The organism is uncultured Sphingomonas sp. (assembly GCF_913774285.1).
Lineage (GTDB): Bacteria > Pseudomonadota > Alphaproteobacteria > Sphingomonadales > Sphingomonadaceae > Sphingomonas.
The window spans coordinates 56898-172240 of sequence record NZ_CAJYHX010000019.1 but is presented as its reverse complement, the minus strand read 5'-3'; the positions used below and the strand labels follow the sequence as shown (position 1 = coordinate 172240).

The following is a 115343-nucleotide window of genomic DNA, read 5'->3' as shown; positions in this document are numbered from 1 at the left end:
CGGGGCCTCTATGCCCAGCGCGACACGGAATTCGCGGGCATCACGCAAGGTCGGATCACGCGGAGCATCGTCAAGGCGAAGTCCGAGGAGCAGGCGCAAGTTTCCAGGCAGGCGCCCTAGATCGTGCAGGCAGAGAGGGTGCGCGGCTGGGTTCCCATGCCCTCGCAAGAGGGGCAGCGCCGTCGACGGGCGAGCGCGTGACAATGCGGCGTTCTTTGCCGGTTCGCGTGGTAGCGTTGTCAACGGGTGGGACCGGGGCCGCCTGCGCATATACCCTCGGCCTCGCCCCATCCTGCCATAACCGCCTGACCTGCGCCTGAGGGATTCGATCGGGGCGCTGAGGGCACGCGCGCATCCGACAACCACCCTTGCCGGTCGGGCAGAAGAGCGTTGTCGATTTGCAGCAAGCGACCGAGGATGCAGGCGAACACAAGCCTATCCCTAGTTCGGCCAGACTCGACACCGCTTCGGCAGGAGCGGCCATGATCGCGCCGGATCGAATGGCGCGCGATCGTGCTACTGCTGCTCGACAAGCAGCGCGACGTCCCACGCGGCTATGGTCGCCGCGTGCCGGACGACACCTCCTGCGTGGTACGGCCTGAGCGCCCCGCCACCGCCTTGCCGGTGCGCGAGTGTCCGCGCAGCCCCTGCGGACAAGCGCCCTGCCGACCAGATCGCTGGGCCGCCGCACCGCATCCCGATGATGGCAACCGGCACAGACGTCGACGCCCTAGTTCGCCCCCCCGGCCTTTGCCGCAGCCTCGAACGCCTTCTGCGCTGCGTCCAACCGACGCGCCAATTCCCCCGGATCGACGAACGCCTCGGCATCGCCCGCCACCTGCTTGGCGCGCTTGGCGGCCAGGTCGAACTGCTCGGCGTGGAAGCTGAGGAACACGTCCGCCTGGGTCGCGCGCAGCTTGGCAAAGGTGGCGCGGAAGTCGGCGGGTGCGGCGTCATAGCCATGGCCCGGCGTCAGCGGCTGATCGGCGACGCTGAGGCTGCAGGCGAACAGCACCGTCAGGCTGTCCCCGCCCGAGGGCACCTGCATGGTGAAGCTGGTGCAGCCCTTGGTGTGCCCCGGCGTCAGATGCGCGACCAGCGTGTTGGTGCCCAGCCGGATCTCCTCGCCGTCCTTCAGCTGACCGTCGACCTTCACCGGCGGCGCCGCGATGCCGATGTCCGGGCGATAGTCGGATTTGCCGGCCTCCAGCGCCGGCGTGTCGGCCGCGCTCGCCAGCAGTCGCGCGCCGGTGCGCCGCTTGAGCTCGGCCAATCCGCCCTCGTGATCCCAATGCGCGTGGTTGATCAGCAGGATCTTCACGTCGGTGAGCTTGAAGCCCAGCTTTTCGATGTTCGCGGCGATCAGCGGTGCGCTTTCGGGCATGCCGCCGTCGATCAGGATGTGCCCCTGCGGGCTGGTAATCAGATAGGCGGAGATCCCTGCCGTGCCGACATAGTGGACGTTCCCGAGGATCCGGAACGGCGCCATGGGCTGGTTCCACTCGGCGCGGGTCTTGGCCCAGTCGGTGCCCTGTGCCAGCGCCGGGGACGAAAGGCCAAGTGCCGAGACGGCAAGCAGAATCCGGATCATTGTCGATTTCCCTTCGCCGCGCTGAATGGGGGCTGGACGGTGGGTGGGTCAAGCCATGGCTGGAGCGCGCCCGTGTGAACGGTGCGAACCGTGCCGCTCGCGAATGTGACCGCAACCCCGCCGGTGCTGTCGAGCGCCCGCCGATCGAGCCGCAGCCAGCGGGGATGGCAGGCGCGCGGCAACCGCCGCTCGCTGACGACGATGTCGCTCGATGCGCAGGTCGCGACGAGTTCGCGCCACGCTACCGGATAGACGCTGCGGGTGGCCGCCACGCGCCAGCGCCGGCCGCCCTGTACCACCTCGGTCACGCACAGGTCGCGGCTGCACCGCGCATCGGGGCGTTCGGCGAGCGCCGCCAGCGCATCGGCCTCGACCCCGCCATTCTCGCCCAGCACCTGGCGGGTGAAGTCGCCAGCGCGGTCGCGGAGCAGCGCCAGGCTACCGTCGTCCATGCGCAGCGCGACATGCCGCCCGTCCCCGGTAACCAGCAGGTCCGGGCCGGGTGTCGCCAGCGACCAGGAAGCCCCTACAAGCAGCGGCGCCAGTCCAGCGATACGCACGCGCGTCCGCCACAGGCCGAGCCACAACCCGCCGAGCACCATCAAGGCGAAGGCCGCCGCCGGCACCACCGGCAGCACGGCGACCGATCCGGGCGCGCTCGCCACGCTGTGCGCGATCCACAGCAGCAGCGCCATCGCCTTGCCGGTGAGCCACCAAAAGGGCGCCCCAACCCCGACCACGTCTCCAACCAGCGCCAGTGCCTCCAGCGGCATCACGATAAAAGTCGTGAGCGGGATCGCGACAATGTTCGCCATCGCGCCATAGAGCCCGCCCTTGTGGAAATGGAACAGTCCGATCGGCATCAGCGCCAGCTCGACCACCAAGCCGGTGAGCAGCAGCGATCCCGCCCCCCGCGCGACGCGCCGGGCAAGCCCCTCTTCGCGCGCCTCGAACCAGCGGCGCATATGCGGGCTCTCGTGCAGCGCTACGATCGCGGCGACCGCGGTGAAGCTCAGCTGGAAGCTGGGGCCAGCGATCGACTCCGGCCACAGGAGGAGCACCACCATCGCGCCCGCCGCCACCAGCCGCAGCGTCAGCGCTTCGCGCCCCAGGCTCAGCGCGACCAGCACCAGCAACGCGGCGACGCAGGAGCGGATCGTCGGCACCTGCCCGCCGGTGAGCCAGGTATAGCCGATCGCGGCGAGGGCCCCTGCCCCCGCCGCGACCAGCGGCAACCGCACCCGCAGCGCCAGCCACGGGCTCAGCGCCAGCAGCCGCAGGACCACCAGCATCGCCGCGCCGGTGACGGCGGTAACGTGGAGGCCGCTTACCGAGAGGAGGTGAGCGAGCCCCGCGCGCCGCATGGCTTCGCTGTCGTCCTCGGAAATCGCGCCCTCGTCGCCCGTGGCCAGCGCGCTGGCGATGCCGCCGGCACTACCCGGCAGGCGCGACTCGATATGGGCGGAGAGGGCCGCGCGCAGGTCCTGCCCGCGGCGCGGCGGCGCGCGGAGCAGCGTCACCCGGTCGAGCGCCTTGCCGGTGGCGCCGATCCCGTCGAACCAGGCGACCCGCCGGAAATCATAGGCGCCGGGCACCGATGGCCCGGGTGGCGGGACGAGCCGCGCCCGCAACGCCACCAGTGCGCCCGCCGCTAGCCCTGCGGGCACCGCCGCGGCGTCGACATTCACCCGAAGCCGCGGCGGCAGATCGGCGCGGCGCACCGGCGCGAGAACCAGCCGCACCAGGCCGCGTGCCGGGCGCGACTCGATACGCAGCACCGCGGCATCAAAGCGCGCCACCTGCGGCCGTGCCAGCACCGGCGCGGCGAGATGCGCCGCGCGCCACCAGATCGCCCCGCAGCCGGCGGCAACCAGCAGCCCGCCCACCAGCAGCGCCCGTCCGCTCCGCCCGGGAAGCACGGCGCCGACCCCGGCCGCACCCAGCGCCGCGACGACGAAGCCAATCCATTGCTGCGGCCCGGACAGCAGAAACCAGCCAGCGATCCCGCCGCCAAAGGCGATCGGCACCCAGAGGGGCAACTGCCCGCGCTCGGCCTCCAGCCAGCGTTCTACCATCCCCCAGATGCCGGGAGGTCCCTTGGGGAATCGCAACCAGCCCCCCATGTGAAGGCTTGGAAGCCCCAGGAACGGGGCCGCAGCGGCGGGACGGGCCATGGCGCGAAAGACTGCGATCATGCGGGCGCGGGCGCAACAGAAGAAAGCAACGCTTGCTGACCCAGAACCGATCACTGACCCAGTACCGCGGCAGAGCACACCGAACCGGCACAAAGTCGGGAACGCGAAGAACCATTCCGGCTTCCTTGCTAGTATCAAGGATGTGGGGGGATGGCATGGCGACGGGGACCGCATTGCTCGCCGCGCTCAACGTCGACTCGGCGCGGATGATTTGCAGCGCAGCATACGGACGAACGCGCTTGGCCTCCGGTTTTTCTGCGGTCGCGGCAGGCCCGAAGCGCTTCTTTTTCGCATGCGCCCACGTACATTGGACGAAGCGGCAAGCGCTCTGCTAGAGGGCGAGCCGCGCCCCCGCTCCCCTCGGTTGCAGACCGCGCTTGACGGATTGGTAACGTGGGATACGGAGGCGCTCGAAGCGGCGGTACGCACCGTCGCGGACGAAACGGGCTTGGAGCTCGGCGACATGGCGCAGCCGCTGCGTGCGGCGTTAACCGGCCGCCGAACTTCTCCGGCTATCTTCGGCCCCCAGGCGATGCCGGGAACCGAGGAGACCCTCCCCCGCTTCGCAGATCAGATGCGTACACCCGCCTGAAAACGGGTCGAAGGAAAGGACGACTACATGAGCGATACCGCCAAACTGCACGTTGCGGGGAAAGACGTCGAATATCCCGTCCTCAAGGGCAGCACCGGCCCGGACGTCGTCGATATCCGCAAGCTCTATGCGCAGACCGGCGCCTTCACCTACGATCCTGGTTTCACCTCGACCGCGAGCTGCGAGTCGGGCCTGACCTTCATCGACGGCGACCAGGGCGTGCTGCTTCACCGCGGCTACCCGATCGGCCAGCTGGCCGAGCAGTCGAGCTTCATGGAAGTTTCGTACCTGCTGCTCAACGGCGAGCTGCCGACGCAGGACGAGCTGACCAAGTTCGAGAGCACGATCACCCGTCACACCATGCTGCACGAGCAGCTGGCGACCTTCTACCGCGGCTTCCGTCGCGACGCGCACCCGATGGCGGTGATGTGCGGCGTGGTCGGCGCGCTTTCGGCCTTCTACCACGACTCGACCGACATCACCGATCCGCAGCAGCGCATGATCGCGTCGCACCGCCTGATCGCCAAGATGCCGACGATCGCGGCGATGGCATACAAGTACAGCGTCGGCCAGCCGTTCCTCTACCCGAAGAACGACCTGAGCTATACCGGCAACTTCCTGCGCATGACCTTCGGCGTGCCGGCCGAGGAATATGAAGTGAACCCGGTGGTGGAGAAGGCGCTGGACCGCATCTTCATCCTCCACGCCGATCACGAGCAGAACGCCTCGACCTCGACCGTGCGCCTCGCTGGTTCGTCGGGCGCCAACCCGTTCGCCTGCATCGCGGCCGGCATCGCCTGCCTCTGGGGCCCGGCGCATGGCGGCGCGAACGAAGCCGCGCTCAACATGCTGCACGAGATCGGCCGTCCGGAGCGCATCCCCGAATTCATCGCCCGCGCGAAGGACAAGAACGATCCGTTCCGCCTGATGGGCTTCGGCCACCGCGTGTACAAGAACTACGATCCGCGCGCTACGGTCATGCAGAAGACCGTGCGCGAAGTGTTCGCCGCGCTCAACGTCACCGATCCGGTGTTCGAAGTCGCGCTGCAGCTCGAGGAAATGGCGCTCAAGGACGATTACTTCGTCGAGAAGAAGCTGTTCCCGAACGTCGACTTCTATTCGGGCGTGATCCTGTCGGCGATCGGCTTCCCGACGACGATGTTCACCGCACTGTTCGCCCTCGCCCGCACCGTCGGCTGGGTAGCGCAGTGGAACGAGATGATCTCGGATCCCGAGCAGAAGATCGGCCGTCCGCGCCAGCTCTACACCGGCCCGACGCAGCGCGACTACGTGCCCGTCAGCCAGCGCTGAGCGTGCGCCCCGGGGTTCGCCCCGGACATGGCTTGAAGAAAACGGCGTTCCGCACCCCGCGGCGCGCCGTTTTTCTTTGGTCCTGCACTTTCCTGCGAAGGCTTTGATCCGCGCCGATTGACGCCGCCCGGGAAACATGGCTTTCCCCTTGCCATGTCAGGGGAAATGCTGGGCGCGCTGGCGCCGTTGGTGGGCTATCATTTACGGCGGGCGCTGAGCGCCTTCTCCGCCGATTTCACCGCAGCGATGGAGGGCACCGGGCTTCGCCAGGTGCCGCTGGCGGTTCTCGCCATCGTGCAGGCCAACCCCGGGATCAACCAGGGCGCGGCCGGCCGCATGCTGGGCATCAAGCGCGCCAACATGGTCGCGCTGATCAACGACCTCGTCGAAAAGGGGCTGATCGATCGCGTGGTGGACGTGAACGATCGCCGCGCTTTCTCGCTCACCGTGACCAAGGCCGGCATCGCGGCACTGGCGGACGCAGTGGCGCGCATCGAGGTGCATGAGAACCGGATGCTGGCCGATCTGAGCGGCGCCGAGCGCGCGCTGCTGCTCGACCTGCTCGGCCGGATCGAGCGGCGCAGCCCGGCGGGCGAAACCGATGAGAATGGCGAGGCTTGAGGCAGGGTGGCCGGCGCACCGAAGCGCGCCGGCCGGCTCTCAGAAGCGACCCGAGAGCTGCAGATACCAGTTGCGCGGGCGGGCATACATGCGCTCGGCATAGCCGAGCGTGGCAAGCGAGGCGTTGCCCTGGATGAGATAGCGCGAGTCGAGGATGTTGTTGACTCCGGCGCTCACCTCATAGCGATCGTTGAACTTGAGCGTCACCGATCCGTTGCCGACGAAATAGCCGTTCTCCTCGATCAGCGGGATGCTGCCGGTAATGAAGGTGATCTTGGAGGTATAGCTGCCATCGACCCGCGGGGTGAGAGTCATGCCGTTGCCCAGCGCGATGTCATAGCCGAGCGCGAGATTGGCCTGGAGCGACGGGGTCAGCGGCAGGTCGTCATTGGGCGTCACCGTCGCGGTCGCGCCCGGTACGGGCGTGATGCTGCGGATCTTGTCGTCGAGCACGCTGACCCCGCCGTCGATGCTGAGCCCGAAGGCGGTGCGCAGGTTGGCCTCAGCCTCGACACCGCGGATCCGCGCCTTGCCGGCGTTGAACAGCAGCGGCACCACGCCCTGTCGGAAGATCAGCTGGATATTGTCGTAATCGGCCTGGAACGCCGCGAGGTTGAAGCGCAGCCGACCGATATTCGTCTTGATGCCGATCTCGTAGCTGGTGACGTCCTCCTCGTCGAACGGCACCGGCACATTGCCCGCTGGCGCCGCATTGTAGCGGCTGTTGAACCCGCCCGATTTGAAACTGCGGGCATAGGAGGCATAGGTGCTGATCGCGTTGCTCCAGCGATATTGCACGCTGGCCGAGCCGGTGAGCGCCGAGAAGGACTTGGCGAAGGGCCGGTGGTAGAGAAACAGCGGCCCGCCCTGCGGGATCGCCAGCGTCGGCAGCGGATCGGGATCGGGCTGGCTCGAGGGGAACAGGTTGAACACCGTGCCGAGGAAGGTCTTGCGATCGGTGGTGTAGCGCAGGCCGCCGGTGAGCTCGAGGCCCTCCGCCGGCTTGACGCTGACCTCGCCAAAGCCTGCCAGCGAGTCTGTCTTGAGCCGCGAAACCTGGAGATCGCGCGAGCCCGGCCCGCCCGCCAGGATCGAACGGATCACCGGCGGTGACGGCGGATAGGCGAGGAACACCGTCGCCCGCTCGTCGGTGACTTCGTTGAAATAATAGCCGCCGAGGATCGCGCTCACCTTGCCCCAGTCGAGCTGGAGCTGGATCTCCTGGCTGAACTGGCCCGACTCCGCCCCGACATCGGTGGTGATCAGCGTCAGCGGCGTATTGTCACCGTCGCGGATGCCGCGCGAGCTGGTGTTGCGATAGGCCGAGATCAGCTTCACCGCCGCGACGTGCGACAGCCGGATATTGGCGGTGGCGCCGAAGCCCCAGACCTCCGAATTGCTCAGCACTGGCGCGGTGCCGCCGTTGACGAACGGGCCCTTGGCCTGGAGGTCGTTGGCGCAGCGCGGATCGGCGACCATCGGCACGTTGGGCGCCCCGAAGCGCGGGTCGCCGGCGGTGAGCGGCGCGAAGGGGATCGTCGCCCCCGGGCACCCTGCCCCTACGCTGGCGATCGCCGCCACCGGCGCCTGCTCGTTGATCCCGGCGAAGACGAACGGCGCACCATGCTCGTCGCGCTTCGAATAGTCGCCGCGCAGGTAGAGGTCGAAATCGGACGAGGGCTGCCACTTGAGCGCGCCGTTGAACGAATAGCCGTCCTCGTTGCCGAGATCGAGCCCGTCGACCGCTCGGATCACATAGCCATCGCGCTTGCGGTAGCCGCCGGAAACCCGCGCGGCGAGCGTGCTGGCCAGCGGGATGTTGAGCGCGGCGAAGCCTTCGCGCAGGTTGTACTCGCCGACCCGGACGCGGGCGCGGCCGCCCCATACGCCCAGTTCGGGCTGCTTGGTGCGGACCAGGATCGCGCCGCCGATCGTGTTGCGGCCGAACAGCGTGCCCTGCGGCCCGCGCAGAACCTCCACCCCGTCGATGTCGCCGAAGTCGATCGCGCCGCCCACCGCGCGGCCGAGATAGACCTCGTCGAGATAGATGCCGACACCCGGATCCACCGCCGCGGTCGGGTCGACCTGGCCGACGCCGCGGATGAACACCACCGCCGAGGCGCTGTTGCCCGAAAGCTGCCCGGCCGGCTTGAACTGGAGGCTGGGGGTAACGCGCTCGAGATCCTGGGTCTGCTGGATCTGGCGGGCGGCGAGCGTCTCGGCGCTGAGCGCGGTGATCGCGACGGGCGTGTCCTGCAGGCTCTCGGCGCGGCGGCGCGCGGTGACGACGATCTCCTGCGTCACCGCATCGCTGGTGGTAGCCTCGGGCTGTTCGGTCTGTGCCCGGGCGGTGGGCGCCATGCCAACCCCGCCGGCGGCCAGCGCCGCCAAGCCGCACGTGATGCGCACGCGGGTGCGCGTCGAAAAACCTGCCATGCGTACCTCTCCCCTGGCTCGAGATCGTTACACGTCCCGATGCCAGGCGAAGGTCGCATGACAGATTGTTTCAGTCAATAACAGTTATGCAACGTACCATATTTGCAACCGCCGACGATCATCCGGCCGCCTGCCGCTCGACCAGCCGCAGCGGCGGGCGGGGCGCAAGCCCGAACATCCGCCGCGCGGTGCCGGCCACGAAGCGCGGGAATTCGCGGCGCTCGACCGGGGCGTCTAGCCCCTCGGCCTGCAGCGCCCAGAGCCGCTGGAACGCACCGCCGGCGCGGAGCAGCGACAGCGGCGCGCCGTCCTCGACGATCCGGCCATGCTCGACCACGATGACCCGGTCGAAGCCGACCACGGTGGACAGGCGATGCGCCACCGCCAACACCGTGCGGTGCGCCATCAGCGCGTCGAGCGCCTGCTGCACCTCGATTTCCGAGCCGGTGTCCAGCGCCGAGGTCGCCTCGTCGAGCAGCACGATCGGCGCCTTGCTCAGGAACGCGCGCGCGATGCCGATGCGCTGGCGCTGGCCGCCGGACAGGTTGGTGCCGCGCTCGCCGACGATCGTGTCATAGCCCTTGGGCAGCAGTGCGATGAAGCCCGCGCAGTGCGCCGCCTCGGCCGCGGCGCGCACCTCGGCATCGGTGGCGTCGGGACGCGCGAAGCGGATGTTCTCGAGGATCGAGCGGTGGAACAGCAGCACTTCCTGCGGCACCACGGCGACGGCCTGGTGCAGGCTGTCCTGCGTCACCCGGTCGATCGGCTGGCCGTCGATCAGCACGCGTCCCGCTTGCGGGTCGTGCAGGCGCTGGACGAGCTGGAGGATCGTCGACTTGCCGGCGCCCGAGGGGCCGACGATGCCGATCTTCTGGCCGGGGGCGACCTCCAGCGACAGGTCGTGCAGCACCGGGCGGCCGGGATGATGGCCGAAGGTGAGGCCCTCGATCCGCACTTCGCCCGCGGTCGCCTGCAGCGGCACCGCGTCCGGCGCGTCTTCCAGCGCATGGGGGGCGCCGACGATCTCCAGCGTCTCGCGCAGATAGCTGAACTGCTGGCTCGTATCGATCAGCGCCATAGCGAGATCGCGCGAGCCGTTGAGCATGCGGAAGGTCATCGCGCTGACGACGACGACGTCGCCCGCGGTGATGCCGCCCGCGATCCAGCGCTCGACCGCCCAGACCAGCGCGCCGCCGACCAAGATGACCAGCGCCACGTCGTGGAGGACGCGGATCCGCTCGACGAACATCCAGCCGCGCTTCTGCGCCGCCGCCTCAGTCTGGAAGAAGCCGGCGAGCCGCTCGGACTCGCGGCGGCGGGCGCCGAACGACTTGATCGCGGCGATGTTGCCGACCAGGTCGACCAGCTCGCCGCCGCTCTCGCTGGCGGCGCGGGCAAAGGCCTTGTGGTATTTGTCGCCGCGCATGCCGAGGAAGACCAGGCCGGTGCTTGCCGCAACGAAGATGCCGGTGATCGCCACCGCCATGCGCCAGTCGATCGCGAGGAAGATCAGCAGCGCACCGCCGAACGCGATCAGCGGGGGCGTGATCTCCATCAGGATGCGGTGGGTGAGCGCCTGGAACGAGCCGGTCAGCGCGCCGACGCGGTGGCCCAGCGAGCCGCCGCGCTGGTTCTGAAAGAAGCCGATATGATGGCCGGTCAGATAGTGGAACATGTCGAGCCGTATGCGGACGCCGCTCGCCACGGTGATGTTGCACAACAACATCGCCGCGCCGCGGACCAGTCCGTTCTCGAGCGCCACGAGGCCGACAAATGCGGCGAGCGCGAAGTACACGGCGGTGTGCGAGGGCGCCGCGACCGTCATCGAATCGATCAGCAGCTTCATCGCGTACTGCACGCCCACCGCGCTGGAAGCGCCGCCCACCACGAGCAGCGCGAGCAGCGCGAAGGCCAGCGGCCGTCGCGTGACATAGTGGAGCAGGAACCGAGCCGGGCTCTTCAGAAACGGCATGTCGTTCCCCTTCGGGGTTTCCGGGCGCTGCATTGCAACAATCATGCGACCGAAAAGACCCATCGGGCCATGAACGCTGGGTGAACTTTCCGTTAGCGGCAGGTGAGCGGTGGAAATGCGGCGACGAAATGCGGCAGAATCTGGGCAGCTACTGCCGAATCAGCGCTCCTGAAGCACCGCCACTGCGCCGCCCGTCGCCGCCAGGTTGAGCGAGAGCGGCGCGTCGCGCGACACGCGCCTCGTCTCCACCTGCACCGCGTCGGGCGCCGCTCCGTCGCTCCAGATGCGCGCCTCGGCGCCGTGTTCCCCGAGGAAATCGAGCGGCACGGAGATCGTCCGCGCCTTCTCGTCGTTCATCGCACCGAGATACCAGGTCTTCCCCTTGCGGCGAGCGAGCACGATGTACGCGCCCGTCTCTCCGGCGAGGAAGCGCGTTTCGTCCCAGCTGGTCGGCACCTGCCGGATGAAGTCGAAGCCCGCGGGGCTCGCCACATAGGTGTCCGGGCTGTCGGCCACCGCCTGCAGCGGCGAGAGATAGACGACATACATCGCCAGTCCGTGCGCCCGCGTCGACTGCACCATCGGCAGGTCGCCGCGCATCCGGAAATCGGCCGGCGTCACGTTGCGGAAGCCGCCGGGGGTGTAGTCCATCGGCCCGAGCAGCCCGCGGGTATAGGCGAGCATCACGTCGTTGCCCGCGGTCGCCCGCGTGCTCCACTTGTTGTACTCGGCGCCCATCACGCCTTCCTGGGTGACGAAATTGGGCCAGGTACGGGTGAGACCGCGCGGCGCGAAGGCACCGTGCAGGTCGACCATCAGGTGGTGCCGCGCGGCCGCGCCCAGCAGCTTCTGGTACCAGTTGACCATCCACTGGTCGTCACGTTCCATGAAGTCGATCTTGATGCCGGCGACGCCCAGCTTCTCGTAGAGCGCGAGCGCATCCTCCATCTGCTCGTCGAGGGCCTGCCAGTGCGCCCAGAGCCACAGCCGCACCTTCTTGGACCGGGCATAGTCGGCGACCTCCTGGAGATTAATCGCATCGGCCCATTTGGTGACGTCGACGCCGGGCCGCCGCACCCCGCCGCCGCCCGCGCCGGCATACCAGCCCTCGTCGATCATCGTGTAGGGCATGCCATTGGCTGCGGCGAAGTCGATGAACGCCTTGGCCACCGCCGTCGTGGTGCGCTGGCCGGGGAGCCTGGCGATCGAGGGCCCGCTCCACCAGTCCCAGCTGGTCAGCCCCGCCTGGATCCAGCTGGTGTCCTCGATCCGGCTCGGGCTGGAAAGGCTGGTGAGCAGCGTCGATTCCTGCAGCGTGCCGAGCCGGTCGGCGAGCATCACCACCCGCCACGGCGTGACGATCGGGCTGCCGATGCGGGTGTGCACCGCGATGCGCGGATCGTCGAGCGAGGGCGACAGCTTCACCTGCAGCCCAGGTCCGCCATCACCGCGCCCGGTGAGGTACATCGCGGCGAAGTCGATCAGGTCGGCCTCGGCGATGGCGAAGGCGCTCTTCCCCGTCTCGCAGGCGAAGGGCACGTCGAAGAGATTGTGGTCGCGCAGCCGCGTCGTGTCGACGGGATCGAACTCGCCTTCATGGCTCGATCCGAAACGGCCGACATTGAACCCCCAGCATTTCCAGGGCTGCGGGAAATAGAAGCCGGTGCGCTCGTAGCGCACCAGTGCCGCGGCGGTCGCCGGCTGTACCGGCACCAGCATGCGGAAGGCGATGCCGTCGTCATAGGCGCGCAGGATGATGTCCATCCGCCTTTTGGCGCCGCCGCGCTCCTGCAGGTGGATGATGCGCTGGTTATAGTGGTCGCGCCCCTCGGCCGCCTTGCCGAGCACGATCCTGTAGCGCGTGTCGGCGCTGCTCGTCTCGCTGCCGGTGACGGCCATGCCCCAGCCGAGCATGTCGCGATCGAGGTCGAGCGCGATCGGCGCGGGCGCGAGGATCAGCTCGCCCTTTCGCTGCACCGTGTAGTTGGGCACGCCCTGCCGATCGAGCGCCACCACCACGCGGTTGGCGCCGTCGGGGGAGACCAGCTCCAGCGTCTGCCCGGCGGCCGGAGCCGCGATCAGCAGCGCCGCCGTGCCGAGCAGCTGCTTCACGCGCGGCGGGCTTTCAGGATCGGCTCGATCACCGTCGCCATCGCGTCGTACCCGGCTTCGGTGGGATGCACGCCGTCCGAGGCAAGGCCCGGCTTCATCGCGCCCTTCGCGTCGCCAAGGACGGGCGTATAGTCGACCCAGGTCAGTCGCTCGGCCTTGGCATAGCCCTGCAGCCAGGCGTTGATCTCGCGGATCGGCCCGACCACGTCGAGCCCCTCGCGCCACGGGAAATGATCGGCGGGCGGCACCGAGGCGAGGATCACGCCGATGCCGTTCGCCTTGGCGATCTGGGTCATCATGCGGAAATTGTCATAGCTCTGCGCGCGCGTCATCGGGCCGGTATTGCCGGCGATGTCGTTGGTGCCCGCCATGATGTGGACGAAGCGCGGCTTGAGGTGGACGACGTCGGCCATCATCCGCAGCACCATCTGCGGCGTGGTCTGCCCGCCGATGCCGCGCCCGACACGGCCCGGGGTGAAGAAGCCGGGCCGCTTGCTCTTCCAGCCTTCGGTGATCGAATCGCCCAGGAAGACGATGTTCACCTTCTCGCCGCTCGCGAGAATGCGGGCATTGTCCGCAGCGTAGCGGCTGAGCTCGGGGAAGTCCTCGTGCAACAGCCGCTCCTTGCGCTGCTGGTAGGTCTCCTGCGTCTGCGCTTGCGCGCGGGCGACGAGGGGCAGCGCAAGCGCGCCGGCGAGCAGCGAACGGCGGCGGAGGGACATCCCGATTCTCCTGGAGAAGGTCTTGGTCATTGGGGGCCGAGCGTGGCGCAACGCTGCGGGAGCGTCAAACCCTCACCCGGCCCTTGCAGATCAGTGCAGCGAAGCGCCCCCGCCGGCGCGCACCGGCTTGGCGCGGCCCGCGGCGATCGCGAAGCCGCACAGCACCACGTAGCAGAGCGCCGGCACGATCAGCGCGAAGGCATAGCCGTGCAGGTCCGCTACCTTGCCGACCAGCAGCGGCAGCAGCGCGCCGCCGACGATCGCGGTGCACAGCAGGCCCGAGGTCGCCTCCTCGCTGGCGCCCGACCGTTCCAGGGTCAGGGTGAAGATCACCGGGAACATGATCGAGTTGAACAGGCCGATCGACAGCGCGACGAAGCCCGCGGTGACGCCGCCGACCGTGACGACATAGAGGCACATCGCCGCCGCGATCACGGTGAACAGCGCGAGCAGCTTGTCGGCGCGGACGCGGGTGAGCAGCAGCGAGCCGAGCGCACGGCCGACCATCGCCCCGCCCCAATAGAAGGCGACGGCCTTGCCGGCTTCCTGGAGCGACACGCCGTGGACGCCGTCGCTGCCCATCAGCGTGCCGAGGATCGGCACCCCGAACGGCGCGTCGGACTGGCCCCAAATGCTGTTGTCGTTGAGGAACAGCGCCATCTGGGTGCCGATCGACACTTCGGCGCCGACATAGAGGAAGATGCCCAGCGCGCCGAACAGCGCCCAGCGCGACGCGAAGGCGTCGAAAAGGCCCGAGGTACCCTTGTCCGCAGGCGCGGCATCGCTGACGACGCGGCGGCTGAGGAAGAAGAACACCGCGAGCGCGAGGATCAGCCCGCAGATCCACAGATAGGCGGTGTCGATGCCCGCCAGCGCCTCGGCGCGGACCGCCGGATCGACGACCGCGCCCGACTTCACCTCGACGCCCTTGAGGAACAGGTGCGCGCCGAGCAGCGGGCCGAGGAAGGTGCCGAAGGAGTTGAAGGTCTGGCTCAGCACCAGCCGGAAATGGCTGCGCTGCGGATCGCCGAGCGCCGCCGCCAGCGGGTTCGCGGCGACCTGGAGCACCGTGATGCCGCTCGCCAGCACGAACAGGCCGAGCAGCACCAGCCAGTAGTTGGCGAGGTTGGCCGCGGTCAGCATGATCAGGCAGGCGACCGCCATGGTGCACAGCGCCAGCAGGATCGACGGCACCGCCTTGAGGCGCGAGACCAGCGCGGCGGCCGGCAGCGACACCACGAAATAGGCGAAGAAGAACGCAAACGCGCTTGCCTGCGCCTGCAGATTGGTGAGCGTGAAGATGCCCTTCACCGCCGCGACGAGCGGGTCGACCAGCGAGGTGATGAACCCCCAGGCGAAGAACAGCGTTGTTACCGCGGCGAATGCCAGCGTGGTGTGCGTCGAACGTGCGGTGGCCAAGCGATCCCTCTCCTGCCCTGGTGGCGTGTCGGGCGCGACGCTTCCCGACAACGTTGGCAAAAGTCAAGCTGAGCGGGGGATGGGTTTTCCTTCTCGCATGTTCGTGCGGGCATCGCCTATAGGCCGATGCGTTGATCAACGACGCGGCGAGTGGAGTATTGCGCGTGGACGAAGTGAAGAAGCCGGTGGGAACGAAGTTGGTGCTGACGAAGGGGATAGCCGTACTGGCGCTGGCAAGCGCGATCGCCTCTCCTGCCATGGCCCAGTTCCGGCTGATTCCGAAGCCCAAGCCGAGCCCGACTCCGGCCGCCCAGCCGACGCCGACGCCGGTGAGCCAGGTGCAGACCCAGGCACCGGCCCGCACGCAGACGCCGCGGCCGACGGCGACTCCCGCGCAGCGCGCACCCCAGGCGCAGACCCCGGCAGTGCAGGCGCCCCGCCCGACGCTCGCGCCGCCCCAGGTGCAGCCCACCCCGCTCGCCCCCGCGCCGCTGGTCGCGGCCACCCCGCTGCCGACGCTGAGCACCAAGCAGATTGCGGAACTCCGCCAGCTGCTCACCGATGCCGGCCTGTCGCAGGGCCTGCGCCGCATGACCAGCACGGTCACCCTCCCCAATGACAGCGACGGCATGGCCCGTGCCGCGCTCGACTATGCCCGCGCCGTCCATTCCGGCCGCCTCGATTCGAGCGACTTCATCAACGACTGGGGCCTGCGCCCCGCCCCGTTCGATCCCGCCCCCGGCTTTGCCGATGCGGTGAAGCGCGATCGCCTCGCCGCCTGGATCCGCTCGCTGCCACCGCCCTATGCTGGCTATGACGGGCTGGAGAAGGGCCTGGTCGCCTATCGCGCGATCCTTACCTCGGGCGGCTGGCCCAAGCTCGCGCCGGGGCCCGATCTCGCCAAGGGCGCCAGCGGCGCACGCGTGAAGGCGCTGCGCAAGCGGCTCGCGGTGGAGGACAAGCAGGTCTCGACCAGCGGCGACGTGTTCGACCAGGACCTGCAGGAGGCCGTGCTCCGCGCCCAGCGCCGCTACGGCCTGCGCCCGACCGGCGTGGTCTCCACCGGCACCCTCGCGGCGCTCAACGTGCCGGTGGAGGCGCGCGTCCGCCAGATCATGGCGAACATGGAGCGCTGGCGCTGGCTGCCGCAAACGCTGCCCGCCAAGCGCATCCAGGTAAACATCGCGGCTGCGGTGATGACGGTGTTCGAGGGCGACAGCCCGATCGCCTCGATGAAGGCGGTCACCGGCCGTCCGGGCAATGAGACGCCGATGCTCCAGTCGCGCATCCACTCGATCGTGCTCAATCCGCCGTGGAACGTGCCGAGCGGCATCGCGGCGAAGGAGCTGTGGCCCAAGGGCGAGGCTTATCTGAAGGCGCATGGCTACCGCGTGATCGGCACCGGCCCGGATCGTCGCCTGCAGCAGGAATCGGGCCCGAAGAGCGCGCTCGGCCGCTACAAGTTCGACTTCGACAATCCCTATGCCGTGTATCTGCACGACACGCCGGTCCAGTCGGGCTTCAACAGCTATAGCCGGCTCGACAGCCATGGCTGCGTCCGTCTGGAAAAGCCGGGCCCGCTTGCCGAGCTGCTGCTCAAGAACGATCCGAACTGGCAGCCCGATGCGATCGCCGCCCAGCTGGAAGGCACCAAGACGGTGCGCGTCCGGCTTGCCGATGCCGACCAGGTCGCCGTCTATCTGCTCTACTGGACCGCGTTTGCGAGCGGCGACGGCACGATGAACTTCCGCGACGATCCCTATAACTGGGACAAGCTGCTCGCCGAGAAGATCGAAGCGCGCGCGGCGGTCAGCGTCGCCACCGCCTCCTGAACCCGAACGCCAAGGAAACCCTGATGAAGCTGCGCACTTTCGCGATCCTGGCCGGCGCCGGCCTCACCCTCGCTGCCTGCGGGAGCAAGGATGAGGCCCCGAGCGCGCCCGACGCCAATGTCACCGAGATCACCGTGCCGGAGACCCCGGCCGACGTGAACGTCTCCACGCAGGAGCCCGCCGCCGCCGAGCCGGTCAACGCCGCGCCCGTCCCCGAGGCGACGCCGACGGAGAAGCCGGCGCCGTTCAGTGACCGCGAACAGACCGAATCGGACGCTGCCGCCACCGGCATGACGTCGCGCATCGACCGGAACGCCGACAGCGAGAACCAGGAAAAGAAGCAGTAAGCGGGGGAAGAAGGCGCGTCCGCGGTTAGCGGGCGCGCCCCTCGTTGAGCGCCGAGCGGCCCTGGCTCACCCGAGCGAGCAGCAGCTCGAGATGTTCGAGCGAATAGCCCGAGGCGTGGAAGGCGGCGATTTCCTGCTTCGGCAGCGCATAGCCCTTGTGCCAGGCGAGCACGGCGATGCGGCGCAGCGCCTCCAGCTTCGAGTCCGCGAGGCGGGGGCTCGCGCGATCGCCACCGAAGAAAATTGACAGGAAGCGGGCCCAGCGGCTCGGCGCTTCGAGCGAGGAGAGCCGATCACGCTGCGCGATGGCGACCACCTGCCATTCGAGCTGCGTCAGCGCGGCAGGTGCCTGCGCCGTGACAGGCTGACGGTCGAAGCCGGTAAGATCGAGATACGCCATCGCCTGCACTCCCTATACGCGGCGGACGCAGGCCTCCCCGTCGCGACGCCAAAGAGGCATCGCCGGCCGTTCCGCGAAAATATGTTCCACCTAACCCCGCGCCGGAACTGCCGAGGGTTCCCCCATCGTTCCGCCGCGAGAACTACCGGTATATCCCGGCTCCCTGAACCCACGCTGTCGATTGCGCGCGGGTCGTTTCGGTATACGCCTCCATCTACGCCTGTTCGCCGTAACGTCAAGCTAAAATCGTACTGGGCAGTACTGCAATTCGTAAAGCGATGGCGCTGTTGCCGATCTGCCGCAGCGCAGCAGCATGAGACGAAGATGAACCCTTGCCTACGAACCGGTTCAGGCTGCGGATTCCTCGACTCGCTTAGTCCTTCGTCATCGACACGAGAAAGGACCCACCGATGAAACTGGTTCAATGGATCGCCGCCGCCGGCTTCGTCGCCACCGGCTTGGTCGGCGCCACCGCCGCCCAGGCGCAGGATTGGCGCTATCGCGACCATCACGAGCGCCGCTGGGATCGGCACGACCGCCATGACCGCTGGGAGCGGCATCGCGGCTGGGATCGTGGCCGTCATTATGGCTGGGATCGCGGCCCGGGTTGGCACCGTGCCGGCTACGGCTATCGCAGCCGCACCGTCTGCTGGGACGAGTGGCGCCACGGCCGCCGCATCGAAGTCTGCCGTCGCCGCTGACGGCCTATGGAGCGCCCGCAGGAGGAGGCGGGCGCTCCGGATCGTCGACCAACGGCAGCATCAGCACGAAACGCGCGCCCATGCCCGGCGCGCTGTCGACGATCAGATCCCCGCCCATGGCACGTGCAAGCCGCCGCGCGATGTAAAGCCCCAGCCCGCTGCCGCCAGGCTCGGCCGGGTCGACGCGGGCGAACTTCTCGAAGATGCGGGCCTGGTCGCCAAGCGCGATTCCCTTGCCCTGATCGGCGACAATCACGCAGCCCATGCCGCCCTCGCTTTCCAGCCGGATCCAAACCGCCGCACCGCGCGGGCTATAGCGCACCGCATTACCGATCAGATTGACCAGCACCTGCAGCGCTCGCCGGAACTCGCCGCGGACGCGCAGCACGGCTTCGGGTCCGGGGCGATCGATGCGGACCCCCGCCTCGCCGGCCCGCACCGCCAGCAACCCTGCCGCGCGCCGCGCTACATCGGCCAGGTCGATCGTCGACCGCATCGTCGCGAAGTCCTCGCGCTCGATCGCCTGTAGATCGACGAGATCCTCGACGAGCGCGAGCAGGTGCCGCCCGGCGCTGGCGATATCCCCCGCATAGCCGGCATAATCGCCGCGGATGGGCCCGTCGACCTGCGCGCCGATCGCGTCGGCATTGGCGATGATCCGCGCGAGCGGCCCCTGCAACGCCCGCTCCAGGCGCTTGCCGAAGGCGCGCGGGAAGCCGCTTCCGGCGATCGGCGGCGCTGGCCGCGGGGCGTTGGCGTCGTCGCCGTCCAGCACCCGCGCGGCGCCGATGAACCCGGCGAAACGGCCCAGCGGATCATGCCGGGGAATCGCGGCGAGCCGCACCATTCGTCCCGTCCCGCGAACCTCGGCACGCTGCCCGTCGAACCGCGCCTGCGCGGACACCGCCGAAAGGATCGGCAACTGCCCGGCATCGTCTTGCGCCAGCGCGAACAGCCGCGTCAGCGGCTGGCCGAGCATCTCGCGGATGTCGAAGCCGTGGCGCTGTCCAGCCTCGGGCGAAAGGAAGGTCAGCCTAAGCGCCCCATCGGTTTCCCACAGCCAGTCGCCGGCGGCGCGGAGGAAGTCGCCGTCGCGCGCGGGATCACCGGCAGGGCGCCAGGCCGGACGCGACCGCCAGCCGCTGACCTCCAGTCGCACGCCGCCGCGATCCGGTCCGGCCCGCACCCACAGATCCAGCTCCTCCTCGCCATCGGCTGCGACAACGCTGCGGGAAATGGCGATGCCCAGCCGATGGGCTAGCTGTGCGATCGCGGCGACGCCCGGCAGCGCAAGCGGCTCCCCGATCCCCCCGCCGGCGCGGTCATTGAGCGCGCGCAGCCGGGGCTCGGCGTCGATCAGCCGCCCGCCGGCATCCAGTCGCGCCACTGCCAGCGGCACTACGGGATCGAGCGACGGGATCGCGATCACCGCGCGCATATCCCGCGCAGGGCGGCACGGGCCTCGCGATACTCGGCCGGCAACCGCACTTCGGCGAGGTGGTCGCGCGCCTTGGCAATGTCGAGCCCCGCGAGCAGCTCGATCCTGTCCACCAGTGCGGCGAGGTCCCGCCGCGGATCGGCATCGCTGAGCAGGACGCAGAGTTCGGCAATCGCCTCGCGCGGCAGGTCGAGCGCGTGCAGCACCAGCAACAGCCGCTCGGCACCGGGATCGAGCAGCAGCGTGCGGGCATCGACCACCGGAACATCCGCCGCATGCGCCAGCAGCGCGAGGAACAGCGGCACATGCCGGTCGCGCAGCGCTTCCAGCAGCACCCTGGCGCATTCGCGCGGCTCGGGCGCGATCGCGGCGGCAAGGCGCAGCGCTACCGCCTCCACCTGATGCTCGGCGCAACGCTCGGCGAGCGCATAATCGGCTGCGACGGCGGCGCAGAGCACCTCGTCTAATGCCACGCCGGCCAGGGTTCCCGCTTGCTCGCGCATGGCCGATGCAACCCACCAAAGCAGCCGGTGGTGCAAGGTTAACGGCAGCCGCCAGCGTCCCGCTTCAGGACTCCGCGCGCGGCTCTCGGCGAGCAGCAATGCCCGGGCAGCATCCGCCAATTCGGGGGCGGGATGTTCGGCCAGACGATTGAGCAGGCTGGGGCGTGCCGGATGCGCCGCCGCGCGATGGGGCATGCCCGCCGCCAGCTGTTCGAGCCGAATCCGGGCAAGGAGTTCGTGGACCAGCGCCGGATCCGCCGCCAGCCCGGCTGCGTGGAGCAGCGGCAGGGTTGGGCCGATACCGGGAAAGCCCTCCGGCACCACGGCGCGGCGCAGGCTCTCCTCGATCGCGCCGACGATCTGTTCGATCGCGATCAGCATCGCCGCGCGGGTCCGCTCGTCGAGCCGCAGACTTTCGGGAATCGCCAGCTCGCGCGCGGTCGCCGCGCCCAGCGCACGTTCGCGCGACTCCGCTGCTGCGGCGCGCGCCAGCAGATCCTGGGCGTCGATGGCCTGGCCACCACGCGGTTCGGGAGCGCCCTGCGCCATGTATCAGGTACATAGCGCAGCTAGCTTAATCGGAGGCTAAGACTTGCCGCGCAGGCTTTCGATCGCCCCGGTCAGCGTCGCGAAGGCATAGACCGTCACCGCCGCCAGCCCCAGCGTCGCGTGGCCGACCAGCGCAAAGGGCGTGAACACGAGCATCTGCGCCGCCGCATTCGCCCACCAGCGCCGGCGCGGCACCGGCACGCGTTCGGCAAGCAACTGCAGCCCGACGCCGCCCGCCGCGAGCAGCAGCGGCGTCGCGTTGCCGATCGCGCGGAACTCGCGCCAGCCGCCCGCCGCCAGCAGCAGCACGAACAGCCCCAGGATCGCGACCTCGATCTGGCGTGCGCGCGGCTCCTCCCCACGCAGCGCCGCGTGCGAAGCGGCGGTAGCAAAGGCCAGCGTCGCTAGCAGCGCGACCAGTGCGCCAATCCCCTCCCAGCCGGCCAGTACGGTGAGCAAGGCGGCGACTGACACCACCCCGCCAAGCGCCAGCGGCGCCCAGTCGGGGATGTTGCGCGCCATCATCTGCGGCAGCACGAGCCGCGCCGCGCGGCTGAATACCCATCGATCGGCCCAGAGCGTGCGGCGGTCGCTCAGCGCCACCAGCACCGCGTCGTTGCGCGCGGCCAGACCCTCGCCGCTCCGCTCCACCGCATGGCCGGCACGCGCCCAGCCCGGTGCCAGCGGCACCTGCAGCGCGCCCGATTGCGCAGCGACGCGCAGCAGCGCGGACTGGAAGTCATAATCCTCGGGCATCGCGGCGATATGGGCGAGATGCCGCGTCTCGATCCGCGCGATGCCGGCCCAGCAATGTCGCATGTCGAGCCGCTCGATCGCGGCGGGCGATTCGGAGTCGTCGGTCACCAGCAGCGCGGCGTGCGGCTCGGCCGCCATCCGCTCCATCACCGGATCGATGGTGACGAGCCCGTCGGCCAGCACCAGCACATCGGCGTCGCGCAGCACCTTGTCCGCCGCTTCTTCCGCCGAACGGACGATGTCGACCTTGAGACGCCCGCGCCCTGCGCGCTCGATCGCGCCGAGAAACTGCGGAGTGACCTTGCCCACCGCGACCAGCACCTGCTCCGCACCGATGCCGGCGAGCAGGCGGATCTGATATTCGAGCAGCGTCATGCCGCCGAACGGCAGGCTGGCGACCAGCGTGCCTGGACGGTCCTGCGCCTCTTCCACCGCGAAGATCAGGCCGCAGAGCGCGCGTTCGGGTGCCACCATCTCGCCCTCCATCAGTAGAGCAGATGCGGCTGGCGTGCCGCGATCCAGGCCGCTTCGTCCGGCTGGGTCAGCGCATCGAGATCGTGCGGAGTGGCGGCGGGATCGTCGACCCATTCCCGAAGGCCCGGGCCGCCGTTGATCACGTCGATCGCGAGCTTGTCGAACACATATTCGTACGGGAAATCGCGCCAGAGATCATAGTCGGGGTACAGCGCACGGATCGCCTTGAACGCCAGCGCCTGGACCCGCCAGGGGCGGAAGGCCTGGTGGTCATAGTCCGGCCCCTCGGCGTGGACGAACACGCCCGCGCAGAGCTGGCCGACATGCTTGTGGAAGGTCGGCTGGAACCACATGTCGCGCAGCGTGCAGCCGGCAAGCCAGTCCGGCGCGAGTCGCTGCATCTCGGCGATCACCGCCCGCGCATCGATATCGGGCGCGCCGAACAGCTCCAGCGGGCGGGTGGTGCCGCGCCCCTCGGAGAGCGTCGTGCCCTCCAGCGTCACCGTCCCGGCATAGGCGCGCGCCATGTTGACGTTGGCGGCATTGGGGCTGGGGTTGATCCACGGACGTGCGGCCGGCCAACCGAAACCCGGCGCTTCCTCGGGCTTCCAGCCTTGCATGGCGACCACGCGATAGTCCACGTCGAGGCGATAGTGCGCGATGAACCAGTGGCCGAGCTCGCCCAGCGTCATGCCGTGCCGCATCGGCATCGGCCCGGCACCGACGAAGCTTTCCCAGCCCGGCAGCAGCGTCAGCCCCTCGACCGGGCGGCCGGCAGGATTGGGGCGATCGAGCACCCACACCGCCTTGCCGTGCTTGGCCGCGGCTTCCAGCACGTAGAGCAGCGTCGTCACGAAGGTATAGATGCGGCAGCCGACATCCTGGAGGTCGACCAGCATCACGTCGAACGTATCCATCGACGCGTCGGTAGGCCGACGCACCTCGCCGTAGAGGCTGAACACCGGCACACCATAGCGCGGATCGGTGAAGTCCGGCGACTCCATCATGTTATCCTGCAGGTCGCCGCGCACGCCGTGCTGGGGGCCGAACACCGCCGAGATGTTCACGGCCGCCGCCACCAGCGCGTCGAGGCTGTGAGTCAGGTCCGCGGTGACCGAGGCAGGGTGGGCGAGCAGCGCCACGCGCTTGCCCTGCAGGGTCGCGCGAAGATCAGGTTCGGCGAGGAGGCGATCGATTCCGAAGAGCATGTCAGTCTGCTGGCGGCAGTTGGGCGACAAAGCAATCGGGATCGTGGAAATCCGGCGCATCGCCGCCATGGCGCAGCGCCCAATAGGACTTGGTACCGTCCGCCTCCTCGATTACTACGGTGATGCCAAGGCGCAGCGTGTCTGCGCCGATTTCGGCGAGGTCGACCGCGACGAGGATCGCCTCCGCCTCCATCGTGATGCCGATCGCAGGCGGCGTGCCCATCGTCAGCGGCGCCATGCCCTCGCGCCGGCCGGTGAAGCCATAGGCCGCCCACTGCCCCGACGGCGCGAAGTTGAATTCGCGATAGGCGGTGCCTGCTTCCGCCACGAACAGCTCCAGGCAGGTCGTCTGCCACAGCCCGTCGGTGCGCGCGGGGAGCGTAGCGGGGGGAAGCCGCACGGCATCGGGATCACCCGTGATCGCATAGACAAGATGCAGCGTCGCCGCTTCGCGCACGACGGTGCAGGTGACGCCGGTGACGCCACGCGGCGGGTTTGCCGGGTGCGGCTGGAGGGAGAGCTTCATGCCAAGCCCTGTAGCGCGGATCGCCGCGCTTCGTCAGCACGGAAGCGGGACAGCGCACGGGGATGACGCGGGCGCCGGCTTTGGCTATGCGCCCAGCCATCATGACCGAATACAGCTCCGATCTGCTCCGCCTGCTCGCCTCGCGCGGGTACATCCACCAGGTGACCGACGCCGCGGGCCTCGACGCGCTCGCCGCCAAGCAGATCGTACCCGGCTATATCGGCTTCGATCCCACCGCGCCGTCGCTCCATGTCGGCAGCCTGGTGCAGATCATGCTGCTCCGCCGCCTCCAGCAGGCGGGCCACAAGCCGATCGTGCTGATGGGCGGCGGCACCGGCAAGATCGGCGATCCGAGCTTCAAGGACGAAGCCCGCAAGATGCTGACGCTCGACACGATCAGCAGCAACATTGCCTCGATCAAGACGGTGTTCGAGAATTTCCTGACCTTCGGCGACGGGCCCACCGACGCGGTGATGGTCGACAATGCCGACTGGCTCGACAAGCTCGAATATATCCCGTTCCTGCGCGACATCGGCCGGCACTTCTCGATCAACCGGATGCTGAGCTTCGATTCGGTCAAGCTGCGGCTCGACCGCGAGCAGTCGCTGAGCTTCCTCGAGTTCAACTACATGATCCTCCAGGGCTATGACTTCCTGGAGCTGTCGCGCCGCGCGGGCTGCCGCCTGCAGATGGGCGGATCGGACCAGTGGGGGAACATCGTCAACGGTATCGAGCTGTCGCGCCGCGTCGACGGCACCGAGGTGTACGGCGTCACCACTCCGCTGATCACCACCGCGGACGGCGGCAAGATGGGCAAGACCATGTCCGGCGCGGTGTGGCTCAACCCCGACCAGCTGCCGCATTACGACTATTGGCAGTTCTGGCGGAACACCGACGATCGCGACGTCGGCCGCTTCCTGCGGCTGTTCACCGACCTGCCGCTCGACGAGATCGCCCGGCTCGAAGCGCTGGAAGGCGCCGAGATCAACGAGGCGAAGAAGATCCTCGCCAACGAAGCGACAGCCATGTGCCGCGGCCGCGCCGCTGCCGAGGAAGCCGCCGAAACCGCGCGCAGGACCTTCGAGGAAGGCGCTGCGGGCGGCGCGCTGCCAACCCTGGCAGTGAGCGGCGGCAGCATCAGCGTCGTCGATGCGCTGGTCGGCCTGGGCTTCTGCGCCTCCAAGGGCGAGGCGCGGCGGCTGATCAAGGGCGGCGGCGCCCGCGTTGAGGGCGAGAAGATCGAGGACGAAGCGGCGACGATCGCCGTCGCGGGCGAGGTCCGCCTCTCGGCCGGCAAGAAGCATCATGGGCTGCTGACGCCGCAGGCCTAACCCGGAAGCAGGCAAGCGGCTTCGCCTTTCCCCATGGGTCATCCCGGCGAAAGCCGGGATCCATTCGCCTTTCGATATCAGCAGGAGGTTCGACGGAGCCCCAATGGATCCCAGCTTCCGCCGGGATGACGGGGCAGGTGCACGCGGCACGATGCTCCCCTCACTCTGGCATCGACGCAGTTAACCAGCCTCATTCGGCACCTGTTCACTGATCCAGGTTACCGTTCCCACGGTCCTCCTGTGTGGAGAGGGGCGTGTGAGTGTAACGAGTGCCAAGCTGGCGAGCGCCGACGATCGTCTGGTGCATCGCGACGAAGTCGAGCACCGCACCCGTGCGGTGGGGCCCGACGCGCGCGCTATCGCCTTCCTGGTGGTCAACGTCTCGCCGCAAGGGCTGATGGCGCGCTGTGAAGCGCCGTTCGAGGCCGGCGACCTGCTCCGCATCCAGCTGCCGATCCTTGGCGAAACCGGCGCGGAAGTGCGCTGGGCATTGGGCGGCCGGGTCGGCTGCCAATTTATCCAGCCGATCGCGGACGCCGACTATGTGCCGGTCGTCACCGCGATGCGCGCCCGCTGATCAGCCCGCGCGGAGCAGCCCGACGGCTGCATCGCGTTCGAAAAGGTAGAGCGCCACCCGCGCCGCCTGCCCCCGCTCGCCCTTTAGCCCGCCGTCGCGATCAACCAGCAGCCGCGCATCGCCATTGGCCGCTGGCAGCAACGCGCCGAGCATGTCCGGCTCGGCCAGGCGGAACTGCATATCGCCCGACTGGCGTGTGCCCAGCAGCTCGCCGGCGCCGCGCAGCCGCAGATCCTCCTCGGCGATGCGGAAGCCGTCGTTGCTTTCGCGCATCAGCGCCAGTCGCGCCCGCGCGGTCTCGCTCAGATGGTTGCCGCGCAGGAGAACGCAGACCGAACGCCCCCCGCCCCGCCCGACCCGGCCGCGCAACTGGTGGAGCTGGGCCAGGCCGAAGCGATCGGCATGCTCGATCACGATCAGCGTCGCATTGGGCACGTCGACGCCGACCTCGATCACCGTCGTCGCAACCAGCACGCCGAGCTCGCCCGCCGAGAAGCGCGCCATCACCGCGTCCTTCTCCGGCCCCTTCATCCGGCCATGGATCAACCCGACCTTGTCGCCGAAATGCGCCTGCAGCTCGGCCGCGCGCGCCTCGGCGGCGGCGAGGTCGCTCTTCTCGCTCTCCTCGACCAGCGGGCACACCCAATAAGCCTGCCCGCCATTTGCCAGATGCCGCCCAAGACCGCCGACGACTTCACCGAGCCGCTCCTCGGAGATCACGCTGGTCTCGATCGGCTGGCGGCCCGGCGGCATCTCGTCGAGCCGGCTGACATCCATCTCGCCATATTGGGCGAGCGTCAGCGTGCGCGGGATCGGCGTGGCGGTCATCACCAGCAGGTGCGGCGGGCGCTCCGCCTTCGCCTGCAACATCATCCGCTGGGCAACACCGAAGCGGTGCTGCTCGTCGACCACCACCAGCCCGAGGTCGCGATAGCTCACCCCCTCCTGGAAGATGGCGTGCGTGCCGATCAGGATGTCGATCTCGCCCGAAGCCAGTCCCATCAGCGTCGCTTCGCGCGCCTTGCCCTTGTCGCGGCCGGTGAGGATGGCGACGTTGACGCCGAGCGGCGTCAGCGTGCGGCTGAGCGTCTCGTAATGCTGGCGGGCGAGGATCTCGGTCGGCGCCAGCAGCGCGCCCTGCGCGCCGGCTTCCGCCGCGATCAGCAGCGCCATCGTCGCGACCAGCGTCTTGCCGGAGCCGACATCGCCTTGCAGCATTCGCAGCATCGGCTGGGACTGCGCCATGTCGCCCTCGATCTCCGCGATCGTGCGGCTCTGCGCGCCGGTGGGCGCATAGGGCAGCTTCAGCTTGTCGCGCAGCCGCCCGTCGCCGGCGAGCGGACGCCCGCGCTTCGCCCGCGCCTCGCCGCGGACCAGCAGCAATGCCAGCTGGTTGGCGAACACCTCGTCATAGGCGAGTCGCTCGCGCGCCTTGGCGTCGGCGGGATCGGCATGGATGCGCGCGATCGCCTCACGCCAGTAGGGCCAGCCCTTCTGCGCCTTGAGGCTCGGCTCGATCCATTCGGGGAGCTCGGGCGCCCGCTCGATCGCCTGCGCGGCGAGCGCGGCGATCCGCTTCGAGGTGATCCCTTCGGAACACGGATAGATCGCCTCGCGCCCGCCGACGCTCTCCACCTGGTCGAGCGGCAGGACATGGTCCGGATGGACCATCTGCAGGTCCTGCCCATAATGTTCGAGCTTGCCGGAAACCCAGCGCGGTTCGTTCAGCGGCAGCAGCTTCCTGGCCCAGCCCGAGCTGCCGCCGAAATAGACGAGAGAGACGTGGTTGCCCTTGGCGTCGACCGCCTGCACCCGCGCCGGCGAGCGCGGTCCGCCGCCGAAGCGATACTGCACGGGCGTCAGCGTGATCGCGATCACCTTGCCCGAATCGGCCATGTCGAGTTCGTCGCGCGGGATTCGATCGACGAATCCGGTCGGCAGGTGGAAGGCGACGTCCACCACCCGCGCCAGCCCCAGCTTCTCCATCGGCTTCGCCAGCGCCGGGCCAATGCCCTTCAGCGCAGTGACTTCGGCAAACAGCGGGTTGAGAAGCTCGGGACGCATCGCCCCGCCCTATCGTGCGGCGGGGCGGCTGACAAATGGCGCTGCACCGGCGGCAGCGCCCTTGCCGGAGTTCAGGCGTTCAGGAAAATCGGGCTGTGGCTGGCGAGCGCGGCTTCGATCGCCTGCACGACTTCCGGCACCGACGAGCCGATCACGACTTCGTGATCCTTGCCGAAAGAAATCACGCCGACATCCTCACCGGCCATGTTGATCGTGCTGACCGTGCGCACTGCCGCGATGTTGACGAGCATCGGCTCGCCATTGATCGACTTCAGCATCACGAAGCGCAGCTTGTTGGTCAAAGTGTCGCTCATCGTACCCTAGCCTTTTACCCCAAAGAGACGCCGATCCTAACCTGCGTCGGTTAACAAGCCTTCCACGTCTATACCCGGAAGACCACGCTGGCCTTTCGGCAGCTTCATCCCTATCTGCCGGGCTCGTGATCAACCCCGTGTCGGCCGCGCCCTGGCGTGCAGCCGTCCACCTGCCGTTGGGAAAGCCCGCCATGGATCGAGAAACCCGCCTCAAGCGCCTCCGCTTCCGCAGCTGGCACCGCGGCACCAAGGAAGCCGACCTGCTGATCGGCGGCTTCTTCGACCAGCATGGCGAACGCTGGTCCGACGAGGAAATCACGCTGTTCGAGACGCTGCTCGAAGAGCAGGACGTCGACATCATGGCCTGGGCGATGGGAACCGACACCGCGCCGGAGCGCTACCGGGGGACGATTCTCGATGCGCTCAAGACCCTGAACTACGTGCCTATTTCCGAGTAAAATTGACCTGACGGTTCCCCCTCACCCTTCCGGCGCTTCGCGCCTCCCTCCCTCTCCCAAAGGGAGAGGGATTTTAGCGCCCTCTCCCTTTAGAAGAGGGAGGGGACCCGCCGCCGGAGGCGGTGGGGAGGGTCAGGGTGGCCGCACCGCTCATCGACGCGAGACCCCATGCCCGACCTGAAGACGATCCTTTCCGCCAAGCACCCGCTGACGCTCGCCGGCGTGCCGAGCGGCTTCCTGCCCTGGATGCTGGCCGATGTCGCGCGCGCCAGCCGGATGGCGGTGTTCGTCGCCGCCGACGAGGCGGGCATGCGCGCGGTGGCGAGCACCGCGACCTTCTTCGCGCCCGAGCTGGAGGTCCTCACCTACCCCGCATGGGACTGCCTCCCCTATGACCGCGCCAGCCCGACGCTGCGGGTGATGGCCGAGCGGCTGGCGACGCTCCACGCACTCCAGGGCAAGAGCGAGGCCCCGCGCCTCCTCGTCACCACCGTCAACGCCGCCACCCAGCGCACGCTCACCCCGTTCCGCATCCGCCAGCTGGTCGCGCGACTCGCTCCCGGCGAGCGCATCGGGCTCGACAAGCTGGCGTCGCTGCTCCAGGCGAACGGCTATGTCCGCGTCGAAACGGTCAACGATCATGGCGAGTTTGCCGTGCGCGGCGGCCTGGTCGATCTGTTCCCCAGCGGCGCCGAGCAGGCGCTGCGGCTCGACTTCTTCGGCGACGAGATCGAGAGCGTCCGCACCTTCGATCCGCAGGACCAGCGCACCACCGGCCGCGTCGACGGCTTCACCCTGCTCCCCGCCAGCGAGGCGCTGCTCGACGAGGAGAGCATCAAGCGTTTCCGCAGCGGCTATCGCGACCGCTTCGGCGCCACCGCGACCGGCGATCCGCTCTACCAGGCGATCAGCGAGGGCCGCCGCCTCGCCGGTATGGAACATTGGCTGCCGCTGTTCGAGGAGCGGCTGGAGACGCTGTTCGACCATCTGCCCGATCACGCCGTGATCGTCCGCGACAGCGGCGCACCCGCCGCCGCCGAGCAGCGCTTCGAGGCGATCAAGGACTATCAGGAAAATCGCATCAAGGCGCAGTCGGCCGATCCGGGCAGCTATCGTCCGCTCAAGGCCGGCGACCTGTATCTGCTCGCCAAGGAATGGCAGGCGCAGGTCGATGCGCACCCGATGCACCAGGTGACACCGTTCCATGAGCCCGAATCCGAGCGCGTGGTCGAGTTCGGCGTCGACGGCCCGCGCGACTTCGCGCCGGAGCGCGCCGCCGGCAGCAACGTCTACGAAGCGGTGGTCGCGCACCTCAAGGCGGTGCGGGCGCAAGGCAAGAAGCCGGTGCTCGCCAGCTATTCGATCGGCGCGCGCGAGCGGCTGAAGGGGCTGCTCGAAGATCACGGCCTCGCCGGTGCGGTGCCAGTCGATGGCTGGCAGCCCGCGCTCGGCGTCGCCAACCCGAACGGCAGCGGGCTGCAGGTCGCGCTGCTGGTGCTGCCGCTCGACCATGGCTTCACCACGCCCGACGTGGCGGTGCTCACCGAGCAGGACATGCTCGGCGACCGGCTCGTCCGCCGTGCCAAGCGCCGCAAGAATACCGACGCCTTCCTCCAGGAACTGGCGACGCTCTCGCCCGGCGACCTCGTCGTCCACTTGGACCACGGCATCGGCCGCTACGAGGGGCTGACCCAGATCCCGGTGCAGAAGGCGCCGCACGACTGCGTCGCGCTCGAATATGCCGGTGGCGACAAGCTGTACGTGCCGGTCGAAAATCTCGAAGTGCTGAGCCGCTACGGCTCGGGCGAGGAAGGTGCGACGCTGGACCGGCTGGGCGGCGAGGCCTGGCAGCGCCGCAAGGCGCGGATGAAGGAGCGGATCCGCGAAATCGCGGGCGAGCTGATCGCCACCGCGGCCCTGCGCGCCACCCGCGGCGCCGAGATCGCCGAGCCCGACCATGGCGGCTATCCGGCCTTCGTCGATCGCTTCCCGTTCGAGGAAACCGACGACCAGGACCGCGCGATCGGCGACGTGCTCGGCGACCTTGCCGCCGGGCGGCCGATGGACCGGCTCGTCGTCGGCGATGTCGGCTTCGGCAAGACCGAGGTCGCGCTGCGCGCCGCCTTTGTCGCGGCGATGGCCGGCATGCAGGTGGCGGTGGTATGCCCCACCACCCTGCTTGCCCGCCAGCATTACAACAACTTCAAGACGCGCTTCGAAGGATTCCCGCTGGAGATCGGCCGCCTTTCGCGCCTCGTCACCGCCGGCGAGACCAAGAAGGTGAAGGACGGGCTCGCCGCGGGCACGATCGACATCGTCGTCGGCACCCATGCCGTGCTGGCGAAGAATATCGAGTTCAAGCGGCTCGGCCTCGTCATCGTCGACGAGGAGCAGCGCTTCGGCGTCACCCACAAGGAGCGGCTCAAGGCGCTCAAGACCGACGTCCATGTCCTCACCCTCACCGCCACGCCGATCCCGCGCACGCTGCAGATGGCAATGAGCGGACTGCGCGAGCTCTCGGTGATCCAGACCCCGCCGGTCGATCGCCTCGCGGTTCGTACCTATGTCATGCCCTGGGACCCCGTGGTGCTGCGCGAGGCCTTGCTCCGCGAACATTATCGCGGCGGGCAGAGCTATTTCGTCACCCCGCGCATCGCCGACCTGCCCGAGATCGAGGAATTCCTCCGCAACGAGGTGCCCGAGGTGCGCTATGTCGTCGCGCACGGCCAGATGTCCCCTACGGAAGTGGAGGAGCGGATCTCCGCCTTCTATGACAAGAAGTTCGAGGTGCTGGTTTCGACCACCATCGTCGAAAGCGGGCTGGACATCCCGAGCGCCAACACGCTGATCATCAACCGCGCCGACAAGTTCGGTCTCGCCCAGCTCTACCAGCTGCGCGGCCGCGTCGGCCGGGCCAAGACCCGCGCCTATGCCTATATGACCACCCCGCCCCAGCGGCAGATGACCGAGACGGCGGAAAAGCGGCTCAAGGTGCTGTCCGATCTGGAGAGCCTGGGCGCGGGCTTCCAGCTCGCGAGCCACGATCTCGACATTCGCGGCGCGGGCAACCTGCTCGGCGACGAGCAGTCGGGCCACATCAAGGAAGTCGGCTACGAACTCTACCAGTCGATGCTGGAAGAGGCGATCATGGACGCCAAGGCCGGCGGCCTGCGCGACGACAGCCGGCCCAAGGACCTGTCGCCGCAGATCACCGTGGATGCGCCGATCATGATCCCCGAGGACTATGTCCCCGATCTCGACCTGCGCATGGGCCTCTACCGCCGACTCAACGAGGTGGAGGATACCGACGGCATCGAGAGCTTCGCCGCCGAGCTGATCGATCGCTTCGGCAAGCTGCCCGAGGCGACCGACAATCTGCTGCGCCTCATCGAGACCAAGCTCAACGCCAAGAAGGCGTGTATCGCCAAGCTGGACCTGGGGCCGAAGGGCGCGCTGGTGTCGTTCCACAACGACCGCTTCCCCAACCCCGCCGCGCTGATCGCCTATGTCGAGAAGCTGGGCGAGACGGCGCGACTGCGGCCGGACATGAAGCTCGTCATCAACCGCGCCTGGGCGAACCCGTCGGCGCGGCTGCACGGCGCGCTCCAGCTCTCGCGCGGGCTCGCACGCGCCGCGGGCTGAGCCGGCTCAGCTGCTGTGATCCGCGACGATCTTCCACCCGCCGGCTTCGTGATGCAGCACGACGCTGGTGGGGCCGGAGGCAGTGTGCCCGTCCGGATAGCGTAGCGTGTAACGGCCGATGTACAGCGCATAGTCACGCCCCAGCGGCCGATAGTCGAGCCGCTCGATCGTCAGCGTACCGCGCTTGGCCGGATCAGCAAAGTCGTACCTGGTCTGGTAGCGGACCTTCATCGCCGCCTTGCCGCGTACCAGCCCCTCGCCGGCGACGAAACTGGTATCGGGGCCGTCCGAATAGATCTGCAGGAAACGATCAATATCGCCAGCGTTCCAGCCGGCAATGCTTCGCGCCATCGCAGAATCGATTGCGGCCGATCCCGCATCTGCACCAATCAGTAGAAATGCCAGCAGCACCGCACGTCCCTTTTCTGCCGTGAAACATCTTCAGATAATCCTGCAGCAGCGCACCCGAAGTGCGCGCGCATTGCAATCGATACCATATTGACCTCGCCGGTGCACCGTGTTCGCTTCTCCGGGCACGCGCCAGTTAGCCGATCCGCACCGGTATTTTACTTAGCCGCACCACCTGTCCCTAGGGACATACTATGATGCTTAAGATTGGCTTGCCGCAAGACCGGCAGCCGCATTGGCAATACAGCAAAAGGATGCACCTCGTGCCCGAGCAGATGAAGTCGCGGCTCACCTTCATGGAGTTGGACGAGGCCCAGCGCACCACGCTGCGCGCCACCCAGCCCTGGGTCGAGGCGACGCTGGGCGATGCACTCGATCGCTTTTATGCACGCGCCTCCGCCACGCCAGAGACGTCGCGCTTCTTCCGCGACCAGGCACATATGGGCCGCGCCAAGGCTGCGCAGCAGAAGCATTGGGCGCGCATCGCCGCAGGGGAGTTCAACCAGGACTATCACGCCAGTGCCCGCCGGATCGGCGCAACCCATGCCCATATCGGGCTGGAGCCGCGCTGGTATGTCGGCAGCTATGCGATCGTGCTGGAGCATCTGATCGCCGGCGTCCACCGGCTGAACAACCCTTTCAAGCGCCTGCTCCGCCTGTTCCGCGGCCCCAGCAGCCAGAAGGCGACGATCGCGCTGGTGAAGGCCGCGCTGCTCGACATGGAAGTGTCGCTGTCGATCTATTTCGAGGAGGCCCAGGCCGAGCGCGAAGCCGCCGTCACTGCCTTCGAGAACGCGCTGACGGCGCTGGCGGAAGGCGACCTGACCAACGAGCTGAGCGGCCTGCCGTCGAGCTTCGCCGCGCTCGAGAGGAGCTACAACAAGACGCTCGATCGCATCCGCGAGATGATCGCCTCGGTCAGCGACGGCACGATGCGGATCCGTTCGGGCATCAATGAGATTTCGCAGGCGGCCGAGGACCTCTCGCGCCGCACCCAGGGCAATGCTGCTAGCCTGGAGGAAACGACTGCCGCCGTCTCGCAGATGGATGCGCGCTTCCGCTCGACCGCCGAGGCCGCGCGCCACACGGTCGCGCGCGCTGACCAGGCGCTCACCACGGTGGGACAGGGCCGTTCGATTGCCGACGAAGCCTCGCAGGCAATGGGTCGCGTGTCGGAGGCCGCCAAGGGCACCGACAGCGTCATCGAGGGCCTCGACAAGATCGCCTTCCAGACGCGCGTGCTCGCGATGAACGCCGCCGTCGAGGCGGGCCGGGCGGGCGAAGCGGGCCGCGGCTTCGCGGTTGTCGCCGATCTCGTCTCCGCACTCGCGATGCGCGCCGAGGAAGAAGCCGGACGCGCCCGCGAACAGCTCACCATGACCCAGGCCGAAATCGTCACCGCAGTGGATGCGGTGCAGAAGGTGGACGGCGCGCTTGCCAACATCTCGGGCGATGTCGGCCAGGTGCACGACCTGCTCGGCAGCATGGCCGCCGACAACGGCGCCCAGTCGACTGCGATCAGCGAGATTTCCAACGCCGTCGGCGCCATGGATCGCGCGACCCAGCAGAACGCGGCGATGGTCGAGCAGACCTCGGCAGCCGCGCAGAACCTCGCCAATGAGGTCAGCGATCTCGCCAACCTCGCCTCCCAGTTTCGTACCGAAAAGGCCGGATCGCGCTTCGGCGGCTATCGTCCACTGCCCGCCGCGGCCGTGCCAGCCCTCACCCGCCCCGATCTCTGACGCCCCCGCCGGCGCTCACCAGTCGCGCACGAGCGCGGCGAGCGCCGGCACGTCGATCGGCGGTGAGCACAGAAAGCCCTGGAAATACTGGCAGCCTTCCTTGGCGAGCAGGTCCAGCGCCGCCTCGGTCTCCACGCCCTCGGCCACCACCGCGAGCCCGAGTGAGCGCGCCATATCGATCACGCCGCGTACCACGATCCGGTCGCGTGGCGATCCGGTGATCTCGTTGGACAGCTTCTTGTCGATCTTGAGATAGTCGAGCGGCAGCGCCTTGAGATAGGCGAGGCTCGAATAGCCCGTGCCGAAATCGTCGATCGCCACCCGGCATCCCGCCGTGCGCAGCCCGGAGAGCAGCGCCGCCGCCTCGCTCAGGTCCGCCATGATGCCGCTCTCGGTGATCTCCAGCGTCAGCCGCTGCCGGGGGAAGCCGGTGGCGTCTACCCAGCGCAACAGGCTCTCGCCGAACCCCGGTCGCCCGACATCACCGGCGGTGACGTTGATCGACAGCCGCAGGCTGCTCAGCGAACGCGGCCAGTGCGCGGCGATGGTCAGCGCCCGGCGCTGGACATGCTCGCTGAGCACGCCGCACAACCCGGCGCGATCGGCGGCGGCGAACAGCGGCTCGGCGCCGATCTCGCCATGCTGGGGATGCTGCCAGCGTGCGAGCGCCTCCACGCCGATGATCTGCCCGGTGGCGACCGCGACCTGCGGCTGGAACAGCACGCCGATCTCCCCGCGCTCGATCCCGCGCCGCAGGTCGCCGATCAGAGACTCGATTGATGGGCCACTGCCCGGCCGCGCCGTGCCTTCGCCGAGCAGCGTCTCGCTGGCGCGTCGCAACAGGCTCGCTGCGCCGTCGCCGGCGACGCTTTCGGTCAGCACCACCTTGGCGCCGAGATGGACCAGCTCCCCCGCCGCGACGAAGGGCCGGGCCAAAGCCTCCTCGATCTTGCGCGCTGCATCGCGCAGCTTGGGCGTGCCCGGGTCCACCGCCGCAGCGAGGAAATCCGATCCGCCGATCCGCGCGACGACCACCTCGGCGCCAAGTGTCTCGCGCGCCGCCTCCGCCACGCGACGCGACACGCTGCGCAGCAACTCGTCGCCGGCGGGCCGGCCATAGGCGGTGTTGATCGTGTCGAAGCGGGTGAGGCCCACCAGCACCAGGCCGATCCGCTCGCCCTTCTCCATCGCGCGATCGATCCACCGCCGCGCGCTCGGCGCATCGCGGGCGCCGGTCAGCACATCGCGCACCGCCGCGCCGGCATCGGGGGTCATCCCCAGCGGCTCGACCAGCGCGTCGATCTGGCCGGTCTCGGCGTCATATTGCAGATGCTGAACCACCCGGCCCTTCCCGGGCAGGTCGTGCGCAAAAGCCGTCGATCCCGCTTCGCGCAGCCGTCGCAGCGCTGCCCAGGCGAGCCGGCGGTCCGAAAGCGCCAGCCGCCCGAACAGCGCGCGCGGCCCGGGCGCCTCTGGCAAATCGAGCAGCTGTGCGAGCGCCGGCGTCAGCTCGATCGAGCCCGAAGTGGGGTCGAATCGCCAGCCGAGCGGATTGGACGTGCTCGTCCCCTGCCCCGCCCAGCCCGACAGGCGCTCGACATAGCGTTCGGCGAATCGGATCGCATGGGCGATCGCGGCGGAGGACATCGGGCTGCCGAGGAAATGCGTCGCGCCCGCGTCGTAGAAGCGCCCCATATGCACCGTATCGCTCTGCGAGACGAGGATCAGCAGCGCCGCGCCATAGGCCTTGATCGTCGGGCCGAGCAGCCGGGCCGCATCGAGCCCCTCGGTCATTGCCCCTCGAGCATCGATCACCGCAACCGAAGCGCCGCTGGCCAGGAATCGAGTCTCCAGCCCTTCGCTGCGCCGCGCCGCCACCACCCGCCAGCCCCCGCCCGCGGCGGCGGCGGCGACTTCGTCGCGCTGGCGGAACGAGAGTACGAATACCGGCACCTCGGGGGCAGGCGCGGTGCCCTGGACGATCGTGAACCCTTCTTCCATGCCGACCTCGATAGCGGCTCGCTTCACGCTCCGCCATCCAAGCCTTGTACGGCGCGGTTCAACGCCTTACTTCCGTCGACTATGGCCAGCGCCCCCGCCCTCGCGACGCCGCCTACGCTGGTCGATCGCCATAACCGCGCGATCCGCTATCTGCGTATTTCCGTCACCGATCGCTGCGATCTGCGCTGCCGCTACTGCATGGCGGAGCACATGACCTTCCTGCCGCGCGAGGCGGTGCTCAGCCTGGAGGAACTGGCGGCGATCGCCGGCCGCTTTGTCGATCGCGGCGTCACCAAGATCCGGCTGACCGGCGGCGAGCCGCTCGTCCGCCGCAACATGATGACGCTGGTCGAGCAGCTCGGTGCCCGAATCGGGGACGGGCTCAAGGAACTCACCCTCACCACCAACGCGACGCGGCTCGCGCAATATGCCGACCAGCTCGCCGCCGCAGGTGTTCGCCGCATCAATGTGAGCATGGACAGCCGCGATCCCGAAACCTTCCGCTACATCACGCGCCACGGCGACGTGGCGCAGGTGCTGGGCGGCATCGACGCGGCGCAAGCCGCGGGGCTGCGGGTGAAGATCAACATGGTCGCGCTGCGCGGCCTCAACGAGGACGAGATCGCGCCGATGCTCGCCTGGGTGGCCGCAAACGGCATGGACCTGTCCCTGATCGAGACCATGCCGATGGGCGTGATCGACGAGGACCGTGCCGATCGCTTCCTGCCGCTGCCCGAGGTGCTGGCGCGGCTGAAGGGGCAGTTCGACCTCGTCGCCGATTCGTACGACAGCGGCGGCCCGGCGCGATACTGGCGCGTGGGGGGCACGGACAGCCGACTGGGGCTGATCTCGCCGCTCACCAACAATTTCTGCGCAAGCTGCAACCGCGTTCGGCTTTCGACCGACGGACGGTTGCACATGTGCCTGGGGCATGAGGATTCGGTGGACCTGAAAGCAGCGATTCGCGCGGGTGGGCTGGACGCGGTGGACGCGGCGATCGATCGCGCGCTCGCCGCCAAGCCCGAACGGCATGATTTCCGCATCGAGGCGGGCGCCGCGCCGGCGGTCTCGCGCCACATGAGCGTCACCGGCGGATGAGCGTGGGGAAGCCGCGCGCATTGCTCGCCTCGCCCACCGCCCCGGCCCGGACCGCGGCGGAGGAGCTCCGCCAGGCCTATGACTGGGTGCCGATCGAAGAGGCCGAGGAAGTCGTAGCCCTCGGCGGCGACGGCTTCATGCTCCAGACGCTCCACGCGATGCTGGAACGGCGGCGACTGCTGCCGGTGTTCGGGATGAACCTCGGCACGGTCGGCTTCCTGATGAACGACTGGGGGCTCGATGGGCTCGTCCAGCGGCTCGAGCGCGCGCGCCCCTTCCGCGTCGCCCCGCTGGCGATGACAGCGACGACGGTGGAGGGCGAGACCTGCGTGCTCCCCGCGATCAACGAGGCCTCGCTGCTCCGCGAGACGCGCCAGACCGCCAAGCTGGAAGTCACCATCAACGGCCGAATCGTGATTCCCGAACTGGTGTGCGACGGCATCCTCGTCGCCACGCCCGCTGGTTCGACAGCGTACAATTTCTCGGCCCAAGGCCCGATTCTCCCGCTCGGCTCGGCGCTGCTGGCGCTCACCCCGATCAGCCCGTTCCGCCCCCGCCGCTGGCGCGGCGCGATCCTCCCCGAGAAGACCCGCATCGATATCCGCGTGCTGGAGGCCGACAAGCGCCCGGTGAGCGCGGTGGCCGATCAGCGCGAGATTCGGGAAGTTTGCAGCGTCCATGTCGAGATCGACCGCATGCGCGACCTCACCTTGCTGTTCGATCCGGAGCACGCATTGGACGACCGGATAACGATGGAACAATTTATTGCATAAAACCCCTTGCGCGTTCCGAAAACCCGGTGCTAAAGGCGCGCCTCCCGACGCGGTGACCCACCGCCGAGGGGTTGACCAGAGTGGTCCCCGATAGCTCAGCGGTAGAGCATTCGACTGTTAATCGAATGGTCGTAGGTTCGAATCCTACTCGGGGAGCCATCTGCTGTTGTCGGGACCGGTTACGGCCGGTCCCCACACCTTTCTCCCGCACAGCATGACCTGCCAATTCGCATAGGTACGCAGCCCGGCGCTCCGTCCATGCGCCCCCTAACCTAAATCATGCGTGCCCGGGATATTTCAAACGTTTGCTCGGTTACTCCCGCACGATCTTGAAGGATGGCGCGGATGGCGACTGCAGCGGCACCAGGCCCTACCGCGCGGCGGGACGGCGACAGCAAGCGTGCAACGCGCGCGCTCCAGGCCCTCAACTTCTTCATGGCGGACATGCAGGCGGGAATCGGCCCGTTCCTCGGCGTCTTCCTGCAACAGCGCGGGTGGACCGCCGGGCCGATCGGCTCGGTGATGACGGCGGGCGGAGTCGCCGGCATGGTGATGACCGTCCCGGCCGGCGCCTTTATCGACCATACCGAGAAGAAGCGGCTGGTGGTGATCGTCACCGGCATCTGCACGGTGCTCGCCTCGTTCCTGATCCTGCTCTCGCAAGCCGGCTGGGTGGTAACGGTGAGCCAGGTCGCCACTGCCATCGCCGGTGCGGCGATCGGCCCTGCAGTGGCGGGCATGACGCTGGGCGTCGTGCGGCAGGCAGGCTTCAACGCGCAGAATGGCCGCAACCAGGCGTGGAACCATGCCGGCAACATGGTCGGCGCAGGGCTTTCCGGCTGGCTCGGCTGGAAGTTCGGCATGCCGGCGATCTTCTATCTCGCCGCGGTGTTCGGCGTACTCGCGATTCTGTCCGTGCTGATGATCCCGGAGCGCGCGATCGACCATGCTGCCGCACGCGGCCTCGAGGCGCGGGACGACGACAAGCAGCACGAGAGCCAGGCGGAGGGCTTCGCTGCTCTGTTCCAGACCAAGCCGCTCCTGATCCTAGCCGCCGCGCTCGCCTGCTTCCATCTCGGCAACGGGGCGATGCTGCCGCTCTACGGGCTCGCCGTGGTCAGCGCAGGCAAGGGCGACGCGGCGCTGTTCACCGCTACCACCGTGGTCGTGGCGCAGGCGGTGATGATCCTCGCCTCGCTGCTCGCCATGCGGATGGCGGCGGGCCGGGGCTATTGGCTGGTGCTGTTGATCTCGTTCGCGTCGCTGCCGCTGCGCGGGCTGCTGGCAGGCAGCTTCATCGAGCATTGGGGAGTCTGGCCCGTCCAGGCGCTGGACGGCATCGGTGCGGGCCTGCAAAGCGTCGCCGTGCCGGGGCTGGTCGCCTGCATGCTGGACGGCACCGGCCGGGTGAATGTAGGCCAGGGCGCGGTGATGACGGTGCAGGGCATCGGTGCCTCGCTGAGCCCGGCGATCGGCGGCTGGCTGGCCCAGGCGATCGGCTATCGCGCCGCCTTTTACATCCTCGGTAGCTTCGCGCTGGCAAGCCTGGCGCTGTGGATCGGGTTCGCCGCGATCCTCCGCCCGGCCTGCGACGGCGACAGGCGTCGACAGGACCGATGATCCCGGCGACGATCGCCACCTGGGGTATCTGCGCGGCCGCCACTGCCGGCGTGATCGCGCGCCCGTTCCGCTGGCCGGAGGCGATCTGGGCCGTCGCCGGGGCGGCGCTGCTGCTGCTGCTCGGGCTGATGCCGCCTGGTGCCGCGCTGGGTGCGATGGCGAAGGGGCTGGACGTCTATCTGTTCCTGATCGGGATGATGCTGCTGAGCGAGACCGCGCGCGAGCAGGGGCTGTTCGACTGGGTCGCCGCGACAGCCGCCGCCCGGGCGCGCGGATCGACCCTGCGCCTGTTCGGGCTGGTCTATGCGACCGGCATCGTCACTACCGCCTTCCTCTCGAACGATGCCACGGCGGTGGTGCTCACGCCCGCCGTCTATGCCGCCGCGCGCAAGGCCAAGGCCGATCCGCTGCCGATGCTGTTCGCCTGCGCGCTGATCGCCAACGCCGCAAGCTTCGTGCTGCCGATCTCCAACCCGGCCAATCTCGTTCTGTACGGGGGCACGATGCCCCCGCTGGGGCAATGGTTCGGCTCCTTCGCCCTGCCCTCGCTCGCCGCCATCGGCGTCACCTTCCTCACCCTGCGCTGGGCGGAGCGTGCGCGGCTGGCCGGCGACTGCGCCACCGAGATAGCCCGCTCGCCATTATCCGCCGGCGGCAAGGCGGCGCTGGCGGGCATTGCAGCGACGGCCCTGCTGCTGCTCGCCATGTCGGCGCTGGACCAGCCGCTGGGCCTGCCGACCTGCCTTGCCGGCCTCGCGACGACGCTGCTGGTCTGCGGGCTGGCGCGGCGGTCCCCGATTGCCTTGGCGCGCGGGGTGTCGTGGAGCGTGTTGCCGCTGGTCGCCGGCCTGTTCGTGCTGGTGGAAGCGCTGGACCGTACCGGCGTGATCGCGCTCGTCGCCCAAGCGCTGCGCGCGGCTTCCGGCAACCCAGCCTCTGGCGCTGCGGCAGCGGGGACCACTCTCGCCTTCGCCTCGAACCTGATGAACAACCTGCCCGCGGGCCTGGTCGCCAGCGAGGCCGTCGCGCAGGCACACCCGCCGCGGCTGATCGTCGATGCCTTGCTGATCGGCGTGGACCTCGGTCCCAACCTGTCGATTACCGGCAGCCTGGCGACGATCCTGTGGCTTCAGGCGATCCGACGCGAGGGCGAGGACGTCGGCTTCTGGCGGTTCCTGAAGGTTGGCGCGGTGACGATGATCCCCGCGCTGGCCGCGGCGCTGGGCGCGCGGTTGCTGATCGGCTGAGCGATTGGCTCGTTCGACGCCAAATGACGCCGTCGCGTATCCCAAACCGACCCATTCTACTGGAACAATTATCAGCTAATTCAGGCTTTTGGGGATGGTAGCGGAGGAGGGACTTGAACCCCCGACACGCGGATTATGATTCCGCTGCTCTAACCAACTGAGCTACTCCGCCCCGAAGCGAGAGCGGCCATCTATGTCGGTGGAAACGATCCGTCAAGCGAACATGTGACGAGAATGTAATTCCCACGGGCCACCGCGATACCACCAACTTGCAAGCCCCGAAATTTCCACGGTTTTGGGCGAGAAATCCGCCTCCAGCGCACGTAGCAGCGCCTTGGCCAACACCGGTCGCACCTTGTTCTGCACGGTCACGTGCGGCCGCCAGCGGCCGGCATCCTGCGGCGTGAGCATCCCGGCAAAGGCTTCCAGCAGCCCTCCCCGAATCGTGTCCAGTTCGGGCGCCTCGATTCGATAGGCGACGCCCTGCCCCAGCGACATCAGCCCGCTCACCCGGGCGCGCGGTGCCCGCACCCCGCGGGTCTCTTGGGCAAGGCGATGCTTGAGCTCTTCGGCCACCGAAGGCGGCAGATGGTGGAACAGCGTGAGATGCGCGTCGAGCTGGTTCCGCTCGGGCGGGAAATGCGCGCGGCGCAGCGAATCGAACCAGGCCTGGTCCTGCCTGCCGAACAGCGCCGTCACGATCAGCGGGGCGGGTGCCCCCTTCAAATCTCCACCTGGCTGCCCAGCTCGACCACGCGGTTGGTGGGCAGGCGGAAGAACTCCATCGCGCTTTCGGCGTTGCGCAGCATCCAGGCGAACAGCTTCTCGCGCCAGATCATCATCCCCGGCCGCGAAGAGGGCAGCAGCGTCTGTCGCGCCAGGAAGAAGCTGGTCTCCATCATCTTGAACTCGGCACCGCAGGCATCGACCGACTTGAGCGCCGCCGGCACGTCCGCCTCCTGCATGAAGCCATAATAGAGGATCATGCGGTGGAAGCCCTTGCCGAGATCCTCCACCACCAGACGCTTGTCCTCCGGCACATAGGGCACGTCGCTGATCTTGACGGTCAGCAGGATCACCCGGTCGTGCAGCACCTTGTTGTGCTTGAGGTTGTGGAGCAGCGCGTGCGGCACGCCGTCCGGCGTCGAGGTCATGAACACCGCGGTGCCGCGCACGCGGGTGGCGGCATTGGCGGCCGACTCGATGAAGATCTGGATCGGCATCGCGCTTTCCCGCAGCCGGGCGATCATCAGCTTGCGCCCCTTGGCCCAGGTGGTCAGCAGCGTGAAGACGATGAAGCCCACCATCAGCGGGAACCAGCCGCCATCGGGTACCTTGGTGAGGTTGGCCGCGAAATAGGCGAGATCGACCGCGAAGAAGATCGCCAGCAGCGGGATCGCGTAGCGCTTCTTCCAGTGCCACAGGTTGAACAGCACCACCGCCAGCAGGCAATTGTCGATCAGCATCGCCCCGGTAACGGCGATGCCATACGCCGCGGTCAGGTTCGAGGAAGTCTGGAAGCTGAGCACCAGCAGGATCACCATGATCATCAGCGCCCAGTTGATGATCGGAATATAGATCTGCCCGGCGGTCGCCGCGCTGGTATGGTCGATCCGCAGCCGCGGCACGAAGCCGAGCTGGATCGCCTGCTGGGTCACCGAGAAAGCACCCGAGATCACCGCCTGCGACGCGATGATCGCAGCCGCGGTGGCGACGAACACTAGCGGGAGCCGCAGCGCCTCGGGAGCGAGCAGGTAGAAGGGGCTGCGCAGCGCCTCGGCGTCGCGGATCAGCAGCGCGCCCTGCCCCATATAGTTCATCATCAGCGCCGGCAGCACGAACCACAACCACGAGATGCGGATCGGGTTGCGCCCGAAATGGCCCATATCGGCATAGAGCGCCTCAGCCCCGGTCACCGCCAGCACCACCGAGCCGAGCGCCAGGAAGGCACGCAGCGGGTCGAGCATGAAGAAATGCACCGCGTGATGCGGCGACAGCGCCTGCAGCACATGTGGGGTCTGGACCGTGCTGACCACGCCCAGCGTGGCGATGACGAGGAAGTAGAAGATCATCACCGGGCCGAAGAAGGCGCCGACGCGCGCCGTGCCGGTCCGCTGGATCGAGAACAGCATGACGAGGATGACAACCGCGATCGGCACCACCAGCCGGTGGAAGCCCGGCGCGGCGACGGCAAGGCCCTCCACCGCCGACAGCACCGAGACCGCCGGGGTGATCATCGAGTCGCCATAGAACAGCGCGGTGGCGAACACGCCGAGCAGCACGATCCCCTGGGTCCAGCGGCGCTGGCCGCCGCGGCCCGAGATCAGCGCGAGCAGCGCCAGGCTGCCGCCCTCGCCCTTGTTGTCCGCCCGCATGATGATCGTGACGTATTTCAGCGTCACCACGACCATCATCGACCAGAACATCAGGCTGATCGCGCCCAGCACATGCGGGGTATCGAGCGGCAGCTCGTGATGCTCGTTCGCGAAGGTCTCGCGGAACGCATAGAGCGGGCTGGTACCGATGTCGCCGAACACGATGCCGATGGCACCGAGGGCGAGCTTCCACGTCGGGTCCTGGCCGTGGTGACCATGCCCGCCATGCGGTTCCGAATCGGGGAGGAGCGCGGCAGCGTCTCCGGTCGCGGCGGTGTTCACCGGTGCGACAGACGCTGAGAGGTGCGAACCGACCTGGCCATAGAGACCTGTGTTCTCGTCATCATCAGGATGCGGGCCGTTAGCATGTGCAACATGCCCTATCAACAAGCGTGTCCAGGGGCGCTAGACGCACCAGCGCCGCGCCCGTTCCAACGAGGCCCAAGATCGTCATCGCGCGGCCCCGAACAAGGCGTCCCCTTCGCCCCGCGTCGGCACCTCGCGCAGCACGAAACTGCTGTTGATCGTCACCACGCCGGGTAAGCGGCCGAGATGTTCGCGGTGCAGCCGCTCGTAATCGTCGAGATCGCGGCACAGTATCTTCAATCGATAGTCCTGGTTACCGGAGACCAGCGCGCATTCGACCACGCCGTCGATTCGGCCGACTGCCAGCTCGAACTGGGCAAGGTCTTCCTTGATCTGCGTGCCGAGCGTGATGTCGACAAGCGCCGTCACCCGAAAGCCGAGCCGGCGATGACCAAGCCGCGCGCCATAGCCGCGAATCAGCCCCTCGGCCTCCAGCCCCTGGATGCGCCGCGTGCAGGCCGATTGCGACAGCCCCACTGCGGCGGCCACCTGGCTCACCGGCGCGCGCGCATCCGCTGCCAGCAGCTTGAGAATTGCTGTGTCGATTCGATCCATCACGCATGAATTACGCGTCGAAACCGAAAAATCGCAATATCCATGCGTTCAACGTGGTTGATACCCGTGCGTTTTGCAGGGACTTGCGGCCACGCCGCACGGTATACAGCGCGCACCAGAACTTAGGAGAGTTCCCATGCGCATCGGCGTTCCCAAGGAAATCAAGAATCACGAATATCGCGTCGGCCTGACCCCCGCCTCGGTGGCGGAGCTGGTCCATGCCGGCCACAGCGTGCTGGTCGAGACCAAGGCCGGCATGGGCATCGACTTCGACGATGCCGCCTACACCGCGGTCGGCGCCCAGATCGCGCCCGACGCCAAGACCGTGTTCGCCCAGTCCGACATGATCGTGAAGGTGAAGGAGCCGCAGGCGCAGGAAATCGCGCTGCTCGAGCCGCGCCACCTGCTGTTCACCTATCTCCACCTCGCCGCCGACAAGCCGCAGGCCGAGGGCCTGATCAAGTCCGGCGCGACGTGCATCGCCTATGAGACGGTGACCTCCAACTCGGGTGCCCTCCCCCTGCTGAAGCCCATGAGCGAAGTCGCCGGCCGCATGTCGGTCCAGGTCGCCTCGCACTATCTCGAGAAGGAACAGGGCGGCCGCGGCGAGCTGCTCGGCGGCGTGCCGGGCGTGGCGCCGTGCAAGGTCGCGATCCTCGGCGGCGGCGTCTCGGGCATCAACGCCGCGCAGATGGCGACCGGCCAGCGCGCGGACGTGACAATCTACGACATCAACAACGAGCGCCTCGCCGAGCTCGACATGCATTTCGGCAGCCAGATCAAGACCGCCTATGCCAGCAAGGCCGCGATCGCCGAGGCGGTCCGCACCTCGCAGGTGGTGATCGGCGCGGTGCTGGTGCCGGGTGCCGCGGCGCCCAAGCTCGTCACCCGCGACATGCTCAAGACGATGATGCGCGGCTCGGTGCTGGTTGACATCGCGATCGACCAGGGCGGCTGCTTCGAGACCAGCCGCGCGACCACGCACGACGATCCGGTGTTCGAGATCGACGGCGTAATCCATTATTGCGTGGCGAACATGCCGGGCGCGGTCGCCCGCACCTCGGCCTTCGCGCTCAACAACGCGACGCTGCCCTTCGTGCTGAAGCTGGCCAACCAGGGCGCGGAAGCCGCCATGAAGGCCGATCGCCACCTTGCCAACGGCCTGAACGTCTCGGGCGGCAAGATCCGCCACCAGGCGGTGGCCGACGCGCTCGACCTGCCGTTCGAAGCCTGGGCAGGCTGAGCCCACCCCGTCCCGCCCGGGCATATACCCGGGCGGGATCGCTCAGGCAGCGAGGGCGTGCTCGGGCAGATAGTCCACCAGATTGCCGAGGATCACGCGCGGCGAACGCAGCCGCGGATCGGCCATCGCGGCGAGGAACGCGCGATATTGCGGATGCGTGGGGGTGAACACCGCCTTCTGTGCATATTCGTCGGGCGAGAAGGTGCCCCAGTTGGTCATCTTGCCGAAATAGAGCCCGGTGACGCCGAGCTGGTCGGCGAGATCGACCGCCGCCCCCATCTCGTGGAAATTGTCCACCTGCACGGTGAAGCTGAGGTACATCGCCTCGACCTGCCCCTGCGCCAGCAGATCCGCGGCGAAGCGCAGATTTTCCTGCATCACCTCCCAACGCGCGCCGCGGCGAAGCAGCTCATGGGTGTGCTTGGACGCGCCGTCGATGCTGATCTGCAGCGACTGAACGCGGGCGTGCAGCGCCGGGAATTTCTCCCATTCGCGCGGGGTGAACAGCATCGCGTTGGTCATGATGCGGAAGCGCAGGTCCGGATAGGCGTCCGGGGTCAACCGCTCCATCAGCTGGCGGAAGTTCTTGCTGGCGAACGGATCGCCCGATCCGGTGATGAAGACCGACTTCGCTTCGCGCAGCATCGGCAGGATCGCACGTTCCTGCATTTCCGAATAGCGTTCGCGGGTAGCCGCGTCGGCGGCGACCTTGTGGGTCCGGCAGCTCGGGCAGGAGAGGTTGCACGTCGCGTCATAGGCCAGGTTCACGTCCTCGGGACCGGCCGGCATCTCGGTCTCCAGAGACGTAATCAGGCCGGCCAGCGTCGGCCAGTGCTCCACCGCCGCCTCCTTGGTCGGGAGGCTGCCGGACTGGATCGCCGGGCAAGCCATCTTGTTGCAGTGCCGGTAGCTACCGTCATGGATGCTGGCGCGGACGGCCTGCGCCGACTCCGAATTCCAGACCTGCTCCCAATCGGTGGTGTTCAGATCGCCAGCGGACTTGTCGAGCCAGCTGGCGCAGCATTGGTGCGTGGAGCGTTCCAGCACATGCAGCTCAAGGAAAGGCTTGGCGCAGAAGCGCCCTTCCAGCTTGTATTTGGGGTTTTGCGGGTCGGCCATGCCATGGACGTGGAACAGCGCGCCTTGCGCGAGAATCGAGTTGTTCTGCCGTGTCACAACGCGCGTCAGGCGGGAGATCGCAATATCCAACTGGCCTTCATGCGCTTCGCACATCGCCAGCAGCAGTTCCAAGGCAATCGACACGCGTATGTCGAGCTGCACACCGCCGCCGACCGCCTTGGCATGGCTGTTGCGGACCACGCGCGAGAACATCGGCAGGGCTGACAGAAACTGCGGGAAGGCGGCCCAGATTTCCGGGCGGTCATCCGGCTTGAGGAGGTCCTCAAGCATGACCCACAGCATGTCTTCGGCCTGTGCGTATGCGGCAAGATCCGCGTCGTTTAGGCCGGTTTGCATGAAGTCGGCGGCCTTGCCGGTCTGGATGTACATTAGTCGGACCCCTGTATCCGCTGGAACTCGAAGCACCGCCGACGAGCGATGCCAGTTCCAATATAGAGGGGTAACAACTAATTAGCGGGCGGGCTGCGAATTCGCGGATCGCGCTGCCGCCGCAAGACCTGGGTCGAGCTTCAGCATCACGCCAACCATGTCGTCGCGATAGCTTGCGGTTGGCGGGAGGAGGCGGAGCGCCTTGCCCCAAGCCTGACGGGCGGCCTCCAGATCACCGGCCCGGGCTAGCGCGATGCCATGATAGAAGGGCGGACCGGGGTGGTTCGGCGCAAGCGTCTCGGCCTTGTCGAACGCGTAGCGCGCCGCCGGGGAAAGCTGGTCGCCGTCATGCTCGGAAAGGGCCAGGCCGAGCCCGGACCACAGCCCCAGATCGTTCGGCGCCTTGCGCACCGCCCCCAGCATCACCGTCGCGGCGAGCTGCGGCGCGCCCGCCCGCGTCATCGCATCAGCGGCCATGAAGTAACTGTAATCGAAATTGAACCGGCCGAAGAGCCCCTCGCGCGCCGCGATCAGATCGGGGTCGAGCGCGCGGACGGCAGCGACGCCCGCGACCGGATGGTCGGCAAGGCTGGGCTGCCCCTGCCAGGCATAGCCGGCGCCCGCCAGCATCACCGCCATTGCGGGCACCGTCCAGAACCGCAACGGAAAGCGAATGAATAGCAATAGCACAATTGCAAGCAGGGTGAAGCCGCCAAAGACCAGCCATCCCATCATGTCGCCTTCCTCTTGAACAGGCGCCGTGCGAGCAGCAGCCCAAGCGCGAGCAGCACCAGCGGCGCGATCCACAGCGGCGCGGTGATCCAGCTGAGCGGCGGGTCGTAGGTGACATAGTCGCCATAGCGCTCCATCAGCCATTTGCGGACCTGCGAGGGCCGCTCGCCCGCGGCGATTCGCTGGCGGACGAGCGCACGCATCTCGCCGGCCATGTCGGCATCGCTGTCGGCGATGCTCTGGCCTTGGCAGACGAGGCAGCGCAGCGTTTCCATCAGCGCCTTGGCTTGGGCCTCCTGCTCGGGGTCGGCAAGCTGGGTATAGGCGAGCGGCGAGGCCGGCAGAGCCGAGTCTGCGTGCGCCGCGCCAGCGACCATCAGCGCCACCGGCAGCAGCACCCGTTTCACTTCGCTTTCTCCAACGCGGCGAGCAGCTTGGGCACGTCTTCGGCGCGGATGTCGCCGATATGCTGGTCGACGATCACGCCGCGTGAGTCGATCACGAAGGTTTCCGGTACGCCGGAAGAGCCCAGCGATAATTGCGCACGCATCGCAGTATCGTCGCCGATACGGCTATAGGGGTCACCGTTGCGGGTGAGAAAGGCCTGCACTTCCGGGGCAGAGTCGCGTACCGCGATCGCATCGATCTGCGCGCCCGCCTGCTTGAGCTTGAGCAGTTGCGGCGCCTCGGCGACGCAGGGAATGCACCAGCTGGCGAATATGTTGAGCAGGCGTGGCTTGCCCTTGGGCCAGGTCGCGGTGTCGATGCCGGGCTTGCCCTGCACGATCGCTGGCAGCTGGAGCGTCGGCAACGGCTTGCCGACCATCGCGGAGCGGACGATGCGGTCGCTCGGCTCGATCAACCCGTTCACCACCAGCGCGAAGACCAGCGCGAACAGGGCAAGCGGCAGCCAGATCAGCAGCTTCTTCATGCCCATTCCTCCCGCTCGCGCGCTTCGCGGCGGGCGCGGAGAACGCGCCCCAGCAGCGACAGGATGCCGCCGAGCGCGATCAGCCCGCCGCCCGCCCAGATCAGCGTGACGAACGGCTTCCACCACAGCCGCAGCTGCCAGCGCCCCGCACCGTCCGCCGCGCCGAGCACGGTGTAGACCTGGCCGTCCCACAAGGTGGCGATAGCGGCTTCGCTGGTGTTGGTGGGCGGGTTGGAGAAGAATCGCTGCTGGGGAATCAATTCGAACGGCTCGCTGGCGCCGCGCTGGACCTGCAGCCGCGCTTCCATCGCCGACCAATTGGGGCCGACGGTGGGCCGCACCTCGACCAGCGTCACCTTGAAGGGACCGACGGTGAGATTGTCGCCGATGGTGACCGCGGCCAGCCGCTCCTGCTTGAACAGCGTGTCCGCCGCCATGCCCATGAGGCTCACCGCGATGCCGAGATGCGCGACGACCATGCCGTAGATGGGCAGCGGCGTACGGCGCAGGTTACGCTTCCACAGCGGCGCAACGCTGGCGGCGGCGAGCCCGAGGGCGAGCGCGAGCACCAGCACCGCGATCGGCGAGGCAAAGCCCGACAGGGCGAAGAACAGCGCAAAGGCCACGCCCGCGATCGCCACCGGGATGGTCAGGCGCGTGAGCAGCGCTTGGACGGAGTCCTTGCGCCAGCGCAGCAGCGGCCCTGCGGCAGTGCCGGCGACCAGGACCAGCGCGATCGGCACCGCGGTCTTCTCGAAGAAGGGCGCACCGATTGAGAGCTGCACGCCCATTGCCTGCGCGACGAGCGGGTAGAGCGTGCCGATCAGCACGATCCCCAGGATCACGCTGAGCAGCAGGTTGTTGAGCACCAGCGCCGCCTCGCGGCTGACCAGCTGGAAGGTCGCGCCCTGCGTCACCGTACCCACCCGCGCACCGAACAGCGCCAGTGCGCCACCGATGTAGATGCCGAGCAGCGCGAGCAGGAAGGTGCCGCGCGTCGGGTCGACCGCAAAGGAATGGACGCTCACCAGGATGCCGGAGCGGACGAGGAAGGTGCCGACCATCGACATCGAGAAGGCGACCACCGCCAGCATCAGCGTCCAGGCACGCAGGCCGTCCCGGGTCGCCAGCACGTTGACCGAATGGAGCAGCGCGGTTGCCGCCAGCCAGGGCATCAGCGAGGCATTCTCCACCGGGTCCCAGAACCACCAGCCGCCCCAGCCGAGCTCGTAATAGGCCCAGTAGCTGCCGGCGGTGATGCCGATCGTCAGGAAAATCCATGCGGCGAGCACCCAGGGCCGCATCGCCTTGGCGAAGGCCGGGCCCACGTCGCGCATCAGCAATGCGGCGACCGCGAAGCTGAACGCCACCGAGAGCCCGACATAGCCGAGATAGAGCGTCGGCGGGTGGAAGGCGAGACCGGGATCCTGCAGCAGCGGGTTGAGCCCCTGCCCGTCCGCCGGCGCAGGGTTGAGCCGCGCAAAGGGGTTCGAGGCAAAGGCGAGGAAGGCGTAGAAGCCGATCGCGATCGCCGCCTGTGCCGCCAGCGTGGCGGAGAGCGTCTCCGCCACCAGCCGCCGCTCGAACAGCGCGACGCCTGCCCCGGCGACCGCGAGCACGGTCACCCAGAGCAGCATCGAGCCTTCGTGGTTCCCCCAGGCGCCGGCAACCTTGTAGAGCATCGGCTTCAGCGAATGGCTGTTCTGCGCCACCAGCAGCACCGACATGTCCGAGGTGACGAACAGCCAGATCAGGATCAGGAAGGCCAGCAGCGCGAACAGCGCCTGGACCAGCGCGATCTTGCGCACGCCGGGCAACATTGCGCCCGGGTCACCCGCACGCGCGGCAGCGGCGCCCAGCAGCAGCTGCGCAATGGCGAAGGCGGTGGCGAGCCACAGCGCCGCGAGTCCGGCTTCGGCGATCATGGCTCCAGCGACTCGCTCTTGTGCATCTTCCCCGCCATCTGCGGCGGCATGTAGCGCTCGTCATGCTTGGCGAGCAGATTGTCGGCAGTGAAGCTGCCGTCGGGCTGGAACTGGCCTTCGGCAACGACCCCCGATCCCTCACGGAACAGGTCCGGGGTCACCCCGCGGAAGCGTACCGGCACCACATCCTTGCCGTCGGTGACCTTGAAGGCGATCGAGACACCGTCCTTGGCGCGGACCAGTGAGCCCTTCTCGACCATGCCGCCCAGCCGCACCGCCTTGCCGAGCGGCAGCGGCTTTCCGGCGACGTCGCCGGGGGCATAGAAGAACGCGGCCTGGTCCTTGAGCGCGGAGAGCGCCAGCAGCGCCGCGCCGACGATTGCCGCCACAGCCAGCAGTGCCAGCGTCAGTCTTTGATGCTTTGCCTTCACTGGCGGCGGCCCAGTGCATCCGCCGTGGCTTCCGCGCGACGCATCGCCCACCAGCTCGCGGCGGCGATACTGCCGGTGCCGAGCGCCACCACCAGATAGGCGGCAGTCACGAACCACCAATGGTTCATTGCGCCGCCCTCCGCCGCAGCCGGGCTTCGACCTTCTGCCGGGCGAGCAGCGCGCGCATCCGCATCAGCACGATCGCGCCGAACAGCAGGCTGAAGCCCGACAGCGTGAACCACAGCGGCCAGAGCATCGACGCGTCGATGCTGCTGCGGGTGAGCCCGATGCTCTCCCCCTGGTGCAGCGTGTTCCACCACACCACTGAATAGCGAATGATAGGCAATAGCACTGTTCCCGCGACGCCGAACAGCGCCGGGATACGGCCATCGCCGCTCCGCTCGGCATCGGCGCGGGCAAGCGCGATCCATGCGATGTAGACGAAGAAAAGCAGCAGCATGCTGGTCAACCGGCCGTCCCATTCCCACCAGGTACCCCAGGTCGGGCGACCCCAGATCGAGCCGGTGATCAGGCACAGCGCGGCGAACACCGCCCCCACCGGCGCGATCGCGCGCGCGGCGACGATGGCCAGCGGGTGCCGCCAGATCAGATAGCTCAGGCAAGCCAGCGCCAGGCTGCTCCATCCGCCCATGCCGAGCCAGGCGGTCGGCACATGGATGTAGAGGATGCGGACGCTGTCCTTCTGCAGATAGTCGGCGGGCGTCTGGGTGAGGCCCGCCCAGGCGCCGACCAGCGTCAGCGCCAGCCCCACCCAGAACAGGGCGGGCGTCAGCGGCCGGGCGATCTTGAGGAAGCGCGCCGGATTGGCGAGGGCGTGTAGCATCGGCACGGCGCTGGAGTAGCCGGGTTTCTCCCCCGATTCCAAGCGGGGATTGCACCGCCCCGCCTCTCCTTGCGCATAGGGTTGCAAAGCCGTGCAGCCTCCGCTACCCGGCCCCGGTCATCTGGGGAGTAGCCAGCCGGTGCGGCGTGCACCGGGCGCTTGCGTCAACATACTTGGTCGAGAGGCCATGGCGCAGGCGGAGCCGCAAGGTTCGGGCGAGACCAATGGCGTCGCATCTCCGCTCGTGCCGGGCGGGGAGATGCGATGTCGTTGGATTCGCATCCGCCCGGCCCGGAGATTTTCTTGGAAGCCCTGCTCACCTCGACCGCGGTGGTCGCGCTCGCCGAAATCGGCGACAAGACCCAGCTGCTGGCGATCCTGCTCGCGACCCGCTTCAAGCGCCCGGTGCCGATCATCTGCGGCATCTTCGTCGCGACGATCGCCAACCATTTTCTTGCCGCGCTGGTGGGTGCCGAAGTGGCCGGACTGCTCGACAGCGTGTGGTTCCGCTATGCGGTCGCCGCCTCGTTCGTCGCGATGGGCCTGTGGACGCTGATCCCGGACAAGCTCGACGAGGACGAGGCACCCAAGCCCGCGCGGTTTGGCGCGTTCCTCACCACCGCGATCGCCTTCTTCCTGGTCGAAATGGGCGACAAGACCCAGGTCGCCACCGTTGCGCTCGGCGCGCGCTTCCATGCGGTACTGCCGGTGACGGCGGGGACGACGCTGGGGATGATGCTCGCCAATGTGCCGGCGGTGTTCCTCGGCAAGGCGGTGATCGACCGCGTGCCGCTGACGACCGTGCACCGCATCGCCGCGCTGCTGTTCGTCGTGATCGGGCTCTGGCTCGCGGCGCAGACGGCGGGGTGGCTCTGATAGCAAAAGGCCCTCCCCTGTGTGGGGAGGGCCTTTGAATTACCGCCCGATCAGGCGCTGGGCGATGCGGTCGGCGACTTCGCTCGACGGATCGCCGGTCGCTTCGCTTTCGTCCCACACCTGATTGAGGCGCACCGGGATCTTCTCGACCCGCGCATCGACCTCGGAACGGTCGCCCTGCCCCAGATATTCGAGCGCGACGTTGATGATGCCGCCGGCGTTGATCACATAATCCGGCGCGTAGACGATGCCGCGCGCGTGCAGGCGATGGCCGTCCTCGCGCGTGGCGAGCTGGTTGTTCGCACCGCCCGCGACGACGCGCACCTTGAGCGCGTCGATCGACTGCTCGGTAAGGATCGCGCCCAGCGCGCACGGGCTGAGAATGTCGGCTTCGTGGGTCAGGATCGCGTCGGCGTCGATCGCCTCGGCACCCAGCTCCGCGGCAAGCGCCTTGGCGCGGTCGCCATGGACATCGGCCAGCGTCAGCTTGGCCCCGTCCGCCGCCAGCAGCCGGGCAAGCCCGCCGCCGACCGAGCCGACGCCCTGGATCGCCACGCGCACGCCGGCCATCGAATCGACGCCCAGGCCACGCTTCGCCGCCGCCTTGACGCCGAGATAGACGCCGCGCGCCGTCACCGGACCCGGATCGCCGCCCGCGCTGCCTGCCGCCACCGGCAGGCCCGAGACATGCTTGGTCTGGGTCGCGACGACCTTCATGCGCGCCTCGGACATGCCGACGTCTTCCGCGGTCACGTAGCGGCCATGGAGCGATTCGACCGCGCGGCCAAAGGCTTCCAGCTGCGCCTGGGTAACTTCCGCGCCCGGCTTGTCGGCGAGGATCACGCCCTTGCCGCCGCCCATGGGCAGATCGGCCATGGCGTTCTTGTAGCTCATGCCGCGCGAGAGACGCAGCGCATCGGTGATCGCAGCGCGGTGATCGGCATAATGCCAGAAGCGCACGCCACCCGCAGCCGCACCCAGCGCGGTCGAGTGGACGGCGATGATCGCGCTAAGGCCGGAAGCCCGATCCGAGAAGAGGTGAACGCCCTCGTGGTCGTCGAAATCGGGAAAGCCCCAGTCGGTGATCATGGATGGATCCGCGCTGTGATGAAGGGGGAAAGTGGGGCGACCAACGGGGATCGAACCCGCAACCTCTGGTACCACAAACCAGCGCTCTAACCGATTGAGCTATGGTCGCCGTGAAGGAGTGCGCGCTTAGCGGGCTCCGAAGCGGAGCGCAAGATGATTACGCACCCTGCCCGCGGGAAATTTTCACCGCCTCCTCCGGCGTGGTCACTCCGGTGCGGGCGAGGTGCCGCGCGGCGGAGCCCAGATTGGGGGTGCTGATAAAGGCGTGGCGGGCGAGAATCGCCGCGTCGCCGCCGTCATTGACCAGCCGCCGGATCGTCGCGTCACCGCGAATCGATTCGAACACGCCGGTTTGCCCAGCGAATCCCGTGCCCCCGCACACCACGCACCCGGCAGAGGCATAGACGATCGCCCCGGGATCGAAGCCGAGCAGCGCCGAGACCGAGCCGGTGGCCTGCACCGGCTCGCGGCATTCGGGGCACAGCCGCCGCACCAGTCGCTGCGCCACCACCAGGCTGAGCGCGGAGGCAAGGTGGAAGGCCTCCACCCGCCAGCCGCGCATCTGCTGGATCGCCGCCACCGAATCGATCGCATCGATGCCCGCCAGCACCAGCCGCCCCGCCTGCGCCGCCTGTATCGCCGCCGCGGCGGCCGCACGATCGGCGAGCGAATCGATCATCAGCACGTCGACGTCCTGTTCGATCGCCGCGCGCAGCGTCTCCGCCGGGGCGACGATCGCTCCGTCCGCCCAGGTCACGCCCAGCATGTCGGGCATCGCGCCGGTCGCGACGGCAAGGCCCGGCCGGGTGCGCGATACGGCGAACCCCAGCAGCGTCTGCAACGTCGTGCTGCCGCCCTGCCCCGCCGGTGCCGCCACCAGCACGAGACCGGGCCGCGCCAGCGCCGTGCGCGCGTGGTTGGCCAGTGCCGCGCTCATCCCCAGCGCCTCGAGCTCGCGGTGCCCGGCCTGGCGGGGCGCACGCTGCACCACCACCCGCTGCCCGTGCACCACCGGCAGCACATAGATGTCGAGCACCTCGCCTTCCCAGCGCATCTCGCCGCGCTGGGGCAGCATGCCGTCCGGCGACAGCCGCGCGGCGGCGGCGATCTGGCGGATCAGCGCGTCGCCTTCGGCCCGCGCCACTTCGCCGAACGGATGGAGCAGGCCCGATGCCCGGAATGCAATCTCTACGCCTTGGGCATTCGGCTCGATATGAAGATGGGAAGCTTCGAGCCGCGCAGCCTCGGCAAGCAGCGGCTCCAGTTGCGCGGCTGCGGCCACTGCCCCACCTCCTGCTGCGGGATGCCGTTCGACGTCGATATGCACTGTCATCCCCCTGCTGGACGGCGCCCGGCTACGCAGGCTTTGTGACAATCGACCTGCAAATTTATGACGATTGCGCGTCCCGCTGGCATGAAACCACATGCTTTGGCAAAAGCGCGATCATGCAGATGCCTCCTCTTCCCACGCTCGGCAGCGGCCATCCTTCCGAACCCGTCGTCGCGCGCATTCTCTCCTATCCGGGCGTCCAGAAGGTGCCGAGCCCGAAGGTGACGCTGTTCATGGTGCGCAACTTCCTCGACGCTGCGCAATGCGCGGCGCTGGTGGCGCGGATCGACGAGAAGCGCCGCCCCTCCACGCTCGCCAACGCCGGTGACGACTACGCCTTCCGCACCAGCGAGACCTGCGACCTCGCCGCCGAGGATCCGCTGGCGATCGACCTCAAGGCGCGCATCCTCGACTTCATCGGGCTCGACGGCGCGCATGCCGAGCCGATGCAGGGCCAGCGCTACGCGATCGGGCAGGAGTTCAAGGCGCACACCGATTACTTCGATCCCGGTACGCCCGACTTCCACAAATTCTGTGATGTCTCCGGCCAGCGCACCTGGACGGTGATGCTCTATCTCAACCAGGTCGAGGCGGGCGGTGCCACGCGCTTCAAGGCGATCGACAAGATCGTCCAGCCCGAGCCCGGCAAGCTGCTCGCCTGGAACAATCTTCGGCCCGATGGCAGCGTCAATCCGGCGACGATCCACCATGCGATGAAGGTGCGTGCGGGCACCAAATATGTGATCACCCAGTGGTTCCGCGAACGACCCTGGAGCTGGTGAGCGGCCCGGAGGGTCTCCCCTCCGGACACGCGCCAAAGGCCGCAGCTCAGAAGGTCGTGCTGAGACCGATGCTGAAGGTGCGGCCCTGGATATAGCGGTTGGCGTAGACGATCTTGCCGCTGTCGAAGGTCTGGCGCTCGTTGAAGCGCGTGCGCGTCAGGTTGCGCGCCTCGAGCTTCAGCTCGAACTGCGCGCCGCGGATCTCGAAGCCCTGCCGACCGACGATGTCGAAGCGCACGCCCGGCCGCTCGATCACATCGGGCTGGAAGCCGGTGCCCGACAGGTTGGACGGGCCGCGATTGGTGACGCGGTCGCTGGCATAGTTGAACAGGAAGGTCAGCTGCGACAGGCGCGCGGTATCTTCCAGGCTCAGCTGCAGGTTGACCAGATGATCGGACTGGCCGGTGAGCGCCGCACCGTCACGGAACTGGAGCGACGCTGGCCCGAAGCCGGTCGGGCACGATCCGATCGTCTGGTTGAGCACGTTCGGCGCGCAGCTATTGTCCGCGGTGATCGCCGAATGGGTGTAGGTGTAGTTGGCGATCGCGGTTATCCGGCGCGTCGCGAAGAAGGCGCCGTTCAGCCCGTCGAGCGGGATGTACTTCTGCACCTCGACTTCGCCGCCGTACAGCGTCGCCTTGGGCAGGTTGGTGAAGCCGGTCTGCAGCCGGTCGTCCGAGCCGGTGTAGAAGCCGACCTGCTCGATCGGGTTGCGGATCCGCTTGTAGAAGCCGGCGAGCGTGAAGCGCTGCTCGCGCGCGAAGAACCACTCGTAGCGCGCCTCGAAATTCTGGAGCGTCGAGTCGCGCAACAGCGGGTTGCCGAAGAACAGGCGGTCCGAGTCCGGATCGCGGAACTGCTGCGGCGCGAGTTCGCGGAACTGGGGCCGCGAGATCGTCTTCGCATAGCTGCCGCGCAGCTGCATGTCGGGCGCGAAATTCCAGGTCAGCGTCAGCGCGGGCAGCCAATAGTCGTTGTCCAGCCTGGTCGACGGGCTGTCGACCGGGGTGACGAACTGCTTGCCCTTCTCGTAGCGCACGCCGCCGACGATGCGGAGACCGTCGATCGCATCGGTCTCAGCCTGGAGATAGCCGGCATGGATACGCAGGCCCGCATCATAGGCATAAGCGCCGAGCGGCGTGTTGAACTGCAGCTGGATCGTGCACGCACCGGTGCCCTGCTGCGGGCAGGCATTGTTCACCACGTCCGGGCTGAGCAGATAGTCCGGGCGCAGCAGGTTGTACGGATAGCCCGGCGCGGTGCCGCCGCCGACGCTGGTCTGGTAGTTGAACTGCAGGCGCCGCGAGAAGCGCTTGGTATCCGAATAATAATAGCCGGTCGACAGCGTCAGCGGGATCGCGTCGGGCTTGTAGGAAAGGTCGCCCTGCCCCGTCCAAAGATTCTCGTTCAGGTCCGAGAAGATGATCGAGGCGAAGGGCGAGAAGCGCTGGGTCACCTGATAGGCGCCGTTGCACTGGAAGCCGGTGGCGCCGTTGCCGCCGTCATAGGAAATGGTCTGGCCGGTGGTGGTGGTCGCCGAGCAGAGATAGTCGAACTGGCGCTCGTACGGCGCATTGCGCTTCGAATTGGCATAGGCGCCGCGCAGGTCGAGCTTCACCCCGGTGAACGGGCGGAGTTCGGCCACGCCCTGCGTTTCGAACAGTTCGCGCTGGAACCAGTTGGTGTTCTGCTGGAAGCGCAGGCCGCTGGCATTGTTGTACACTTCCGCCGCCGCGCCGCGGCCCTGCTTGAGCACGTCGCGGATATAGACGTTGGTGAGGCGAATGGTGTTGTCGCCAAAGGCATAGCCGAGGCCGAGCAGGCCGTTGGCGATGACGCGGTTGTCGGTCAGCAGCGTGCGGAAATCGTTGCGCAGGTCGCCATTGGTGTTGACGCTGTCCTGCTGGGTGATCAGCCGCGTCCGCCAGGTATTGCTGTAACCGAGCGAGGCGACGATGCCGAGCTGGTCCGCCCCGAGGTCGAGCGCGCCGCCCCCGCTGATCTCCGCCGACCAGTTCGCCGGCAGCTGCGCATTCCGCTGGAGGAGCGTGGTCGAGGCGTTGGAGAGCTGCAGCACCTGCTCGGCCGGGATGATGCCCGTGCCCTTGGGGGCGTTGCGGATGAAGTCGGGCACCGAGCGGGTGCCGTCGTCGAAGCCCAGCCAGTCGTGCTTGCCGCCATAATAGGTATAGCCGAGCTCGCTGGTGGTCGCGTCGTCGGCGGCGAGCGAGCCGCCGAAGGTGAGGAAATCCTTCTTCGGGATCGCCTTGGTGGTGAGGTTGATCACGCCGCCGCCGAACTCGCCGGGGTAATTGACCGAATAGGTCTTCTGGACGAGCGCCGAGCCGACGATCGTGGTCGGGAAGATGTCGAGCGGCACCGAGCGGCGCAGCGGCTCGGGGCTCGGCAAGGGCGAACCGTTGAGCAGCGACGAGGAATAGCGGTCGCCGAGGCCGCGAACATAGACGAAGCCGCCGCCGACCACGCTGAGGCCGGTGACGCGGCTGAGCGCGCCGGCGATGTCGCCTTCACCGGTGCGGGCGATGTCCTCGGTCGAGAGCACCGAGACGACCTGCGGCGTCGCGCGGACGACATTGGGAATGTAGCGACTGGTGACGACGATCTCCTGCGGCACGGAGCCGTCGAAGCCCGGCGCGGAGACCTCGACCGGCGGCTGCGCGTCCTGCGGCGCGGCCGTGTCCTGCGGGTTCGCCGCCGGGGCTGCCGGCGTCGGTGCGGGCGCCGCCGCGCTCTGGGCGAGCGCCGCCGCCGGCACGAGCTGGGACGTCAGAAGAAGAAGCGTGGCATAGGCGTGGCGTCGCTGCATGGCCGGGTCATCCAGTCTTGAAAGGTCGTGCGATGCCGGGGTGGTGGCGCGCACCACCCCGGCTCGGGTTCGCGGGTGCTTGCGGCCTCAGCGGCCGTTGCAGGCGAAGAACACCGAGTTGAACACCGGCGGGCCCTGGTCCTGCAGCGCATCGTTCTTGGCGCGGATCGTCGAACGATCGGTCGCGCTCGTCTCACCCGCGACGAGATTGACGCAGGCCACTCCCGACGGCGTCTTCACCACGCCGTTGACGAAGGTCATGTCCGCACCGCCGCGCAGGCGGATCGCCGCGGGCGCGATCGCGGTCTGGATGAAGGTGAAGTTGGCGTAGCGACCCCAGGTGCGGGGCAGCAGGTCCTCGGCATTGTTCGAATCGATCTCGGTCGAGAAGGAGTCGGCCGTGGCGCCGGAGACCTTCTGGGCCGCGATCATGAACTGCATGAAGCCGCGCCAGCCATTGTCGACGTCGAAGCCGTCATCGTCGGCGCCGGTGACCGCGATGTACTTGATGTTCGCCGCGCCGCCGAAGATCTCGATGCCGTCATCGGCCGAGTTGTGGCTCTGGATATGATCGAGCACCGTGCCCGAGCCGACGCCGCCCAGTGTGAGGCCCTGCAGCTCGTTGCCATCCGAGATGGCGATGCCCGAATAGCGGATCTGGACATAGGACATCTGGCCGCTGCTGTCGGCATCGTCGGTGCCGCCATAGAAGCGGCCGGTGACGCCCTCGATCGCGAGCTGGCACGGCGTGGGGTTCGAGCCGCCGGTGCCGGAGGCGCAGACCGCGGTGCGGGCGCGGCCGAGCAGGATGATGCCGCCCCACTGGCCCTGGGTCGCGTCGCTGACGCCGTTGGTGGTCAGGTTCTGCTGCGAGGTGAAGATGATCGGCGCCTCGCGCGTGCCGACCGCCTGGATCTTCGAGCCGCGGTTGACGAGCAGCAGGTCGTTGGTCGCCTCGCTCGAATCCGCGGCGATGACGACGCCGGGCTCGATGGTCAGGGTCACGCCGGTGCCGCCGCTCGCGCCCTGATCGGTGCCGACTTCGGTCTGGCCGCGCAAGCGATAGAACACACCGGTGATCTTCGGCAGCGTCAGGTTGGTGGTAATCGCCGCAGGCAGGCGACAGGCGCGGAAGGTCTGGACCAGGCCGTCATCGGTGGTGCCCGTCGGGCACGTCGCAGTCGAGCCGCCGGTTCCGACCGCCGGTACGGCGGTGCAGGCCGCGCCGGTGCCGCCGAAATTCGCGGTGGTCGAGTTGCAGGTCCACTGCTGGAAAGCGGTGTCGGTCGGCCCGCTCAGCGCGCCGACATAGTTGGTGTTGGTAAAGAAGCTGCCGAGCGACGACGGATCGAGCGCCGTGGTGAGCGAGGTGGCGGCAGCCGGGAACAGGCCGGAGATCACCGCACTCAGGCCGTTCACATTGTTGTTGGCACCGCCCTTCACCAGTGCGAGCTGCTCGTCTGCGGTGATCGAGATGCCGTTGACGGTGGTCACGGCGGCGAACTGCGCGGCGGTGATGTCTGCAGTGGGCGCCGGGGTCGGCACGGGGCTAGGCGTCGGCGTGGGCGCGACGATCACGACGCTGCCTGCTCCAGGCGATGCCACATTGTCCGCGCCGTTGCAGGCGGAGAGCGCCGCGGTGGCGGCGGTGGTCATGAACAGTTGGCCGTAGCGCTTGAAGCTCGCCATCGCGCAATTTCTCCCGTCTTAGTTGTGAACCGGGCGCGTGGCGATGCGTGCGATGCCCCTCTTGCGCCCAGCCGGCGCACTAGACGGCCAAAATGACTCGATCATGCGGTTGTGATGACGATTTAGAGACTATAAAATTACACTTGTGCGACATCAATCCTGCGCGGCGACGTCGACAGTGCACTGACACAAAGCTGTTATTCCAAGGACTTCCGCCTCACGGTTCCCCTCAAAGCCCGGCGGTGAGCACCACGCCGATGCAGACCGCCAGCCCGGCGATCGCCTGCCGCATGCTGAGGGCCTCGCGGAACAGCCGATGCCCGGCGACCGCGGCGATCGGCATCTCGACGACGCCGAGCGAGCGCACCGCCGCCGCCGGCGCCAGGTTGAGCGCGAAGAACCACCCCGAGGAGGCCAGCGCACCGAACAGCCCCGCACCCAGCGATCCGCGCCATCCGGCGATCACCGCCCGCAGTGCGGCAGGATCGCGCCACAGCAGGAAGGCGATCAGCCCGACGGTCTGCACCGCCTGCACCAGCGTGACGCTGGTCATCGCCGCGAAGAAAGGGTGCGCTGGTTCCAGTGCGAGGCCGGCATGACGGAAGCCGTTTAGCGCCAGCCCGAACAACAGGCCGGACAGAGTTCCGAACACCACGCCGGGGATCAGCCGCCCTTCCCCGCCCACCTTGCGCGGCCAGACCAGCACCGCCAGACCGGCGGTCGTCACCGCCACGCCAAGCCAGCCGAGCGGGCTGAGCGTATCGCCGAAGACAAGCAGACCGGCGAGCGCGGCGAGCGGCACCGAACTCTGCTGGAGCGCAGTGCCGACCGCGAAGCCCGCATGGTGCATCGCCTGGAGCAGCGCCGCGGTGGCGAGCACCTGCGCCACCGCGCCGAGCAGCGCCGGCCACCAGAAGGCCCAGCCGAGATGCGGATGGAGGTTGGTCGGGCCGGCGAACGCGATGGCGCCCAGCATCAGCGCGGTCGAGAAGGGCAGCCCGAACAGGAAGCGCACCAGCGTGGCGCCCCAAGGGCCGCTGGAGGCCATCATGCCGCGCTGGAAGGCATTGCGCGCCACCTGGAAGGCCGCCGCCGCGACCGTCGCTCCTGCCCACAACATCGCAGCCGCCTCCCTACGCGCCCGCGCGCGGCAATCGAAGGACCGGCCATGGGCTGTATTGTCGCGCCTATCGCGTGCCGGTGGAGCGGGCAACGAAAAAGCCCGCCGGACCTAGTCCGACGGGCTTCTCTACATGGTGGGCGCGGCTGGGATTGAACCAGCGACCCCTGCGGTGTGAACACAGTGCTCTACCACTGAGCTACGCGCCCATTGGCCTGTGGGTGAAACCCTGCGGCCGAAACGGGAAGCGGGCCTTTACGGTGCGGCTGGCGGCCTGTCCAGCCCCGTTTCGCACCCCGCCCGCATTTTTTTCGGTGCTTAGTTCACCGAATCCTTCAGCACCTTGCCGGGCTTGAACTTGGGCTGGTTCGACGCCTTGATGGTCATCTCCTCGCCGGTGCGCGGATTGCGGCCGGTCGACGCCTTGCGCTTGCTGACCGAGAAGGTGCCGAAGCCGACGAGGCGGACTTCGTCGCCCTTCTTGAGCGAGGCCGTGATCACGTCGAACACCGCTTCGACGGCCTTCACCGCGTCGCCCTTGGCCAGGCCCGATACATCCGCGACCTGACCGATCAGCTCTTGCTTGTTCATGCTGGTGCAAACCCCCTGATATTGTGCGGGATACCGCGTTGATTGGATTGGATAGCCGAATGAGTCGCGGCGGCTGCGCTAGCGTGCGAGTCAGCACGGGCGAGCCGCCGGAGTCAAAGTCTTTCGGCGCGAATTGCGTCAGAAAAGTTACGTCATGTCAATGATGCAAAGCATCTCCGATCGCGGGCACGCCGGCGGGCGGCTGCGTAGCGAGTTCGTCCGCATCCGACCAGTCGATTGCGGTGAGCGGCTTGGTCAGCGCGAGGCGCAGAACCTCGTCGACGTGCGAAACCGGGACAATCTCCAGCCCCTCGCGAATGTTCGCAGGGATTTCGGCGAGATCCTTCTCATTCTCCTCGGGGATCAGCACCATCTTGATGCCGCCGCGCAGCGCCGCCAGCAACTTCTCCTTCAGGCCGCCGATCGGCAGCACGCGTCCGCGCAGCGTCACTTCGCCGGTCATCGCCACGTCCTTGCGGACCGCGACGCCGGTGAGCGTCGACACGATCGAGGTGACCAGGCCGATGCCCGCCGACGGGCCGTCCTTCGGCACCGCGCCCTCGGGCAGGTGGACGTGGATGTCCTTGCGCGCAAACAGGCTCGGCTTGATGCCGTAGCTCGGGCTCCGCGCACGAACGAAGCTGAATGCGGCTTCCACCGATTCCTTCATCACGTCGCCCAGCTTGCCGGTCGTCTTGATCGCGCCCTTGCCGGGCACGGTGACGCTCTCGATGGTCAGCAACTCGCCGCCCACTTCGGTCCAGGCGAGGCCGGTGACCGCACCGATCTGGTGCTCCTCCTCGCCCACGCCGAAGCGGTACTTCCGGACACCAGCATAGTCGGCGAGGTTCTCGGGGGTGATGGTGACCTGAGTCTCCTTGCCCTCGAGGATCTTGCGCAGGCTCTTGCGGGCGAGCTTGGCGATCTCGCGCTCCAGCGTCCGTACGCCGGCCTCGCGGGTATAATAGCGGATCAGGTCGCGCAGGCCCTCGTTGGTGAGCGTGAACTCGCCGTCCTTCAGGCCATGCGCGTCGATCTGCTTGGCGACCAGATGCCGCTCGGCGATCTCGACCTTCTCGTCCTCGGTATAGCCCTCGAGCCGGATGATCTCCATGCGGTCGAGCAACGGCTGCGGCAGGTTGAGCGAGTTGGCCGTGCACACGAACATCACGTCCGAAAGATCGATGTCGATCTCCAGATAATGGTCGTTGAACTTGCTGTTCTGCTCCGGATCCAGCACCTCGAGCAGCGCCGAGGCAGGATCGCCGCGGAAGTCCTGGCCCAGCTTGTCGATCTCGTCGAGCAGGAACAGCGGGTTCGAGGTGCCGGCCTTCTTCAGGTTCGACACGATCTTGCCCGGCAGCGAGCCGATATAGGTGCGGCGGTGGCCGCGAATCTCGGCCTCGTCGCGCACGCCGCCCAGCGATTGGCGGATGAACTCGCGCCCGGTCGCCTTGGCGATCGACTTGCCCAGCGAGGTCTTGCCCACGCCCGGCGGGCCGACGAGGCACAGGATCGGCCCCTTCAGCTTGTTGGTGCGCGCCTGGACCGCGAGATATTCGACGATCCGGTCCTTCACCTTCTCCAGGGCATAGTGATCCTGGTCGAGCACGCCCTGCGCCTCGGCGATGTCCTTCTTCAGCTTGGACTTCTTGCCCCAGGGCAGGCCCAGCAGCACGTCGAGATAGTTGCGCACGACGGTGGCCTCGGCCGACATCGGCGCCATCGTCTTGAGCTTCTTCAGCTCGCCCTGCGCCTTGGCGCGGGCTTCCTTGGAGAGCTTGAGCGTGGCGATCTTCTGGGTGAGTTCGGCGACCTCGTCGCCCTCGCCCTCTTCGCCCTCATTGCCCAGCTCGCGCTGGATCGCCTTGAGCTGCTCGTTGAGGTAGTACTCGCGCTGCGTCTTCTCCATCTGGCGCTTGACGCGGCTACGGATCTTCTTCTCGACCTGCAGCACGCCGAGCTCGCCCTCCATGAAGGCGAACACCATTTCGAGACGCTTCTGCGGATCGTTCTCGACCAGCAGCGACTGCTTGTCCGCCACCTTCACCGAAATGTTGGCGGCAACCGCATCGGCCAGGCGCGACGGGTCCTCCAACTCGCCGAGCTGCACGGCGGTCTCGGCCGGCAGCTTGCGGTTGAGCTTGGCGTAATTCTCGAACTGCTCGACGACCGAGCGCATCAGCGCCTTGAGTTCGGCGCTCAGCTCGACCGCAGCGTCCTCCAGCGTGTCGTCCGCCTCGGTTACGGGCTCGACATGCGCGGTGAGATAGGCGCCGGTTTCCTCGATCGAGGTAAGGCTGCCGCGCTCCTTGCCGGCAACGAGCACGCGCACCGTGCCATCCGGCAGCTTGAGTAGCTGCAGCACTTCGGCGGAAACGCCGGTATCGTAGAGATCCTCGCGGCCGGGATCGTCCTCGGCCGGATCGAGCTGCGCGACGAGGAAGATCTCCTTGTCGGCAGCCATCGCCGCTTCCAGCGCCGCTACCGACTTATCGCGGCCGACGAACAGCGGCACGATCATGTGCGGGAAGACGACGATGTCGCGAAGCGGCAGGACGGGATAGGACTGCTTCATGAAAACTCCGGGTCTGCCCCCAGCTGGGGGCACCATAGGCCTTATATATGGGGCCTGGAACGATCGCATCAATCGCGTGGTCGCATTAACCCAGATTGCGGTGGAAAACTCCAGCCCTGCCCAGCGTTCTTCGGTCTCTCGCGTCGCGGCGCGGCAGCGCTATCATGCCCGAGACCTGTCGATTCGCCGATGGAACGCGACGGCAAGGTGATTTGGGGGACGCATTGAAGATTTCGACACTCGCGATGGCCATGGCCGCGCTCACGACGACGATGGGCCCGGCGCAGGCCCAGAAGCGCGGGGAGCCGCCGATCACGCCGACGACCCAGGCCTCGGGCGGCGCGATCGCCCCCGCACGGGCTGCGCTGCGTCTGGAGCACGCCGATCTCGCGATCGAGGTGCTCCCGGCCAGCTACGCCCTCCACGGCACCGCCACGCTCACCCTACGTACCAGCGCACCGCAGCGCGAACTGCAGATCGATCTCGATCGGAACCTGCCGGTCAGCGCGATCAGGATCGACGGAAAGCCGCTGGCGCCCGCGCAGTGGCGCAATCCGGAAGGCCGGCTGTTCATCACCCTGCCCCGTCCGATCGAGGCCGGCGACACGGTGGTCGCCGAGATCGCCTATGGCGGCACGCCGCACGTCGCGGTGCGCGCACCCTGGGACGACGGCCTCGTCTGGGCGACCACCCCCGTCGACAAGAAGCCCTGGATCGCCACCACCGCGGAGGGTTATGGCTGCGACCTGTTCTGGCCGTGCCTCGATTTCCCGCAGGGTGAACCCGCGCTGGTAGACCTGCACATCACCGTGCCCGCGGGGCTCAAGGCCCCCTCCAACGGCAAGCTGCTGCGGGTAGAGACGCTAGCCGACGGCCGCACTACCTGGCACTGGCGCGCCAAGAGCCCCAATCCCTATGACGTGGCGCTGAACATCGGCCCCTATCAGGAGCTTACCGCCACCTACAGGAGCCGCTTCGGCAACAGCTTCCCGCTGCACTACTGGTATCTGCCAGGCCGCGAGGCCAAGGCCGAGGCGCTGTTCGCCGAGTTCGCGCCCACGGTCGATTTCTACGAGAGCATGATCGGCCCCTTCCCCTGGGGCGACGAGAAGCTCGGCGTGGTCGAGACGCCGCACATGGGCATGGAGCACCAGACGATCAACGCGTACGGCAACAACTATCGCAAGACGCCGTCGGGCTTCGACGAGATCTTCCAGCACGAACTCGGCCATGAATGGTTCGGCAATCAACTGACCGCCGCCAACTGGGACGATTACTGGCTGCATGAGGGCTATACCCAATATATGCAGCCGCTTTACGGCCAGTGGCGCGAAGGCGATGCCCGCTATGCCGCGATGATGGACCAGTATCGCCTCGCCATTCGCAACAAGGCGCCAATCGTCGCGGGCAAGATCCGCACCGAGGAAGAGGTGTATGAGGAGGACAAGGGCGGCCCGGGCCAGGATATCTACTACAAGGGTGCCTGGGTCCTCCACACGCTCCGCTACCTGATCGGCGACGAGCAGTTCTTCGAGGTGACCCGGCGCATCGTCTATGGCCGTCCGGACCCCAAGCCGGGCAACTTCACGCCCCGCTTCGGCACCACGCCCGAATATATCGGCATCGTGCGTCAGGTGACCGGCCAGGACCTGCAATGGTTCTTCGACGTCTACCTCTACGGGGCCGAGCTGCCCGAACTGATGAGCGAGCGTACCGGCGACCGGCTGACGCTGCGCTGGAAGACAAGCGGCGACCGCCCCTTCCCGCTCCCCGTCGACGTCTCGATCGACGGCAAGCTGCAGAAGGTCGCCATGCCCGGCGGCACCGCGACGCTAACCCTGCCGGCCGCCGCGCACGTCGTGCTCGATCCGCACGCGCACATCCTGCGCCGTTCGGAAGCGGTGGACGCGCTCCAGCGCGGAGCGCGTCAACGATGAGCGCGATCATTGCACCCACGGCTGTGGGCGTTCCGGCGCTCGTTGCCTTGCTGATCGGCCTTCTGGCCTTCGTGGCGGCGGTGGGCTTCGTCCGCGCCCGCCGCATGGGTCGGGGCGAAGCCGGCGCGCAGATCGGCAGTCGATCGGGGCGGGGCATCTGGCTGCAGGGGCTGGGCTTCTTCCTCGTCGCCTTCGGCCCGATGCGACTGACGCTGCAAGCCATGTCGGCGGCTGCGCTCGGTCAGGCAGTCGTCGTCGCGCTGCTCGTCGGCACCTGTATCGGCCTGTTCCTGTCCGCAACGACCGCGATGGGCAGCAACTGGAGCTTCGCCGCCCGCACTCGCCGGGACCATGACCTCGTCACCTGGGGGCCTTTCGCGACGATCCGGCACCCGATCTACACCGGGCTGTTCGCGATGCTGCTGGCGATCGCCGTCGCCTTCGGTCACTGGCGCGGGCTGATCCTGGGGCTGCCGCTGTTCGCCTGGGGTACATGGATCCGCGTAGCCGAAGAGGAAGCCTTGCTCCACGCGCGCTTCGGCCGCCAATATGAAGCCTATGCCGCCCGTGTGAAGCGGTTCTTGCCCGGCATCTTCTGACCCGCGCGCAGGGTGCATCGGCGCAGCCCGGCTTGCATCGTCCGCAAGGCTCTGCGACCCTTCGGCCGCACCACGAGATGCGCACGACCTGCTGGGGTGAGGAATGAAACTGCTTAGCGGCCTGATCCTGGGGCCTGTCCTGATGCTCGCCGCATTGCCGGCCAGCGCGCAGGAGGATCTGCGCGTCGAGGGCGACTGGACGCATGCCGCCAGCGACATGACGTTCCCCGAGCGATTGGGCAACGCCCTGCGGACCCGCATCCACGCCTATGACGCCGAGCAGCTCGATGTCAGCGCCGGCTATTCGCTGCGGCGTGGCGGCGACCTCGGCTTCGTGACGCTGTACGTCTATCCGGCAGCGCCGGATCGTGATTGTGCAGAGTCTTTCGCCGAGATCGAGCGCAACGTCGCCCAGAGCAATGCCGATGTGCAGCTTGTGGCACAGGACCGCTGGCCCTCCCCGTCCGGACGCGCGCCGGACGTCGCCTATCACGCGCGCTTCACGATGACTGGGACGCTCGAGGGCAAGCAACAACCGCTCACCTCCGAAAGCTATCTGTTCTGCCCGGCGGGCGGCACGTGGCTGGTGGCGGCCCGCGGGAGTTGGTCGCGCTCGGCGACGCTCGAATCAGCGTTCGCCGAGCTTCTGCACGGCCTGCAATGGCCGGCACATCTCGACACGCCGCGCGCAGGGCCCTCTGCGGACAAATAGCGGTATCGCCTGCGGGCGCGCCGATCTGATGCAACCTGACTGTCTGCCTCCCAACGCTCCGTCCCAGAAGAAGACATTAAAGCAACATATGTTAGGCAGTTTTCCGCATTAACTCTAGGCGCTTAGCGCTGTCACTTCACAAACTCAGCCTCTACTGATGCGCACTAGCCCGTCGGACCTTCGGCAGGGTCGACACAGGGGGGCGCAGCTTCATGCAGCCGACGACAGCGGGATCGTCCAACCGGATATATGGCATGGACGTTTGGCGTGGTGCATTGTTTGCCGCAGGACTGATCGTCCATTGCGCTGCCCTGTCCGACATCACGGCCTTCAACATGATCGAAGATGCCTCGCATCTGTGCAGGATGGAGGCATTCTTCACGATATCGGGCTTCTTTGCTGCGCTGACGGTCGGGAAAGCGGCGCCGACGACGTGGATCCGGCGTAGACTTGTCATGCTTCTGGTGCCGCTGGCGGTCGGGCTCATCTTCGTCGTGCCGGTCTCGCACCTGTTGATCGCCGACCTGGCGACACGGCGCGGCTTCATGGGCAACTACCTCCCCTGGCAGCCGAGCGACTGGCACATGCACATGTGGTTCCTGATCGCACTCGCGCTCTACGTGCCGCTCACCTTCGCACTTCGCGCACAGGAACGGCGGATCGAAGCGCTGGGGGACTTCGCCGCCCGCAAGCCGCTTTCCGTCATCGCCGCGCTCTGGCTCGCCGGCGCCGGGGCATCGCTTTCGATCTGGGCGGCGGGCAAGGCATTGAACATGGCCGGCTTGCAACCGATCGCCTTTCTGCTGCGCCAGACCGTCTATTTCTGCCTGTTCTACGCGCTGGGCCATGCCGCCTTCCGGGTGCAGGCAATCCGCAACCTCATCCTGTCACCGCCGCGCGTCGTGTACGCCGTGGGGCTGGCGATGGCGGTCCTCGATCTCTCGGTCATCGGGATGGCCGGCGATGGCAAGCTGCGGATGCTGATCTTCTTCATCGCGCGACCAATCGCCGGGTTCGCGGTCACGTCGCTGGTATTCCGAAGCGCCTTTTCATTGCAGCGCTGCCACCAGTGGCAATCGGACCTGTCCAGCGCCAGCTACACGATTTATCTGCTGCACGTGCCGGCCATTCTGGCGCTGCTTTGGCTGCTCTACCCCACCGGCCTCGGCCCGTGGCAGGCTATGGCCGTCATCGCGCCGGTGGCGCTGCTGGCTCTATATTATTTCCACCTGCTGGTAGTGCGCCGATCCAGCCTGTTGTTGCTGCTGCTCAACGGGCGGCAGCGGGCAGCACCAAAGCCGGCCCCCGCCTGCTGAGAAACGAAAAGGCGCGCGGGTCAGGTGACCCACGCGCCTTTCGTACGACACAGCCCTTACGGATCAGGCGGCGCTGCCGGCCTTTTCCTTCTTGGCGTAGATGCGAACCGGCTCCTTGCGGCCCTCGACCACGTCCTTGTCGACCACCACCTCGTCGACACCGTCCATGCTGGGCAGGTCGAACATCGTGTCGAGCAGGATGCCTTCGAGGATCGAGCGGAGGCCGCGCGCGCCGGTCTTGCGTTCGATCGCCTTCTTCGAGACGGCGGTGAGCGCGTCGTCGGTGAAGCCGAGCTTGACCGCTTCCATGTCAAACAGCTTCTGATACTGCTTGACCAGGGCGTTCTTCGGCTCGGTCAGGATCTTGATCAGCGCCTCGACGTCGAGGTCTTCCAGCGTCGCGATCACCGGCAGACGGCCGACGAATTCGGGGATCAGGCCGAACTTGAGCAGATCCTCCGGCTCGGTCTGGCGTAGCAGCTCGCCGGTACGGCGCTCGTCGGGTGCAGCGACATGCGCGCCGAAGCCGATCGACTTGCCCTGCAGACGATCGCCGATGATCTTCTCGAGGCCCGAGAAGGCGCCGCCGCAGATGAACAGGATGTTGGTCGTGTCCACCTGCAGGAATTCCTGCTGCGGGTGCTTGCGGCCGCCCTGCGGCGGAACGCTGGCGGTGGTGCCTTCCATCAGCTTGAGCAGCGCCTGCTGCACGCCCTCGCCCGACACGTCGCGGGTGATCGACGGATTCTCGGCCTTGCGGCTGATCTTGTCGATCTCGTCGATGTACACGATGCCGCGCTGCGCCCGCTCGACATTGTAGTCGGAGGCCTGGAGCAGCTTGAGGATGATGTTCTCCACGTCCTCGCCGACATAGCCGGCCTCGGTGAGTGTAGTGGCATCCGCCATGGTGAACGGCACGTCGAGGATGCGCGCCAGCGTCTGCGCCAGCAGCGTCTTGCCGCAGCCGGTGGGGCCGACGAGCAGGATGTTCGACTTGGCGAGCTCGACATCGGCACCCTTGGCGCCGTGGTTCAGCCGCTTGTAGTGGTTGTGCACCGCGACCGAGAGAACGCGCTTCGCCTTCTTCTGGCCGATGACATAGTCATCAAGCACGTCGCAGATTTCCTGCGGCGAGGGGACGCCTCCGTCCTTCTTCGACACCAGCGAGGACTTGGTTTCCTCGCGGATGATGTCGTTGCACAGCTCGACGCACTCATCGCAGATGAACACGGTCGGGCCGGCGATGAGCTTGCGCACCTCGTGCTGGCTCTTGCCGCAGAAGGAGCAATAGAGCGTGCTCTTCGAGTCACCGCCGCTGAGCTTGGTCATTCAATCCATCCTTCGCGCCTCGGGCGCGTAACGCTCGCCTGCCATCCTACACGCAGGCGAAATTCCGGCAATCCATAAATCGCCCCGCCCGCCTGACGTTCCATGCACCGGGAATCATCAGGCGGCCGAGGATAGGGGTATAGTGTTAATTTGCCGCTGCCGCATCCTCGCTCGGCACCGGGCGCTTCTCGTACACCTCGTCGACGATGCCGAAGGCCTTGGCCTCCTCGGCCTCGAAGAACGAGTCGCGGTCCATCGTCGTCTCGATCTTCTCGATCGGCTGGCCGGTATACTTCGAATACAGCGCGTTCATGCGCGCGCGGATGCGCAGGATTTCCTTGGCCTGGATCTCGATGTCGGACGCCATGCCCTGCGCACCGCCCGAGGGCTGGTGGAGCATGATGCGGGCGTTGGTCAGCGCCACGCGCAGGCCCGGCTCGCCGGACGCGAGCAGGAACGAGCCCATCGACGCCGCCTGGCCGATGCACACCGTGCCGACGCGCGGGCGGATATACTGCATCGTGTCGTGGATCGCCATGCCCGCCGTGACGACGCCGCCCGGCGAGTTGATGTACATCCAGATGTCCTTCTTCGGATTTTCCGATTCGAGGAACAGCAGCTGGGCGGTGATCAGCGAGGCCATATGGTCCTCGACCTGGCCGGTGACGAACACGATCCGCTCCCGCAGCAGGCGCGAATAGATGTCGAAGCTGCGCTCGCCGCGGCTCGACTGCTCGATGACGATGGGAACGAGAGCGCCGGTAACGGGATCGATGGTCATCTGACCGGAAAGCGGATGCATGTGGGATGATCTCGTGGTTGTTTATTGCCCGCGACTACATCGGCGCTCCGGCTGCCCAGCGCAAGAGGGGCATTGCCGGAGGCGCCGGCCTCACGCCGTTTGCATCGCCTCGACCTCCTGCCCGGCTCTATCGATGCGTTCCAGCACCTCGGGCGTGGTGGCGAAGGCCTGCAGCGCAGCCTCGAGCGACGGCACGCGCTGACTGGCGAGCGGCACATGGCAGGGGCGTGCCGCCTTCCAGCCAAGCGCGGCGCCGGGGACCGGATCGACCAGTCGGGCCGGCAGCCCGCAGGCCTCTGCTACCGACGTAGCGAAGTCCGACCAGCTTACCGCCCCCTGGTTGGCAAGATGCAGGATGCCGCTCGTTCCATCGATCAGTTCGTCGAGCACCGCGTTGCACAGATCGGGTACATAGGCGGGGGAAACGACTTGATCCTTCGCGGCGGCAAACCGTCGCCCCGCCGCCAGCGCCTCGATTGCCTGTACCGCGAAGTTGTGCTGGTCCCAGGGCGAGAAGAACGCCGCCGTCCGCACGATCAGGTGGCGGCCGAACAGCTCGCCGATCGCCGCCTCCATCGCCGCCTTGCTGCGCCCATAGGCGCCGAGCGGCGCGCAAGGATCAGCTTCGATGTAGGGCCGATCCGATGCACCGTCGAACACAAGGTCGCTGGAGAAGCTGACGGTCGCGATGTCGCGCTCGGACGCCGCGATCGCGAGTTCGGTCGCGCCCAGGCAATTGGCGGCGAAGCACGCCGCCTCGTCCTCCTCGGCATCGTCGACGCGCACCCAGCCCGCCGCGTTGATCACCGCCCAGGGCTCATGCGTGTCGAGCGCCGCGGCGATCGAGGCAGCGTCGCCAAGGTCCAGCATCGTGCGATCGGTGAGCACATAGGCGAGCCCGCGCACGTCGCAGGTGCGGGCGAGTGCCCGCCCCAGCGTGCCGCTCGCGCCGGCGATCAGCAAGGGGCGGCGGGAGCCGACGTCCCTCCCGGAGCGCGCGCAAGGCTCGGGATGCGGCCGAAGATGATGCGTCACGCGCAGGTCCCGCTGCCACCACCCCTCCCCGTCGAGCGCGGGGTGATCGTGCCGTTCGCCTCGGGCCAACGCCTGTAGCAGCGGCGCCATCGCCGTCGGCCGAGGTTCGCCGCCGCGGACGTCAAACACGCCGGGCTCGTAGATGCCGGGCGAGGTGAGCAGCGTGTTCCACCCCGAGGCGCCGAACAGCGACCAGGCAGTCACCGCCTGCACCTCGACACCTGCTGCCCGCGCCGCCTCGGCATCTTCCCAGGCGTCCCGCATCCAGCGCATCTGCTCCTCGCGGGTGCAGCCGTTATGGACCTCGGTGATCGCGATCGGGATACGGTAACGGGCCCACGCCTCGGCCAGTGCATTGGCGAGCCCGTTCGGCGCCGGATCGAGCACCCGCACCGCTTCGGTATCGACATAGGCGATGCTGCCGTTTCCGCCGCGCATCGCCGGCGGATAGACCGAGACATACTCGTCGAGGAACCGGTCGCTCGTGAGATAGTGATTGATGCCGATCACGTCGGGCGGACAGGCGGTCTCGGCGAGCGCCTCCAACTTCGCCGCGAGGCCGAAACCGGCCAGCCGCTCCCACAAGGCATGACCGGGCACAACGCGGCCGCACAGCAGGTCCCACCCCATCCAGCGCCGGGCATTGTCATAGGCGACCTGCGCCTGGGTAGCGCGCGTGCCATAGGTCTTGCCGAGATCGTCGGTCTGGATCAGCCGCGCATCCGGCCGCACGGCGCGCACCGCCGCCATGGCGCAGGCCACGCCCTCGACCTGATGCACCAGCGCGCGCCAGAAGCTGCCCTCGTCGCGGGCGTGCGGATACCAATGGCCGTAGACCGCGGCGAAGCGCGCGGTGGTCAGCGGCTCGTTGACCGGGGTCCAGTCTTCGATCCAGGGATAGCGCTCGGCCACCCGCGCGGCATAGTCGCCAAGCTTCCTGCCGAAATCGGGGTCGAGCAGATGGGTACGCCGGGGACCACTGCCGTGGTGGACCAGCCCGGCGATCGGCCGCACGCCCAGGTCGCGCAGCCGCGCCAGCCGGCTGTCACTCCAGGTCCAGTCGCAAGCGGCAGGATCGTCGGGGCAGACCCGCTCCCACAGCACGGGGAAGCGCAGCGCCTTGACGCCCAGCGCGGCGATCCGATCCAGATCCTTCAGCCGCGCGTGATGGCCGGTCTCGATCGCCTGATCGCGGAATCGATCGCCGACGCGATTGACGGTACACTCGGCACCGCCCCAGAGTTCGAGTGGTGTCATGCATGCCCTCATTGGCTGGTCCGGCGGCGAAACGCAGCCTGCAAGCAACCTAGGTTAGGCGACCGGCTCGGCTCATCGCGAAAGCACGCCGCCATCCTCCGAAGAAGCGCGTAGCGGGTACATCCGCAATTCACTTCTCCGCCTATAAAAACAACATGGTTAGCAACGGTTATGGGCAGAACCCGGCGATGCCGGCGGCGGAGTGTGAAGCGATGGTCGAGCGTTGGACGGAAGCAGAAGCGAAGGCGTGGTTCGCGCAGCAGCCCTGGGTGATGGGCTGCAATTTCACACCCTCGAACGCGATCAACCAGCTCGAGATGTGGCAGGCAGCGACCTTCGACATCGAAGCGATTCGTGCCGAGCTGGCGCTGGCGGCCGATGTCGGCATGAACGCCGTGCGCGTTTACCTGCATGATCTGCTCTGGGCGGAAGATCCGGACGGCTTTCTCGATCGCATCGACACGCTGCTGGCGGTGGCGGACGGTTACGGCATCCGGGTGATGCTGGTGCTGTTCGATTCCTGCTGGCACCCCGATCCCGCGCTCGGCCCCCAGCCGGCGCCGACCCCCGGTGTGCATAATTCCGGCTGGGTGCAGTCGCCGGGCATCCCGGCGCTGCGCGATCCGGCCCAGCGGCCGCGGCTCGAGGCCTATATCAAGGGCGTGGTCGGCCGTTTCCGCACCGATCGCCGCGTGCTCGCCTGGGACATCTGGAACGAGCCGGACAACGGGCCTGAGGTCTCGCTCTGCGACGCCGACGAGCTCGGCGCCAAGGCCGATCTCGTCCTGCCGGTGCTGGTCGACGCCTTTGACTGGGCGCGGAGCATGCGCCCGGTGCAGCCGCTGACCAGCGGCATCTGGCTTGGCGACTGGTCCTCGCCCGAGCTGCTCACACCGCTCCAGCAGGCGCAGACCGGGCTGTCCGACGTGATCTCCTTCCACAATTACGGCACCGCCGAGGATTTCGCCCAGCGGATCGACTGGCTGAGCGTGTTCAACCGGCCGCTCTGGTGCACCGAATTCATGGCGCGCCCGGCGGGCAGCACCTTCGAGGCGATCCTGCCGGTCGCCAAGGCCCGCCATGTCGGCGCGTTCTGCTGGGGCCTGGTGCGCGGCAAGACGCAGACCCACCTGCCCTGGGCGGCCTGGGAAAACCCGAATCTCGCGGGGCTCAAGGACAAGTGGTTCCATGACATCTTTGACGTCGGCGGCGTCCCCTATGACGATACCGAGGTCGAGTTCCTCCGTCTGTTGCGCACGCTTGACGACAAGGCGCCGCACTGGCCGATCATTGGGGTGGAGGCGGGGAAAGACCGCCCCAGCGCGTCCGACGGCTCGGCCAAGGCGGCGTAGCACCTTCTCCTCTCCCACCTTCAATCCCCCCTCCCGCCTGCGGGAGGGGTTGGGGGAGGGGGCGACGTGGAGGTTCTTTCTGAAGCGGCATCGCTTGCTACCCTCACTCACCCTCCCCTAACCCCTCCCGCAAGCGGGAGGGGGACAAGAAGCAGCAGCCCTCACTCCGCCAGCGCCGCGGCCTTGAGCGGCGGGGTCTCGCGTTCTTCGGCGATGTGGCGGCGGTAGGTGGCGAGCGCCTGCCCGACGACCTGGTCCATGTTGTAATAGCGATAGGTCGCCAGCCGGCCGACGAACAGCACGCCCTTGGTCGCCTCGGCAAGCGCCTCGTACTGCTTGAACAGCGCCTGGTTCTCCGGCCGCGGGATTGGGTAGTACGGGTCCCCCTCCGCGCTCGGATACTCATAGGTCAGGCTGGTGTTCGGTGCCTGCTGACCGGTCAGGTGCTTGTACTCGGTCACTCGCGTGTACGGCACCTTCTCGTCCGGATAGTTCACCACGGCCACCGGCTGCGCCCATTCGCGGTCCTCATGGACATGCTCGAAACGCAGCGAGCGGTAGGGCAGCTTGCCGAAGCGGAAGTCGAAATATTCGTCGATCGGCCCGGTATAGACGACCTGGTCGAAGCTGAACCGCCGCTTCGCCTCCTCGAAGGTGACGCCCAGTTCGAGGTCGATGTTCGGATGGTCGAGCATGCGCGCGAACATCGCGGTGAAGCCGTCGCGCGGCATCGCCTGGAAGCGATCGGTGAAATAGCGGTCGTCAGTGTTGGTCCGCGTCGGCACGCGCGCGGTGACGCTCTTGTCGAGATCCGACGGATCGATCCCCCATTGCTTGCGGGTGTAGCCCTGGAAGAAGGTCTCGTAGAGCTCGCGGCCCACCGCCGAAATCACCACGTCCTCCGAGCTGCGGATCACCGTGACCGGCTCGGCGCGCGCGGCGAGGAAATCGGCGGCCTCCTCTTCCGTCTCCAGCGACAGGCCGAACAGCGCGTTGAGCGTCGTCCGGTTGATCGGGATCGGCACCAACTGCCCGCGCACCTCGGCGAGCACGCGGTGCTCGTATGGCCGCCATTCGGTGAAGCGCGACAGATAGTCGAAGATATCCGCGCTGTTGGTGTGGAAGATATGCGGGCCGTACTGGTGGATCAGGATGCCCGCCTCGTCCTTGTGATCGAAGGCATTGCCGGCGATGTGCGGGCGCTTGTCGATCACCAGCACGCGCTTGCCGGCATCGGCCGCCAGCCGCTCGGCCATCACCGAACCGGCGAAGCCCGCGCCCACCACCAGATAGTCGTAATGCTCGCTGCGCACCGGCTTGAGCAGCGGCTGGTTGGGCTCGGCGACCTGCAGGATCAGGCCAAGCATCCGCGCGGCGACCTGGTCCCAGCTCTGCTCGGCGAGCAGCGTGTCTGCCTCGATCCGCCAGGCATCGCCGGTGCCGCGCAGCGCGAGCGCCTGGTCACATGCATCGACGAACGCCGCCGCGCCGTCCGCGACGAAAACACCCGCCACGTCGCCATAATGGCGGATCACATCGATGATCGGGGTGGAGACCACCGGCAGGCCGGCGGCGAGGTATTCGGGCGTCTTGGTCGGGCTGATGAAGCGCGTCGCCTCGTTGATCGCGAACGGCATCAGCGCGACGTCCCACCCGCCGGCATAGAGCGGCAGCTCGGCGTAACTCTTCGAGCCCAGCCAGGCGATGTTGGCGCGCTGCGGCAGCTCGGCGGGATCGATCTTGACCACCGGGCCGACCATCACGATCGTCCAGTCGGGCCGGGCATCGGCGAGCGCCGCGATCAGCTCCAGGTCCATCCGCTCGTCGATGACGCCGTAGAAGCCGAAGCGCGGACGCGGCAGCCCGGCCTGATCGGCGACATCCTGCACCAGCCCGCGACCCTGCGCGAAGTGCGCGCTATCGACGCTCGACGGGAACGGGTGGACCGACGCATGGCTCTCGCGCTTCGCCTCGTACAGGCTGTAGCCGCCGGTGAAGACCAGGTCCGCAAGCCCGAACAGCTCCTGCTCGAGCGGCATCAGCTCGGGGGGCGCGAAGCGGAAATTCTTCAGCTCGTCCATGCAATCATAGACGGTGCAGGCGGCCACCAGATGCCTCGAGAAGGGCAGCATCATCGGCGTGTAATACCAGCGGATCAGCTGTTCGCCGACGCCCGCGACATGATCGTCGAGCAGCGCGCGCAGCGCCGCCGTCCGCGCATCGCCGCCCATGCTGCCGGGCAGATGGGGCACCGCCACCGTGACCCCCGCTCCCTCGTCGCGCAGCTCCAGCCACGGCGTCGGGCTGTCGTCGTCGATCGGCTCTTCCCAGAACAGCACGTCCATGTTGCGCGCGAAGCGGGTCATGAGGTGCTGGGGTCGCTGAAAGACGAAGTTCCAGCGGAGATGCGAAAAGCAGATCAGCGCGAAGTTGCTGCTCGGTCGGGTGCTTGCGGCATGGTTGGTCAAGGACGGTTTCCCTGTTGCGGTCAACAGAGAGAACCCGCCCAAGCTTGTTGCCGTTCCAAGATGGCGGCAACAATTCTTTTTAAATCAGCATGATGCAAGTTAATGCAATTTGATTCCGCAGCAGCATTGCGGGTGGCACCGAAGTACCACCCGCCTTGTGCTCAGGCCGCGTCGACCATCACGATCTCGCTGTCTTCGATCGCGGTGATCTTGACCAGCTCGACATCCTTGATCGCGGCGCCGTCGCGCGCGTTCACCCGCGTGCCGTCGATCTCCACCGCACCGGTGGCGGGCACCAGATAGGCGCGGCGATCGCTGCCGAGCTTGTATTCCGCCGTCTCGCCGGCGCGCAGGGTCGCACCGACGACGCGGGCATCGGTGCGGATCGGCAGCGCGTCACCGTCCCCTTCGAAGCCGCTCGCCAGCACCACGAACTGGCCGGCGCGGTCGGTCTTCGGGAAAGGCCGCGTGCCCCAGCTCGGCTTCTCGCCGCCGCGGGTCGGCTGGATCCAGATCTGGAAGATGCGGGTGGTCTCGTCCTCGCGATTATATTCGGAGTGCGCGATGCCCGTGCCTGCCGACATCACCTGCACGTCGCCGGCGACGGTCCGCCCGTGATTGCCCAGATTGTCCTGGTGGGTGATCGCGCCGTCGCGGACATAGGTGATGATCTCCATGTCGCGGTGCGGATGCGGCGGGAAGCCGGTCTGCGGTGCGATCGTGTCGTCGTTCCACACGCGCAGATTGCCCCAGCTGGTGCGGGCCGGGTCATAATAGTTGGCGAAGGAGAAATGGTGCTTGGCGTCGAGCCAGCCATGGTTGGCACCGCCGAGGCTGGAGAAGGGGCGAAGTTCGATCATCTTGGGTCTCCCTTGAAGGTGCGCCGGGCCGCGGCGCGCTTTCGATGACCGGGATATAGGCGGGCTCGACTTCTCCAATCAGTGGGATAAGTTGGAGCGAAACGTTCCAGGAAATCGAAATGTCAAACCCGGGCACCCCCACTTTCGACCAGCTCCGCATCTTCCTCGCGGTGGTGGACAGCGGCAGCTTCGCGGGCGCCGGACGCCAGCTCAACCGGGCGGTGTCGGTGATCAGCTACGGCATCGCCAATCTCGAGGCGCAGCTCGGCGTGCTGCTGTTCGACCGCGAGGGCACCAAGAAGCCCCGCCTTACCACCGCCGGCGAAGCGGTGCTGGCCGAGGCGCGCACGGTGGCGCAGGGCATCGACGGACTGCGCGCCAAGGTGAAGGGCCTGCTCGACGGGCTGGAGGCGGAGGTGAACCTCGCCGTCGACGTGATGCTGCCTACCCGGCGCCTGGGCGAAGTGCTGCGCGCCTTCCGCGCCGAATTTCCGACCGTGACGCTGCGGCTGCACGTCGAGGCGCTGGGCGCGATCACCAGCCTGGTACTGGAGGGCAAGGCGGTGCTCGGCATTTCCGGCCCGCTGGCGCAGGGGGTGAACGGCATCGAGTGCGAGGCGGCGGGATCGGTAGCGATGGTGCCGGTGGCGGCGCCCGACCACCCGCTCGGCCGGATGGACCCGATCCCGCCCGGCGCGGGGCGCGACCATGTCCAGCTCGTGCTTTCCGACCGCTCGCCGCTCACCGCCGGCCGCGACTTCGCGGTGATGAGCCCGCGCACCTGGCGGCTCGCCGACCTCGGCGCCAAGCACGCGCTGCTCCGCGAAGGCATCGGCTGGGGCAACATGCCGCTGCCGCTGATCGAACCGGACCTGGTCGCCGGCACGCTGGTGCGGCTGGCGATGCCGGAGAGCCCCGGCGGCATGTACCGCTTCGGCGCGATCTGGCGACGGGATGTGCCGCCCGGACCAGCGGCGTCGTGGCTGCGGGCGCGGTTCGTCGACGCGGGGCGCGAGGATGCGGATCTGGAGGGGCTTGGCGAGGCGTAGGACGGGGCTGCATCGCGTACCCGCAACGAGTGCGGAACCGTCGCGCCGATTGGTTGCTGCCGACCGAAGTTTAGGAAGTTTAGGCGCACGCGCGTTTCGGCAGTTGTCTCCGCAGGGCAACTTGGGAACGCAAAGTTCAGGAAGTTTAGGCTCGCGCAGAATCGCGCGGGCCCCCAGGCGTCTCCTGCGTCAGCGCGCGAGGCGTATCGCGTCACGCGCGAAAGGACGTGATGCAACGAGATCAAAGAGCGACCCTCCAAAGGGGCCTTAGGAACATATGGGGAACAGCGTCACGGACGCAAGGAGAACGATGCTTTATATGATCGACGGTCTCCGCCAGCGACCGAAACTGGTGGATTGCCGCCTGGACGCTGTCGGGTGACGGAAGGCGATAGCTGCTGTTGATCCCAGCCGTTTGAGACGGCGGCTCGCGACGAGAGCAAGTCGTTCCGATGTGGCAGCAAGAATGTCCGCCTGCGTCAGAATCGGTCATTCGCTCGGATGAAGTAGACGGATGGATGTTAGCTCAATTTCGGCCACTCAGTGCCACCGCCTCACTGCCGGACGCGAAAGTAGGTCATGAATGTCGAGCAGCGCGACATCTCCCTTCAGGGAGGCAAGACGGCTTAAGCCTCCCGCCGGCCCAAATGCGCCAGCATCGCTCCGAGTACGGCGAGCCCTCCGATACCGCCTAGCAGCAGCCCCGTCTGCCGGACCTCGGGCCTGGTCGCTAGCACGTCCGTCGCCAGCAACCACGGAAACCACGCAGCCTTGGCCGCGCCGATCGTGCTGATCGCCACGAACGTCCCGCCGATCCCGAACACTAACGGCACCACAAAGCTGCGATAGGCGAGCGCCACCCAGAGCTGGAGCATCGCCACCAGCGCCGAGCACACCGTCATCAGCGCCAAAATTTGGGCAAGCTGTGCCGTGTCCACCGCGCCGATCACCCCCACCGGATGCAATGCGGTCAGCAGCGCCGCCCCAACCAGCATGAATGCCCAAAGCAGCGCCGACATCATCGCAATCAGGCCGAGCATCACGATTGCCTTGGCGAGGAACAGGTTTGGCCGTGCGCCCGGCAAGGTAAGGAGATGGTTCCAATTACGCGAACCATGCTCCATTTGCGCCAGCAGCACGCTGAGCGCCGTCACCGCCAGCGGCAGCATCACGAACGACCAGATGCCGGGGCCGCCGACGACAAAATTGTCGAGCGGCACCGGGGTTTTCCGGTCGAATGCAACGACCGTTCCCAGCACGGCGACGCACGCCGGCGCGGCGACGCAAAGCATCAACGCAAGGCTGCGACGCAGCTTGAGGATTTCGGCAAACAGATAGCGGTGTAGCATGATCATGATGCAAAGCTCTCAGGCTGCCAGAGCGATTTGGCGGTGATAGACGCCCTCGAGCGAAGGACGATGACGGGTAAGGTGCGACAATCTCTGCCCCTCCCGCATCAGCATCGCCGCGATTTCGGCCGGGTTGGCAGCTGCAACGAGCAGCTTGTCGCTCGCCTCCGTCACCGCGAACCCGGCATCGATCAGGATCATCGCCGCCCGCACCCGATCGTCCGTATCAACCTCGACCGACGGGACGCCGCCGAGCAGTGCTTCGAGCGACGACTCCAGTAACAGCCGCCCCTGGTGCAGCAGTCCGACATGCGTCGCCACCTGCTCGACTTCGCTTAGCAGGTGGCTCGACACGATCAGCGTCACGTCGCCAGTCTCGGCAAGCCTTCGTAGCAGCACACGCATATCGCGGATGCCGTCGGGATCCAGCCCGTTTGTCGGCTCGTCGAGAATCAGCAGGCGCGGTTCGCCGAGCAATGCCCGCGCAATGCCCAGCCGCTGGCGCATGCCGAGCGAATAGCCGCCGACACGCTGATCGGCGGCATGCGCCAGATCGACAATCGCCAGCACCCGGTCAATCTCGCGCTTCGCCAGCCCCAATAGGATTCGGGTGATATCGAGGTTTTCCCGCCCGGTCAGGTGATCGTACGAGGAAGGAGCCTCGATCAGCGACCCGATCCGCCCGCGCTCGCGCGCCGCATCCTGCCCGAACAGCCGGATGCGCCCTGCATCGGCGCGCAAAAGCCCGAGAACAAGCTTGAGCGTCGTTGTCTTGCCCGCGCCGTTGGCCCCGAGAAAGCCATAGATCGCGCCCCGCGGGACGTTCAGCGAAACGCCGTCCACCGCCGGCGCAGCCTTGCCAAAGGCCTTGGTAAGGCCGTGGGTTTCGAGGGCAGCGATCATTGCCGAACCACTCCAATTTAACTTAGGATTAAATTTGCATAGTGGTGAAATTTAAGTCAAGATTAAATTATCGAACTCTCTGGAGCTGCTATGCCGATCGAAACCTTCCGCGGCCGCGCCCGCCTGCTGATGTGGCTGGTGACGGTCCCCTTCGTGCTAGTCCTTGCCGTCGTTGCGACGCTTGTTCTCGCGCCGATATGGACGGGGCGCCTTTCGGGGCCGATGCTGATCTTCCATCTGCCGATGTGCATTTACGTTTGGGCGATGTGGATGGTGCGTCAGGCGCTAAAGTCGATCGCATCCGGCGCTGAATTCGGCCAGGTGGTGCCGCGGCTATTGCTGTGGATTGGCTCGGCATTGTTCGCAGGGGGGCTGGCCAGCGTATTCGGCGTAACCTTGCTGACCCGGTTGCTCTACGGCAGCGGCGCCTTTGCGTATTTCGACGGTGCGGCGATCACCCTCGGCGTGGTCGGCGCCACTCTCGTCCTGCTCTCGCACCTCCTCGCCCAAGCCTCGGCGATGCGCGAAGAGCTGGACGCGTTCTTCTGATGCCGGTCAAGGTCACGTTGGACGCCGCTCTCGCCAAGCGCGGCATGACGGGCAAGCAGCTCGCCGAGAAAATGGGGCTCAGCGAAACCCAATTATCTCTGTTTCGCTCGGGTAAGGTCCGAGGCATCCGCTTCGCCACGCTGGCTAAGATGTGCGCGGTGCTTCAATGTAAGCCGGCGGAATTGCTCGATTACGACGCCGATGCCTCGGACCTTGCTGTGGAAGACTGAGACGCGTGCGGAGCCGTTCAACAACGAGTATTTCCACTTGCTGTCGGCAAAACACCCGTCATCGAAGAGGCGCGCCATTAACGGCGCTATGTACCAAATTCCGCCGTTCCAACCTTCGCCGTCGGAGATGAACCAACGGCAGGTCTCGGGTTGTTCGAATGCGGCGCTCAACGATCGGAATTGTGCGAAAACGGCCCTCCACCCGCCTGGGTGGATAGCTAGAACAGCACCGCCCCGCCCGCCACCAGCCGCAGGTCCGGCGAGTTGCGGTTCAGCCCCGCCACCGCCAGCAGGTCGAACTGCAGCACCTTGGTCGGCCGCCACGCCGTCGACAGCGCCGCGAGCGCATGGGTCTCGTGCCCCTCGGGATCATTGTCGCGCTCCAGCGAGAATTCCGCGGTCGTGGTCACCTTCTCGCTGAGCTTGTAGCGCAGGCTGGTGATGCCGCTGTAGGCGAAGTGCCGCCCCTGCCCGCTTTCGTTGGCGGCGGCATCGGCCTCGCCGGTGAAGGCGACGGCGAGCTTCTCGGTCAGATCATATTGCACCGGCACGATCGCGCCGGCGGACCAGGTGCCGTCGCCGATCGGCGACTTGCCGGTCGGCGCGGTGACGAAGCCCTCCACGCCCGCGGAGAAGGGCTTGCCCTTCTCGCCCGCGAGATGCTGGCGGATCGCGAAGCGGAGGTCGCCGGTGCCGGTCACCCGGTCGATCGCGCCGCTCGCCTTGTCGCGGGTGCGGTCGTGGCCATAGCCGGTCCAGCCGAGCTGCACCTCCGTCTTGGAGCCCACGCCCGCGCGCACCAGCAGATCCGCCGTGACGATCCGGTCCTCGCGCTGGTCGGCGGTGTCGTCGCGCTCCCAGTCGACGAACGAGGCCTCGACATGGACGCGGCCCGGCTCGGTGGTGCAGCTCGATCCGCCGATGCTCGGGCGGGTCGGGCAAAAGCGCGGGTCATCCTCGGCGAAGGCGTTGCCTGCCGCGAGCAGTGCCGCCCCCAGCCCGAAGATGCGTGCCGTTCGTACCATGTCGTCCCCCCGAATGCTTGTGGAGGGCCCAACGATGGCGTGTCGGAAATGTTTCGATACAGATGCCTCAGGCGTCGCGGATCGCATGCTCCAGATCGGCGGCATGGGCGGCGGCCGGTTCGGTGGGCGCGGCGGCGTCGGCGAGTTCGGTCTCGACGCGGGCGCCGCCGGTGAGCGTGCGGTGCACCGGGCAGCGATCGGCGATCTCGAGCAACCGGGCGCGCTGGGTGTCGTCGAGGTCGCCCTCGATTTCGATCCGGCGGGTGAACAGGTCCGCCGGCTGGACGCCGGCCTGGCGCTGGTGCCCGGCGAGCGTGCGGATGCCGGTGACCGGCCAGCCCTTCTGCAGCGCATAGACGCGCAACGTCATCGTCGTGCAGGCGGCGAGCGCCGAGGCGAGCATCTGATAGGGCGTCGGTCCCGATCCCATGCCGCCGACCGGCACCGGCTCGTCGAGCATCAGCGCCACGCCCGCGACCTGCACCGCCACCTGGAACTTGCCCGCGCCGGTATCGCGCGCGATCGCGTCCAGGGCCACTTCGCTGCTCATGCCGTCTGCTCCGCCAATTTGGTTTCGATCGCGACACCCTGCTTGAGCGTCAGCGTCACCGGGGTGCGCTCGGCGATCTCGGCGAGCCGTGCCTTGCCGGCTTCATCGGGACCCGCGATCGTCAGGGTGCGCTTGATGTGGCGCTCCTCGGGCTTGCCGAGGATCCGCAGGTCGACGTCCAGCGCCTCGATCCGCCAGCCCTTGCGGTCGGCATACATGCGCAGCGTCATCGCGGTGCACGCGCCAAGCGCGGCGAGCAGCAGCTCATAGGGCGCGGGGCCGGCATCGGTGCCGCCATTGCTCGGCGGCTCGTCGGCGAGGATGGCGTGGCTGCCGGCCTGGATCTGCGTCTCCATGGCCTCGGGGCCGATATGGGCGGTGACGTGGAGCATGGTCGTGTTCCTCAGATCGCGAGCAGCGCGATCGCTTCGATCTGCGCGGGGTTGAAGCCATGGTCGGCGAGCACCGGCACCAAATGCGTGGCGGGCTGGCGCTGGCGGCGCGTGGTGCAGACGAACTGGCGGATCGCCTCCAGCCGCGGATCGGCGAGCGGCGTCGGGCGGCGGGCACCGAACAGCGTGTCCGCGACGCGGCCGAGAAGCGAGGGCTTTTCGGTTGCCGGCAAAGCGCTGCAGCCACAGGCCGCCGCGTCCTGGAAGGCCACCGAGACGGCGGCCCATTCGGTCTGGCTGAGTTCGGGTGCTGCGGTACGATCCATCGAAACCTCCTGTGTTGAGCCGTTTCTAGCCGGGCGCCACGCTTCCGATCAGCCGGATAGTTTCGACGCGTTCGTTCGAGGGAGTTGAAAAGCCGCTTTTCGATATAGTCGAACGTATGGGACGACTTTATTCCAGTTCCCAGGCCAACTCGTCGGGACCATCTTCCGGTCACCAGGCGAGGCAGATCGGTCCCCGCCCTCTTTCGGAGACACATCATGGCTACCGCACCCTATTCGCACACTGCCACCCCTACCAACGTTCAGTCGGCCCTGCCGCTGGTCGGCCGCATCGGCATCGCCGCGATCTTTCTGCTCAGCGGCCTGTCGAAGCTTGCCGCGCCGGGCGCCACGATCGGCTATATCGCATCGTCGGGCCTGCCCCTGCCGCAGCTGGGCTTCGCCATCGCATTGCTCGTCGAGCTGGGCGGCAGCATCGCGCTGATCCTCGGCTATCGCACCCGCATCGTCGCTGCGATCCTGGCCGCCTTCTCGGTGGCGACCGCGCTCGCCTTCCATTCGGCGCTGGGGGACCAGAACCAGTTCATCCACTTCTTCAAGAACATCGCGATGGCCGGCGGCCTGCTCCAGGTCGTCGCGTTCGGTGCCGGCGGCTGGAGCCTCGACGCCCGCCGCTGAGGCGATCTGAACATTCATGAAAAGGGGTCGCACCGGCGGTGCGGCCCCTTTTCGCGTCCACATCCACACGTACAGGCGATCTGCCGCGCCGGCTCGGCTAGGAAGCGGCCCGAGGAGATCGCCATGCCCCGCTGCACCCACATGAATTCGCAGACCGTTCGGGAGGTCACCCCTAGCGCCAGGGGGTGCGAGGAATGCCTCAAGACCGGCAGCTGGTGGGTGCATCTGCGGCTGTGTCGCGAGTGCGGCCATGTCGGCTGCTGCGACCAGTCGCCCAACGCCCATGCCACCGCACATTTCCGCGAGACCGGCCACCCGATCATGGAAGGCTATGATCCGCCCGAAGGCTGGGGCTGGTGCTATGCCGACGGCATCGAGGTCGACCTGCCCGACCAGACCCCGCAGCTGGGCCCGATCCCGCGCTTCTTCTGAACGCCGTCCCGTGGACAGGCGCGGGCCGGGCGCTAAGACGGTGAAGATGATCGCGCGTCCGCCGATTCGATGACCCCGCCCGCCCCGGCCTCGCGCCGCGCGCTGCTGCTGTTCGGCGCGGGCGATTTCGCGTTCAATCTCTATTGGCAGGCGGTCAATCTCTACCTGCTGTTCTTCTATATCGACACGCTCCGGCTGGCTCCGGCGCTGGCCGGAACGCTGTTCCTGGTCGGGGCGGCCTGGGACGGCGCGGCGGACTTCGTCGCGGGCGTGGTCGCCGAGCGGATGCGGCGGCCCTATCGCTGGCTGATCGGCTGGGGTGCGGTGCCGCTGGGCCTCGCCTTCGTCGCGATGTTTGCGGTGCCGGTGGGCGGCTGGGGCGCGGCGCTGGCAGCACAGCTCGGCTTCCGCACGCTCTATGCCTTCACCAATATCCCCTATTCGGCCTGGACCACGCGGCTGGCGGGCACCAGCGCCGAGCGCTCGCTGGTCGCGGGGCTGCGGATGATCTTCGGCGCGATCGCCGCGACGCTGGTGGCGGGAACGCTGCCGGGGCTGGTGCGCGCGCTCGGCGGCTATGCGGCGGCGAGCGCACTGCTCGCGGCGCTCGGCGTGCCGCTGCTGCTGGCAATCGCGTGGATGGTACCCGAGCGGCGGCCCTCGGCCGAGGCCGCCACCCGCCCGGCGATCGGCCCGGCGCTGGTGCTGCTCGCCCGCAACCGCGCCTTTGTCGCGCTCAATCTCGCCGCGGCAGCGGGTGCGGCGGCGGCGGCGCTGACGACGCAATCGGTGCTCTATTTCTTCCGCTACGTGCTCGCCGACGATCCCGCCGGGCCGCGGGCGCTGGCGGCGATGGCGTTCGCGAGCCTCGTCGCGACTCCGCTCTGGACGATCGCCGCGCGCCGGGCCGGGGCGCGGGCGGCCTGGCTGGCGGCGTGCGGGCTGGCGCTCGCGTTGCCGGTCGGATTCGTGCTGCTCCCCGTGCCCGGCGTCGGCGCGGCGACGCTGTTCCTGCTGGGCATGCAGGTCGCCTTCGCAGGCTTTGGGCTCGCCGCCTGGACCTTGCTGCCCGACAGCGTCGACTGGGGTGCGGCGCGCAGCGGCGTGCGGGTCGAGGCGATCGCCTTCGGCACCTTCGCGCTTGCCCAGAAGGCGGCGCTCGCCGCGGCGGGCTTCGCGATCGGCGCGATCTACCAGGCGAGCGGCTTCGTCGCCGGGGCGCCGCAGGGGGCGAGCAGCCTGGCGGCGATCCGCTGGCTGATGCTCGCAGGACCGGCGGTGCTGCTGCTCGCAGCGCTCGCGGCGGTGCTGGCCCTGCCGCTCAGGCGAGATACCCTCGCCTAGCGTATCCTCCCCCGCCAGGGGGAGGTGTCAGGCGGAGCCTGACGGAGGGGGAGGATGCCAGAACCTCTCGGCCGTCGTGCACCCTCCCCCTCCGTCGCCTTCGGCGCCACCTCCCCCTGGCGGGGGAGGATTACGGGTGGGTCAAACCAGCTCGAAGCTGCCCGACACGCCTTCCGCCTCGGCAGACGGAGCGATCCACAGCTGGAACTTGCCCGGCTCCACCGTCGGCTTGAGTGCCTGGCCGATGAACAGCAGGTCGGCGCGGGTGAGCGTGAACTGCACCGTCTTGCGCTCGCCGGGCTTGAGCGCGACGCGGCGGAACGCCTTCAATTCGCGCACCGGCCGGGTGACGCTCGCCGTCACGTCGCGGATGTAGAGCTGCACCACTTCCTCCGCCGCGCGCGCGCCGCTGTTGGCGATGGTCGCCGACACGACGAGCTTGCCGTCCGCCGTCAGCCTGCCGCCGCCGAGATCGAGGTCGCCGTACGCGATTTCGCCATAGGTCAGCCCGTGCCCGAACGGGAACAGCGCCTGGTTCGGGAATTCGCGATAATGCGTCTTGTATTCCTGCAGCGGACCCGCCGGATTGGGGCGGCCCGTGGCCTTGTGGTCATAATGATAGGGCTCCTGCCCTGTAGCCTGCGGGAAGGAAACCGGCAGCCGCGCCGAGGGGCTCACCGCGCCGAACAATATGTCGGCAATGGCGGGCCCGTCCTGCGAACCGAGGAACCAGGTGACGAGGATCGCCGGCGCCTTGAGCACCGCACCTTCCAGCGCCAGCGCGCGACCGTTGCGGAGCAGCACGACGACCGGCTTGCCGGTCGCCGCCACCGCCTCGGCCAGCGCCACCTGCGCTGGCGGCACGACGATTGCCGAACGCGACTGCGCCTCGCCCGACATGCGGGCGTGCTCGCCGATCGCCAGCACCACCACATCGGCGGCACGCGCCGCCGCCACCGCCGCCTCGATGCCGCCCGGGATCGGGCCGTCGAGCCCGGCGCCCTGGGTGACGCTCACCAGCGCCGGATCCTGGACCAGCGCCTTTACGCCGGTCGCGAGGTCGACCGCCTCGGCATCGGTGCCGTAGACGTTCCACGGACCGATCTGGTCGTGCAGGCCGCTGGCGAACGGCCCGATCAGCGCGATCTTCTTGCCCGCGCGCGGCAGCGGCAGCAGATTGCCCTCGTTCTTCAGCATCACGATGGAGCGCGACCCCGCCTCGCGGGCGAGCGCCAGATTGGCGCGGGTGCGCACGCGCGCCTTTTCCCGCGCGGGATCGATGCGGCGGAAGGGATCGTCGAACAGGCCGAGCTGCACCTTGAGCGCCAATACCCGCCGCACCGCCTCGTCGAGCCGCGCCATCGGCACTTCGCCCTTGGCGACCAGGTCCGGCAGGTGCTTGATATAGAAGCCGCTCTGCATGCTCATGTCGACGCCGGCCAGGAAGGCGAGCTTGGTCGCCTCGCGTGCGTCGGCGGCGAAGCCGTGCGCGATCAGCTCCTCGTCGGCGGTATAGTCGGAGACGACGACGCCGTCGAAGCCCCATTCGCGGCGCAACACCCCCGTCAGCAGCCATTCGTTGGCGGTGGCCGGGATGCCCGAAAGTTCGTTGAACGACGCCATCACCGTCGGCGCACCCGCCGCGAGCGCCGCCTGGAAGGGCGGGAAATAGATTTCGCGCAGCGTCCGCTCGGAAATGTCGACCGTGTTGTAGTCGAGCCCGGCCTCCACCGCGCCATAGGCCGCGAAATGCTTGGCGCAGGCGGCAACCGCGTCTGCCGCCTCAAGCCCCTTGGCGCCCTGGAAGCCGCGCACCCGCGCAGCCGCCATCAGCTTGCCGAGCAGCACGTCCTCGCCCGCGCCCTCGACGCTGCGCCCCCAGCGCGCGTCGCGAGTGATGTCGACCATCGGCGCGAAGGTCCAGTCGATACCCGAGGCCGCCGCCTCCACCGCCGCGACTCGCGCGGTGCGCTCGGCTAGATCGGGGTCGAAGCTCGCTGCCTCGCCCATCGGTACCGGGAAGACGGTGCGGAGGCCGTGGATCACGTCGGCGGCGAACAGCAGCGGGATCTTGAGCCGCGACTCGCGCATCGCGACGGTCTGCATCCGCTTGGCCATCGCGGCGCCGTTGCCGTTGAACACGCCGGTCAGCCGACCTGCGCGCACCTCGCCCAGCTGCCCGTCGAAGTTCGACGACGCACCCGCAGGATTGAGCGTCACCGCCGCCCCGCCCGACCAGGCGGCCGCCATCAGGGTGAGCTGCCCGGCCTTCTCCTCGACGGTCATTTTCGCGAGCAGCGACTCGACGGCCGCGGGCAGTTTCTTCGCTCCCGCCTGGAGCAGCATCGCGCGCGCCGGGCTCGCCGCCCAGGCTGCCGCCGCGCTAGCCCCGATCAATACCGCACGCCTGGAAATCTGGCCGTCCTTCACGCGTTTCCTCCCACAGCGTGGCCCTACATCGGCCACCGCATCAACAATCTTGCAACCCGCTATTGCTTCATGTAACCGGTTACATCAAGAGCTTGACGCCACCACCGGCAAACAAGCCGTCGCAACCCAGACCCAGGAGGGGACGAAGACCGCCATGCCGAACGCCACGATCCGCGATGTCGCGCGTGAAGCGTCGGTGTCCGTCGCGTCGGTATCGCGTGCGCTCAACGGCGCGACCAACATTCGCCCCGAACTGCGCGATCACATCCGCGATGTCGCCAATCGACTCGGCTATGTGCCACATGCCGGCGCGCGCAACCTCAGCCTCGCCCGCTCCTCGACGATCGGCGTCGTCGTTCCCGATCTGCACGGCGAATTCTTCTCCGAATTGCTGCGCGGCATGGACCGCCAAGCCTCCGAACTCGGCCTCCACCTGCTGCTGATGGTGATGCACGGCGAGGCCGATCGCGGCGTCACCGCGCTGCACGCGATGCGCGGCCGGGTCGACGGGCTGGTGGTGATGGCGCCGCAGATCACCTCGGACGAGCTGTTCCAGCACCTGCCCCGCACCATGCCCTCGGTGCTGGTCAACTGCGCGCCGCATGAGGGCGTCCGCGCCGAACTGCGCGTCGACAACGTTGCCGGAGCCGTAGCCGTAATCGAGCACCTCGCCGCGGGCGGCTGCCACCGGATCGTCCATATCGCCGGCCCCGAGGCCAATATCGACGCGCAGGAGCGTCTGCGCGGCACGCGCGAGGCCTGCGCCCGACTGGGCGTGGATCTGCGCGTCGTGCAGGGCGACTTCAACGAGGATAGCGGCACGGCGGCGATCGCCACGCTCCAGGCTGAGCGCGCCGACTATGACGCGGTGTTCGCCGCCAACGACATGATGGCGGTGGGCGCACTGATGGCGCTCAAGCGCGCGGGCGTCGCGGTGCCCGAGCAAGTCGCCGTCGCCGGGTTCGACAACATCCCGCTCACCCGCCTGATTTCGCCGGCGCTGACCACCGCCAGCATCGACATTGCCGAATTCGGCGCGCGCGCCGTGTTGCGCCTCGCCGGACTGATCGATGGCGCCCCGGACGACACGCTCGAATGGCGTGCGCCGATCGTCATCGCGCGGGAATCGACCCGCCAAAACCCGAAAACAACAACAGAAAACCCGATCCGCCGGGGAGATAGAGAGTAACCATGAACAAGCTAGTTTTGCGTTCCGCATTGCTGACGATGACCGCGCTGGGCACTGGTGCCCTGCTCGCCCCCGCCCCTGCCATGGCTCAGGTCGGCCAGGCCTCGCTGCGTGGCACGATCACCGCGCCGGCCGGAAACCCGGTCACTGAAGTGACCGCGATCGAAGTGTCGACCGGCATCCGCCGCAGCGCGACCGTTGGCGCCGACGGCACCTACAATTTCGCGTCGCTGCGCCCGGGAACCTATCGCCTCGAGATCAAGCTGCAAAACGGCGTGCGCAATTCGGACGCGTTCACGCTGCGCGTCGGCCAGAATGCCGGCCTCGACCTCGATCTTACGACGACCACGGCGGCCCCGGCTGCCGACGCGGGCGCGTCAGCCGATAGCGGCGACACCGCGGCCCCGGCGGGCGACGAGATCGTCGTTACCGGCAACCGCATCCGCTCGCTGGACGGCGGCCAGGTCGGCATCAACATCACCCAGCGGCTGATCGAGCAGCTGCCGCAGAACAACCGCAACTTCCTCGCCTTCGCCGATCTCGCCCCGGGCGTGCGCTTCATCGAAGGCGCGAACGGCACGTCGAGCATCAAGGGCGGCGCGCAGGACAGCCGCACCGTCAACGTGTTCATCGACGGCGTCAGCCAGAAGGACTATGTCCTCAAGAACGGCATCACCGGGCAGGACAGCTCGGCCGGCAACCCGTTCCCGCAGCTCGCGATCGGCGAGTATCAGGTGCTCTCGTCCAACTACAAGGCGGAGTTCGACCAGGTCAGCTCGGTGGCGATCACCGCGGCGACCAAGTCGGGCACCAACGAGTTCCACGGCGAAGGCTTCATCGACTATACCAACCAGGACCTCCGCGCCCGCCGTCCGACCGAGCTCTTCCCGAGCCTGCGCGACAAGGTGAATTCGAACAACAAGCAGTTCGGCGTCGCGCTGGGCGGCCCGATCATCAAGGATCGCGCGCATTTCTTCGTGACCTACGAAGGCAAGCGGATCGACAGCCCCTATGACGTGCGGCCGGAGAACGGCGTCTCGACCAGCATCTTCCCGACGCAGTACCAGCAGTATTTCGGCACCTTCTCGCAGCGCTTCAACGAGGACCTGTATTTCGGCAAGATCGACCTCGAGCCGAGCGACAAGGACCTGATCGAGCTCACCGGCAAGTATCGCAAGGAATCGGGCTCGCAGATCGCGACCGGTGTGAATGCGCCGAACACCGCGACGCTCAACAAGGTCGACGAGAAGCGCTTCATGCTCCGCTGGCAGCGCAGCGAGGACAACTGGATCAACGACGCCCGCGTGTCCTACCAGGACACCAAATGGGCGCCGACGCCGGAGACCTTCGGCAACACCAGCTTCTTCCAGGCCTCGACGGTGAACAACGGCAACTTCACCCGCACCGATCTGCTGCGCTTCGGCGGCGGCGGCAGCCAGCAGGACAAGGGCCAGAAGGGCTGGACGCTGCAGGACGACTTCACCTTCACCGGCTTCAACGGCCACACCATCAAGGTCGGCACCAAGGCGAGCTTCATCCGCCTGCGCTCGCTCGAGCAGAACCGCGCCAACCCGCAATATACCTACGACATCAACGCGTTCAGCCCCACCGGCTTCAACGACCAGGTGCCGTATCAGCTCGACTTCGGCGTCCCCACCGGCAACGGCCCGGTCGACATCCGTTCGAGCAACTTCCAGTTCGGCGTCTATGCGCAGGACGATTGGGACGTCACCTCGCACCTGACGCTCAACCTCGGCCTGCGCTGGGATTATGAGCGTACCCCGGCCTTCGTGAACTATGTGACCTCGCAGGAGAATCTGACCGCGGTATCGCCGGCCAACTATCCGAACCTGGTCAACGCCGACTACAACATCAACGACTTCATCTCGAACGGCCACAACCGCAAGACCTTCACCGGCGCCTTCCAGCCGCGCCTCGGCTTCACCTATCGCATCGACGAGGCGGGCCGGTTCGCGGTGTTCGGCGGCTATGGCCGCTCCTATGACCGCAACCAGTTCGACTTCCTCCAGCAGGAAGTGAGCCAGGGCGTCTATGCCGTGCGCCGTTTCAACTTCCGCGGCGCGGATTCCAATCCGAACAACGCCTGTGTCGGGGCCGATGCGTCGACCTGCGTCACCTGGAATCCGATCTACCTGACTCCGGAAGGCCGCCAGCAGCTGCTCGCCGGCGCGACCGGTGGCGGCCGCGAGTTCCGCTTCCTCCGGAACGACCTGAAGGTCCCCTATTCGGACCAGTTCAGCCTCGGCATCCGCGGCCGCTTCCAGCAGGTCGGTCTCGAGCTCGGCTACAGCCATGTCTCCAGCCGGGACGGCTTCGTCTTCCTGCTCGGCAACCGGCGGCCGGACGGCAGCTTCTTCTTCAACGATCCGGCGAACCCGACCGACACCCCGGCCCCGCCCTTCGGCTTCTCGCCGCGCGGCTACAACAGCATCATCCTCGGCACCAACGGCCTGAAGACCAATGCAGATTCGGTCTATTTCAAGGTCACCAAGAGCTACACCCAGGCCTCGCCCTGGAGCCTGGACGCGACCTACACCTATACCGAGGCGACCGAGAACCAGCTGGGCGAAACCTATCTGCTCGATTTCCCCTCGGTCAGCGACTATCCGATGCTGCGTTCGTCGGGCGTGCCGCGGCACCGGCTGGTGATGGCAGGCAGCGTCGATCTGCCGCTCGGCTTCGCGCTGTCGTCCAAGTTCCAGATCGAATCCTCGGCCTATCAGAAGGCGATCCTGAACCAGTCCAACCCGTTCCAGCGCGTGGTCGTCGGCCGCGAGGTCGATGGTTCGGGCGGCGGCTGGGGCCGGCGCCAGCTCGACATGGCGCTGACCAAGTACGTGCCGATCCACTTCATCAGCGATCAGACCCGCCTGCGCTTCCGCGTCGACGTGCTGAACGTGTTCAACGACTACAACTACATCACCTTCAACAACGACCCCGCCTCGTCGAACTGGGGCGCACGCAGCAGCTATGACGTGGGCGGCAACCCACCGCGCACCGTCAAGCTGTCGGTCGGCTACTCTTTCTGATCCCTCCTCTGGGGCGGGGTGCCTTGGTGCCCCGCCCCGCTTTTTTCTTTCGGGAACCTTTCATGATCGATCGCAGGCAACTGCTCGGCTCCGGCGCAGTGGCGCTGGCGGGCCTCGCGGGCGCATGCTCGCAGCCCGGCACCCGCATCGGCGCCGCCGGCCCCGCACCGGGCGCAGACCCGCTGATCCGCGACCTGCAAGAACGCACCTTCCGCTATTTCTGGGACACCACCGATCCCGAGACCGGCCTTGCGCCCGATCGCTGGCCCACCCCCTCCTTCGCCTCGATCGCCGCGGTGGGCTTCGCGCTGACCGCCTATCCGATCGGCGTCACCAACGGCTGGATCACCCGCGAGCAGGCGCGCACCCGCACGCTGGCCACGCTGCGCTTCTTCGCCGCCGCGCCCCAGGGCGACGGGCAGAGCGACGCCAGCGGCTACAAGGGTTTCTTCTACCACTTCCTCGGCACCACCAAGGGCCGCCGCTTCGCGCGCGCCGAGCTGTCGACGATCGATACCGCATTGCTGCTGGGCGGCGTGCTGTTCGCGCAGAGCTGGTTCGATGCCGACGATCCGCAAGAGGCCGAGATCCGCACGCTGGCCGATCAGCTCTACGCGGCGGTCGACTGGACCTGGATCACGCCGCGCCCGCCCTTCGTCTCGATGGGCTGGCATCCCGAGAGCGGCTTCATCCCCTCGGACTGGAACATCTATAACGAAGGGCTGCTCCTCTACGTGCTGGCGCTGGGCTCGCCGAGCCACCCGCTACCGCCCGAGACCTGGGCCGCCTGGACCGCGCGCTTCGACGCGCAGTGGAGCGACAAATGGGGCGAGCCGCACCTGCATTTCGCACCGCTCTTCATCCATCAGTACAGCCATTGCTGGATCGATTTCCGCGGCATCCGCGATCCCTACATGGCGGCCAAGGGCATCGATTATTTCGAGAACAGCCGCCGCGCGGTGCGGGCGCAGCGCAATTATGCGATCGCCAATCCGGGCGGGTGGTCCGGCTACGGCGAGGACGTGTGGGGCCTGACCGCCTGCGACGGTCCCGGCGATTTCAAGCAGCGGATCGGCGGGCGCGAACGGGAATTCTTCAGCTATTCCGCGCGTGGCCCCGATGATCGCGACGACGGCACGCTGGCGCCGACGGCGGCGGCAGCCTCGATCGCATTCGAGCCGGAGCTGGCCGGCCGCGCGGTGGCGACGATACATGCGCGCTACGGCCGCGGCATCTATGGCCGCTATGGCTTTCTCGACAGCTTCAACCCCACCCTCACCCGCACGACCGCACCGCTCAAGCATGGCAAGATCGTGCCCGGCATCGGCTGGGTCGACGGCGACCATCTCGGTATCGACCAGGGGCCGATCCTGCTGATGATCGAGAACCTGCGCAGTGGGCTGGTCTGGGAGGTGATGCGCCGCAACCCGCATATCCGTCGCGGGCTGCAGCGCGCTGGCTTTAGGGGCGGCTGGCTTTAATCGTCCTGCCGGTCGGTCTTCTTGGGCGCGACCCAGACATGGACGGGCACGACGACCTTGCCCGGTGCGGGCTTGCCGATATCGACGCGGCTGGCCTGGACCAGCTCGCCGTTCGCGAGGGTGAAGGACGCCCAGGGCTTGGGCATGCGGTTGAACGTCATCTTCTGGATGGGTTCGCCGGTGTTCGAATTCATGATGGTAGCAATGACTGGCATGCGCCTGCCGCTATTCGGGCGGGCGCCGGGCTGTCCAGCGGGGGCGGCCACGAATCTGTGGATAGCGCTCACCCCCCTTGGGGCGTGATCCCTTCCCCAGCCATCGTCATCCCGGCGAAAGCCGGGATCCAGTCGCTCCTCGGTGCCAGCAAGAGCCGCGACGGAGCACCAATGGATCCCGGCTTTTGCCGGGATGACGGCTGGTGGGGCGGGACGGGTTCCTCCATGGGCGCTCTCGTGTAAAGCCGCCGCTGAATTAGCAAAGGGAGCAGCCCATGATCATCCGCAGCGACGAGACGCAGGACATCGAGGTGCCCGGCGGCGGCACGATGCGGATGCACCTGTTCCGCCCGGCGGTGGAGGGGCGCTTCCCCGGCGTGCTGCTCTTCTCCGAGATCTACCAGGTCACCGCGCCGATCCGGCGGCTGGCGGCGATGCTCGCGGGCAATGGCCTGCTCGTCGCGGTGCCCGAGGTCTATCACGAGTACGAGCCTGCCGGCACGGTGCTCGCCTATGACCAGGCGGGCACGGATCGCGGCAACGCGCTCAAGATCACCAAGCCGGTCGCCGCGTTTGACGCGGACGCCACCGCGGCGCTGACCGCGCTGGCCGAGCACCCCGCCTGCTCGGGCAAGCTCGGCACCTTCGGGGTCTGCCTGGGCGGCCATCTCGCCTATCGCGCCGCGCTCGATCCGCGCGTCTCGGCAGCGGCCTGTTTCTATCCCACCGACATCCACTCGGGCACGCTTGGCGAAGGCCGCAGCGACGACAGCCTCGCGCGCATGGCCGAACTGAAGGCCGAACTGCTGCTCGTCTGGGGGCGGCAGGACCCGCATATTCCCTTCCCCGGCCGCGAGGCGATCCGGGCGCGGCTGGAGGAAGTCGGCGCCGCCTATGCCTGGCATGAGTTCAACGCGCAGCACGCCTTTCTGCGCGACGAAGGCCCGCGCTACGATCCCGCGCTGTTCCTGCAGGCGATGGCGCTGACGCTCGACTTCTACCGACGAACCTTAGGAGGGATTGTATAAATCCGGGTGATGCATTTGCATCCATGCGATGATCTTGATTGACAGGCCACCGCCATGCGAGTGGTATGACCAATAAGGCGACGCCCGAGCGATCGCCATGGGAGAGACATCGCGATGCGCACCCCTTCGGCTCTGGCCGCCCTCCTGCTCTCGTCCGTAGCGATCGTGGCGCCGGTATCTGCCGAGGCGCAGACCAGTGCCGGGCCCCGCGTGACGACCGATCTCTCCACCGGCTGGCGCTTCCATTTCGGCGACGCACAAACGGCACCCGCGCTGCCCGGCTTTGACGATGCCGCATGGCAGCAGGTTACGGTGCCGCATACCTGGAACAAGGTCGGCACCTATGCCGTGACCCGCGCGGCTGATGCGGACATGCGGCAGGGCCAGGGCTGGTATCGCCGCAGCTTTACGGTCCCCACCGCGCTGACCGGGCGGCGGCTCTTCCTGGAGTTCGATGGCGTTTCCAAGATCGCCGATGTGTGGGTGAACGGCCAGCATGTCGGCCGCCATGCCGGCGCGTTCGGCCGCTTCCGGATTGACGTGACCGCCGCGCTCAAGCCGGGCGCCAACAGCCTCGCCGTCCGCGCCGACAACAGCGCCTCGGCGTCAGGCAGCAGCACCGAGCATGTCATCCCGCTCGGCGGGGATTTCTTCGTGCAGGGCGGCATCTATCGCGGGGTGCGGCTGGTCGCGGTGGAGGACGCGCATATCGACCTGTCCGATCATGGCGGGCCGGGCGTGTATCTGCGTACCCCCAAGGTTTCGGCCGAGCGCGCCGAGGTCGCCGCCAAGACGCTGCTGCGCAATCTCGGCAGCCGCGCCCGCACGCTGACGCTCACCACCACCATCCAGGACGCGACCGGCAAGCCCGTCGCCACCGATCGCGCGCCGGCCACGCTCGCAGCCGGCCAGGCGCTGGCGGTGGAGCGCAGCCTCACCGTCGCCAACCCGCACCTCTGGCAGGGCCGCGCCGCCCCCTATCTTTACCGCGTCGTCAGCGAGCTGCGCGACGGCGCCCGGGTGATCGACCGACAGGTTCAGCCGCTCGGCATCCGCAGCTTCGCCTTCGATCCCAACCGCGGCCTGATCCTCAACGGCAAGGTCACCCCGCTCCACGGCGTCTCGCGCCACCAGGACGTCGGCGGCAAGGGTTGGGCGCTGACGCCCGAGGACCATGCCCGCGACATGGCCTTTGCGCTCGAGATCGGCGCCAACACGATCCGCCACGCCCATTACCAGCACGCCCAGGAATGGACCGACGAAGCCGACAAGGCGGGCATGGTGGTGTGGGCGGAGCTCCCGTTCGTCCATGAGGCCAATGTCGATCCCAGCCAGCCCCCCGCCCCGGAGACGATCGCCAATGCCGAGGAGCAGCTGCGCGAGCTGATCCACCAGAACTACAACCACCCCTCGATCCTGCTCTGGTCGGTCGGCAACGAGGCCGATATCGGCGCGGCGATCGACGCGATGCGAAAAGGGCGCGGCAAGCCGGCCCAGTCGCGTGCGATGCTGGAGCAGCTCGACCGGCTGGCGCGGGCCGAGGATCCCAGCCGTCCCACCGTCTATGCCGATTGCTGCGAGGACACGCCATCCGTCCTGTCGATGCAGGGCGCGCCCAGCCTCAACGGCGTCACCCAGGTGATGGGGCTCAACCGCTATTATGGCTGGTATTATGGCGATCTGGACGGCGTCGGCCCCGCGCTCGATGCGCTGCATGCCAAGCACCCGAACCTGCCGATGGGCCTCAGCGAATGGGGTGCCGGCGGCGCGATGACCCAGCATAGCGACAATCCGCGCGGCGGCCCGGTCGCCGCCTATGGCCGTCCGCAGCCGGAGGAATATCAGAGCCTCGCGATCGAGGAGAACTGGAAGCAGATCCGCGCGCGCCCCTATCTGGCGGCGAGCTGGCTGTGGAACCTGTTCGATTTCGCCACGACGATGCGCAACGAAGGCGATGCGACCGACATCAACACCAAGGGGCTCGTCTCCTACGATCGCAAGACCCGCAAGGACGCCTTCTACTTCCTCAAGGCCAACTGGTCCGATGCACCGACGCTGCACCTCAACGGCCGCCGCTATGTCGACCGCGCCTATGCGGTGACCGAGGTGCGCGGCTATTCCAACGCCGATCGCGTGTCGCTGTCGGTCAACGGCAAGCCGGTGGGCACGGTTGCCTGCCCGGACCGGATCTGCGTGTGGCCGGGCGTGGCGCTGGCGCCGGGGGCCAACCACCTCGTCGCCACTGCCACGATCGGCGGCAAGCAGGTCAGCGATGCGCTCGACTGGACCGGCCCCGATCCGCGCAAGGGCGTGTTCATCGATTCCGGCGCGCTGGTCGGCGGCACGATGGGCGGCGACCGCTACGGCTCGGACGACTTTTTCCGCGGCGGCACCGCCAAGGTGCTGGCCGGCCGCTCGCCCTTCGCGCCGCCGCCCAAGGTGGAGGGCACAGACAGCCCGGCGCTGTTCGGCAGCTACCGCGAGGGCAGGTTCGGCTACGAGATCCCCCTGCCCGATGGCAGCTGGACGGTGACCATCGCCAGCTTCGAGCCCGACGCGGCAAAGGGCGCCGCGCGCAGCTTTGCGGTCCTCGCCGATGGCAAGCGGGTGATCGAGGGCTTCTCGCCAATGCAGGCGGCGGGCGGCACCAACAAGGCGGTCACCCGCAGCTTCCCGGTGAAGAGCAGCGGCGGGCGGCTGGTGCTGGCGTTCGAGCCGGTCGGCGGCGACGCGGTGGTGGCGGGAATAGCGATCCGGCCCAACTGAGCGCGCGCTTTGACCTTTGCCGCGACATTGCCCACAAGCATGGGCGATGCCGGACCCGTTGCGTAGCGTTGCCTTCGAAGGCGTCAGCAAATCCTATGCGAAGGGCGCGTGGGCCGTCGACGGGGTGTCGCTGGAGATCGCCGGCGGCAGCTTCGTCGCGTTGGTGGGCGCCTCGGGTTCGGGCAAGTCGACGCTGCTCAAGATGGTCAACCGGCTGATCGAGCCTAGCGAGGGCCGCGTCCTGATCGACGGCGCGCCCGTGGACGCTGAGCCGCCCCACCTGCTCCGCCGGCGGATCGGCTATGTGTTCCAGAATGTCGGGCTGTTCCCGCATCTGACCGTCGGCGAGAATGTCGCGATCGGCCTCAAGCTGGCCGGGGTCAAGGATCGACAGACGCGTGTCGCCGAACTGCTGCGCCTCGTCGACCTGCCCGAAGCCATGGCCGGGCGGATGCCCGACGCGCTCTCCGGGGGACAGCGCCAGCGCGTCGGCGTCGCCCGCGCACTCGCCACGTCGCCCAAGCTGCTGCTGATGGACGAGGCGTTCGGCGCGCTCGACCCCGTCACCCGCGACGCGCTGGGCAAGGCGATCCGCGCGCTGCACGAGACCATGGGGCTCACCACCATCCTGGTCACCCACGACATGGCCGAGGCGCTGCTCCTCGCCGATCGCATCCTGGTGATGGAGGCGGGCCGCGTCGTCGGCGATGCGACCCCGCGCGACCTGCTCGCCGGCAAGGGCGGCCCGTCGGCCGATGCGCTGGTCGCGGTGCCGCGAGAACAGGCCGAGCGGCTGGCGGCGCTCGCCCGATGACCGCCGCCTTTGCCCGCGTGCCCGAATTGCTGGCGCAGCATCTCCTGCTCGCCTTCGCCGCGCTGCTGCTCGGCATCGCGATCAGCCTGCCGCTGGCGGTGCTCTCCGCCCGGCATCGCGGCGTCGCCCGCGCAGCGCTGGGGCTGGCAAGCCTGGTCCAGACCATCCCCAGCCTCGCGCTGCTCGCGCTTTTCTATCCGCTGCTGCTGTCGCTTTCCGCGCTGGTCGGCGGCGGCATCCCGGCGCTGGGCTTCCTGCCCTCGCTGCTCGCCCTCACCCTCTACGCGCTGCTGCCGATCCTGCGGAATGCGGTGACCGGCCTGGTCACGCTCGACCCGGCGGTGCGCGAGGCGGCGGACGGCGTCGGCATGACCCGCTGGCAGAAGCTGCGGCTGGTCGAGGCGCCGCTGGTCGCGCCGATGGTGATGGCCGGCATCCGCACCGCCGCCGTCTGGACCATCGGCGCGGCGACGCTCTCCACCACCGTCGGCCAGCCGAGCCTGGGCGACCTGATCTTTGCCGGGCTGCAGACGCAGAACTGGGCGCTGGTGCTGGCCGGCTGCATCGCCGCCGCCGGGCTCGCGCTGGCGGTCGACGCGCTGCTCGGGCTGGCCGAATGGGGCATCGCGCACCGCCGCCGCGTGCTGGTGTGGCTAAGCCTCGGCCTGCTTGCCGCCGGTGCGCTGGCCGCCCTCGCACCCGCCTGGCCCGCCAGCCGCGGGGTGGTGACGATCGGCGCCAAGGGCTTTTCCGAGCAATATATCCTCGCCCGGCTGATCGGCGCGCGGCTGGAGGCGGCGGGCTATAGCGTGCGCTACCGCGAGGGACTCGGCTCCGGCGTCGCCTATGGCGCGCTGGCGAGCGACGCGATCGACGTTTATGTCGACTATTCGGGCACGATCTGGACCAACCAGATGCACCGCACCGACGTGCCGCCCCGCACCGAGATCGTCCGCGGCGTCGCCGATTGGGCCAAGCGCACCAGCAACGTCACGCTGCTGGGAAGCCTGGGCTTCGAGAACGCCTATGCCTTCGTGATGCGCGGCGACGATGCCAAGCGGCGCGGCGTCGCGACGATCGCCGATCTCGCCAAGGTCGCCCCGTCGCTCAAGCTCGCCACCGATATCGAGTTCCTGGAACGGTCCGAATGGAAGGCGGTGCAGCGCACCTATGGCCTGCGCTTCGCCGAGGCGCATCCCTATCAGCCGACCTTCATGTACCGCGCGCTGACCAGCGGCACCGCCGACGTGATCCCCGCTTTCTCCTCCGACGGCCGGATCGCCGCGCAGGGCCTCATGGTGCTGAAGGACCCCAAGGGCGCGATCCCGGGCTATGACGCGGTGCTGCTGGTCTCGCCGAAACATGCGAACGACGCGCGCTTCCAGGCGGCGCTCCGCCCGCTGATCGGCGCCGTGCCGGTCGAGCGGATGCGGCAGGCCAATTACCTGGTCGACCGCGATACCGACAAGCAGAGCCCCGACGCCGCCGCGCGCTGGCTGGCGGATCGGCTGGTTCCCTAAAAGACGGGAGCCGGCCGGCGACGCGCGCAAGAGGGCTGGGACGCGCAGCCGGCCTGCTCCCGCCGCCACTCGCTCCATCCTCTCCCAAGCGGAGCGGATTGCCTTCTAGCCCCGCAGGCAAGGCGGGACGTTAGCCCGGGTGAGCCGATCGCACCAACCCGGCCTCACTCCCGAAGCATCGCCCGCGCGGCGAAACCCGGCCCGACAGCAATCTCGGAGACGGCGACGTGCGTGCCAGCCCCTTATCCACCCGGTTCGGCAGGCCGGACAGCATCGCGGTGCGCGTGGCCGCCGCGTTTCTCGCAGTGCCCGCCGCCGGCTGCGCGCGGGGGGCGCCTTCGCTAGTGTTCTTCGGTGCCTATTTCCCGATCTGGCTGGCCTGCGCGGTGATCGGCTGCGTCGCGGCCGGCGTCGCGCGCACGCTGATGGTGGTCTCTGGCCTGTCGCACCGGCTGCCCTACCAGCTGCTGCTGTGCACCGCGATCGGCACCACCACGGGGCTGCTCGTCGCCTCGCTCTGTGTGGGGCTGTGACGATGCGCGTCGAAGGCAAGGCCCGTTTCGGCCTGGGGGCCCGGCTGGTATCGATCGCCGTCATCCTTCTCGCGGTGGCGTTCGGCATCTACGCCCTGCAACGCAGCAGCGCCCACCCGTCTACCGACGACGCGTCGATCGATGCCGAAGTCGTCCATGTCGCACCTGCGGTGGGCGGTCGCATCGTCGAGATTGCGGTGACCGAGAATCAACTCGTCCGCCCCGGCCAACTGTTGTTTCGCATCGATCCCGTGCCCTATCAGCAGGCGGTCGCCCAGGCGCGTGCCGACCTCGCCTTCGCCCGCGCCGCACATGCCAGCCAGGGCCGTGCGGTCTCCACCCAGCGCTTCGCCGCCACCGTCGCCGCCGAGCAGATCGCCCGCGCCGAGGCCAATCTCGCGCTCGCTCGCCGAACGGTTGCGCGGCTACGGCCGCTCGCCGAGCAGGGCTATATCCCCCGCCAGCAGCTCGACCAGGCCGAGACCCAGGAGCGCGACGCCGCCACCAGCCTGCGCCAGGCGACGACCCAGCGCCAGGGGACCGCCGCGGCAATCGACACCACCGACAGCTCGGCCGCCAACATCCAGGCGCGCGAAGCCGCGCTGGCGATTGCCGAGCATTCGCTGGGCAACACCGTCGTCCGCGCCGACCATGCCGGCCGGGTCACCGGTCTCACGGTGCTGTCGGGTGAAATGATCGCCCCCGGCCAGTCGATCTTCACGCTGGTCAACGCCGACCAATGGTTTGCGGTGGGCAATTTCCGCGAGACCGAACTCAAGCGGATCGCGCCGGGCGACTGCGCCACCGTCTATGCGATGACCGACCGCGCCCGACCCGTCCGCGGCGTGGTGACCGGGATCGGCGCGGGCGTGCTCGACGACGAGCGGATCAACGTGCCGCGCGCGCTCCCTTATGTGGAGAAGTCGCTCAACTGGGTGCGCGTCGCCCAGCGCTTCCCCGTGCGTGTCCGACTGCTCGCGCCGCCCGCGACGCTGGTACGGCTGGGCGCGAGCGCGGTGATTCAGATCCGGTCCGGCAGTGCCTGCAAAGCTTGAGCGAGCAAGCCCGCTGGGTACGGCCTGTGCCGCGCTCTGGGCGAATACGCCGGGGCGGCTCGCCTATGCGCTGCGGCTGACCCTGGTCTGCTGCGTCTCGGGGCTGATCGGTCTTTGGTTCGAGATCCCGGACCCCGCGCTGATCGTCTATCTGGGACTGTTCCTCAATCGTCGGGACCGGACGAGCGGCCTCCTGCTGGCGGTGGTGATGCAGCTGTTCATCACGGCGCTAGTCTTCGCGCTGGTCCCAGTGACCGCGTTGCTGATCGACGTCCCCTTCTGGCGAACGGTGGCGATGGCCGTTCTGTCCTTCGGCCTGATGTTCCTGGGCTCGGCCAGCAAGCTGCGCCCGTTCGCGGCGAGCATGGCGCTGATCACCGCCTATGTACTCGATCTGCTCGGCAGCCTCCCGGCCAGCGAACTGGCGACGCGCGGGCTGCTCTATGCCCTGTTGTTCGTCGGGGTGCCCGCCGGCGTCTCCGTGCTTGCCGACCTGCTGATCGCGCCGGCGCCGCGCCGGCTCGCCGGGGAACTGCTCGCGCGTGCGCTTGGCAGCGCAGCCGATCTGCTTGTCGCCCCCGGGGATGCGGACCGCGCCCGGTTCGACGCCCTCCGCCACCAAACGGCGCTGGACACGCCGAAGCTGCTCAAGCTCGCGAAGCTGGAAGGGGCGCTGGCGCCCGGCGCCGCCGCGGCCTATGGCGCCGCCGCTGCGGCGACGGTGCGGATCCTCGCCGCCGTCGACCTGATCGACCGGTGTCCCGATGCGGCGCTGCGCGAAGCCCTGGCCGCCGCGCTTGCCCCGACGCTGCGTGCGATGGCCGCCATCCTTGCCGGCGGCGGCTATCCGATCGGGATCGACGCGCCGTGGTGGCCGTCCGAAGTTCCAGCGGATCTCGCGCCTGCCCTCGCCACCGTGACCGACGCGATCACCGGCTTCGCCACAACGCCAGCGCCGCCGCCGACCAGCGGACACGCGGAGAAAGCCGGCTTCTTTGTCCCCGATGCCTTCACCAACCCGGCGCATGCCGAATATGCAGTGAAGGTCACCATCGGTGCGATGCTCTGTTACCTCCTGTTCGCGCTGTGGGACTGGCCCGGCATCCATACTGCGATGATCACCTGCTACATCGTCGGGCTCGGCACCGCGGCCGAGACGATCGAGAAGCTGTCGCTGCGCATCGCCGGTTGCCTGGTCGGGGCGGCGCTGGGGCTGGCGACGCTCGTCTATGTGCTGCCCGCGATCACCACGATCACCGGGATCCTGCTGGTGGTCGCCGCGGGGATGTTCCTCGCCAGCTGGGTGGCGGCGGGGGATGCGCGCATATCCTATGCAGGCTTCCAGCTCGGCTTCGCCTTCCTGCTGTGCACGCTTCAAGGCCATGGGCCGGAGTTCGACCTCAGCGTCTCGCGCGACCGCGTGCTGGGCGTGCTGCTCGGCACCGGCATCTCCTATCTGTTGTTCACCCGGCTCTGGCCGGTGTCGATGGCCGGTACGATCGATCCGGCGATCGCCCGGCTGGTCGTGCTGCTGCACCGCGCGGCAAGCGCCGCGGGGGATGCGCGCGCGGCGCTGGTCGTCCAGGCGATGGCTGCGGCGACGGCGATACGCCGCTCGATCGCGCTCGCAGCGTTCGAGCCAGGCCGGCTCCGCCCGTCCGACCCATGGATCGACGCACGGCGCGATCTGCTGGTGCGCATCGGCAAATTGGAGTCGCCGCTGCTGCTCGCGCAACCGGGGGCCGAGGCGGCGCTGGAGACGCTTGCCCGCGACGCCGACGCGCTTGCCACGGCGCCGGCACCGCAAAGCGAAAAGGCGGTCAGCCTGCCTCCGCCAACACCGCCGGCAGTCGCGTGAGGAGGTGCGCGGCGATCCGCTCCTGCGCCCCGAGATCGCCGTCCCCGGCAACGTCGATGCGATCGGACCACAGGATCTGGCCCCAGCGATTGGACAATTCCACCGCGATCCGCCGGACGTCCTGCGCCGATCGCACGGTGCCGTGCAGCACAAGATCGGCCCCCGTCTCCGCCGCGACGGCGTCGAGCGAATAGCGGGTCTCGCGGAATTGGAACATGATCGCCCGCGGCGCGGCGCGGAAGCGGGCGGAGCCCTCCGCTGCATGGATCAGCTCGTCGGTAAGGCCCGCGGCGAACGCCCGCTCCTCGCTGCACAGCGCGGTAAAGGGCAGCACCGCCAGCATCGGCGCGCAGACGGCCGGTTCGCTCGGCGTCGGCGGCACAGGCTCTGCATCGACCCGCAGGCGGAAACAGGGTGCGTAGCTGCCGGTCGGCATCGAGATGATCACCGGATCCCGCGCACCCTGCCCGCCATAATAGGCGTCGAGCTTGCGCCGCAGTCGCCGAGCCTCGACCCGCACCGTGGAGTCGATCCGCGGATCATAATCCACCACGCCGCCATAGAGTTCGATGCCGATCACCAGTTCCTTGAGCGTCGCCCCGCGCCCCGCCAGCGCCTCCTCGACGACGAAGCGGAGGAAGGAAAAGAGCTTGCCCGAACCGGCGAACGCGTGGGTGCGCAGCCGCTCTAGCTGGCCGCGCACGGCCTCCGGCGCGGGTTCGTCGATCGACGGTTCGTCGCCGGCACGGGCCGGCACGGCGGGATCTGCCCGGTACATACACAGTCTCCCCATGATGATGATTGGGCGGCGTCGAACATCCTGCCGATCGTCTCCCTCTGCTCGTGGCGGATACTCCAGACCGCGACACTGCCCCACTTAACAGATGCCAAGAGCTGCTAATTCGCGCATAGGTTAGCGCTAACGGTATGTTCGGGGGGACGCGGGTGGTAGCACCAATGGCGGGACAGCCATGACCGAAAGAATCTTGCGGTTCGGCCCGTTCGAGCTTCGTCCCGAACGCGAACAACTGCTGAACGGCGGCGTCCGCGTCGGCTTGGGCTCACGCGCGCTCGCCATCCTCGCCCTGCTTGCCGAGCGCGCCGGCGACGTCGTCTCCGTGCAGGAAATAAACGAGCATGTCTGGCCGAACCTGTTCGTCCAGGAGAACAACCTGCGCGTGCACATGAGCGCGATCCGGCGCGCGCTGCGGGCCGCCGACAGCGACGTGGAGATCGTCAACGTGCCGGGCCGGGGCTATCGGCTCAGCGCCGATGTCACCATCGCCGATGCGGGCGAGGAGAATGACGAGGCCCGCACCGCCCCAGGCTTCCAGCCGCTCCCCCTGCCCCTCCAGGTAAATCGGCTGATCGGCCGCGAGGAGAGCGTAGCCCAGGTGCTCGCCTGCCTCCATCTTCACCGTCTCGTCACCATCGTGGGCGCGGGGGGAATCGGCAAGACCAGCGTCGCGCTCGCCGCCCTCGCCGGGATCGAGGCCACGATGCCGGTGTGCTTCGTCGATCTCACCAACTGCGCCACCGTCGAGCATGTCGCGGCAGCGGCGGCGGCGGCGCTGCAGAGCCCGATGGGGCGCGACACCACGCCCGGCGTCCTGGTCGATCGCATGCGCGAATCCGAGCTGATCCTGCTGCTCGACAATTGCGAGCATCTGATCGACGTCGTCGCCCATGTCGTCGATACGGTGCTGCGCGCTTGCCCGCGGGTGAAGCTGCTGGCCACCAGCCGCGAACCGATCCGCGTGCCCGGCGAGATGCAGGTGCACCTCCAGCCCCTGCCCGTCCCCGCCGTCGCCGACACGCCGGGGATGATCGCCGACAGCCCCGCCGTCGCGCTGTTCGTGGAGCGGCTCGGCGCGGCGATGGGCGGATTTTCGATCACCGCGCAGAATGCCCGGCAGATCGCAACGGTGTGCCGGTCGCTGGACGGGCTGCCGCTCGCGCTGGAGCTCGCCGCCGCCGCGGTGCCGATGGTCGGGCTGGACGCACTGTCGAGCGGGCTCACCGTTCGCCTGTCGCTGCTCGCGTTCGGCCGGCGCACCCTGGCGCGACACGAGACGCTGGAGGCGATGCTCGACTGGAGCTTCGAGCTGCTCTCCCCGGCCGAGCGCACGGTGCTCGGCTGCCTCGCGATCTTCCGGTCGGGGTTCGATCTTTCCGCCGCCGTGCAGGTCGCGGCGATCGAGGACGATGCGGAGGCGGAAACCGCCCGGACGGTGCTGCACCTCGCAGCCAAGTCGCTGCTCGTCGTCGACACCACGCCCCAGGGCGTCAGCTATCGCTTGCTTGAGACGACCAAGGCCTATGCGCGGCGCAAGCTCGACGCGTCCGGGCTGGCGGCCGCAACCGCACGTCGCCACGCCGAATGGGTGGGCGGTATGCTGGCGCGCGCACAGGCCGATTGGTCGCGGTTGGAACGCGCCGTCTGGTGGGAGCGCTATGGCCCGGCGATCGACGATGTCCGCGCGGCCCTGGCCTGGTCGCTCGACGACGCCGGGGACAGGCGTGTGGGCGTGCGGCTGACGATCGCATCGGCACCGCTCTGGCTCGGCATATCGCAGTTCGGCGAATATAATGCCTGGCTGGAGCGCGCGTTGGCGACGCTGGAAGCACTCGGCGAAACCGGTGGGCCCGAGGAAATCCAGCTCCAGAATGGTCTGTGCGTGCTGCTCTACAATGCCGATCGTCCGAGCGAGGCATTTGTCCGCGCGGCGACCCAGGTGCTGCGGATCGGCAAGAAGATCGGCGATCCCCTGGCGCGGGCCACGGGACTTTGGCTGCTGTCCGGCCACCGCACGATCATGGGGGATCATGAAGCAGCACTCACCCTCGCCCAGCAGATGCTGGGACCGGAGGGATCGGGCGTCGACCCCGAGTTGCAGGCCTTTGCCCGCCGCGTCATCGGAATCATGACGTTGCGGGCCGGACGCGTGCGCGAAGCCGCGGAAATCGGTGGCGACCTTGTCCGAAGCCTCACCGGGCGGGGTTCCTATGGCGCAGCGCTGCGCTTCGACCATGCCACGATCACGCGCGGCAACCATGCGGTGACGCTGGCCATCCAGGGCAGGCTGGAGAGCGCCAAGGCGCTGATCATGGAAGCGACGATCGACGCCCACCGGCTGCGCAATTCCAACTCCCTCTGCTACCTGCTGAGCAGCGCGGCCTGCCCGATCGCGCTGTGGCTGGGGGACGACGAGCTCGCGCGCCATTATGCCGACCTGCTCGCCCGCACTGCCGAGGCCAACCGCTTCAACTATATGGCCGAGCTCGCCGCCTGGTTTGCCCGCCTCGCCGATCTGCGGCTCGGCAAGGTGCCGCAGCTGGCGGCGCTGGAGCAGCTGCGGCCGCCGCTACCGCACGACAAGGACGTGTTCGTCACCGCCTGCGCCGCGTTGTGCGATGCCGATGTGGTAGCACGCGCCGAAGCCAGTCCACCGCAATGGGCAACGGCGGAAATTCTCCGCGCCGACGGCGAAGCCAGATACGCTTCGGGCGACCGAACCGGAGCACAGCGCCGCTTCGAGCAGGCGCTGGCGCTCGCCCAGGAACAGGGCGCCGGCCTGTGGGCCTTGCGGGCGGCCACCGCGCTGGCACGGCTTGCCGAACCCAGCGCCGCGCAGGCGATCCTGGCACCGGTGCTCGCCACCATGGAAGGCGACGAAGCCTATGCCGACATCCGCGCCGCGCGCGCCCTGCTGCCCAGCATGGCCGACTAACCTCTCCTTACCTCTGCCGGTGCGATGGTCCGCCTAGCCTGACATGTCCCTGGGCAAGGGAGTCAGGCGGCTGTTGCAGACGGACGTGATGCTGGAAACTGTTCTTCGACTGATGACCACCGGTGGCGTGTTCGTCGGCATGATCGCCGTTTATGTCGGCATGCGGAACAATACCCGCCAGCTCAACGCACAGATTTTCCTGTCCTTTTCCGATCGCCTGCAGACCATCCGCCATGTGCTGCGAACCGAGCTGCTGCCGATCTGGACCGCCGAGCTGCCCCCCGAGGAAGTCGCGCGGATCCTGCCCGGGCTGCTGCAGGTGCTCCACCTCATCCTCGAGCTCTACGAACTGCGCGAGCAGGGCTATGTGCGGCCGCGCATGTGGCAGATCTGGTCGCGCAACATCGATCGCTTCCTCACCTGCCCGATCGTGCGCAGCCTGGGCGACGAGATCCGCTTCGAATTTTCGGGGCATGACCGCTTCATCGCCTGGATCGAGCAACGCCAGGCGTCGGCATCTTCGCGCCCCCGGCCGCACCGAAGGACGCGGTTCTGAAGGGTCAGGCGCCCGCGAGCGCGTTGAGCACGGCGATTTCCCTGGCCTCGCCTGTCCGGGCCAGCTGCGCGATCGGCCACGCGCCATAGGATTGATCGGCCTGCCGCGCGATCAGCTCCCTGGTGACGGGATCGAAGGTCGCGATCTCCAGCGACTCCCATAGCCGCTCCATCGGCGGGCCGAGCTGCTCGATCGAATGGGGAAGCCCGCCGTCCCCGCCGTTCAGGTGGAGGGACAGGAACGGGCCGGAGGTGGCCAGCCGCACGCCGAGCGACGTCGTGACGATGTCGTCCAGCTCGTCGATCGTCACCACGCCGCCGGACACCAGCGCGACGCACTCGCGAAAGATGGCCGCCTGCAGGCGATTGGCGACGAACCCGGGCACTTCCTTGCGGATCACGCGCGTCACCTTGCCCAGCGCGTCATAAAAGGCGACGGCGCGGGCGGTCACCTCGGGATCGGTGGTCGGGGTCGGCACCACCTCGACCAGCGGCATCCGGTGCGGCGGGTTGATCGGATGCGCGATCAACAGCCGGCCATGGTCGCGCATCTCGATCTGCTGGAGCGAAGCCGGGATACCGGCGCTGGAGCTGCACAGCAGCGCCTCGGCCGGCGCGGCCCCCTCGACGACTTCCCAAACCCCCTGTTTGAAGCCCGGCCGCTCGGGGCCGCATTCCTGTACGATGAACGCGTCGGCGACGGCGTGCGCATGATCGTCGACGAAGCGGACCCGTGCGGCGATGTCGAACGGGGCATGGCCCAGCGCCACCAGCGCCGGCATTGCGGCGACGATGCGGGTGCGGGCCTTGGTTTCGATATCCGGATCGGGATCGCTGATCACCACGTTCAGCCCGTTGGCCGCGAACAGCGCCGCCCAGGACGCGCCGATCACCCCACCCCCGATGATTGCCGCCGTCCTGCCCGCATAATCGGGTCCGGCTGCGTAATCGAACGGCTTCGTAGACACGGTGCCTCCCCGAGCGCCAGGCAGATGGAACGCGGGAACGGCCCGCTGGATGGCCGCAACGATAGGGGCCCGCGCACCCGCTCGGCGTAAGCGAGCGCTAGCGCAGGTGAGGTGCCCGGCTAACCGGTCACTCGGGCGCGGCGCCCAGCGTACCGGTCGCCAGCGCCAGCGTCGCCGCCGCGCGCAGTGCCGATGCCCGCGCATCGCTCACCGCGTTTTCCGCCGCGAGCAACTGCTGCTGGGCGAGGCTTACCTCGGCGACGGCGCCCACCCCGCTCCCATACGCGGCGAAGACGGCAGCGAAGCTGGTGCGCGCGGCGCTGCGCGATTCCTCGGCAGCGGCATTTGCTTCCAGCGCCGCACGCAGCCCGTTCTCGGCGGTGACGATCTCGAGCACCGCGCGATTACGCGTCGCTTCCAGCTTGGCGGACGCGCCTTCCACGCGGTCGCGCGCCTGTTCGAGCCGGGCGGCGCGGAGCCCGCCATCGTACAAGGGCACCCGCAGGCCGACCAGCACCGAACCGCTGGTCCGCCGCCCGAAGACGTTGAGCGTCGCCGACCCCCCGCCGGCGCCCGGCAGCGTGGTCAGGTCGCGGTTGCCGCGGATGTGCGAAGCGGTGCCAGAGGCGAAGATCTTGGGCTTGAAGTCGGCGCGGGCGGCCAGCACGCTCTCCTCGCTCGCCTTCCGGCTGGCGAGCGCCGCCAGCATGTCCGGCCTGCGGGAGAGCGCCTTTGCAACCGCATCCTCCGCCAGCTCGGCCATCGCGGGGGACAGCGTTCGATCGGCGGCATCGGCGATGCGCAGCTTCGTGAACGGCGGCAGGCCGATTGCGGTGATCAGCCGCAACCGGGCGTCGGTCGCCGCCGCACGCGCCTGGACTGCGGCAAGCCGCAGCTGGGCAGCCGCCTGCCGGGTCTGCGCCGCTTCCATGGTGGTGCCGACACCACGGCGGAAGCGCGCCTCGGCCGATGCCTGTACTTGCGCCGCGAGCTCCACGGCGCGATCGGCGTTGGCCGAACGGGCGCGCGCGGCGACGTCGTCATAATAGGCCAGCGCCACCTGATGGGTGACCTGCTGGTGCTCCGCGGTGAAGGCGATGTCCGCAACCAGCGCCTGCTGACGCGCGGCGGCGATCTGCGCCTCGCGGCCGCCGAAATCGAACAATAGCCATTCGAGCGAAATGGCCGCGACCGCGGTACCGCCGCTGGAATCGCGGTCCTCGCCGTTCGCGCCCTTGCCGAGATAGGAACTGCTGACCACGCCGCCGCCGACGCCGGTGGCGGCAATGCGCGGTCCGTGGCTGGCACGGATGATCCCGGGCACCAGCGCCGCGCTGCGCGCCTCGTACCAGGCAACGCGCAGGCCGGGATTGGCGGTGTGCGCCAGGTCGAGCAGCTCGGCCAGCGTGTAGACGTGCTGCGGATCGGTCTCGGGCGCGGCGGGCAGCGTTGCGAGTGCGGGATTTTCCGGCAGGACATAGCCGCCCGGCAGCACGGCCGCGGCCTGGCCCGTCGGCACCGGCAGGATCTCGCCGCTGGCGCTGGTCGCGGGGACCCAGGGACGATCGAAACTCCGCGGCGCAAGCCCCTCGCCGGCGCGGGTGCACCCGCCGAGCGCAACCGCGGCCAGCGGCGCGAGACGCAGCCAGGCGCAAGCGCGGCGGGCGGCAGCAGGCGAATATCGGCGATGCATGGAGTTCGCGCCCGTCCCTTCGTGCTGTTGGCGGTGCGCCTGCACGAACCAGAGGCCGAGCGCATGCGCCCCGCCCGATTAGGCGGGACGGGGCGGCGGAGGACGTAAGCGAGGGTAAGCCCTCGCTATACGGAACAGTTCAGAGGCAGCGCTGGTCGCGCACCGGCGCGTCGTTGCCGCGGGTCAGCCAGCGGCCGTCGGGCGCGCGATACTTCTCGCCCGGGGCGGTGCGCAGAATCAGGTTGCAGCCGGTGACGAACGCCATCTGCTCGACGGTCGAGCTCGCTGCCGCCTGCTGGGTGTACTGGCGCTTGCGCTGGATGTTGATGTTGTTGACGATTCCCTGCAGCTCGGGCGTCGCCGCGCCGACGATGCCCAGATAGCCGTCGGGCTGTTCGCCCACCTTCCCCTCTTGGCGCGCCGCCTGATAGGCGGGGTCGCGCTGGGCGTAGGCCGGGGCGATAACGCCCGCCGCGATCGCGGCTGCCATGCCGAAGGTCGAGAGCAACTGTCGCATCAGAAAATCCCCGGATTGTCCTGGATGATGGCCTTCGCCTTGTTGTCGAGGCGATAGACCACTTCCTGGGTGATCGAAATATTGAGGTTGATCACGATCGGCTTGTCGGGCGCGTTCACCGTCACGCAGCCGCCGAGCAGCGCCAGCGGGGCGATCCCGCATGTGGCTAGCCGAAGAGACGAACCCTGTTTCATGCTTCCAAGCTCATAGACATGCCTTTCATGGACGGGTTGTGCTTTCGGCGGGCTGAACGGTGGATTGAACCGCATGGGGGCCCGCTTCCTGCGCACGTTTCTGCTCCTCGATCAACGCCGGCAGGTTGCGCTCGACCAGACGGCGCGGGTCGTACCAGGACTGCACGGAATCGAGCAGCTGGCGGAAGGGCGCGTTGATCCGCACGTTGAAGACGAGCGGCAGCTTGGCCAGCCGCCGGAGGAGGAAGTTGGATTTGGTGCCCTGCCCCTGGCTGAGCCCGGAGAAGCTGATGTCGGTGATCATCTCGCCCGCCAGCGGCCCGTTCATTCGGATCGCGAGGTTGCGATAGTCGAGCGACTTGAGCGCCTGGAACGCCATGTTGCCCCATGTGCCTAGATTCTCGCGCGAGACCTCGCCGACATAGGCGATGTGCCCGCCCTTGCGCGCGCGCAGCTCGCCGCCTTCGATCCGGCCGCCGGTCTCGTCGAAGATCATCGGCAGCGTGCCGTCGAAGGTGCCGGTGGCGTCAAGATTGTCGAACGCCATTTCCTTGAGGAAGAGGGCGGCGTCGACGCCCTTCACCTGGAAGGTCATGCGGCGCTTGCCCGCCTCGTTGAAGTCGAGCGTGGTCGGCTCGAGGACGAGTTCGCCGCCCGCGAACGGCCAGCGCGCGCCTTCCACCCGCACCCGGCGGCTGTCGAGCAGCTGGTAGCGGAACACGCCCTCGCGCACCGGCACGCCGGGGTTGATCTCGGTCACCTTCGCCACCTGCCCCGGCGCGGTCCGCACGTTGAGCAGGTCGGTGAAGTTCAGCTCGGTGGTGAGCCCCTGCACGGGGCCGAATGCCGCGGCCAGCGCGACGTTGGTGGCGGTGAAGCGGCCGCTGCTGGTGACCGTCTCGCTGCTCCAGGCGATCTTCCCCGAGCCGGCAACCGTGCCGTCGACATCGGCGATCACGCCTAGGGTGAGCGGGGTGAGGTCGAACGGCTGGAGCCCGTCGGTCTTGAAGCGGATGCCCGACACGTCGAGCAGCGCCTGGCCCTCGCCCTTGCCGAGATCATGGGTGATCGAGACCTTTGCGACCTCCACCGGGCGCTTGGTGCCGAGCAGATCGGCCTGCGCCTCGATCCGGTTGTCCCGCAATGTCAGCCGGCCTGCGGGGGCGAGCAGCGGTTCGAAGCGCGGGCTCGGCTCGGCATCGGCGAGGCGGAAGCTGCCGAGCAGCGCGAGCCCGCCATCGGAGACCTGCCAGCTGCCCTTGCCCTGCGACAGCACCAGCGGCACCGCGCCGATCTGCCCGCCCAGCGCATCGAAGCTGCCGCCGAGCGTGCCGCCGAACCTGCCATCCAGCCGGCCGATCTCAAGCCGGGTCGGCCGATCCGCGCCCATCCGCACCGCTACGCCGCTGAGGTCGAAGGCCTGTCGGGCCAAGTCCAAGCGCGCATCGCTCGCGGCGAGGCTGAGCGGATTGCTGCCCATGCTGCCGGCAAGCGCGATCGCACCGGTGCGGACGCCGCCGGTCAGGCGCCTGCCGTCCCAGGCGAGCATCGCGGGGCCCGTCGCGCAGAGGCGCTGGCGATGGCCGCGCAGCACCATGCCGGAGGCGGTGATCCGGGCGAAGCCGAGCGTCTCGCATGCCGGGTTCACCAGCACGTTCGTCCCGTTCCAGCGCGCGACCAGCGGCATCGAGAGGTCGTCCACCCGGCCACTGCCGATCGGGCCGGACAGCGTGGCGACGGTACGCGCCGTCCCTGCCCCGCCACGGATGGTGAAAGTGAGGTCCGCCAGCGCCAGCCGCGCGCCGCCCGCCGCATAGGGCCGCAGCGTGCCGGTGCCTTGGAGCTGGTCGCTGCCGGGGCGTTGCAGGAGGTCGAGCGCAAGGTCCGGCATGCCGCCGCCGCCGAGCGACAGCTGCCCGGCGAGTGCGACCGCGCCCTTGGGCATATCCAGCACCGCGCCCTGCTCGCCCGCGAACCGCAGGCGCGCACCGGAATGCGCGGTGAGGTCTACGGCGTTCACGCGCACCGTCGCGCCGCTGCCCCGCGTGGCGACCCCGAGCGTCGCCGAACCGTCGAACCGCCGGCCAGCGGCCTGCACTGCCGAGGCAAACTTGGCGGCAAGCGGCCCGACCGGCGTACCTGCTACTGCTTTGCGATAGCCGTTTATTTGCGTGTGAATCGCTCGCGAAATCGCCGCATCCCGCAGGCCGATGCGGCCGTCGAAGGCCAGCACCGTGCCGACCGCGTAGCGCCCGGAGGCTTCGACGATGCGGGCACGGACAGCCTCGGCCGTCGCGCGGGCACCGTGCAGCGTAAGCCGCCCCGCAGTCCGGGTGCGATCCCCGGCGAAGTCCATCTGCGCATCGGTCTGGCCGAGCGTGCCGTAGCCAGACCGCAGCGACGCCAGCCCCAGCCGCGCATCGCCGCGCCAGCCGGCGAGCGATGCATCGAGCGTCACGCGCACCTCCCCGTGTGGCCGCGCGGCCTGGACATTGCCGCACGCCAGTCGCTGCGCCGCCAG

Annotated in this window: 96 protein-coding genes, 4 tRNA genes and 1 riboswitch (2 of these 101 cut by a window edge); of the genes, 43 read left to right on the top strand and 57 right to left on the bottom strand. The window is 68.1% G+C overall.

Going from position 1 to position 115343, the window contains the following annotated elements:
- Window positions 1-120 carry the 3' end of a hypothetical protein gene (locus QZ670_RS08930; RefSeq protein WP_294254023.1) on the top strand. 849 nt of this gene lie to the left of the window's left edge, so 120 of the gene's 969 nt are visible here — the last part of the coding sequence; the start codon falls outside the window, past its left edge; its stop codon occupies window positions 118-120.
- A 610-nt stretch (window positions 121-730) separates the two neighbouring features.
- Here the strand turns inward: QZ670_RS08930 and bla are convergent.
- Both bla and QZ670_RS08920 read right to left on the bottom strand, forming a co-directional pair.
- Window positions 731-1591 (bottom strand): subclass B3 metallo-beta-lactamase, encoded by an 861-nt coding sequence (gene bla, locus QZ670_RS08925; protein WP_294254021.1) that lies wholly within the window; start codon window positions 1589-1591, stop codon window positions 731-733.
- Window positions 1588-3666 carry a ComEC/Rec2 family competence protein gene (locus tag QZ670_RS08920; RefSeq protein WP_294254020.1) on the bottom strand — a complete coding sequence of 693 codons (2079 nt, stop codon included), beginning with the start codon at window positions 3664-3666 and terminating at the stop codon, window positions 1588-1590. The genes bla and QZ670_RS08920 overlap by 4 nt, the downstream gene beginning before the upstream one ends.
- 97 nt (window positions 3667-3763) lie before the next feature.
- On the opposite strand from QZ670_RS08920, the gene QZ670_RS08915 reads away from it, so the two are divergent.
- The 3 genes from QZ670_RS08915 (at window position 3764) to QZ670_RS08905 (ending at window position 6310) form a co-directional block, all read left to right on the top strand.
- The gene (locus QZ670_RS08915; RefSeq protein ID WP_294254019.1) at window positions 3764-4378 is read left to right on the top strand and encodes a hypothetical protein; all 615 of its coding nucleotides are present in this window, start codon (window positions 3764-3766) and stop codon (window positions 4376-4378) included.
- A 27-nt stretch (window positions 4379-4405) separates the two neighbouring features.
- The gene (locus tag QZ670_RS08910) at window positions 4406-5689 is read left to right on the top strand and encodes a citrate synthase (RefSeq protein WP_294254017.1); all 1284 of its coding nucleotides are present in this window, start codon (window positions 4406-4408) and stop codon (window positions 5687-5689) included.
- A gap of 153 nt (window positions 5690-5842) precedes the next feature.
- Window positions 5843-6310: a MarR family transcriptional regulator gene (locus QZ670_RS08905; RefSeq protein WP_294254011.1), complete on the top strand. Its 468-nt coding sequence runs from the start codon at window positions 5843-5845 to the stop codon at window positions 6308-6310.
- Window positions 6311-6349: 39 nt separating this feature from the next.
- On the opposite strand, the gene QZ670_RS08900 is transcribed toward QZ670_RS08905, so the two are convergent.
- The 5 genes from QZ670_RS08900 to QZ670_RS08880 all read right to left on the bottom strand — a co-directional run bounded on the left by QZ670_RS08900 (window position 6350) and on the right by QZ670_RS08880 (window position 14971).
- On the bottom strand, window positions 6350-8746 hold the full coding sequence (locus QZ670_RS08900) for a TonB-dependent receptor (RefSeq protein ID WP_294254009.1): 2397 nt from the start codon (window positions 8744-8746) through the stop codon (window positions 6350-6352).
- A gap of 118 nt (window positions 8747-8864) precedes the next feature.
- The gene (locus QZ670_RS08895) at window positions 8865-10718 is read right to left on the bottom strand and encodes an ABC transporter ATP-binding protein (RefSeq protein WP_294254007.1); all 1854 of its coding nucleotides are present in this window, start codon (window positions 10716-10718) and stop codon (window positions 8865-8867) included.
- A gap of 159 nt (window positions 10719-10877) precedes the next feature.
- Entirely contained in the window at window positions 10878-12830 is a 1953-nt protein-coding gene (locus QZ670_RS08890; RefSeq protein WP_294254003.1) for a glycoside hydrolase family 97 protein, read from the bottom strand.
- On the bottom strand, window positions 12827-13552 hold the full coding sequence (locus QZ670_RS08885; RefSeq protein WP_294253999.1) for a GDSL-type esterase/lipase family protein: 726 nt from the start codon (window positions 13550-13552) through the stop codon (window positions 12827-12829). Before QZ670_RS08885 ends, QZ670_RS08890 begins: the two co-directional genes overlap by 4 nt.
- 90 nt (window positions 13553-13642) lie before the next feature.
- A complete protein-coding gene (locus QZ670_RS08880; protein WP_294253997.1) occupies window positions 13643-14971 on the bottom strand; it encodes an MFS transporter in 1329 nt (442 codons plus the stop codon).
- Window positions 14972-15135: 164 nt separating this feature from the next.
- Between QZ670_RS08880 and QZ670_RS08875 the strand changes: the two genes are divergently transcribed.
- Entirely contained in the window at window positions 15136-16803 is a 1668-nt protein-coding gene (locus QZ670_RS08875; RefSeq protein ID WP_294253995.1) for a L,D-transpeptidase family protein, read from the top strand.
- A gap of 23 nt (window positions 16804-16826) precedes the next feature.
- On the top strand, window positions 16827-17150 hold the full coding sequence (locus tag QZ670_RS08870) for a hypothetical protein (protein ID WP_294253992.1): 324 nt from the start codon (window positions 16827-16829) through the stop codon (window positions 17148-17150).
- 25 nt (window positions 17151-17175) lie between these two features.
- On the opposite strand, the gene QZ670_RS08865 is transcribed toward QZ670_RS08870, so the two are convergent.
- On the bottom strand, window positions 17176-17550 hold the full coding sequence (locus QZ670_RS08865; protein WP_294253990.1) for a hypothetical protein: 375 nt from the start codon (window positions 17548-17550) through the stop codon (window positions 17176-17178).
- 410 nt (window positions 17551-17960) lie between these two features.
- On the opposite strand from QZ670_RS08865, the gene QZ670_RS08860 reads away from it, so the two are divergent.
- A complete protein-coding gene (locus QZ670_RS08860) occupies window positions 17961-18251 on the top strand; it encodes a hypothetical protein (RefSeq protein WP_294253988.1) in 291 nt (96 codons plus the stop codon).
- Between the two features lie 4 nt (window positions 18252-18255).
- Here QZ670_RS08860 and QZ670_RS08855 read toward each other — a convergent pair whose 3' ends face one another.
- From QZ670_RS08855 to QZ670_RS08835, 5 genes are read right to left on the bottom strand one after another with little or no spacing between them, the layout of a single operon-like run.
- Window positions 18256-19689: a HAMP domain-containing sensor histidine kinase gene (locus tag QZ670_RS08855; protein ID WP_294253985.1), complete on the bottom strand. Its 1434-nt coding sequence runs from the start codon at window positions 19687-19689 to the stop codon at window positions 18256-18258.
- On the bottom strand, window positions 19677-20741 hold the full coding sequence (locus tag QZ670_RS08850; RefSeq protein ID WP_294253983.1) for a DUF2336 domain-containing protein: 1065 nt from the start codon (window positions 20739-20741) through the stop codon (window positions 19677-19679). The genes QZ670_RS08855 and QZ670_RS08850 overlap by 13 nt, the downstream gene beginning before the upstream one ends.
- Before the next feature lie 36 nt (window positions 20742-20777).
- Window positions 20778-21971, bottom strand: coding sequence for a hypothetical protein (locus QZ670_RS08845; RefSeq protein ID WP_294253982.1), 1194 nt, complete (start codon window positions 21969-21971; stop codon window positions 20778-20780).
- A gap of 11 nt (window positions 21972-21982) precedes the next feature.
- On the bottom strand, window positions 21983-23179 hold the full coding sequence (locus tag QZ670_RS08840; RefSeq protein WP_294253981.1) for a DUF1343 domain-containing protein: 1197 nt from the start codon (window positions 23177-23179) through the stop codon (window positions 21983-21985).
- Window position 23180: 1 nt separating this feature from the next.
- Complete coding sequence (locus tag QZ670_RS08835) at window positions 23181-23705, bottom strand: DOMON-like domain-containing protein (protein ID WP_294253978.1); 525 nt, start codon at window positions 23703-23705, stop codon at window positions 23181-23183.
- Window positions 23706-23806: 101 nt separating this feature from the next.
- Here QZ670_RS08835 and tyrS point away from each other — a divergent pair, with 101 nt between their 5' ends.
- On the top strand, window positions 23807-25036 hold the full coding sequence (gene tyrS / locus QZ670_RS08830; RefSeq protein ID WP_294253976.1) for a tyrosine--tRNA ligase: 1230 nt from the start codon (window positions 23807-23809) through the stop codon (window positions 25034-25036).
- Between the two features lie 256 nt (window positions 25037-25292).
- The gene (locus QZ670_RS08825; protein ID WP_294253974.1) at window positions 25293-25613 is read left to right on the top strand and encodes a PilZ domain-containing protein; all 321 of its coding nucleotides are present in this window, start codon (window positions 25293-25295) and stop codon (window positions 25611-25613) included.
- Here the strand turns inward: QZ670_RS08825 and recG are convergent, their stop codons facing one another.
- Together recG and QZ670_RS08815 are read right to left on the bottom strand one after the other, a co-directional pair.
- On the bottom strand, window positions 25614-27677 hold the full coding sequence (gene recG, locus QZ670_RS08820) for an ATP-dependent DNA helicase RecG (protein ID WP_294253972.1): 2064 nt from the start codon (window positions 27675-27677) through the stop codon (window positions 25614-25616).
- 71 nt (window positions 27678-27748) lie between these two features.
- Window positions 27749-27991 carry a hypothetical protein gene (locus QZ670_RS08815; RefSeq protein ID WP_294253970.1) on the bottom strand — a complete coding sequence of 81 codons (243 nt, stop codon included), beginning with the start codon at window positions 27989-27991 and terminating at the stop codon, window positions 27749-27751.
- A gap of 191 nt (window positions 27992-28182) precedes the next feature.
- On the opposite strand from QZ670_RS08815, the gene QZ670_RS08810 reads away from it, so the two are divergent.
- Both QZ670_RS08810 and mfd read left to right on the top strand, forming a co-directional pair.
- The gene (locus tag QZ670_RS08810; protein ID WP_294253969.1) at window positions 28183-28449 is read left to right on the top strand and encodes a succinate dehydrogenase assembly factor 2; all 267 of its coding nucleotides are present in this window, start codon (window positions 28183-28185) and stop codon (window positions 28447-28449) included.
- Window positions 28450-28617: 168 nt separating this feature from the next.
- Window positions 28618-32091, top strand: a complete 3474-nt coding sequence (gene mfd / locus QZ670_RS08805; protein ID WP_294253967.1) for a transcription-repair coupling factor — start codon at window positions 28618-28620, stop codon at window positions 32089-32091.
- A 6-nt stretch (window positions 32092-32097) separates the two neighbouring features.
- Here the strand turns inward: mfd and QZ670_RS08800 are convergent, their stop codons facing one another.
- Window positions 32098-32502 (bottom strand): SgcJ/EcaC family oxidoreductase, encoded by a 405-nt coding sequence (locus QZ670_RS08800; protein ID WP_294253965.1) that lies wholly within the window; start codon window positions 32500-32502, stop codon window positions 32098-32100.
- Window positions 32503-32753: 251 nt separating this feature from the next.
- On the opposite strand from QZ670_RS08800, the gene QZ670_RS08795 reads away from it, so the two are divergent.
- Window positions 32754-34241, top strand: a complete 1488-nt coding sequence (locus tag QZ670_RS08795) for a globin-coupled sensor protein (protein WP_294253963.1) — start codon at window positions 32754-32756, stop codon at window positions 34239-34241.
- Window positions 34242-34256: 15 nt separating this feature from the next.
- On the opposite strand, the gene QZ670_RS08790 is transcribed toward QZ670_RS08795, so the two are convergent.
- Window positions 34257-36269 carry a GGDEF domain-containing phosphodiesterase gene (locus tag QZ670_RS08790; RefSeq protein WP_294253961.1) on the bottom strand — a complete coding sequence of 671 codons (2013 nt, stop codon included), beginning with the start codon at window positions 36267-36269 and terminating at the stop codon, window positions 34257-34259.
- A gap of 54 nt (window positions 36270-36323) precedes the next feature.
- Here QZ670_RS08790 and moaA point away from each other — a divergent pair, with 54 nt between their 5' ends.
- The 5 genes from moaA (at window position 36324) to QZ670_RS08765 (ending at window position 40980) form a co-directional block, all read left to right on the top strand.
- Window positions 36324-37340 carry a GTP 3',8-cyclase MoaA gene (moaA, locus tag QZ670_RS08785; RefSeq protein WP_294253959.1) on the top strand — a complete coding sequence of 339 codons (1017 nt, stop codon included), beginning with the start codon at window positions 36324-36326 and terminating at the stop codon, window positions 37338-37340.
- Window positions 37337-38113, top strand: coding sequence for an NAD kinase (locus tag QZ670_RS08780; protein WP_294253957.1), 777 nt, complete (start codon window positions 37337-37339; stop codon window positions 38111-38113). The genes moaA and QZ670_RS08780 overlap by 4 nt, the downstream gene beginning before the upstream one ends.
- Window positions 38114-38197: 84 nt before the next feature.
- Window positions 38198-38272 (top strand) — tRNA-Asn (locus tag QZ670_RS08775).
- Window positions 38273-38458: 186 nt separating this feature from the next.
- Window positions 38459-39733: an MFS transporter gene (locus QZ670_RS08770; RefSeq protein WP_294253954.1), complete on the top strand. Its 1275-nt coding sequence runs from the start codon at window positions 38459-38461 to the stop codon at window positions 39731-39733.
- The gene (locus QZ670_RS08765; RefSeq protein WP_294253952.1) at window positions 39730-40980 is read left to right on the top strand and encodes an arsenic transporter; all 1251 of its coding nucleotides are present in this window, start codon (window positions 39730-39732) and stop codon (window positions 40978-40980) included. The genes QZ670_RS08770 and QZ670_RS08765 overlap by 4 nt, the downstream gene beginning before the upstream one ends.
- 95 nt (window positions 40981-41075) lie before the next feature.
- Here QZ670_RS08765 and QZ670_RS08760 read toward each other — a convergent pair.
- The 4 genes from QZ670_RS08760 to QZ670_RS08745 all read right to left on the bottom strand — a co-directional run bounded on the left by QZ670_RS08760 (window position 41076) and on the right by QZ670_RS08745 (window position 44276).
- Window positions 41076-41152, bottom strand: a tRNA-Met gene (locus QZ670_RS08760).
- Between the two features lie 41 nt (window positions 41153-41193).
- Entirely contained in the window at window positions 41194-41706 is a 513-nt protein-coding gene (locus tag QZ670_RS08755; protein WP_294253950.1) for a 2'-5' RNA ligase family protein, read from the bottom strand.
- On the bottom strand, window positions 41703-43637 hold the full coding sequence (locus tag QZ670_RS08750) for a potassium transporter Kup (protein ID WP_294253948.1): 1935 nt from the start codon (window positions 43635-43637) through the stop codon (window positions 41703-41705). Before QZ670_RS08750 ends, QZ670_RS08755 begins: the two co-directional genes overlap by 4 nt.
- 168 nt (window positions 43638-43805) lie before the next feature.
- Window positions 43806-44276: an Lrp/AsnC family transcriptional regulator gene (locus tag QZ670_RS08745; protein WP_294253947.1), complete on the bottom strand. Its 471-nt coding sequence runs from the start codon at window positions 44274-44276 to the stop codon at window positions 43806-43808.
- A 136-nt stretch (window positions 44277-44412) separates the two neighbouring features.
- Between QZ670_RS08745 and ald the strand changes: the two genes are divergently transcribed.
- Window positions 44413-45519 carry an alanine dehydrogenase gene (gene ald / locus QZ670_RS08740; protein ID WP_294253945.1) on the top strand — a complete coding sequence of 369 codons (1107 nt, stop codon included), beginning with the start codon at window positions 44413-44415 and terminating at the stop codon, window positions 45517-45519.
- 42 nt (window positions 45520-45561) lie between these two features.
- On the opposite strand, the gene QZ670_RS08735 is transcribed toward ald, so the two are convergent.
- The 8 genes from QZ670_RS08735 to ccmC all read right to left on the bottom strand — a co-directional run bounded on the left by QZ670_RS08735 (window position 45562) and on the right by ccmC (window position 51891).
- Entirely contained in the window at window positions 45562-47028 is a 1467-nt protein-coding gene (locus QZ670_RS08735) for a radical SAM protein (RefSeq protein ID WP_294253944.1), read from the bottom strand.
- 81 nt (window positions 47029-47109) lie between these two features.
- On the bottom strand, window positions 47110-47691 hold the full coding sequence (locus tag QZ670_RS08730; protein WP_294253943.1) for a cytochrome c biogenesis factor-like protein: 582 nt from the start codon (window positions 47689-47691) through the stop codon (window positions 47110-47112).
- 68 nt (window positions 47692-47759) lie between these two features.
- Window positions 47760-48167 (bottom strand): cytochrome c-type biogenesis protein, encoded by a 408-nt coding sequence (locus QZ670_RS08725; protein WP_294253941.1) that lies wholly within the window; start codon window positions 48165-48167, stop codon window positions 47760-47762.
- On the bottom strand, window positions 48164-48691 hold the full coding sequence (locus tag QZ670_RS08720) for a redoxin family protein (protein WP_294253939.1): 528 nt from the start codon (window positions 48689-48691) through the stop codon (window positions 48164-48166). The genes QZ670_RS08725 and QZ670_RS08720 overlap by 4 nt, the downstream gene beginning before the upstream one ends.
- A complete protein-coding gene (locus tag QZ670_RS08715) occupies window positions 48688-50616 on the bottom strand; it encodes a heme lyase CcmF/NrfE family subunit (protein ID WP_294253937.1) in 1929 nt (642 codons plus the stop codon). The genes QZ670_RS08720 and QZ670_RS08715 overlap by 4 nt, the downstream gene beginning before the upstream one ends.
- Complete coding sequence (ccmE, locus tag QZ670_RS08710; RefSeq protein ID WP_294253936.1) at window positions 50613-51047, bottom strand: cytochrome c maturation protein CcmE; 435 nt, start codon at window positions 51045-51047, stop codon at window positions 50613-50615. Before ccmE ends, QZ670_RS08715 begins: the two co-directional genes overlap by 4 nt.
- A complete protein-coding gene (locus tag QZ670_RS08705; protein WP_294253933.1) occupies window positions 51044-51175 on the bottom strand; it encodes a hypothetical protein in 132 nt (43 codons plus the stop codon). Before QZ670_RS08705 ends, ccmE begins: the two co-directional genes overlap by 4 nt.
- Window positions 51172-51891 (bottom strand): heme ABC transporter permease CcmC, encoded by a 720-nt coding sequence (ccmC, locus tag QZ670_RS08700; protein WP_294254107.1) that lies wholly within the window; start codon window positions 51889-51891, stop codon window positions 51172-51174. The genes QZ670_RS08705 and ccmC overlap by 4 nt, the downstream gene beginning before the upstream one ends.
- 110 nt (window positions 51892-52001) lie before the next feature.
- A riboswitch (yybP-ykoY riboswitch) is annotated at window positions 52002-52123 on the top strand.
- Between the two features lie 71 nt (window positions 52124-52194).
- Here ccmC and QZ670_RS08695 point away from each other — a divergent pair.
- Window positions 52195-52767, top strand: a complete 573-nt coding sequence (locus tag QZ670_RS08695; protein ID WP_294254104.1) for a TMEM165/GDT1 family protein — start codon at window positions 52195-52197, stop codon at window positions 52765-52767.
- 39 nt (window positions 52768-52806) lie between these two features.
- On the opposite strand, the gene QZ670_RS08690 is transcribed toward QZ670_RS08695, so the two are convergent.
- From QZ670_RS08690 to QZ670_RS08680, 3 genes are all read right to left on the bottom strand, one after another.
- Window positions 52807-53856 (bottom strand): Glu/Leu/Phe/Val dehydrogenase dimerization domain-containing protein, encoded by a 1050-nt coding sequence (locus QZ670_RS08690; protein WP_294253932.1) that lies wholly within the window; start codon window positions 53854-53856, stop codon window positions 52807-52809.
- A gap of 32 nt (window positions 53857-53888) precedes the next feature.
- Window positions 53889-53965 (bottom strand) — tRNA-His (locus tag QZ670_RS08685).
- Between the two features lie 48 nt (window positions 53966-54013).
- The gene (locus QZ670_RS08680; protein WP_294253930.1) at window positions 54014-55138 is read right to left on the bottom strand and encodes an ATPase, T2SS/T4P/T4SS family; all 1125 of its coding nucleotides are present in this window, start codon (window positions 55136-55138) and stop codon (window positions 54014-54016) included.
- A gap of 164 nt (window positions 55139-55302) precedes the next feature.
- Between QZ670_RS08680 and QZ670_RS08675 the strand changes: the two genes are divergently transcribed.
- A complete protein-coding gene (locus tag QZ670_RS08675; RefSeq protein ID WP_294253928.1) occupies window positions 55303-55968 on the top strand; it encodes a 2OG-Fe(II) oxygenase in 666 nt (221 codons plus the stop codon).
- Between the two features lie 46 nt (window positions 55969-56014).
- Here the strand turns inward: QZ670_RS08675 and QZ670_RS08670 are convergent, their stop codons facing one another.
- The 6 genes from QZ670_RS08670 to lon all read right to left on the bottom strand — a co-directional run bounded on the left by QZ670_RS08670 (window position 56015) and on the right by lon (window position 64773).
- Complete coding sequence (locus tag QZ670_RS08670) at window positions 56015-58795, bottom strand: TonB-dependent receptor (protein WP_294253927.1); 2781 nt, start codon at window positions 58793-58795, stop codon at window positions 56015-56017.
- Window positions 58796-58882: 87 nt separating this feature from the next.
- Window positions 58883-60484 (bottom strand): hypothetical protein, encoded by a 1602-nt coding sequence (locus QZ670_RS08665; protein ID WP_294253925.1) that lies wholly within the window; start codon window positions 60482-60484, stop codon window positions 58883-58885.
- A 229-nt stretch (window positions 60485-60713) separates the two neighbouring features.
- Window positions 60714-61604: a DMT family transporter gene (locus QZ670_RS08660; protein WP_294253923.1), complete on the bottom strand. Its 891-nt coding sequence runs from the start codon at window positions 61602-61604 to the stop codon at window positions 60714-60716.
- Between the two features lie 134 nt (window positions 61605-61738).
- Window positions 61739-61813 (bottom strand) — tRNA-Val (locus QZ670_RS08655).
- Between the two features lie 109 nt (window positions 61814-61922).
- On the bottom strand, window positions 61923-62195 hold the full coding sequence (locus tag QZ670_RS08650; protein ID WP_294253920.1) for an HU family DNA-binding protein: 273 nt from the start codon (window positions 62193-62195) through the stop codon (window positions 61923-61925).
- A 157-nt stretch (window positions 62196-62352) separates the two neighbouring features.
- Window positions 62353-64773: an endopeptidase La gene (gene lon, locus QZ670_RS08645; RefSeq protein WP_294253914.1), complete on the bottom strand. Its 2421-nt coding sequence runs from the start codon at window positions 64771-64773 to the stop codon at window positions 62353-62355.
- Between the two features lie 251 nt (window positions 64774-65024).
- Here lon and QZ670_RS08640 point away from each other — a divergent pair, with 251 nt between their 5' ends.
- The 4 genes from QZ670_RS08640 (at window position 65025) to QZ670_RS08625 (ending at window position 69337) form a co-directional block, all read left to right on the top strand.
- A complete protein-coding gene (locus QZ670_RS08640) occupies window positions 65025-66710 on the top strand; it encodes a M1 family metallopeptidase (protein WP_294253911.1) in 1686 nt (561 codons plus the stop codon).
- Window positions 66707-67309 (top strand): isoprenylcysteine carboxylmethyltransferase family protein, encoded by a 603-nt coding sequence (locus QZ670_RS08635; protein WP_294253909.1) that lies wholly within the window; start codon window positions 66707-66709, stop codon window positions 67307-67309. The genes QZ670_RS08640 and QZ670_RS08635 overlap by 4 nt, the downstream gene beginning before the upstream one ends.
- A gap of 103 nt (window positions 67310-67412) precedes the next feature.
- Window positions 67413-68021: a hypothetical protein gene (locus QZ670_RS08630; protein ID WP_294253907.1), complete on the top strand. Its 609-nt coding sequence runs from the start codon at window positions 67413-67415 to the stop codon at window positions 68019-68021.
- Between the two features lie 212 nt (window positions 68022-68233).
- Window positions 68234-69337 (top strand): acyltransferase family protein, encoded by a 1104-nt coding sequence (locus tag QZ670_RS08625; protein WP_294253903.1) that lies wholly within the window; start codon window positions 68234-68236, stop codon window positions 69335-69337.
- 63 nt (window positions 69338-69400) lie between these two features.
- Here QZ670_RS08625 and clpX read toward each other — a convergent pair whose 3' ends face one another.
- The 3 genes from clpX to QZ670_RS08610 all read right to left on the bottom strand — a co-directional run bounded on the left by clpX (window position 69401) and on the right by QZ670_RS08610 (window position 73760).
- The gene (clpX, locus tag QZ670_RS08620; RefSeq protein ID WP_064311561.1) at window positions 69401-70666 is read right to left on the bottom strand and encodes an ATP-dependent Clp protease ATP-binding subunit ClpX; all 1266 of its coding nucleotides are present in this window, start codon (window positions 70664-70666) and stop codon (window positions 69401-69403) included.
- A gap of 145 nt (window positions 70667-70811) precedes the next feature.
- Complete coding sequence (locus QZ670_RS08615; protein WP_174596075.1) at window positions 70812-71447, bottom strand: ATP-dependent Clp protease proteolytic subunit; 636 nt, start codon at window positions 71445-71447, stop codon at window positions 70812-70814.
- Window positions 71448-71558: 111 nt separating this feature from the next.
- On the bottom strand, window positions 71559-73760 hold the full coding sequence (locus QZ670_RS08610; protein WP_294253897.1) for a family 1 glycosylhydrolase: 2202 nt from the start codon (window positions 73758-73760) through the stop codon (window positions 71559-71561).
- A 155-nt stretch (window positions 73761-73915) separates the two neighbouring features.
- On the opposite strand from QZ670_RS08610, the gene QZ670_RS08605 reads away from it, so the two are divergent.
- On the top strand, window positions 73916-75112 hold the full coding sequence (locus QZ670_RS08605) for a cellulase family glycosylhydrolase (protein WP_294253896.1): 1197 nt from the start codon (window positions 73916-73918) through the stop codon (window positions 75110-75112).
- A 161-nt stretch (window positions 75113-75273) separates the two neighbouring features.
- On the opposite strand, the gene glf is transcribed toward QZ670_RS08605, so the two are convergent.
- Both glf and QZ670_RS08595 read right to left on the bottom strand, forming a co-directional pair.
- A complete protein-coding gene (glf, locus tag QZ670_RS08600; RefSeq protein ID WP_294253895.1) occupies window positions 75274-77580 on the bottom strand; it encodes a UDP-galactopyranose mutase in 2307 nt (768 codons plus the stop codon).
- A gap of 161 nt (window positions 77581-77741) precedes the next feature.
- Complete coding sequence (locus tag QZ670_RS08595) at window positions 77742-78440, bottom strand: pirin family protein (protein ID WP_294253894.1); 699 nt, start codon at window positions 78438-78440, stop codon at window positions 77742-77744.
- Between the two features lie 119 nt (window positions 78441-78559).
- On the opposite strand from QZ670_RS08595, the gene QZ670_RS08590 reads away from it, so the two are divergent.
- On the top strand, window positions 78560-79489 hold the full coding sequence (locus tag QZ670_RS08590; RefSeq protein ID WP_294253893.1) for a LysR family transcriptional regulator: 930 nt from the start codon (window positions 78560-78562) through the stop codon (window positions 79487-79489).
- 626 nt (window positions 79490-80115) lie between these two features.
- On the opposite strand, the gene QZ670_RS08585 is transcribed toward QZ670_RS08590, so the two are convergent.
- The gene (locus QZ670_RS08585; RefSeq protein ID WP_294253892.1) at window positions 80116-80844 is read right to left on the bottom strand and encodes an ABC transporter permease; all 729 of its coding nucleotides are present in this window, start codon (window positions 80842-80844) and stop codon (window positions 80116-80118) included.
- A 12-nt stretch (window positions 80845-80856) separates the two neighbouring features.
- On the bottom strand, window positions 80857-81741 hold the full coding sequence (locus tag QZ670_RS08580) for an ABC transporter ATP-binding protein (protein WP_294253891.1): 885 nt from the start codon (window positions 81739-81741) through the stop codon (window positions 80857-80859).
- A gap of 90 nt (window positions 81742-81831) precedes the next feature.
- On the opposite strand from QZ670_RS08580, the gene QZ670_RS08575 reads away from it, so the two are divergent.
- Together QZ670_RS08575 and QZ670_RS08570 are read left to right on the top strand one after the other, a co-directional pair.
- The gene (locus tag QZ670_RS08575) at window positions 81832-82290 is read left to right on the top strand and encodes a DUF2975 domain-containing protein (RefSeq protein WP_294253890.1); all 459 of its coding nucleotides are present in this window, start codon (window positions 81832-81834) and stop codon (window positions 82288-82290) included.
- Entirely contained in the window at window positions 82290-82520 is a 231-nt protein-coding gene (locus tag QZ670_RS08570) for a helix-turn-helix transcriptional regulator (RefSeq protein ID WP_294253889.1), read from the top strand. Before QZ670_RS08575 ends, QZ670_RS08570 begins: the two co-directional genes overlap by 1 nt.
- A 218-nt stretch (window positions 82521-82738) precedes the next feature.
- Here QZ670_RS08570 and QZ670_RS08565 read toward each other — a convergent pair whose 3' ends face one another.
- From QZ670_RS08565 to QZ670_RS08550, 4 genes are all read right to left on the bottom strand, one after another.
- A complete protein-coding gene (locus QZ670_RS08565; RefSeq protein WP_294253888.1) occupies window positions 82739-83545 on the bottom strand; it encodes a transporter in 807 nt (268 codons plus the stop codon).
- A 67-nt stretch (window positions 83546-83612) separates the two neighbouring features.
- On the bottom strand, window positions 83613-84095 hold the full coding sequence (locus QZ670_RS08560; protein ID WP_294253887.1) for an OsmC family protein: 483 nt from the start codon (window positions 84093-84095) through the stop codon (window positions 83613-83615).
- A complete protein-coding gene (locus tag QZ670_RS08555) occupies window positions 84092-84487 on the bottom strand; it encodes an OsmC family protein (protein ID WP_294253886.1) in 396 nt (131 codons plus the stop codon). Before QZ670_RS08555 ends, QZ670_RS08560 begins: the two co-directional genes overlap by 4 nt.
- Before the next feature lie 11 nt (window positions 84488-84498).
- Entirely contained in the window at window positions 84499-84813 is a 315-nt protein-coding gene (locus tag QZ670_RS08550) for a hypothetical protein (RefSeq protein WP_294253885.1), read from the bottom strand.
- A 216-nt stretch (window positions 84814-85029) separates the two neighbouring features.
- Between QZ670_RS08550 and QZ670_RS08545 the strand changes: the two genes are divergently transcribed.
- The 3 genes from QZ670_RS08545 to QZ670_RS08535 all read left to right on the top strand — a co-directional run bounded on the left by QZ670_RS08545 (window position 85030) and on the right by QZ670_RS08535 (window position 87225).
- Complete coding sequence (locus QZ670_RS08545) at window positions 85030-85449, top strand: DoxX family protein (RefSeq protein ID WP_294253884.1); 420 nt, start codon at window positions 85030-85032, stop codon at window positions 85447-85449.
- Window positions 85450-85572: 123 nt separating this feature from the next.
- Window positions 85573-85881, top strand: a complete 309-nt coding sequence (locus QZ670_RS08540) for a UBP-type zinc finger domain-containing protein (protein ID WP_294253883.1) — start codon at window positions 85573-85575, stop codon at window positions 85879-85881.
- Between the two features lie 69 nt (window positions 85882-85950).
- Window positions 85951-87225 carry an MFS transporter gene (locus tag QZ670_RS08535; protein WP_294253882.1) on the top strand — a complete coding sequence of 425 codons (1275 nt, stop codon included), beginning with the start codon at window positions 85951-85953 and terminating at the stop codon, window positions 87223-87225.
- Window positions 87226-87366: 141 nt separating this feature from the next.
- On the opposite strand, the gene QZ670_RS08530 is transcribed toward QZ670_RS08535, so the two are convergent.
- Complete coding sequence (locus QZ670_RS08530; protein WP_294254101.1) at window positions 87367-89571, bottom strand: glycoside hydrolase family 3 N-terminal domain-containing protein; 2205 nt, start codon at window positions 89569-89571, stop codon at window positions 87367-87369.
- A 238-nt stretch (window positions 89572-89809) separates the two neighbouring features.
- Here QZ670_RS08530 and QZ670_RS08525 point away from each other — a divergent pair, with 238 nt between their 5' ends.
- The 3 genes from QZ670_RS08525 (at window position 89810) to QZ670_RS08515 (ending at window position 95375) form a co-directional block, all read left to right on the top strand.
- A complete protein-coding gene (locus tag QZ670_RS08525; RefSeq protein WP_294253881.1) occupies window positions 89810-90844 on the top strand; it encodes a LacI family DNA-binding transcriptional regulator in 1035 nt (344 codons plus the stop codon).
- Window positions 90845-90846: 2 nt separating this feature from the next.
- Window positions 90847-93894 (top strand): TonB-dependent receptor, encoded by a 3048-nt coding sequence (locus QZ670_RS08520; RefSeq protein ID WP_294253880.1) that lies wholly within the window; start codon window positions 90847-90849, stop codon window positions 93892-93894.
- 62 nt (window positions 93895-93956) lie between these two features.
- The gene (locus tag QZ670_RS08515; RefSeq protein ID WP_294253879.1) at window positions 93957-95375 is read left to right on the top strand and encodes a glucoamylase family protein; all 1419 of its coding nucleotides are present in this window, start codon (window positions 93957-93959) and stop codon (window positions 95373-95375) included.
- Here QZ670_RS08515 and QZ670_RS08510 read toward each other — a convergent pair.
- On the bottom strand, window positions 95372-95569 hold the full coding sequence (locus QZ670_RS08510) for a hypothetical protein (RefSeq protein WP_294253878.1): 198 nt from the start codon (window positions 95567-95569) through the stop codon (window positions 95372-95374). The two genes, QZ670_RS08515 and QZ670_RS08510, sit on opposite strands and share 4 nt — an antisense overlap.
- Window positions 95570-95865: 296 nt before the next feature.
- On the opposite strand from QZ670_RS08510, the gene QZ670_RS08505 reads away from it, so the two are divergent.
- From QZ670_RS08505 to QZ670_RS08475, 7 genes are all read left to right on the top strand, one after another.
- Window positions 95866-96618 (top strand): dienelactone hydrolase family protein, encoded by a 753-nt coding sequence (locus QZ670_RS08505; RefSeq protein ID WP_294253877.1) that lies wholly within the window; start codon window positions 95866-95868, stop codon window positions 96616-96618.
- Window positions 96619-96732: 114 nt separating this feature from the next.
- Complete coding sequence (locus tag QZ670_RS08500; RefSeq protein ID WP_294253876.1) at window positions 96733-99384, top strand: glycoside hydrolase family 2 TIM barrel-domain containing protein; 2652 nt, start codon at window positions 96733-96735, stop codon at window positions 99382-99384.
- Between the two features lie 46 nt (window positions 99385-99430).
- Complete coding sequence (locus tag QZ670_RS08495; RefSeq protein ID WP_294253875.1) at window positions 99431-100198, top strand: ATP-binding cassette domain-containing protein; 768 nt, start codon at window positions 99431-99433, stop codon at window positions 100196-100198.
- A complete protein-coding gene (locus tag QZ670_RS08490; RefSeq protein WP_294253874.1) occupies window positions 100195-101718 on the top strand; it encodes an ABC transporter permease/substrate-binding protein in 1524 nt (507 codons plus the stop codon). Before QZ670_RS08495 ends, QZ670_RS08490 begins: the two co-directional genes overlap by 4 nt.
- 227 nt (window positions 101719-101945) lie before the next feature.
- Window positions 101946-102251 (top strand): hypothetical protein, encoded by a 306-nt coding sequence (locus QZ670_RS08485; protein WP_294253873.1) that lies wholly within the window; start codon window positions 101946-101948, stop codon window positions 102249-102251.
- A 2-nt stretch (window positions 102252-102253) separates the two neighbouring features.
- Entirely contained in the window at window positions 102254-103306 is a 1053-nt protein-coding gene (gene mdtN, locus QZ670_RS08480) for a multidrug transporter subunit MdtN (protein ID WP_294253872.1), read from the top strand.
- Window positions 103290-105164 carry an FUSC family protein gene (locus QZ670_RS08475; protein WP_294253871.1) on the top strand — a complete coding sequence of 625 codons (1875 nt, stop codon included), beginning with the start codon at window positions 103290-103292 and terminating at the stop codon, window positions 105162-105164. The genes mdtN and QZ670_RS08475 overlap by 17 nt, the downstream gene beginning before the upstream one ends.
- Here QZ670_RS08475 and QZ670_RS08470 read toward each other — a convergent pair.
- On the bottom strand, window positions 105127-105942 hold the full coding sequence (locus tag QZ670_RS08470) for a hypothetical protein (RefSeq protein ID WP_294253870.1): 816 nt from the start codon (window positions 105940-105942) through the stop codon (window positions 105127-105129). The genes QZ670_RS08475 and QZ670_RS08470 overlap by 38 nt on opposite strands.
- A gap of 193 nt (window positions 105943-106135) precedes the next feature.
- Between QZ670_RS08470 and QZ670_RS08465 the strand changes: the two genes are divergently transcribed.
- Both QZ670_RS08465 and QZ670_RS08460 read left to right on the top strand, forming a co-directional pair.
- The gene (locus QZ670_RS08465) at window positions 106136-108895 is read left to right on the top strand and encodes a winged helix-turn-helix domain-containing protein (protein ID WP_294253869.1); all 2760 of its coding nucleotides are present in this window, start codon (window positions 106136-106138) and stop codon (window positions 108893-108895) included.
- A 73-nt stretch (window positions 108896-108968) separates the two neighbouring features.
- Window positions 108969-109451: a hypothetical protein gene (locus tag QZ670_RS08460; protein ID WP_294253868.1), complete on the top strand. Its 483-nt coding sequence runs from the start codon at window positions 108969-108971 to the stop codon at window positions 109449-109451.
- 4 nt (window positions 109452-109455) lie between these two features.
- Here QZ670_RS08460 and QZ670_RS08455 read toward each other — a convergent pair whose 3' ends face one another.
- The 5 genes from QZ670_RS08455 to QZ670_RS08435 all read right to left on the bottom strand — a co-directional run.
- Window positions 109456-110418, bottom strand: coding sequence for a 3-hydroxyacyl-CoA dehydrogenase NAD-binding domain-containing protein (locus QZ670_RS08455; protein WP_294253867.1), 963 nt, complete (start codon window positions 110416-110418; stop codon window positions 109456-109458).
- A gap of 127 nt (window positions 110419-110545) precedes the next feature.
- Window positions 110546-112111: a TolC family protein gene (locus QZ670_RS08450; RefSeq protein WP_294253866.1), complete on the bottom strand. Its 1566-nt coding sequence runs from the start codon at window positions 112109-112111 to the stop codon at window positions 110546-110548.
- A gap of 139 nt (window positions 112112-112250) precedes the next feature.
- Window positions 112251-112628, bottom strand: coding sequence for a YdbL family protein (locus QZ670_RS08445; RefSeq protein WP_294253865.1), 378 nt, complete (start codon window positions 112626-112628; stop codon window positions 112251-112253).
- Window positions 112628-112822, bottom strand: a complete 195-nt coding sequence (locus tag QZ670_RS08440) for a YnbE family lipoprotein (protein WP_294253864.1) — start codon at window positions 112820-112822, stop codon at window positions 112628-112630. Before QZ670_RS08440 ends, QZ670_RS08445 begins: the two co-directional genes overlap by 1 nt.
- A gap of 25 nt (window positions 112823-112847) precedes the next feature.
- Window positions 112848-115343: the 3' portion of a YdbH domain-containing protein gene (locus tag QZ670_RS08435; protein WP_294253863.1), read on the bottom strand. It continues 666 nt past the right edge of the window; 2496 of the gene's 3162 nt are visible here — the last part of the coding sequence; the start codon falls outside the window, past its right edge; its stop codon occupies window positions 112848-112850.

Excerpts from the sequence above, each read along its gene's own strand:
- QZ670_RS08815 (WP_294253970.1), bottom strand. The coding sequence starts at position 27,991 with ATGAGCGACACTTTGACCAACAAGCTGCGCTTCGTGATGCTGAAGTCG.
- QZ670_RS08900 (WP_294254009.1), bottom strand. The coding sequence starts at position 8,746 with ATGGCAGGTTTTTCGACGCGCACCCGCGTGCGCATCACGTGCGGCTTG.
- QZ670_RS08540 (WP_294253883.1), top strand. The coding sequence starts at position 85,573 with ATGCCCCGCTGCACCCACATGAATTCGCAGACCGTTCGGGAGGTCACC.
- QZ670_RS08440 (WP_294253864.1), bottom strand. The coding sequence starts at position 112,822 with ATGAAACAGGGTTCGTCTCTTCGGCTAGCCACATGCGGGATCGCCCCG.
- QZ670_RS08885 (WP_294253999.1), bottom strand. The coding sequence starts at position 13,552 with ATGTCCCTCCGCCGCCGTTCGCTGCTCGCCGGCGCGCTTGCGCTGCCC.
- QZ670_RS08650 (WP_294253920.1), bottom strand. The coding sequence starts at position 62,195 with ATGAACAAGCAAGAGCTGATCGGTCAGGTCGCGGATGTATCGGGCCTG.
- mdtN (WP_294253872.1), top strand. The coding sequence starts at position 102,254 with ATGCGCGTCGAAGGCAAGGCCCGTTTCGGCCTGGGGGCCCGGCTGGTA.
- QZ670_RS08835 (WP_294253978.1), bottom strand. The coding sequence starts at position 23,705 with ATGAAGCTCTCCCTCCAGCCGCACCCGGCAAACCCGCCGCGTGGCGTC.
- QZ670_RS08565 (WP_294253888.1), bottom strand. The coding sequence starts at position 83,545 with ATGGTACGAACGGCACGCATCTTCGGGCTGGGGGCGGCACTGCTCGCG.
- QZ670_RS08845 (WP_294253982.1), bottom strand. The coding sequence starts at position 21,971 with ATGGTGGCACCCGAACGCGCGCTCTGCGGCCTGATCTTCGCGGTGGAA.
- QZ670_RS08450 (WP_294253866.1), bottom strand. The coding sequence starts at position 112,111 with ATGCATCGCCGATATTCGCCTGCTGCCGCCCGCCGCGCTTGCGCCTGG.
- QZ670_RS08615 (WP_174596075.1), bottom strand. The coding sequence starts at position 71,447 with ATGACCATCGATCCCGTTACCGGCGCTCTCGTTCCCATCGTCATCGAG.
- clpX (WP_064311561.1), bottom strand. The coding sequence starts at position 70,666 with ATGACCAAGCTCAGCGGCGGTGACTCGAAGAGCACGCTCTATTGCTCC.
- QZ670_RS08860 (WP_294253988.1), top strand. The coding sequence starts at position 17,961 with ATGAAACTGGTTCAATGGATCGCCGCCGCCGGCTTCGTCGCCACCGGC.
- QZ670_RS08735 (WP_294253944.1), bottom strand. The coding sequence starts at position 47,028 with ATGTACATCCAGACCGGCAAGGCCGCCGACTTCATGCAAACCGGCCTA.
- QZ670_RS08465 (WP_294253869.1), top strand. The coding sequence starts at position 106,136 with ATGACCGAAAGAATCTTGCGGTTCGGCCCGTTCGAGCTTCGTCCCGAA.
- QZ670_RS08580 (WP_294253891.1), bottom strand. The coding sequence starts at position 81,741 with ATGATCGCTGCCCTCGAAACCCACGGCCTTACCAAGGCCTTTGGCAAG.
- QZ670_RS08505 (WP_294253877.1), top strand. The coding sequence starts at position 95,866 with ATGATCATCCGCAGCGACGAGACGCAGGACATCGAGGTGCCCGGCGGC.
- bla (WP_294254021.1), bottom strand. The coding sequence starts at position 1,591 with ATGATCCGGATTCTGCTTGCCGTCTCGGCACTTGGCCTTTCGTCCCCG.
- QZ670_RS08500 (WP_294253876.1), top strand. The coding sequence starts at position 96,733 with ATGCGCACCCCTTCGGCTCTGGCCGCCCTCCTGCTCTCGTCCGTAGCG.
- QZ670_RS08705 (WP_294253933.1), bottom strand. The coding sequence starts at position 51,175 with ATGAACCATTGGTGGTTCGTGACTGCCGCCTATCTGGTGGTGGCGCTC.
- QZ670_RS08865 (WP_294253990.1), bottom strand. The coding sequence starts at position 17,550 with ATGGCGTATCTCGATCTTACCGGCTTCGACCGTCAGCCTGTCACGGCG.
- QZ670_RS08895 (WP_294254007.1), bottom strand. The coding sequence starts at position 10,718 with ATGCCGTTTCTGAAGAGCCCGGCTCGGTTCCTGCTCCACTATGTCACG.
- QZ670_RS08445 (WP_294253865.1), bottom strand. The coding sequence starts at position 112,628 with ATGCGACAGTTGCTCTCGACCTTCGGCATGGCAGCCGCGATCGCGGCG.
- QZ670_RS08795 (WP_294253963.1), top strand. The coding sequence starts at position 32,754 with ATGCACCTCGTGCCCGAGCAGATGAAGTCGCGGCTCACCTTCATGGAG.
- moaA (WP_294253959.1), top strand. The coding sequence starts at position 36,324 with ATGGCCAGCGCCCCCGCCCTCGCGACGCCGCCTACGCTGGTCGATCGC.
- QZ670_RS08665 (WP_294253925.1), bottom strand. The coding sequence starts at position 60,484 with ATGGCGAGCTTCAAGCGCTACGGCCAACTGTTCATGACCACCGCCGCC.
- QZ670_RS08570 (WP_294253889.1), top strand. The coding sequence starts at position 82,290 with ATGCCGGTCAAGGTCACGTTGGACGCCGCTCTCGCCAAGCGCGGCATG.
- QZ670_RS08670 (WP_294253927.1), bottom strand. The coding sequence starts at position 58,795 with ATGCAGCGACGCCACGCCTATGCCACGCTTCTTCTTCTGACGTCCCAG.
- QZ670_RS08525 (WP_294253881.1), top strand. The coding sequence starts at position 89,810 with ATGCCGAACGCCACGATCCGCGATGTCGCGCGTGAAGCGTCGGTGTCC.
- recG (WP_294253972.1), bottom strand. The coding sequence starts at position 27,677 with ATGCGTCCCGAGCTTCTCAACCCGCTGTTTGCCGAAGTCACTGCGCTG.
- QZ670_RS08850 (WP_294253983.1), bottom strand. The coding sequence starts at position 20,741 with ATGGCGCAGGGCGCTCCCGAACCGCGTGGTGGCCAGGCCATCGACGCC.
- QZ670_RS08610 (WP_294253897.1), bottom strand. The coding sequence starts at position 73,760 with ATGACACCACTCGAACTCTGGGGCGGTGCCGAGTGTACCGTCAATCGC.
- QZ670_RS08915 (WP_294254019.1), top strand. The coding sequence starts at position 3,764 with ATGGCGCGAAAGACTGCGATCATGCGGGCGCGGGCGCAACAGAAGAAA.
- QZ670_RS08690 (WP_294253932.1), bottom strand. The coding sequence starts at position 53,856 with ATGATCACCGACTGGGGCTTTCCCGATTTCGACGACCACGAGGGCGTT.
- QZ670_RS08545 (WP_294253884.1), top strand. The coding sequence starts at position 85,030 with ATGGCTACCGCACCCTATTCGCACACTGCCACCCCTACCAACGTTCAG.
- QZ670_RS08510 (WP_294253878.1), bottom strand. The coding sequence starts at position 95,569 with ATGAATTCGAACACCGGCGAACCCATCCAGAAGATGACGTTCAACCGC.
- QZ670_RS08520 (WP_294253880.1), top strand. The coding sequence starts at position 90,847 with ATGAACAAGCTAGTTTTGCGTTCCGCATTGCTGACGATGACCGCGCTG.
- QZ670_RS08555 (WP_294253886.1), bottom strand. The coding sequence starts at position 84,487 with ATGCTCCACGTCACCGCCCATATCGGCCCCGAGGCCATGGAGACGCAG.
- QZ670_RS08920 (WP_294254020.1), bottom strand. The coding sequence starts at position 3,666 with ATGGTAGAACGCTGGCTGGAGGCCGAGCGCGGGCAGTTGCCCCTCTGG.
- QZ670_RS08675 (WP_294253928.1), top strand. The coding sequence starts at position 55,303 with ATGCAGATGCCTCCTCTTCCCACGCTCGGCAGCGGCCATCCTTCCGAA.
- QZ670_RS08640 (WP_294253911.1), top strand. The coding sequence starts at position 65,025 with ATGGCCGCGCTCACGACGACGATGGGCCCGGCGCAGGCCCAGAAGCGC.
- QZ670_RS08905 (WP_294254011.1), top strand. The coding sequence starts at position 5,843 with ATGTCAGGGGAAATGCTGGGCGCGCTGGCGCCGTTGGTGGGCTATCAT.
- QZ670_RS08770 (WP_294253954.1), top strand. The coding sequence starts at position 38,459 with ATGGCGACTGCAGCGGCACCAGGCCCTACCGCGCGGCGGGACGGCGAC.
- QZ670_RS08660 (WP_294253923.1), bottom strand. The coding sequence starts at position 61,604 with ATGTTGTGGGCAGGAGCGACGGTCGCGGCGGCGGCCTTCCAGGTGGCG.
- QZ670_RS08745 (WP_294253947.1), bottom strand. The coding sequence starts at position 44,276 with ATGGATCGAATCGACACAGCAATTCTCAAGCTGCTGGCAGCGGATGCG.
- QZ670_RS08630 (WP_294253907.1), top strand. The coding sequence starts at position 67,413 with ATGAAACTGCTTAGCGGCCTGATCCTGGGGCCTGTCCTGATGCTCGCC.
- QZ670_RS08910 (WP_294254017.1), top strand. The coding sequence starts at position 4,406 with ATGAGCGATACCGCCAAACTGCACGTTGCGGGGAAAGACGTCGAATAT.
- QZ670_RS08530 (WP_294254101.1), bottom strand. The coding sequence starts at position 89,571 with ATGCTGCTCCAGGCGGGAGCGAAGAAACTGCCCGCGGCCGTCGAGTCG.
- lon (WP_294253914.1), bottom strand. The coding sequence starts at position 64,773 with ATGAAGCAGTCCTATCCCGTCCTGCCGCTTCGCGACATCGTCGTCTTC.
- QZ670_RS08535 (WP_294253882.1), top strand. The coding sequence starts at position 85,951 with ATGACCCCGCCCGCCCCGGCCTCGCGCCGCGCGCTGCTGCTGTTCGGC.
- QZ670_RS08765 (WP_294253952.1), top strand. The coding sequence starts at position 39,730 with ATGATCCCGGCGACGATCGCCACCTGGGGTATCTGCGCGGCCGCCACT.
- QZ670_RS08635 (WP_294253909.1), top strand. The coding sequence starts at position 66,707 with ATGAGCGCGATCATTGCACCCACGGCTGTGGGCGTTCCGGCGCTCGTT.
- ald (WP_294253945.1), top strand. The coding sequence starts at position 44,413 with ATGCGCATCGGCGTTCCCAAGGAAATCAAGAATCACGAATATCGCGTC.
- QZ670_RS08780 (WP_294253957.1), top strand. The coding sequence starts at position 37,337 with ATGAGCGTGGGGAAGCCGCGCGCATTGCTCGCCTCGCCCACCGCCCCG.
- QZ670_RS08855 (WP_294253985.1), bottom strand. The coding sequence starts at position 19,689 with ATGCGCGCGGTGATCGCGATCCCGTCGCTCGATCCCGTAGTGCCGCTG.
- QZ670_RS08490 (WP_294253874.1), top strand. The coding sequence starts at position 100,195 with ATGACCGCCGCCTTTGCCCGCGTGCCCGAATTGCTGGCGCAGCATCTC.
- QZ670_RS08470 (WP_294253870.1), bottom strand. The coding sequence starts at position 105,942 with ATGTACCGGGCAGATCCCGCCGTGCCGGCCCGTGCCGGCGACGAACCG.
- QZ670_RS08595 (WP_294253894.1), bottom strand. The coding sequence starts at position 78,440 with ATGATCGAACTTCGCCCCTTCTCCAGCCTCGGCGGTGCCAACCATGGC.
- QZ670_RS08840 (WP_294253981.1), bottom strand. The coding sequence starts at position 23,179 with ATGCTCTTCGGAATCGATCGCCTCCTCGCCGAACCTGATCTTCGCGCG.
- mfd (WP_294253967.1), top strand. The coding sequence starts at position 28,618 with ATGCCCGACCTGAAGACGATCCTTTCCGCCAAGCACCCGCTGACGCTC.
- QZ670_RS08715 (WP_294253937.1), bottom strand. The coding sequence starts at position 50,616 with ATGATCGCCGAAGCCGGACTCGCGGCGCTGTGGCTCGCCACCGCCTTC.
- QZ670_RS08870 (WP_294253992.1), top strand. The coding sequence starts at position 16,827 with ATGAAGCTGCGCACTTTCGCGATCCTGGCCGGCGCCGGCCTCACCCTC.
- QZ670_RS08605 (WP_294253896.1), top strand. The coding sequence starts at position 73,916 with ATGGTTAGCAACGGTTATGGGCAGAACCCGGCGATGCCGGCGGCGGAG.
- QZ670_RS08585 (WP_294253892.1), bottom strand. The coding sequence starts at position 80,844 with ATGATCATGCTACACCGCTATCTGTTTGCCGAAATCCTCAAGCTGCGT.
- tyrS (WP_294253976.1), top strand. The coding sequence starts at position 23,807 with ATGACCGAATACAGCTCCGATCTGCTCCGCCTGCTCGCCTCGCGCGGG.
- QZ670_RS08575 (WP_294253890.1), top strand. The coding sequence starts at position 81,832 with ATGCCGATCGAAACCTTCCGCGGCCGCGCCCGCCTGCTGATGTGGCTG.
- ccmC (WP_294254107.1), bottom strand. The coding sequence starts at position 51,891 with ATGCTACACGCCCTCGCCAATCCGGCGCGCTTCCTCAAGATCGCCCGG.
- QZ670_RS08810 (WP_294253969.1), top strand. The coding sequence starts at position 28,183 with ATGGATCGAGAAACCCGCCTCAAGCGCCTCCGCTTCCGCAGCTGGCAC.
- QZ670_RS08495 (WP_294253875.1), top strand. The coding sequence starts at position 99,431 with ATGCCGGACCCGTTGCGTAGCGTTGCCTTCGAAGGCGTCAGCAAATCC.
- QZ670_RS08625 (WP_294253903.1), top strand. The coding sequence starts at position 68,234 with ATGCAGCCGACGACAGCGGGATCGTCCAACCGGATATATGGCATGGAC.
- QZ670_RS08560 (WP_294253887.1), bottom strand. The coding sequence starts at position 84,095 with ATGAGCAGCGAAGTGGCCCTGGACGCGATCGCGCGCGATACCGGCGCG.
- QZ670_RS08550 (WP_294253885.1), bottom strand. The coding sequence starts at position 84,813 with ATGGATCGTACCGCAGCACCCGAACTCAGCCAGACCGAATGGGCCGCC.
- QZ670_RS08590 (WP_294253893.1), top strand. The coding sequence starts at position 78,560 with ATGTCAAACCCGGGCACCCCCACTTTCGACCAGCTCCGCATCTTCCTC.
- QZ670_RS08515 (WP_294253879.1), top strand. The coding sequence starts at position 93,957 with ATGATCGATCGCAGGCAACTGCTCGGCTCCGGCGCAGTGGCGCTGGCG.
- QZ670_RS08720 (WP_294253939.1), bottom strand. The coding sequence starts at position 48,691 with ATGAAGAAGCTGCTGATCTGGCTGCCGCTTGCCCTGTTCGCGCTGGTC.